The sequence below is a fragment of the Bacteroides togonis genome, from assembly GCF_900130135.1.
GTDB lineage: Bacteria > Bacteroidota > Bacteroidia > Bacteroidales > Bacteroidaceae > Bacteroides > Bacteroides pullorum.
On the sequence record NZ_LT670820.1, the window covers coordinates 3478327 to 3580309 of the forward strand.

The window sequence follows — 101983 nt, forward strand, 5'->3', positions numbered from 1 at the left end:
CGTAGGCGGGTCGGTTGTTCCCGTTGTCCCCTCTTCCGCTCCAGCCGCTGATGGCCAGACGGGCTCCTAGCGTGGGATTGAAATACTTGCCGACTGCAATCTGTCCCGCAGGCGCTAGCAGTTTGCCGAATCCGGCATCTCCCAGCGAATAGGATGCTCCCAACTGTCCCTGGATGAACCAGTTGTTCTCGGTCTCCTGTGCATGTGCACCCATGCCCATACAGAGCATCAGGGTAGCGATAATGGCATGTTTCGTTCTCATAATCCTTTAGTGTTTATTGGGTTGTCAATCGTTCTTTTGTTCCATGAAATTCTCCCCTGCCTGTTCCTTGATTCTGGCAAGTCCCTCGGGTGTTAGCCGGGTGCTGTAGCTGCGGCAGATATAAGGGCCTATGCAGTTGTCCTTGTTCTGCAGGATAAAGCCTTCCAGCAGTTCGCTGAAGCCTGCACGCAACTCTTCGGGCGTCTTCTCCTGCCTCATCTTCTGCATGTTGTCGCTATAGCGGTCCACAGCCAAAAGAAAGTCTTGAGTGACATCGTTCAAGGGGGTCCCAGAGGTGTATACAATCTCTCCAAGCGCCACCCTGATCCGGCCTTTCTCGGCCACAACGGGAAGTGTGATGGGAAAAAGATCATCGGGCGTGACCTTCAGTTTCAGCAGGTAGACATCCTGGGCAAGCCCGTCCAAATTGAATCTGAACGAGGAATGGCTGACCAAGGTGCTATCTACCACAGTTTGGCCGTAGGTCTCACACAGGTAGACCGTCTTTCCGTCATAGGCCTTGTCGCGTACAGTGCCGTCGACGCGACAGCCTGGAGTGGATGAGCACGAAGTCAGGCAGACTGCCAGAGACGCCACCAGACATAGGATAGACAGTGGGAAATAAGTGTTTCTTTTATTCATGTCCTTTCAGTTGAAAAAAGGCCGTCCGGCTAAAAACGCTTTAGCGGAACGGCCTTTTCAGTTAGTTTATTTAGCGCAAAACGGATCTGCGTCAGAATCTTATACCCAGCTTCAGCACAGCCATATCAAAGAGTTTGATATTGTGGTGTGATGCGTTGTACTTGTCGAAACCTTTGGGACAGATCTGGATGACATCGTAGCGGTAGGCCACGGGTTGCATCTGGAAGCCCAGCACCAGACCCGGAGCAAGGCTGTATTCGATGCCTGCCACTGCAGCTGCCTTGATGCCGAACATCTGGCCGGCGCGGCTGCCGGAAAGGTAGACTTGGGTAGGAAGGCCTGAGCCCACTTCGTCGTCGCCTTCGTCCTCTCCGTCGGCGTAGGTTTCACCTGTATAAGGTTCACTTGTCTCAATACGTGCCATCTGGAAACCCAGAGCGGCACCCAAATAGGGGTGGATGCGAGGATTGCTCACCTTGAAGTAGCGGTTCGAACCGACTCCCACATACCAGTTGTTGGTGGCCTGCGCATTGATATACTTCTGCGCGGGGATAATCATGTCGGGAACAGTAGCTTCGCCTTCTATATAGTCCTTCTTCGGTGTCAGGTTGATATCCATGCTGAACTGCAGGTTGATGTCCCAGCAGTCGGACAGGAAATACTTACCCTCGAAACCGATGATGTTGGTCAGGTTGTTGCCGTTCAAACCGTCGATCTGCAGGTAGGTGCTCAGATCTCCCGATTCCAATGAACCTCCGTTGGGAAGTCCCACTTCACCGGACGTGTTGGTGAACCGGGGAAGCAGATAGGTGGTGTTCTCGTTGTAGAACTTGTTGCCACCTCCCAGGAACATGGACACCTGCCACTGACCTTTTTGGGGAGCAAAAATCACACCTTCACCATTGCTGCTGGCTGTCTGCGCCAACAGGGGCGCAGACAGAGTAGCAAGCAAAAGTAATGTGCAAAGTTTTTTGATCATTGTCAATCTCGTTTTATCTTTAATTATGCAGCGGGTTGTTCAGAAGCTGCTGTAAATTTTGCAATCAGAGCGTTCAGGTCTTCCAGAGCAATCTTGTAAATGGCCTGTGCTTCGTCAAATCTTGCCTGTGCACGTTCTAACTCAGCTTGTGCTTTTTCGATAGCATATTGAAGAGTATATTCACCAGCTTTAAAGAGTTCAAGCTCCTTCTGTGCAGCTGCAAGATCTTGTTCTGCTTCTACAACATCTTCCTTGGCGCCATTCAAAGCTTCAGCCAAAGCCTGCTTAATGCCTTCAACTGTTTTATCTGTAATTGTTACATTGTCATAATCAACAATATCAGCTATTTCCTTCTCAATAGCAGCCTTGATATTTACATAAGAAGTTCTGGTTGCTGTAACTTTAGCTTCTTCTGCATTGATGTCAGCATATAATGCATCGTGTGCATTCATAGCTGCAACTTCTGCTTCTTTTGCTTTTTCTACAGCCTCTGCAAATGGAACAAGTGATGCTGTATTTGCAGCAATCTGCTTGTTTACTGCATCTTGCTGTGCTGTCAATGCTGCTTTCAAATTCTGAATAGCCTCGGCTTGTTCGATTATCTGAGTATAATAGTTGACTTTATCTTCATAGAACCAAACTTTACCCATTGCGCCATATTTAGCACTATAGTCATCTACATCCATTACTTGGAAGTCAAGGTCTTTCTTTGCTTCAGCTATTTCACTAGCACTAGGTTCTGTCAAACGCGGCTTTCCATCAAACATATACATTTTTTCTCCAAATGCAGCCTTAGAAGCTGTCATTAATGCAGTTTCAGGATCAACCGGATTATAAGCAGCAGGCACATAACTGTCAACACTACCAGCATCAAGTGCAGCTTTCAAAGTCTTGTAATCTGTAATAGTTGCAGGTAAGGTTGCAGGTTGATTATTCTGTTTATTATCTGTCATAGTTTGACGGAAAGTAATATATTCATTGTATGCAGCTTTTTGAGCAGCAACTTTGACATCGTCACTACCTTCATAGTCACCATCTTTAATATCCTGAAGAATACCCTTCATTTGGCTTACAGCGATATTAAATTGGTCTTCGGTATAAGTCTTTCCATCTTTATAGTCTTTTACAGCTTTCTCCCATGCTTCAAATGCTTTATCATAGTCATTTTCTGCAGCAGTTAAATTCTTTTTCTCATTGTTCAAATCCAGATTAACCCATGCAAGATCTTCCGCAGCACGTCCTGGTACTGCATTAACTAAAGCAAGCATTTCTTTTAATGCAGACTCTGTTGCAGTGCCCTTATTGTTAATGTAGTCATTTTGCGTATATGATTCATCTCCATAAGCAAACACTCCGTTTTTGTAATAGTCTGTTTTTACATCGCCTGTATTAGTTGCATCCAGCACTTCTGTCAAAGCAAGGTTGGAAGCAACATTATAAGAGAACTTATCAAGTTTGAAAGTATAGCTTACGTTATTCACTTTTTTACCAGCATATGCATCGGTTTGTTCCTGTTCTGCTTTATAGCGAGCATTTGCTGCGTCTTGCCAAGCTTTGTACGCATCTTTAGCTTCTTGAGATTCTTGAATTTTTGTTCTTTCAATACGAATTTGAGCCAAAAGAGTATCTTGGGCAGCTATTTTAGCCTCTAAGTCTTTTACTTCAGCTTCCCAGCCTTCGAACGTATCAATATTCTTTGCAATCAGTTCCTCAATTTTGCTTACTTCCAAATTCTTGCTATCCAAAGCAATCTGCTTTTCTTCGATTTTGTTTAAGAGTTCGGCTTCTGTAACCAAATTGGGATTGCTGCTATCTGCAGTTAACAGCTTATTCAATGCCTCAGCTGTATCATTTAAATTTTTATGCGCTGTTTCAAGTTTACCAGCTAAAGCTTCCACTCTACCTTGAGCAGCTTCCAAAATAGTCAATTCCTCCTTAGATAAAACTAATTTTGAAGCCTCAATAGCAGCCATTGCATTGTCGTAAGCTTGTTGTACATAAGCCAAGTTCTGCTTGCTTTGTAATAATAAAGCTTCCCACTTAACCTTATTGATTTCCAATTCAGCTTTTGTCTGCTCCAATTGAGATTGCCAATAAGCAATTTCAGCTTCAGTCTTTGCTTCTTGAACTTTAAGCTCCAGCTCTAATTTCTGGTTACCCAATTCAATACCCTTGTTCAACAATTCTTGTTCCTGAACTTTTGCCTGCATCCAAGCTGTTTCAGCTTGTCTGTAAGCTGCATTCGCTTGCTCTACGGCAGCTTTGGCCTTCAGCAATTCAGCTTTCGCGCCGCGGAGCTCTTCGATACCTGCAGGTTCATCGTTGTCGATACATCCGGTGAACGTTCCTGCTGTGCCCAGCATTAAGGCGCCAAACAGGACTACACTTAAATACTTCTTGTTCATAATACAAAAATTTAAATTTATAAATTTAAAAAATTAAGTAAGTAATAGAGTTTCTCATTTTTAATTTGCTTTTTGCTTTTCTGTTTTTCTTTTCTTCTTTGCCCTTTCTGGTTTGATTAATGGTTCTTTTTTATTTTGAGTCAATATGAGTTCCTATGTTGTTTTTCTACTGTTTTCGCCTGCCTTTATCAAATTATTATCATGCTTTTTTATTAGGTTTTACCTGTCTTTTTTTCCGTTATTTCGCAGATAACGGAATAAGGATATAAACTATTGTAAATCAGCAATGTATAGATGGTTTGAGTCTCTGTGAAAATGTAAATATTGTTCTTATGGTATAGGAAATGAAATTACTTGTTTTTGCAAGCAAATAGGCGGATAAAGGGCAGGAATAGGAGAAAATAATCGAAAAGAAGAATTTACTTCAAAGGAATGTATATGTATCCTTCTTGATCAAGCAATCGATAGCTGATGCCTAATTGAAGACACTCAGTTGTTATGATTTTTTTTGAGTAATTGGAAAGAGAACCATCCAAAATAACAGTTTGAATGTGGAACAAGGAGGCAAGTTCATTGATACCACCTCGATAGCCATGAGAAATGTAAAGGATATCGAGAGGAAGAGGATGCTCAGTAGTTTTCGTATTCCAACGATTATGATTAAGCAAACAAATACGTTTGCCTTTGTAAGTCAGAATGTTATTTTCTAGAAGGATGGGAGGGCTGTTGTATCGTTGGGTCAAAATTATAGGGGCGCTTAGTCCCATGCTATTCCAATGGGAGATCAATGATTGATAGAGCCAGTTTGTGCGAGGGATGCTGTCAGAGCACACGAGCCATGATTGTGGTCCATTGGACAGACAGTGTACTGAAGGACAGTCTGGAATGTTGTAGAAGGCTATGCCTGGAGATGGAGTATGACGGACGAGTATAGCTGTGTGATAGATGCTGAATATCAGTAGAGTACTTAGCAAGGCATATGCGTTAGTTGGTATGCGGAGCTTTAAAAAACGGTAGAATAGTAATAATATCAGATATATAAGAAAGACTTCGTAGGCATCCAAATAGAGATGGTCGAAAGAGGCGTATGGCCACAGCTCGATTTGTTGGAGTACACTGTTTTGTATTTGTATGAGCTTTTCGATATAAGGTGCTATGAGGGTTTGCAAAGGCTCGAAAGGTGTGAGTAATAATAGGATGATTGCAGCATAGAGAATGAAGGATACCATGGGAATAACCCATAGGTTAGTGAGTAAAAAATGTGTTGAGAAACGTGCAAAATAGAAGATAACCAGAGGGGCTGTCCCTATTTGCGCCGCAATGGACACACTCATCAGACTCCAAATTTTACGGATAAGCCAATATCTACTGCGATAAAGATGGTTCAATCTGGAATAAAACATTAGGATGGAAGTTACGGCTGCAAAAGAGAGTTGGAAGCCTACGTCGAATAGCCACATAGGGTGGATGATCAGCATGAAAAATGCAGTAGCAGCCAGTGTGTTGGCAGAAATGGATTTCTCTGGTTGGAGATGGGATAAGGTCAATATGGAAAACATGCAGACGGAGCGTACTACGGAAGGGGATAATCCTGTGAGAAAAGCAAATCCCCATAAAAGAATGATGATCAGGGCTAGTGACGGAAGTTTTAAGAATCGGAAACGCTTCCAAATGGGAGTTGTCAGAAACCATAACAGTGCATACAGAAAGCCGATATGCAAACCTGATAATGCTAATACATGACTAGCGCCTGTTATCGAATAGGTCTCTATAATATCTTCGCTTAGGTCATCTTTGTCGCCTACGGTCAGGGCAGAAAGTATGGCCAGTTCGTCTCCTTGGAAGCCCAATTTGCGATAGAGATTGACAATCTTTTCCTGATGATCGGCTGCCTTTTGTCTAAAAGTCCGTAAGGAATCATGTCCGGCTTTTTGCCAATGTCCTGAAGGTATGAAAGACGTTCCGCTGATGCCACGGTGCTGTAAAAAGCGTGCATAGTCAAATTCGTGAGGAATATCTTTGTTGGATGGAGGAGCGATGCGGGCATGTATCCATAGACGATCACCTCGTTTCAGAGTAGCGGCTATAGAATCTTGCTGAAAGTAGAGTAGAACCTGCGGATGACTATAGACATCAGTTAAAGTCGAGTCTTTTGAGGAAGTTAATGTGACGATGGCTGGGCAAAGAATGCTGCGTGCCTTTTTTTCTGGCGTTTGGTTGATTGTTACTTGATAAATGGTGGGACGGTTAGAGATCGGAAATGTCGTGTCTGATAATTGGTGGGCTGCTAGAGCGTAACCTGTAGTAATGATTAATAGGAACAGAAAACCTCCGAACCAATATTTCCAATTCATAAGGAAACAGATAGGGAGGAAGAAGGTCAGAAGAACAATGATTCCTATAGATATAATCATAAGAACTGCATGCGGAAAAGCGTCTCCACATACAATTCCTATGACTAACGGTAACAACAGTCGCAGAAAAGGGTGCTGTTGTAGGGCAGCAATGAACAAGAACTGTTACCTTTACAAATTTTTCAATGCGTGAATCATTCCTTCTGGGCTAGGCGCAGAGAAAACAGCATTTCCTGCTACAAGAGCGTCGGCTCCAGCTTTCATAAGGCGGGCACCGGTTTCTAGATTGACACCCCCATCCACTTCTATCAATGCTTTTGAACCGGTTTGGGTGATAAGTTCGCGCAGTTCGCGTACTTTTTCCACTGTGTTCTCGATGAATGTCTGTCCGCCAAAACCAGGGTTGACTCCCATGACAAGCACCATGTCGACTTCACGAACAATATCTTTTAGCAGCATAACAGGGGTGGCTGGATTAATGGTAACGGCAGGTTTCATACCTGCTTCTCGTATTTGTTGTACCACACGGTGCAGGTGTGGGCATGTTTCATAGTGTACGTTCATGATTTCTGTTCCCAACGCCTTAACTTCAGCAATGAACTTCTCTGGTTGTACAATCATCAGATGTACATCGAGAGGTTTTTTGGCCAACTTGGCTACATGCTTTAAGACTGGGAAACCAAACGATATGTTGGGCACAAAGACACCGTCCATGATGTCGATATGCAACCAGTCGGCTTCACTTCGGTTCAGCATGTCGATGTCGCGTGCCAGGTTCCCAAAGTCGGCCGACAGAATAGAGGGGGAAATGATAGGTTTCATAGGCTTTTAGTATCTCACTGTTTTCTATACAGGAAAAGGCTGTTTTCCTTGTCTTATTCCATTGTTATTTCATTTTAAACGAATTGTCCAGGTGGAAACCGTGGAGCAATTCGTCGGTCTTCAAACGTTTCTTGCCAGGCAGTTGCAGGGAACGGATGCTCACGAAACCGTCTTGTGCGGCTACATGAATATAGGTTTTGCCATCGGTGAGAAGGCTTCCTGTTTCCAAATTGTGGGGTTTAATAATTTTTTCTGTCTCGAAGACTTTCAAAACAACTGTTGTACCATCGGGGTGTATCAGCTCAGTCCATGCTGAGGGATAGGGGGATAACCCACGTACAAAGTCGTAGATTCGTTTTACGGGCTGCTTCCAATCGATGCGGCATGTTTCCTTGAAGATTTTAGGAGCCGGTTTCAGTTCGCCTGTCACGCCCATCTCCTCCTGCGGGATGCTGTGGATGGTACCGTCCAGAATGGCGTCCACGGTTTCGGTTACCAGCTTGCCGCCCAGCATCATCAGCTTGTCGTGAACGATGCCCACGTCGTCCGTGTCGGCAATGGGGACGCGTACCTGCTGGATGACCTCGCCTGTATCAATCTCATGCTTCAGGAAGAAGGTGGTGATACCTGTCTCTGTTTCACCGTTGATGACGGCCCAGTTGATGGGGGCAGCTCCACGATATTGGGGCAGGAGGGAGGCGTGCAGGTTGAAGGTGCCCAGACGGGGCATGTTCCACACCACTTCGGGCAGCATGCGGAAAGCCACCACAATCTGCAGGTCGGCCTGCCAGGCGCGCAAGGCGTCCAGAAACTCCTCGTTTTTCAGCTTCTCAGGCTGGAGCAAGGGTAGGTTGTGGTCTAGTGCATACTGCTTGACGGGCGAATATTGCAGCTTGTGTCCGCGTCCGGCAGGCTTGTCGGGCATGGTGATGACGCCCACTACGTTGTAGCCGCCTTCCACCAGGCAGCGCAAAGCTTCCACGGCAAAGTCGGGCGTACCCATATATACAATTCTTAAGTCTTCTTTCTTCATGTTGTTCATTAATAGGTTAGAATATGTTCAAAGATTATTCATCCGAGAAGCGCACCAGCACCTCGCGATACGAATTGAATATCTTCGATTTCGATACGAATCCTAAGTATTTGCCTTCCTGGTCGACAACAGGCAGGTTCCACGCCTTGGTGTCGTCGAAAGTTCGCATTACCTGTTCCATGCTGTCCGTGTCGTAGAGTCGGCCAGGGGCCGAAGTCATGAACTTGTTGACGGTGAAGCGATGGTACAGTTCTTGGCGGAACATGATATTACGGATGTCATCCAATAAGACAATGCCCAGCAACTTTCCTTCCTGGTCGGTAACGGGGAAAATGTTGCGCTTCGATTTCGAGATGGCTCGTACCATTTCGCCCAAGTCCATTTCGGGGTGTACAACCACAAAGTCCTTTTCTACTACATTCTCTACTTTCATTAGTGTCAGCACCGCCTTGTCCTTGTGGTGGGTCAGTAGCTCACCTTTCTTGGCCAGACGCATGGAGTAGATACTGTGGGGCTCGAAAACGATGATGGTAAGATAGGAGCTGACGGATACAATCATCAGCGGCAGGAACAGGTCGTAGCCGCCCGTCAGCTCGGCAATGAGGAACACACCTGTCAGTGGGGCGTGCATTACGCCGCTCATTACGCCTGCCATCCCCATCAGGGCAAAGTTCTTTTCAGGCAGGTAGGCCGTCACATCGAATTCGTTGCTAAAGTGCGAGAAGACGAAGCCGGCAATACAACCTAGGTAAAGCGAGGGGGCAAAGATACCGCCGCAACCACCTCCTCCGTTAGTGGCGCTAGAAGCGAATACCTTGAAGAGGATGATGAGCATCAGGTAGACGAGTAGCAGATCGCCGTGGCCGTAGAAGAAGGAGTTGTTCATCACCGTGTCCCACTCGGCATTGGTCGTACCGTTCAACAGCAGTTCTATGGTTTCATATCCTTCGCCATAGAGGGGCGGGAAGAGGAAGATGAGAATACTCAGCATTGCGCCGCCCACGGCCAGTTTCTTGTAGGGAGTGCGCAAGCGTCCGAACAGACCTTCTACTGAATTCATGGCACGGGTGAAGTAGAGCGACACCAGTCCGCAGAAGATACCTAGCATGATGACGTAGGGGATGCGGTTCAGTTCAAAGGGTTGGTCCAAGTGGAATTGGAACATGGCCTCCTGCCCCGTTACGATGTAGGATACCGTGGCCGCCGTTACTGCCGATATCAGCAGGGGCAACAGGGACGACATGGTAAGGTCTATCATTAGCACTTCCAGCGTAAAGACTAGTCCGGCGATGGGCGCTTTGAAGATGCCTGCTACCGCACCTGCCGCACCACATCCCACAAGCAGCATCAGCGTGCGGTGTTCCATCTTGAAGATACTGCCCAGGTTGGAGCCGATGGCCGAACCTGTCAGCACGATAGGTGCTTCTGCCCCGACCGAACCACCGAACCCGATGGTGATGGAGCTGGCGATGATGGACGACCACGTATTGTGTCGCTTGATGCGTCCCTGTCGTCGCGAGATGGCATAGAGAATGCGTGTCACGCCATGGCTGATATCATCCTTTACCACATAGCGCACGAACAGTCCAGCCAGAAAGATGCCGACCACGGGGTATACCAGATAGAGGTAGTTGGCCGCCGTCGTGTCGAAGTTCTCCGTTAGGAAATTCTTTATCCAGTGGATAAGCACTTTCAGTATCAAGGCTGCCAAGGCCGTGAAGATACCTACCAGAAAGCTGAGTATCAGGATGAATCTCTTTTCCTTGATGTTTTTCTCGCGCCAGACGAGGAAACGTTGCAACAGATTTTTTCGTTCTGCCTTCATGTCCCTTTTTTATTGTCTGATGATTTTGATGACGCCACCCTTGTCCAGTTTAATGATGCTCGACGGCTTGGCTTGGGTGGTTTCCTCGCGGCGATAGTCCACGATGTAATCTACGGCCGCCTTGATTTCCTCGCTGATTTCGCTGAAGTTCTGTGGCGAAGGCTGTCCGCTCACATTGGCTGAGGTCGACACGATGGCCTTGCGGAACTGCTGGCACAGGCGTTTGGAAAACTCCTCGCCCGTGACGCGGATGCCCACACTGCCGTCTTCGGCCAGGAGGTTGGGAGCCAGGTTGCGGGCACCCGAATAGATAATGGTCAGCGGTTTGTCGGCCACTTCGATGAGGTCCCACGCCACTTCGGGTACGTCTTGCACGTAGAAGTCTACCTTGACAGCCGAGTCGACCAGCACCAGCATGGCCTTGCTGTCGGCCCTACGTTTGATTTCGTACACGCGGCGCACGGCTTCCTCATTGGTGGCGTCGCATCCGATACCCCAGATGGTGTCCGTGGGGTAGAGTATTACTCCACCTTCGCGCATCACCTGGCAGGCTTTCTTTATCTCTTCGTTCATCTTGTAAAGTCCGTTTAAAAGTGATTATTACGCAAAAGTAGGCATTTTATTCCATTAAAGGAAGACTGTCTGTGCTTTTTTGGATGGACTTTACCTGATGTCTGCTCCCCACATCATTTTATTACGTAATGTATTGAAGAAAATATGATCGAATCGTTTGATGACTTTAATTGTATAGTCGGCACGTGAGATTGTCAGTCGGGTCGTTTCTTTACATGATTCACTGCGACCATCAATGGCTACGAGAAAATTGTGACTGCGGCTTTCTACGTCTAAGGTGATGGTCCAGTCGTCGCAAATGACGATGGGGCGCATGTTGAGGCTGTGGGGCGCTACAGGGGTAATAGCAATGGTTTTGCTATGAGGAACGATGATGGGGCCTCCCACGCTGAGTGAATAGGCCGTGGAGCCTGTAGGGGTTGCGATAATCAGTCCGTCGGCCTGGTAAGTAGTGAGTGGAGCACCGTTGATGGCTGTATGGATGCTGATCATAGACGAACTGTCTCGTTTGAGGACGGCAATTTCGTTGAGGGCATAAGGACAGTGCATCAGGCTCTTGTCGTTGCAGTCCAGCTGGAGTACGCTACGCTCTTCTATCTTATAATGGTGGTTGTAGATATCTTCAAGGGTGCTTTCCATCTCTTCGGGTGAAATGTCGGCCAAAAAACCCAGACGGCCAGTATTGATTCCTAAGATAGGAATGTTTTTTTTACCTACCCGGCTGGCTGCTTTCAGAAAGGTACCGTCGCCTCCAAGACTGATAACGATATCTGCTTCAAAATCATCGTCATTGAATAGCTCAACTGGTGGAAGAACTAAATGGAGAGTTTCTGTCAGAAAATTGTAGAACTCCTGACAGATGCAAATTTGTGCGTTATGTTGAGTCAGGAGCTTGAACAATTGTTCTGCGTACGAAGACTTTTTGGCTTGATAAATGTTTCCGAATATGGCAAATTTCATATGACAGGTTTGTTATTAGCTTTGCAAAGATGCTATTTTTTTATAATATTCCTCTATACTTATGACTATTATTTGTACTTTTGCCCGAAACTAGCGTTGGAATTATGACTAAATTAAGTGTAAACATAAACAAGGTGGCAACTCTGCGTAACGCGCGTGGGGGAAATGTGCCGGACGTCGTTAAGGTGGCGCTCGACTGCGAAAAATTTGGTGCAGACGGTATTACGGTTCATCCACGTCCAGACGAACGTCATATTCGTAAAAAAGATGTATATGATTTGCGGCCATTATTGCGTACGGAGTTTAATATAGAAGGATATCCTGCGCCGGAGTTCATAGATCTGGTGCTGAAAGTAAAACCCCATCAGGTGACATTGGTGCCGGATAGTCCTACTCAGTTGACTTCGAATGCAGGCTGGGATACCAAAACTAATTTTGCCTTCCTAAGTGAAGTTCTTGAACGTTTCAATAAAGCCGGTATACGTACATCTATCTTTGTGTCCACAGATGTCGAAATGATAGAGTATGCTGCTAAAGCCGGTGCCGACAGAGTAGAATTGTATACTGAGCCTTATGCTTCGGGGTATGCCAAAAATAGAGAAGAAGCTGTAGCTCCTTTTGTAGAAGCTGGTAAGTTTGCTCGCAATTTAGGGCTTGGACTGAATGCTGGACATGATCTTAGTTTAGAGAATTTGAATTATTTTTATCAAAACATCCCTTGGTTGGACGAAGTTTCGATAGGACATGCATTGATTAGTGATGCATTGTACTTAGGTTTGCAACGTACCATTGAGGAATATAAAAAATGTCTTCGTTAATGAATGCAATGTTATTATTGGCCCAAGTGGCTCCGGCAATGGCTGACTCGATAGCGGGTGCCAATCCGGTTTTGACTCCGGTTGCAGGTCCGGAAGAGATGAGTTTATGGAGTATGGCTGTGAAAGGCGGCTGGATAATGGTGGTTTTGGGACTGCTTTCATTGCTGTGTTTCTATATATTGTTTGAACGGAATTATGTTATCCGTAAAGCAGGAAAAGAAGATCCTATGTTTATGGATAAAATTAAGGATTATATCTTGGCTGGGGAGATAAAGGCGGCATTGTCCTATTGTCGCAGTGTGAATACACCTTCAGCGCGTATGATTGAAAAAGGCATCAGCCGTTTGGGACGTCCTGTAAGTGATGTTCAGGCTGCTATTGAGAATGTAGGAAATATTGAAGTTGCCAAGTTGGAGAAAGGCTTGACTATTATGGCTACTATAGCAGGTGGAGCTCCTATGGTTGGATTCTTAGGAACAGTGACGGGTATGGTCCGCGCTTTCTTTGAGATGGCTAATGCAGGAAATAATATTGATATCACCCTATTGTCTGGTGGTATATATGAAGCTATGATTACCACAGTAGGAGGTCTGATTGTAGGTATTATTGCGATGTTTGCCTACAATTATTTAGTGACACTCGTTGATGGAGTGGTAAACAAGATGGAAGCCAAGACAATGGCCTTTATGGATTTATTGAATGAGCCATGCTAAAACGAAGAGCTAAAATATCGCCTAATTTCAGTATGGCGTCCATGACGGACGTGATATTTCTGCTGCTGATTTTCTTTATGATTACATCGACAGTGGTTTCGCCCAATGCAATAAAGGTTTTGTTGCCTCAAGGTAAGCAACAGACATCGGCAAAACCTTTGACTCGTGTGATTATCGATAAAGACTTGAATTTTTATGCAGCTTTTGGAAATGAAAAGGAACAGACTATAACATTGGAAGAACTGACTCCTTTTTTACAGCAATGTGCGGAAAGAGAGCCGGAAATGTATGTTGCCTTATATGCTGACGAAACAGTGCCCTATCGAGAGATTGTGAAGGTGCTGAATATTGCGAATGAGAATCACTTTAAGATGGTACTGGCTACACGGCCGCCTGATGGGAAGTGATAAAGAACAAACGGATTGGCTTTAACTGTCATATAATATAATCTGATTGTGACTCAAAAGGAGAAAGGTAAATATATAGGTTTAGGCGGGGCAATATTGGTGCATGTCGCTTTGATTGCTTTCTTGATATGGGCAGGCTTTATTGTGCCTGCGCCAGCCGAGGAAGGGGGAATGCCTGTGATGCTTGGTGAAGTGTCTGAGGCATGGGGGACTGCAGACCCTTCTTTAGTGGATGTAGACGTGATGCCAGAAGAAGCAGAACCATTACCCGAAGAAGCTGTTGAGCAGGAAATAATGACTCAGGAGTTGGAAGAAACTGTTGCGTTGAAGCCTGAAACTAAGTCTACAAAAAAGGACAAAGTGAAGAAACCTGAAAAGACTGAGGCTGAGAAGGCGGAAGAGGCACGACGGTTGGCTGAGGCTAAAGCTGAGCGTGAACGTAAGGAAGCTGAAGAAGCTGCCCGTCGTAAGGTTGCAGGTGCTTTTGGAAAAGGGGCACAAATGGGAAGTAAGGGTAATTCAGAAGGAACTGGTATTCAAGGAAGCCCTACAGGAAATGCTCCGGAAGGAGCTACAAGTGGTGTGGGCGGATATGGTACATTTAGCTTGAACGGACGTTCTATCGGTGCCGGTGGACTTCCCAAGCCTGTTTATAATGTGCAAGATGAAGGAAAGGTTGTTGTGAACATTACTGTAAATCCTGCCGGTCAAGTGATTGCTACTAGTATTAATCGGCAGACCAATACTGTCAATTCGTCTTTGCGCAAGGCGGCTGAAGACGCGGCGAAGAAGGCCCGTTTTAATGCCGTCAGCGGATTAAATAATCAATCGGGAACTATTACATATTATTTTAACTTGAAATAAAGGAGGACTTGACTATGGGAACTGTTTATGTCTTTTTTGCAGACGGTTTTGAAGAAATGGAAGCTTTTGCAGCTGTTGATGTATTAAAACGTGCAGGTGTAAATGTGGCAATGGTATCTGTTACGCCAGATGAAATCGTCAAAGGAGCACATGGCATTTCTGTATTATGCGATAAGAATATTGTGAATTGCGATTTTTATGATGCAGAGATGCTGGTGTTGCCAGGTGGCCTGCCTGGAGCAACGACACTGAATGAGTGTGAAGACTTACGGAAGGAATTATTGAAGCATGCTTCTGCAAATAAGGCTATTGCTGCTATTTGTGCGGCACCTATGGTATTAGGTAATCTTGGTTTATTAAAAGGTAAAAAGGCTACTTGCTATCCAGGCTTTGATAAATATTTGGAAGGAGCCGAATATACGGGTGCAATGGTTGAAAAAGATGGTAACTTTATCACCGGTAAAGGGCCTGGTGCCGCGATAGATTTTGCGTTAGCTTTAGTGGAACATCTTTGCGGCAGAGAAAAGGTGAAAGAGTTAAAGAATGCCATGTGTCTTACAAAATGAGACTCTTATGACGCAATATGTTCTGATTGTAGCTGGGGGTAAAGGGATACGCATGGGTGGGGATATCCCTAAACAGTTTTTACCCATTGGTGGAGTACCAGTCTTGATGCGTACCATGGATGCCTTTTATGCTTACAATCAGGATATACAAATAATTTTGGTGCTTCCTCATGATCAGCAGGCTTTTTGGCAGGATTTGTGTAGGAAGCATCATTTTGAACGTCCTTATCGGATTGCAGATGGTGGCGAAACTCGTTTTCATTCTGTTAAAAACGGTTTGGCGTTGGTAGAAACACCTGCTTTGGTTGGCGTGCATGATGGTGTACGGCCTTTTGTTTCTTCAGATGTGATTCGACGCTGTTATGCGGAAGCTTCACAAAAACATGCTGTAGTACCTTGTGTTAATGTTGTTGAAACGTTGAGGCATGTACAAGAAGAGAGAAGTGTCACCGTACCGCGTGATGAATATCGGTTAGTGCAGACTCCACAAGTTTTTGATGCGACTTTGTTGAAAAAGGCTTATGAGCAGCCTTATAGTCCACAATTTACAGATGATGCGTCTGTTGTCGAATCGATGGGGATGGTTGTCTCATTAATAGAAGGTAATCGAGAAAATATTAAAATTACGACCCCTTTTGATTTGAAAATAGCTTCGGCTTTATTGGAAGAATGTTCGATTTAACGACTCAAGACATAAAATATTTGCCTGGAGTGGGGCCGCAACGTGCAGTTACGTTGAACAAGGAATTGGGCATTTATACTTTACATGATCTTCTGTATTATTTCCCTTATAAATATGTGGATCGTAGTCGGATTTACTCTATTCGTGAGATTGACGGAACGATGCCTTATATTCAACTGAAAGGGGAAATACGCAGTTTTGAGTTGGCAGGTGAGGGACGACAGCGAAGATTGATTGCACATTTCACAGATGGTACAGGTTTTGTCGATTTAGTTTGGTTTCAAGGCATTAAATTTCTGACAGGGAAATATAAGGTGCATCAGGAATATATTGTTTTCGGGCGGCCAACCGTATTTAATGGACGTATCAACATTGCGCACCCTGATGTGGATTTGGTTACGGAGGTAAGAATGGATGCAATGGGATTGCGTCCTTATTACAATACTACAGAAAAGATGAAACGGTCTTTTCTGAATTCGAATGCGATTGAAAAGCTGATGGGGACGCTTGTCCAGCAACTTCACGAACCTTTACCTGAAACTCTTTCTTCCGAGATTCTGACAGAACATCATCTGATGCCTTTAACTGAAGCGCTTGTGAATATTCATTTTCCAGGTAATGCCGATTTATTGCGGAAGGCTCAGTATCGACTGAAGTTCGAAGAATTGTTCTATGTGCAACTTAATATATTGCGTTATGCCAGCGATCGCCTGCGGAAGTATAGAGGGTATATATTTCGTCGGATAGGGGATGTCTTTAATACTTTTTACACTCGTAATCTCCCTTTTGAATTGACTGGTGCCCAAAAACGAGTGTTAAAAGAGATACGACATGATTTAGGAAGTGGACGGCAGATGAACCGTTTGTTGCAGGGAGATGTTGGAAGTGGGAAAACATTGGTTGCCCTGATGAGCATGCTTATAGCTTTGGATAATGGTTATCAGGCGTGTATGATGGCACCGACAGAAATTTTAGCCAACCAACATTATGAAACAATCCGGGCATTGCTTTGTGGTATGGATGTGCAAGTAGAATTGTTGACTGGCTCAATTCGTGGAAAGCGAAGAGAAGTTATTCTGCAAGGTTTGGCTTCGGGTGAAGTGAAAATTCTGATAGGAACTCATGCGGTTATAGAAGATACGGTTGGTTTTGCTTCTTTAGGGTTAGTAGTTATTGATGAGCAGCATCGTTTCGGAGTAGCTCAACGGGCTCGTTTATGGACTAAAAATGAACAGCCTCCCCATGTATTGGTAATGACAGCGACTCCTATCCCTCGTACACTGGCTATGACTTTGTATGGCGATTTGGATGTATCTGTTATAGACGAATTGCCACCAGGGCGTAAGCCAATTGCAACTATTCATCAGTTTGACAATCGTCGGGAGAGTTTATACCGTTTTGTCCGAGCTCAAATTGCGGAAGGAAGACAAGTCTACATCGTTTATCCGTTGATTAAAGAGAGTGAAAAAATAGATCTGAAGAATCTTGAGGAGGGATATTTGCATGTATGTGAGGAGTTCCCGGATTGTAGGATATGTAAGGTGCATGGTAAAATGAAACCTGCGGAAAAAGATGAGCAAATGCAATTATTTGCTTCTGGGGAGGCTCAGATCATGGTTGCTACGACTGTAATTGAAGTAGGGGTAAATGTACCGAATGCTTCAGTCATGATTATTGAGAATGCGGAGCGTTTTGGATTATCTCAGCTACATCAATTACGTGGACGAGTTGGGCGTGGGGCTGATCAATCATATTGCATCTTAATGACCGGTTATAAGTTGGCTGATGATACGCGTAAAAGGCTGGAAATTATGGTACGTACGAATGATGGTTTTGAGATTGCAGAGGCTGATCTGAAGTTACGTGGACCTGGTGTTTTGGAAGGAACGCAGCAAAGTGGAGTTGCTTTTGATTTGAAGATTGCAGATTTGGCTCGTGATGGTCAGCTATTACAGTATGTACGTGAAGTGGCACAAAAAGTTGTGGATGAGGATCCGGAAAGAAAGTTGTCTAAAAACGAAATCTTATGGAGGCAATTGAAGGTTCTGCGCAAAAACAATGTCAATTGGGCTGCCATTAGTTGATGGGTGTTAATATTTGGCTGATTATGTTGGATATGTTGTAAAACATAAAACAAGATAACTTACTGTTGTTTAATTGTTTACTGTTGTGTTTGAAGCCTGCGTTGCTTGCCTGAAATGAAAAAATGCTTAATTCAGAGTACGTCGTTTCGAAGATTAATGCTAACTTTGGAACAATTTTTGAAAGAGCAGATATCCGCATGTGTTGGATGACATGAAAATAGTAATGTCGTTAGCGGATATGAAAAGACAAATTGACGAAGCGGAATGAATTATACAGGATTTAAATTGTTTCTTTGTGCAGTTGCGGCAATGGTGAGCTTGAACTCCTTTTCACAAGATCTCATAGCCCGTCAGGCACCTATCGATAGAAAGCTGAAGAGTGTGGATTCGTTGGTATTGCAAAAGCAAATTCGTGTAGAGCAATCCATGTATCCTGCTTTCGATATATATCCTTCTTGGAATACAACCTCTGTTCATGTTTATGGCGATGCCATTATACCTGATAAATATACGATTGATTTAACAGGTTTCTGTATGCCGACCGAACATACACGTATCAATGATATATTTGGATATAGACCTCGTCGTCGTAGAGCACATTATGGATTGGATATCAAGGTTTATATTGGTGATACCATTCGTGCTGCTTTTGATGGAAAGATACGTGTTGTTGCCAATCAAGGTAGACGAGGATATGGAAAATATGTTGTGATCCGTCATGACAATGGTTTGGAAACTATTTATGGACATCTTTCGAAACAATTGGTTGGTGTAGATCAGCTGGTGAAGGCTGGTGAACCGATAGGATTGGGTGGAAATACAGGACGTTCCACGGGTTCGCATTTGCATTTCGAAACCCGTTTCTTGGGAATTGCTATAGATCCAGCTTTGATGTTTGACTTTGAAAAACAGGATATTGTAGCTGATACTTATACTTTCGAGAAGAAGGTGAAGAATACGAACGGATCAGCATCGCGTAGTGACTTATTCTATAAGGTGAAACGAGGAGATACACTGTCGAAGATTGCGGCCCGTCAAGGAACGACAGTCAGCAAGCTTTGTCGATTGAACCGTATTACTACCAAAACGGTTTTGCGGCCGGGACAGGTATTGCGTTGCTCATGATAAACGTAAAACAATCTTGATATGAGAGGGTGCTTTAATATAATTTAGAGCACCCTCTTTTCTTTATTTCTTAATTATTCCTAACTTTGCAGCCTATTTATATGGAAATGAAAGATACCAAACAGCAATTTGAGCATGTTATTACCATTTGTCGTGATTTGTTTACCAAGAAACTTCATGACTATGGGGCGGCTTGGCGCATTTTGCGTCCGTCTTCGGTGACCGATCAGATTTTTATTAAGGCCAACCGTATTCGTAGTATTGAAATTAAAGGCGTCTCTTTGGTAGACGAAGGTATTCGCTCTGAGTTCATTGCAATTGTGAATTATGGTATCATCGGACTTATTCAGTTAGAAAAAGGCTATGCCGAATCGGCGGATATGACTAACGAAGAGGCGCTAGCCTTGTATGACAAGTATGCCAAAGCTTCGCTGGAACTGATGTTGGCAAAGAATCACGATTATGATGAGGCATGGCGCAGTATGCGCATAAGTTCGTATACAGACTTGATATTGATGAAGTTGTATCGCACAAAGCAAATAGAATCCCTCGCGGGGCAGACATTGGTGTCTGAAGGAGTGGATGCCAATTATATGGATATGATAAATTATTCAGTGTTCGGTTTGATTAAGATTGAATTTGGAGATTGATAAGAAACATATTATCAGGAAGGTGTGGGTGAACGCCTGTCGCTTTTTGTTGGGAGGGGTTTTTGTCTTTTCCGGCTTTGTCAAGGCTATCGACCCGTTTGGCACTTTTTATAAACTACAGGACTACCTGAGTGCTTTTGGCTTGAGTGGATGGTTTCCTCCTTCTTTAGTGTTTCTGGGAGCTATTTTGCTGGCTGCATTGGAGTTTTGCGTGGGTGTATATTTGTTTTTGGGCATCCGAAAGACATGGAGTGTTTGGATGGCCTTACTCCTGATGGCAGTAATGACTCCCTTGACATTGTATCTTGCCATTGCCGATCCTGTATCAGATTGCGGTTGCTTTGGTGACGCTTGGATTTTAACTAATTGGGAGACTTTTGGAAAGAATGTCGTTTTGTTGATCGCTTCTCTGTCTGTATTTTATTGGCGGAAAGATATCATCCGTTTTATTACTCGTAAGATAGAATGGGTCTTTTCGATGTATACCATTCTGTTTGTATTCGCTTTGTCTGTTTATTGCCAGCATAATCTTCCCATTATAGATTTTCGTCCTTATAAGGTTGGAGTTAATATAAAGCAGGCAATGGAAATACCTGAGGGGGCTAAACCTTCAGTTTATGATACGCGTTTCATTCTTGAAAAGGATGGGGTGAAAAAGGAGTTTTCTTTGGAAGATTATCCTGATAGCACCTGGACTTTTGTAGAAGCGCGTACAGTTTTGAAGGAAAAGGGATATGAGCCGCCTATACACGATTTCTCCATGTTAAGTGTGGAAACAGGGGAAGATATTACGGAAAAGGTGCTGACGGATGAAGGTTATACTTTCCTGTTGGTTGCACATCGGATTGAGCAGGCAGACGATAGTAATATTGATCTGATCAATGAAATTTATGATTATAGTGTTGAACATGGCTATGGATTTTATGCCTTGACTTCGTCGACAGAGGAAGATATCTTGCAATGGAGAGATCGGACAGGAGCTGAATATCCTTTTTGTCAGACTGATGATATTGCGCTGAAGACTATGATCCGCTCTAATCCGGGTATGTTCCTTTTGAAGAATGGTACGATTCTTCACAAATGGAGCGATGGAAATTTGCCTGACGAGTATGCGTTATACGATTCCTTGGATAAAATACCTGTGGGGCAGGAAGAGTTTGTCAGTCTTTGGCATACGATGGGAAAGGTCTTACTTTGGTTCATCGTACCTCTATGCTTGGTGCTGGCTGTAGATATATTGGTCATCAAACGTCGTGAAAAGAGGATTGGGCATGTGAAAACCGATGGTGAACTTGTGGAAAGAAAAAAATAAAAACATTTATATTAACCCTTTAAAAATAAAGACAAAATGAGAAAGAACATTGTTGCAGGAAACTGGAAGATGAACAAAACCCTTCAGGAGGGTATTGCTCTTGCAAAAGAATTGAATGAAGTATTGGCTAATGAAAAGCCTAATTGTGATGTAATCATCTGTACACCGTTTATTCATTTGGCTTCTGTTACTCCGTTGGTAGATCCCGCTAAGATCGGTGTAGGTGCAGAAAACTGCGCTGACAAGGAGTCTGGTGCTTATACAGGTGAAGTTTCAGCAGCTATGGTAGCTTCTACGGGTGCCAAGTATGTTATTTTAGGCCACTCAGAGCGTCGTGCTTACTATCATGAGACTGTAGAAATTCTGGAAGAGAAAGTGAAGCTGGCTTTGGCTAATGGTCTGACACCTATCTTCTGTATTGGTGAAGTTCTGGAAGAGCGTGAAGCTAACAAGCAGAACGAAGTTGTCGCTGCTCAGCTGGCTTCTGTATTCTCTCTGTCTGCAGAAGATTTCTCTAAGATCATTCTGGCTTATGAGCCGGTTTGGGCTATTGGTACAGGCAAGACTGCTACTCCTGAGCAGGCACAGGAAATCCATGCATTCATCCGTCAGACGGTAGCTGAAAAGTATGGTAAGGAAGTTGCTGATAACTGCTCTATCCTTTATGGCGGTAGCTGCAAGCCTTCAAACGCTAAGGAATTGTTTGCTAATCCTGACGTAGATGGCGGTCTGATTGGTGGTGCTGCTTTGAAGGTCGCTGACTTCAAGGGCATTATCGATGCTTTCAACTAATCGAAAGATATATTGATTAAGAAAATGCTGCGCTGAGAAGCGCCATGCTTCGAACGCAGCATTCTTTTTTATTCTATTACACCTAAACAACAGATACCGAGTAACATGAAACGTTTGTTTTTAACCCTTGCATGCCTTTCAGCCTTCTTGTTTGCGACGGCACAAGAGAATATTATAGAGAGTTTGGAGCAGAAAGTTCCAGGTCAGGGAAAGGTTACTGTTCATCAGGATGCGCGCATTGAAGCGCTGATCGGTAAGGCTCGACCAGCTTCTGTCGCTGAAGGACAACAGGTCCTTAAGGCGGCTGGATATCGCGTCCAGGTATATGCTGGAAGCAATACCCGTCAGGCTAAGAACGAAGCACATGCGGTGGCGGCGTCTGTCAAAGAACTCTTTCCCGATTTGCTGGTCTATACTTTTTTTACTCCTCCCCGTTGGCTGTGTCGAGTAGGAGACTATCGGAGCATTGAGGAAGCTGATGCCATGATGAGGCGTTTGCGTAGCTCAGGTCAGTTTAAAGAAGTTTCTATAGTCAGAGACCAGATAAATATTCCTCTATAACAGAACGGAGACATCCGTTTGATAATCTATAATTAAAAGAAATCATGCTGGAAAAAGAAATCATCACTTCCCCTGCGTTGGACGAACTGAAAGAACATTATGCACGTATCTTGACCCTGCTGGGTGAAGACGTGGAGCGCGAAGGCTTGCTTAAGACTCCTGAGCGTGTGGCAAAAGCTATGCTGACTTTGACCAAAGGGTATACGATGGATCCTCATGAAGTGCTTCGTTCGGCTAAGTTCAAGGAAGAATATAGTCAGATGGTGATTGTGAAGGACATCGATTTCTTCTCATTGTGCGAACATCACATGCTGCCCTTCTATGGGAAAGCTCATGTGGCTTATATCCCCAATGGTTATATTACAGGTTTGAGTAAGATTGCCCGCGTGGTCGACATATTCTCCCACCGTCTGCAAGTGCAGGAGCGTATGACTCTTCAGATTAAAGAGTGCATTCAGGAAACGCTCAATCCGTTGGGCGTTATGGTGGTGGTGGAAGCCAAACACATGTGTATGCAGATGCGTGGCGTGGAGAAACAAAATGCCATTACCACGACTTCGGATTTTACAGGTGCTTTTAATCAAGCCAAGACTCGCGAAGAATTCATGAATCTGATCAAACATCATTCTACGGCTTTGTAAAAAGCGTAGCTTTGTTATTCGTTTTTGCCAAGTGGCACTTGGCGTTGCTAAAGTCCCTCATTAGGAGCGTAATGTTCATCTTTACGATGCTAATGAGGGACTTTATTTTTTCCCCTTTCAAATGTCGGAATCGTAATGACTGTTTCCATCTTATAGATTGTTGTTCGATAATAAATCTCTTTCGTCGTTGGAGAATAAAACTATGTTTTACTGATGGCAAAACTATGTTTTAGCGTCGATAAAGCATCGTTTTATAGTTTGGGCGTGTATGTTTGTTTGAGGATGGTTGAGTGAGGGATTGGGGACGGCTGATGATGGAGCTTTGCTTTTCGTTTGTAGATTTTGATAATTTTTGCAGTTACAAGGAGTTTTTATGCTGGTTTTGTGGCTTGTAACTCAGAAAAAAGACGTAATTTTGTCGCCCGATAATTATCAACTGAATACGACGTATGGAACTGGATTTACTAACCGCCATCTCTCCGATTGACGGTCGCTATAGGGGCAAGACAGATGCCTTGGCCGCCTATTTCTCTGAATTTGCACTGATTAAGTATAGAGTGCGGGTCGAGATTGAGTATTTTATCGCTTTGTGTGAATTGCCTTTGCCTCAGTTGGCTGGGGTAGACAAGGGCGTGTTTGAAACTCTGAGAAATATTTATCGTAATTTCTCGGAAGCCGATGCCCAACGCATTAAGGAAATTGAAAGCGTGACCAATCACGACGTGAAAGCCGTGGAATATTTCTTGAAAGAACAGTTTGACAAGCTGGGTGGTATGGACGATTACAAGGAGTTTATCCACTTCGGACTGACTTCGCAGGATATCAACAATACCTCTGTGCCCCTTTCCGTAAAAGAAGCGCTGGAGCAGGTATATTATCCTCAGATTGAGGAACTGATTGCTCAGCTTCGCACGTATGCCGAAGAATGGGCCAATATTCCGATGCTGGCCAAAACGCATGGACAGCCTGCTTCGCCGACGCGTTTGGGTAAGGAAATCCGTGTGTTTGTTTACCGTTTGGAGCGTCAGCTGGCTACACTGAAGGCTTGTCCGTTGACTGCTAAGTTTGGTGGCGCTACGGGCAATTACAATGCCCATCACGTGGCTTATCCTGCGTATGACTGGAAGGCTTTCGGTAACAGATTTGTCGCTGAAAAGCTGGGACTGGAGCGTGAGGAATACACCACTCAGATTTCCAACTACGACAATCTGTCTGCCATCTTCGATGCCATGAAGCGTGTCAATACGATCATGATAGACATGAACCGCGATTTCTGGCAATACATTTCGATGGAGTATTTCAAACAGAAGATTAAAGCGGGTGAAGTTGGCTCTAGTGCGATGCCCCACAAGGTGAACCCTATCGATTTCGAAAATGCGGAGGGTAATCTGGGAGTGGCAAATGCCATACTGGAACATTTGGCTGTGAAGTTGCCGGTATCGCGCCTGCAGCGTGACTTGACCGATTCGACCGTGTTGCGCAACATTGGTGTGCCTTTTGGTCACATTATTATTGCCATCCAGAGTTCTTTGAAAGGATTGCGCAAGTTGTTGCTGAACGAGACGGCTATTTATCGCGATTTGGACAACTGCTGGAGTGTGGTGGCTGAGGCCATCCAGACAATCCTGCGCCGTGAGGCATATCCGCATCCGTATGAGGCACTGAAAGCGCTGACTCGTACTAATCAGGCTATTACGGAAGCATCTATCAAGAATTTTATCGAGGAGTTGAATGTCAGTGAAGATATCAAGAAGGAACTTCGCGCCATTACTCCGCACAATTATACGGGAATGTAAATAATGGAAAATTGATAATGGGAAATTGAAATGAACCATTACTGAAATTTTCAATTCTCAATTTTCCATTTTCAATTAAATAAGGCCGTGAGGCCGATAAGTTTAATTTTTATTCGAATAAAAAAGAACAATGAGTACAGAAAATGAAAGCTGGCGCGATGCGTCAGGTGTAGAAAGAAATGAAGGTGCTGACCGTGATGGTAATCAGTACAGGGGTGCTGGCTTCGGCCATTCTTCTTATAACCGTGAAAACAGAGAGCGGCCTTATCGTCCGCGTTTTAATACCGAGAATGGGGGACGCTCGCAGAAGGCTTACAGTAGCGATCGGTCTTATCGTCCGCGCTTTAATGCGGAGAATGGTGATCGTCCGCAGCGCTCTTATGGCAATGCTTATCGCCCGCGTTTTAATGACAATGCTGAAGAGGGTGAACGTTCACAGCGTACGTATGGTGGGGAGCGTTCTTATCGTCCCCGTTTCAATGCCGAAGGTGGTGATCGTCCGCAACGTCCTCGCTTCAATCCGAATGCGGAACGTGGTCAGCGTGCTTATGGCGATCGTCCGCAGCGTCCGCGTTTCAATCCTAACGCGTCTGGCGAGCAGGGCGGTTTCGCACAACGTTCTTATGGCAATGAGGGAGATCGTCCGCAACGTCCTCGTTTCAATTCGAATGCTGGTCGTGGCAATAATCGTGGAGGAAACAATGCATACGGCCGTCCACAACGCCCACGCACGGCTGATTACAATCCGAATGCCAAGTATAGCAAGAAGAAACAGATTGAATACAAGGAACAGTTTGTCGATCCCAATGAACCTATTCGTCTGAATAAGTTCTTAGCCAATGCAGGTGTTTGCTCGCGTCGTGAGGCTGATGAGTTTATTACGGCTGGTGTGGTTTCTGTGAACGGACAGGTCGTAACAGAACTGGGTACAAAAATCAAACGTGGTGATGAAGTGAAATTCCATGATCAGGTGGTGAACATCGAACGTAAGATTTATGTGTTGCTGAATAAGCCGAAAGATACAGTGACAACGTCGGATGACCCGCAGGCTCGTCGTACCGTAATGGATTTGGTGAAGGGCGCTTGTGAAGAGCGTATCTATCCTGTAGGACGACTGGACCGCAATACGACAGGAGTTCTGTTGCTGACGAATGACGGTGATTTGGCTTCGAAGTTGACTCATCCGAAGTATCTGAAGAAGAAAATTTATCATGTACACTTGGACAAGAACCTGACCAAGGCGGATATGGAGCAGATTGCTGCAGGTATCCAGCTGGATGATGGTGAAATCCATGCAGACGCTATCAGCTATACGGATGAAAACAAGAAAAACGATGTGGGCATTGAGATCCACTCGGGCAAGAACCGTATCGTACGTCGTATTTTCGAATCCTTGGGATATAAGGTAGTAAAGTTGGATCGTGTATATTTTGCAGGTCTGACCAAAAAAGGATTGCGTCGTGGTGACTGGCGCTATCTGACAGAACAGGAAGTGAACTTCCTGCGTATGGGCTCGTTTGAATAAATTATAGATATAGATAGAAATTATGGAAAAAATTAGTAGAACAAAGATTGTGGACCTGCTGAAGCGTGAAGATTTCGGCGCTATGGTCAACGTGAAAGGCTGGGTTCGTACCCGCAGAGGTAGCAAACAGGTAAACTTCATCGCGCTGAACGACGGTTCTACAATAAATAATGTACAGATCGTTGTCGATCTGGAAAACTTTGACGAGGCCCTATTGAAGGATATCACGACGGGAGCTTGTTTGAGCGTGAACGGTGTGTTGACTGAATCTGTCGGTGCTGGTCAGAAAGCAGAAATTCAGGCTCGTGAAATAGAAGTACTGGGTACATGTGACAATACTTATCCGTTGCAGAAGAAAGGACACTCTATGGAGTTCTTGCGTGAGATTGCTCATTTGCGTCCTCGTACCAATACCTTTGGCGCCGTATTTCGTATTCGCCACAATATGGCTATCGCTATTCATACTTTCTTCCATCAGAAAGGCTTCTTCTACTTCCACACGCCTATTATTACGGCGTCAGATTGCGAGGGTGCCGGTCAGATGTTCCAGGTGACAACCAAGAACCTTTATGACCTGAAGAAAGATGAAAATGGTTCCATTATTTACGACGATGACTTCTTCGGCAAGCAGGCCAGTCTGACTGTTTCTGGTCAGCTGGAGGGTGAACTTGCTGCAACGGCATTGGGAGCGATTTATACATTCGGTCCTACCTTCCGTGCAGAAAACTCTAATACTCCGCGCCATTTGGCTGAGTTCTGGATGGTAGAGCCAGAAGTTGCCTTTGCTGATCTGTCTGAGCTGATGGATTTGGAAGAAGAATTCATTAAGTTCTGTGTGAAATGGGCGCTTGACAATTGTGCCGATGACTTGGAGTTCCTGAACAAGATGGTGGACAAAGGCTTGATAGAACGTTTGCAGAAGGTTGTAAACACGGAATTTGTTCGTCTGCCTTATACGGAAGGTATTAAGATCCTGGAAGAGGCCGTTGCTAAAGGACACAAGTTTGAATTCCCTGTTTACTGGGGTTGTGACTTGGCCAGCGAGCATGAACGTTATCTGGTTGAAGAGCATTTCCAGAAGCCGGTCATCATGATAGACTATCCGAAGGAAATCAAGGCTTTCTATATGAAGCAGAATGAGGATGGCAAAACTGTACAGGGTACAGATGTATTGTTCCCTCAGATTGGCGAAATTATTGGTGGAAGTGTACGTGAAGAGAATTATGATAAACTGATGGCTCGTATCACTGAACTTCACATTCCGATGAAGGATATGTGGTGGTATCTGGATACTCGTAAGTATGGTACATGTCCGCATGCAGGTTTTGGCCTGGGCTTTGAACGCCTATTGCTGTTCGTGACGGGTATGGCAAATATTCGCGATGTTATCCCCTTCCCACGTACGCCGCGTAATGCAGAGTTCTGATGTGGATAAGGACATCTGAGTAAAGCTTAATTTAATATCGATTTTTCCCTGATTGGAGAAATATTTTTCTTCAGTTGGGGAAAAATATTTTGGTAAGTACGTTGCTTTTTCAATCTGACTCTCAGACAAAAAAAAGACTAAATCGTTTGTCAGTTAGCAGAAAAACCGTACCTTTGCAAGCCGATTATTATCTAATAAGGATAAGCAATTAATTCATAGCGAGTTAATCGACCTTTGTCCGGGGCGGTTAGCTAGTGGTGAAGAAAAAACAATTAGTAGTAACATTTTAAAAAAACATTTAAGAGTGGATACTTTAAGTTACAAGACCATTTCTGCAAACAAAGCTACGGTGACGAAAGAATGGGTCATCGTTGACGCTACAGACCAGGTTTTGGGTCGTCTGGGCGCTAAAGTTGCGAAACTGTTGAGAGGAAAGTATAAACCCAACTTTACCCCTCACGTAGATTGTGGCGATAATGTAATCATTATCAATGCCGACAAAGTGAAAATGACTGGCAATAAGTGGACTGACAAGATTTATCTGTCCTATACCGGTTATCCCGGTGGCCAGAGAGAGATGACTCCTGCCCGTCTGCAGGCTAAACCGAATGGTGAGGACAAACTGCTGAGAAAGGTAGTGAAGGGCATGCTCCCCAAGAATAAACTGGGCGCAAAATTGCTGGGTAATATGTATGTATACGCCGGCAGCGAACACAAACATGCTGCTCAGAACCCGAAAATGATTGATATTAACGCACTTAAATAAGAGATGATGGAAGTAGTAAATGCATTAGGCAGACGTAAAAGTGCAATTGCACGTATTTTCGTAAGCGAAGGTACTGGAAAGATTACCATTAACAAGAGAGACCTTGCTGTGTATTTCCCTTCAAGCATTCTCCAGTACGTGGTTAAACAGCCGCTGAACAAGCTTGGTGTAGCTGAAAAGTATGACATTAAAGTTAACCTTTGCGGTGGTGGTTTCACAGGTCAGTCTCAGGCTTTGCGTCTGGCTATCGCCCGTGCACTGGTAAAAATCAATCCTGAAGATAAGGCTGCTCTGCGTGCCGAAGGCTTCATGACTCGTGACCCGCGTGCTGTTGAACGTAAGAAACCGGGTCGTCCCAAAGCACGTCGTAGATTCCAGTTCAGTAAACGTTAAGAGTTGCAGATTGGTTGGGGCGGACAAGTTGCATGAATTTCAACTTTCAACTCTCAACTCTCAACTGAAAAAGCGTTTAGCATCTAAACTACCGGGACTCTCGTTCTTGTGGACAAGGCTACCCGGCGGTTGGTTTAGAAAAACAAAAAAGAAAGTAAACGATTTAAGATTAAAAAGACAATGTCAAGAACAAATTTTGATACATTATTGGAGGCCGGTTGCCACTTCGGTCACCTGAAAAGAAAGTGGAACCCTGCAATGGCTCCTTATATCTTCATGGAGCGCAATGGTATTCATATCATTGACCTCAACAAGACGGTTGCTAAAATTGACGAAGCTGCAGAAGCTTTGAAGCAAATCGCTAAATCAGGAAAGAAAGTCCTGTTTGTTGCTACTAAGAAACAAGCTAAGCAGGTGGTTGCTGACAAGGCAGCCTCTGTAAACATGCCTTATGTAATCGAGCGCTGGCCGGGTGGTATGTTGACCAACTTCCCGACTATTCGTAAGGCCGTTAAGAAGATGGCTACTATTGATAAGCTGACTAATGACGGTACTTATGCAAATCTCTCTAAGAGAGAAATCCTTCAGATTTCTCGTCAGCGTGCTAAGTTGGACAAAACTTTGGGCTCTATCGCTGACCTGACTCGTCTGCCGTCTGCATTGTTTGTTGTAGACGTTATGAAGGAAAATATTGCAGTTCGCGAGGCTAACCGTTTGGGTATTCCTGTATTCGGTATTGTTGATACGAACTCTGATCCTACTAATGTAGATTTCGTAATCCCGGCTAATGATGACGCTACCAAGTCTGTAGAAGTGATTTTGGATGCTTGCTGTGCTGCTATGCAGGAAGGTCTGGAAGAACGTAAGGCTGAAAAGATCGACATGGAAGCTGCCGGTGAAGCTCCTGCCAATAAGGGTAAGAAGAAAGCTACCAAGGCTCGTCTGGACAAGTCGGACGAAGAAGCTATCAATGCTTCTAAGGCTGCCGCCTTCATGAAAGAAGACGAAGAAGCTTAAAATATATTCTTGAGAGTTGAGAATTGAAAGTTGAGAGTTACTTTAAACGGCAATTCTCAATTCTCTGTTCTCAGCTCTCAAATGCTTTATATAGAAGAGTAGTATTATTAACTTAATTAAAAGATAAAGAGATTATGGCTGTAACAATGGCTGATATAACCAAGCTCCGTAAAATGACCGGTGCTGGTATGATGGACTGTAAGAACGCCTTGACTGATGCAGAGGGCGATTTCGATAAGGCAATGAAGATTCTCCGTGAGAAGGGGCAGGCTGTAGCTGCTAAGCGTTCTGACCGCGAGGCTTCTGAAGGTTGCGTGTTGGCTAAGACAACGGGTGATTTTGCTGTTATCATCGCACTGAAATGTGAAACAGACTTTGTTGCTCAGAATGCTGACTTCGTAAAATTGACTCAAGATATCCTGGATCTGGCTGTTGCTAACAAGTGCAAGACACTGGATGAAGTGAAAGCTCTGCCGATGGGTGATGCAACTGTTGCTCAGGCTGTAACAGACCGTAGCGGTATCACTGGTGAAAAGATGGAATTGGATGGCTACATGACTGTAGAAGGTGCAGATACGGTGGTTTATAACCATATGAACAGAAACGGTTTGTGTACTATTGTTGCTTTCAATAAAAAAGTTGATGAACAATTGGGTAAGCAGATCGCTATGCAAATTGCTGCAATGAATCCTATTGCTATTGATGAGGACGGGGTGTCAGAAGAAATCAAACAGAAGGAAATCGAAGTTGCTGTTGAGAAAACAAAGGCTGAACAGGTACAGAAGGCTGTTGAGGCTGCTCTGAAGAAAGCAGGTATTAACCCTGCTCACGTAGATAGCGAAGATCACATGGAAAGCAACATGGCTAAGGGTTGGATTACTGCCGAAGATGTTGCCAAAGCAAAGGAAATCATCGCTACTGTTTCTGCAGAGAAAGCTGCTAACTTGCCTGAGCAGATGATCCAGAACATTGCTAAGGGTCGTTTGGGTAAGTTCCTGAAAGAAGTCTGCCTGTTGAATCAGGAGGATGTAATGGATGCAAAGAAAACTGTAAGAGAAGTGTTGAAAGAAGCAGATCCCGAACTGAAGGTCACAGATTTCAAGCGTTTCACTTTGCGTGCTGAGTAAATCTATATTGGGATTTTGATATAAACTGAGGATGTGCCATAATTGGTACATCCTTTTTTGTTGTTCTGTTGCTGGTGATTGATGAGATTTTTATGTAACCGGCTCTGTTTGTCGCTTTTTTATATTATCTTTGTTGTAAGGATTAACAACTTGGTAAGAAGAATATGAATGCGAATATGTCCAAACCTCAAGTCATCGTGTCCATGACTTCCTTTCCTGCTGCGATATCATATGCAGAACGGGCTATTCTGTCTCTTTTGGAAGGTTCTGTCCTTCCTGATAAAGTGGTGCTTTATCTTACCGTTTCACAATTCGGTGAAAATGGAGTTCCACAAAGCTTACTTGAACTGGCAGATAGAAATCCAATATTTGAAGTACGGAACTATGATCGGGATATCCGTTCATATCGGAAATTAATTCCGGCTTTGCACGATTTTCCAGATGCAATAATTGTTACGGTGGACGATGATGTCGCGTATCATAAACACATGCTGCGTGATTTACTGCGTTTACACGAGCAGTTGCCCAAGGCGGTATTAGCACATCGGGCCAAACGTATGAAGCCAGGACTTCCTTATCGTAAATGGACTAAATACAGATGGTATAGTTTTGTGCTGAGGAAGATACATATTGGCTTTAAGAATATACAGACTGGCGTAGGGGGAGTGTTGTATCCACCTCATTCTCTGAAATCGGAGATGCTGGATGTGGATCTGTTCACCCAAATTGCTCCAACAACAGACGATATTTGGTTTTGGGCGGCAGCTGTGGCTAATGGAACTCCGATCGTTCCTGTTCCCTTTGGATATAACAAACCTAAAGGGTTGGAAAAACCACGCGAATTGTCGTTGAAAACCACCAATTTTAAGTCGGGTATGGACCGAAATGCGGCGGCGTTGAAAGCGATTGTGGAGAAGTATCCTGAAGTTGGTAGAAGAATAGGATATGATATTAAAACAAATCAATCAGAAAATGAATGATAAACCGAAGGTGATTGTTTCATTGACTTCGTTTCCTGCGGCAATCTCTTATGCTGTGCAGGCGATACGCTCTGTTCTCGAAGGTTCCCTATTGCCCGATAAGCTGGTGCTTTATCTTACCTTTTCGCAATTCGGTGAGAGTGGAGTTCCGCAGAGTTTGCTTGAACTTGCTGACAGTAACTCTATTTTTGAAATTCGGAACTACGATTGGGATATTCGTTCATATCGGAAGTTGATTCCGGCATTAAATGACTTTCCTGATGATATTATCGTGACAATGGACGATGATGTTCTGTATCATCCAGATTGGTTACGTGATTTGGTTGTCATGCACAAACGAGTGCCCGATGCCATTGTTGCTCATCGTGTAAGGAAGGCCAGGTTGAATGTTCCTTATCGTAAATGGAGAAAATACCATTGGTATGATTTTGTTTTCAAGAAAATCCATCGAACTCACTTAGCAATGCAGACAGGTGTGGGTGAGGTGTTATATCCACCTCATTCATTGGACGAAAAAATGCTTGCTCCCTCTCTTTTTATGGAGTTAGCCCCTACTGTTGATGATGTGTGGTTTTGGCTGGCAGCTGTGTCGCGTGGTACTTACGTGGTTCCTTTGCCCAATGGGAAACGAAAGCCCTTAGAAATAGGTAAACCTGGAGAAATTTCTTTGAAAACGGTAAATACCAATCCGGCTGACGATCGTAATCGTAAAGCGCTTGACAGAATTCTTGAACATTATCCAGAGATTAAACAAAAACTATAGAAAACAGTCATTTTAATATTGTTGAATGATCTACTATTTATCTAGAGACTATAAGTCCAATCGCATCAATGATGCTGGTAGCAAAGCTCGTTTGGACGTTGAGCAGGTTATGGATCAATTGGGATTTTCCCCAGCAGGGAAACGCCATAGCATCACTAAAAATCGGTTGTTCCATTTTGTACGTACGATCGCCATAGTTGTTCGTATGTTGTTGTACGTCAATAAAGGCGACGTACTGATTTTACAATATCCTACGAAATATTATTCTATTATTTGCCGCTTGGCTCATATGCGTGGAGCAAATGTGATAACATTGCTACACGATTTGATTTGTTTTCGTAACAAACATAGTTCTCCTCAAGAGGAAATATGCCAGTTGAATAAGTCGGATGCAATTATCGGTCACAATCCAGCCTTTTGTAAATGGTTGTGTGATAACGGATTTGTAGGATATAACGGAAAAAAAATTATAGAGCCTCTTCGCATATTTGATTTCTTGTCTAGCTCCCAATCTCCGGACCGGAAAAAAACGTGGCCTTTGCATAAAGTCGTGTATGCCGGGCAATTGGCGCGTCGGAAAAACAATTTCCTATATGAACTGGGAACTTATGTTGAAGGTTATACCTTGAATGTGTATGGCAAGGGATTTGATAAGTCGAGTGCAGAATGTCCGGAAAAGTTTGAGATAAAAGGTTTTATGTTGCCCGATAAGTTGATTGAAAGTGCTGAGGGAGATTTTGGACTTGTGTGGGATGGAGACTCGGTTGACAGCTGCAGTGGGGATTGGGGAGAATATCTGAAGGTCAATACACCTCATAAGATTTCTCTGTATATTCGTTGTGGTTTGCCTGTTATTGTATGGCGCGAGGCTGCAATGGCAGGATTTATAGAGGAAAACGGTGTTGGAATATGCATTGATTCCTTACGTGACATAAAGAAAATCTATGAGTGTTTAACACGGGATGAGTATGAACAGATGTGTGATAATGTGCGTCGTGTAAGTGGTTTGATGTCTGAAGGAGGGTATTTTAGCAGGGCTATATCTAAAGTCGTTTCTCGTGTTACTGATTTAAAATAGAAATGATTTATTAATATTCTTAGGCACGAACGGGGTAGAATTCTATGAATAAATGCAATTGCTATTTATGTTATTCTGAGTTGTTCGTGCCTAAGAGTTTTAAGGAGGTAATTTTATCCTAAGTTGGAACGTGTTAGTAAATTTTCCACGATCTGGTGCATGTCATAATATTTATATTCAGCTAGTCTTCCACCGAAAATAACTTTTTCTTCTTTGTCTGCCAGTTCCTTGTATTGTTGGTATAGACTGTTGTTCCGTTCATCATTTACTGGATAGTAAGGTTCCATTCCATCTTTCCATTCTGTAGAATATTCTTTGGAGATGATAGTTTTAGGGCAGCTATATACGTCTTGGCCGAACATTTCAAAATGTTTGTGTTCGATGATGCGCGTGTAGGGGATTTCCCTATCCGTATAGTTGACGACTGCATTCCCTTGATAGTTAGGCATATCCTGTATTTCTTCTTCAAACCGTACGGTACGATATTCCAATTTGCCAAAACGATAATTATAATATTCATCGATTTTTCCGGTGAAAACAATCTTATTTGCTAATCCTTCCCAGTAAGACCGGTTTGCAAAAAAATCCACTTCTATCTTTGTTTCGATGCCGTCCAATAAACCTTCAATCAGTTTGTTGTATCCACCTATAGGAATGCCTTGGTATTTGTCATTAAAATAATTGTTGTCGAAAACGAGTCTGACAGGCAGACGTTTGATAATGAAGGCTGGAAGTTCCGTACATTTGCGTCCCCATTGTTTCTCTGTATAACCTTTTATCAGCCGTTCATAGATATCTTTCCCTATTAACATCTGTGCCTGCTCTTCCAAATTACGTGGAATCGTCACCCCATCATTTCTCATTCTGGCTGTTACTTCAGCCTTTTGCTCTTCAATTTTTGCTATTGCTTCAGCAGGGGTTGTAACTCCCCACATCTGATAAAAGGTATTCATATTGAAGGGCAGGTTGTATAGTTTGCCTTTATAGTTGGCTATAGGAGAATTGGTATATCGGTTGAATTCAACAATGGAATTGACAAAATCCCATACCTGTTTGTTGCTGGTATGGAAGATGTGTGCGCCATATTTATGTACGTTTATTCCTTCTACGTTTTCACAGTACAGATTACCGCCCAAATGAGAACGCTTGTCTATCACTAGGCAATGTTTACCTTGCTTGGTAGCAAGATGGGCAAAAGTTGCTCCATACAAGCCGGAACCGACAATCAAATAGTCATACTTCTTATCCATCTTTCTTTATTTTATAATAAATGTTTCGGTTTTGTGAATTTGATCATGTACTGTTTTTACTAGCGGTTGCATGCTTTTCTTTATGCATTTTGTTATAGAATCCTTTATCGTACGAGATGACTTGAGGGCAATTGGTTTACGATATGGAGACGGTTGCGACATCAAATGTTTTTCATCTGTGGCTATGTCAGACAGAATATTTTGTATTTCCATATAGTATGGATAGAATAGTTCTTTCTTTCTGGAAGCGATGAAGGCACCATATCGTTCTAGGATTCCTGCTTTGTCGAGAAAATCTCGTTGGGTGAAGAAAGCAAAGTGGGCCATGATGACATCACCATTCCAACAATTACACATGCCATGAGAGGTTGGATACATACACGATAGGAATTCTTCATCATCTCCAGGTACAACTCCTTGTATTTTTTTCATTTCTGCTCCAAACCATAGTATGGCATTAATGGAGAAACGGGTCATACCCATTTCTTGCTTGCCTACATAAAGAAACGGATATTTATCTGTTGATAAATATTTCTCAATGAACCATTCGTGTAATGCTGTTGCAAATTGTCCACTTTTCCATAAAAGAGAATGGGCGGGGGAAGATTTGCAATACTTTTTCAATGTTATTTTATCTCTGATTTGCAGCAGGTAGGTTGATAAAGAGTTGTTGATGACCAAAGGAGTTACTAGAAAGTACTGTGGATTATCTATACGGAAGTCAACCATTTTCTGGATGGCATTAGGTTCCATCCATACAATGTCATCGTCCAGTTTGAAATAAATAGCATTCTCTTGGGTACAATCCCGATAAAAAGCATTAATGGATTTGTTTCCATCTACTATTCCGTCGGGTTGCCAACAGAGATTTATCTTGGAATACTTCTTTGCAAGTATCTTGAAAAATTCGATATCCGCTCCGTTATGGGTGTTGATCCATATATCATATCTGTCAACAATGTCTGATGCTAACACAAATGGTACAAGATACTGCATATATCTTCGACGGCCTGCTGCCGTATTGACAATAATCTTATAATTTCTATACATACACGCTCTGTGGTAATTTTTTTGATGAGGTATTGATTAAGATATTCCCATTTTCAAATGGTAATGCTAGCAAATGGAATTTCGTGTATTTTAGCTGCATATACAGGAAATTCACTTGGATACATATACGAAGTTCCTATTCGATAAATCTTTTGCGCTTCGCTTAATAAATAAAAGTCCAGAAAAGATTTCAAATAAGCTTCATTCGTGTTATCCGAGATGTACTTCTTTTGACCGTCCATGTGGATTAATGTTCCCGGTATGATGTACACACCTTTTATCTGTGAAGCCCTTTGCAGGAATTTCACGCTGTCCGAGGTGACCAATAATGGTTGGTTTGCATATGAGGTTTGTAGTTCTTTAATAGCGTTGAGGCATTTTTCAATAAGATCTTCTGCTTTGTCTTGCTCCTTTATGGGTTGATAGTTGTATTCCTTGAAGTCTCCGAGTAAGTTCTGGAAACGGAATACGGCTGCATAATAATTATTACCCAAATCTTTTTTAATGGTTCGAATTCGCTCTTCTAAAACAGGGCCAGGTTTGAACAATTCGCAAAATAATTCCCCCCAGTTATAATGATTGGCTGGGTTTGTTGCATATGCTTCATTGATGTATGCCAGGCTATCTCTATTGCCATAATAGTGAACTTGCTTTTTTGTCTTCAAATTCAGAAGCCTTTTGGCAAGATATTCTTTCCTCATGTATAGGATCCTGCAATATCGAGGATTATCTGTGTATTCATTTTTTTTGAGTGTCCAGTCGTAAGCAGCCGGAGATAGATAGTCTTCTAGCCGAAAAGGATGCGTGTATTTTATTCTGAACGGTAATCCGCGATATTTGCAGTATGCGTACAGGGTGATGATGCCTTTGAAACGGTCGCACATCCCTCCATGTATGGCTGTTCCGTCTACCATAGCAATGTAGGCGGGATTTTTCGTCGTCAATTTACAAACCGTTTTTGATTTTAATGCTATTTTGTAGGTAAGTACGATTTCTTTGAACAAGTGCTTTAGTTCTAATAATCTGTATTTTCTTCCGTAATATGTAGCCATTTTGAATGCTGTTTGGGGGGGAATGTAATATATGTGTGTGAGAAGAAAGCCTATTCCTCGATGTCGTTCAAGTCATATTGTTCGAAATAACTGAAGTCTCGTAGTGTGTTGATCCGTGCCCGTCCGCGTGCCCGTTTGGCAAGGAATTCTTCGTATGACTTTACTGCATAATGATTGATGCGTATGACATCCTGTTGCGGTTTACGGTCACCAAAGTGTTTTTTGATGGGGATACCATGGGAATCAGCTGGACGTCCCGAAATACGTGCTGCTTCATGACATCCTATCATGGTACAGACACGGCGTGGGTCAGCAATGCTTTTGACGTGGGTATTTAGTCGATGTTCGGGGAGAGAATGCTTGCGAAAACGTTCCATGATGCCTCCAGGTTCACGGGTCTTTGCACCTCCACTGCCATAGACTAACCAATTGATTTCTACGACTGCGAATTCCTCCATGCGATGCAGGAATTCTGGAATTGTTCGATCCTTTATCGGTACGATATATTCGTCAAGGTCAATGACTGCAATCCAGCGTGCTTCCGTCCGATGTCTTTCAAAGCAGTCGTCGTAGGCAGCTAGTTGTTGTTTTCTACCGGGCCAATAACGGTATTCCACTAGTCCGGACTTAATATAAGGTTCAAGTACTTCTTTGGTACAATCTGTACTTTCGTTATCGTAGATATAAAACTTTTCAACACCTTGTTTGTGGTGCCATTCTATCCATTCCTTGAAATAAGGCCCTTCGTTTTTGGCTATAGCACAAACCGTCAGATAATATTGTGGAACAGTGTGGTCATGCTTCATCCGATATTTCAGTCTGATCGCATTGAAAAGTCCATAGCGCAAAAGACCGCGCCATCTGTTTCTAGTCATTTTGTGGGGAATGACCCCCGCTATAATTTCTGCAAGAACTTTATTCATGGCTAATTTATAAAGGATTAGGTCATATTAATGTTCAAAGCTTGACTTTTCCGGTAAAATGTGCTCAAAGGCGTTTCGTATATTCTCCATGACTTGTGCATAGTTTCGAATATGTACATTATCGTTTAGACAGACCAATGAGTATGATTGTTCATAAATAGCTTTTACAGCCTGTTTGGGCCGTATCATGAGGGGGAACATTTTGGTGTCTCTGTAGGTATTGTACGGTTCAAAATTTCCCCGACAGATTTGCCAGGTACGGAAGAGCTCTGGTGTATAGTCAGTCAGAGCACGGAATCGGTTGGCTGATGTCTCGGTCAGTTCTTTGCCGGCGACAGCCCATACTTCTTCAAAAGTGGTTTTCAGATAGGGTTGTGCATTGTGTGGCGTACGGAGGGTGATAAATTTGCTATAGGGTTTCAGAATATAGTTCCAGCGGGCTCTTGAACCATAGCTTTTGTGGAACCATTTATCGTGGAAGCGGTTCATCACCTCTTTCTTGTCAAAATGGCGGTTGATGATTTTCAGATTGTTCTTAATCCTTTTATACCATTGCGACCATGAAGGGTTGTATAGGAAAGTAGCAATGTCGCAGGGCAACCCATTTTTGAAGAAACGTTCCGTTCCAATGGTACTCGTAATGTAAAAGTCATCGTTGAAATAGACAAAGTGTTCTGCCAAGTCGGGTATTTTGTGCAGATACCGTTCGATCACCACAGAATTGTAAGTGGGCAGGAACTCCTCTGGAATATAATCCCTATGGTTCACCAAATGGATTTTGGGGTTGTTCTCATCCAGCCATTCTGGTTTCTGTCCACTAGTCACAAAATGTATCTTGCGCACCCAGGGGGCGAACTTTTCCACTCCACGGAACCAATACTTCAGGAAACCGTAATCGCGAAAACGGGCTTCAGAGACTCCGTTCTTGGTATTGTCCTTATTACCGGAGTATTTCATAAAATCCGCTTGCCATTTTGGATCATTCATGTCAACCCATGTGATGATAAAATCTATATCCATAATTATGAGAACTTTCTGTGAAAACTTTTTAGTCTTGAGGCTCTAATTAATTGTTCGTCTCCAGCTTTTCTGCGTGCTTGAAGCGATTGTGGGTCCACAAGTATAACTCCGGTTGACGCAGAATGGTTTGTTCTAGTCGCTGAAAATAGAGTGTTGTCAGTTCAAAGTCTGGCAGTGATTGGAGATTTTCGTGAAGCTGAGTGAATTCGGCTTCGTAATAACCTCTTTTCTTCCTTTTTACGTCAAGGTAGAAGGCCTCAAATCCGTAATGCTTTGTAATTTTTTCTGTTCCTGTCAACACGGGAGTACTGTGATGTAGGAAAGGCAAGAAGAAACGTGATTCTTGTTTTCTAGGTGATTGATCGGCTATAAATCCAATAATGCAGACTTCGTGGCGATTGGCCAATTCTGTGATGCAACGGGCTGTTTTGTGCATCTCTACACAAGTTCCCCCCATACGTTCTCGAATGTGCATCATCAGTTGTTCCATACTTTTGTTGCGTAACTTATGGTAGATTTGGATACCTGTTGCGCTCTTCTCCAACCACAAGGGCATGGAGGATACCCATTCCCAATTTCCATAGTGGCCAATATAGATAGAAACGGATTTACCTTGTCTCAGCATTGAATTTACAGCTTCTGTATTTGTGAACTGCATTCTTTGTTTTATCTTTTGGGGGGATATGGAAGCTAACTTGCAGCTCTCTAGGGTCATGTCGATAAAAAAGTGATAGAATTTTTTTTCTATCTGCTTGATTTCAGACAAACTTTTTTCAGGAAAAGATTCCGTTAGGTTTTTTCGTACAACCTTACGACGGTAGCGAACAATGTAGTATAACGGATAGAACAAACCGTCTGACAAGATGTAAAGCATACGGAAAGGAATGTATGACAGTAGCTTTAGAAAAAAATGAAGCAAACGGTATATCATAATATATTCATTATTGCTTTAGGGAATTTCCTGAAAATACGTTGCAAATATACAAATAATATACGGAACGGGAAAAACATAGGTGATGGAATGTGCCATTATGGCTATCCTATAGTGTTAGTCCGTTTATCCCACGGGTTTTGTTTGTGTGTACCCTTCTTTTTTCAGTAATTCGATAACCTTTTGTTTGAAGTCGCCTTGTACAATGATTTCACCGTCTTTGGCACTACCACCCACACCGCATTTGCTCTTTAGCATTCGTCCTAGTTCTTTTAGATCATCGTCGGTGCCTACAAAGCCGGTAACGAGGGTCACTACTTTACCCCCACGGTTCTTACGATCGAGTTGTACTCGCAATTTTTGCTGATTGGGAGAGAGGGTTTCAGCCTCTTCTGTATTTCCTGTTTCGTATTGGAAGTTTGGGTTAGTAGAGTAGACCACATTCAAACGGTCCTTCCAATCATTATTTTTGGTGTCTTTTGCCATTATGGGAGTTGATTATAAATTTTGCATCAAAAGTACGCTTTTGAGATGAAACTTCCAATCCGACGTAGAATTTATGTTAAGCTTTTCTGCGCATTTTCTCGGACATTGGAAAAAAAACAGTACTTTTGTCCATTACAATCTGATAAATTTATAGAAAACGATGAGCAGTTTGTTGCAGAATAGAGAGTCCTTGCGGGTGCCGGAGCCGACGTTGCGACGCCTTCCGTGGTATCTTTCTAATGTCAAGTTGCTGAAACAGAAGGGAGAACGTTTTGTCTCCTCAACTCAAATATCTAAAGAAATCAATATCGATGCTTCGCAGATAGCTAAAGATCTTTCGTATGTCAATATTTCGGGACGTACGCGGGTGGGTTATGAGGTAGATACGTTGATTGCCGTGCTGGAAGATTTTCTGGGCTTCACTAATTTGCATAAGGCTTTTCTCTTTGGCGTGGGAAGTCTGGGTGGTGCTTTGCTTCATGATTCAGGTCTGCGTCACTTTGGGCTGGAGATTGTGGCGGCCTTCGATATTAATCCTTCGTTGGTGGGTACGAAACTGAATGGCATTCCCATTTTCCATACCGACGATTTCCGTCAGAAAATGCAGGAGTACGATGTGAATATTGGGGTACTGACTGTGCCCATTGAGATTGCTCAGCAAATAACGGACTACATGGTGGAGGGCGGCATTAAGGCCGTGTGGAACTTTACGCCTTTCCGTATCCGTGTGCCAGAGTCTATTGTCGTGCAGAATACTTCGCTTTATGCTCATTTGGCGGTAATGTTCAACCGCCTTAACTTTAACGAAATCAAGTAATGAAGATTATAGCAGTAGGAATGAACTATGCCCTGCACAATCGTGAACTAGGGCATGAACAGGAAAACAAGGAGCCTGTGATTTTTCTGAAGCCCGACTCGGCTATCCTGAAGGATGGCAAACCTTTTTTCCTTCCTGATTTTTCGAACGAAGTGCATTATGAAACCGAAGTGGTAGTTCGCATCTGTCGCTTGGGCAAGTGTATCGCGCCGCGTTTCGCTCATCGTTATTATGATGCTGTGACGGTGGGCATCGATTTTACAGCTCGCGACATGCAGCGCCGTTTCCGCGAGGTGGGTAATCCATGGGAACTTTGCAAGGGGTTCGATGGTTCGGCTGCTATTGGTAATTTTGTACCGTTGGCTGAGGTTGGAGGCGATGTGCAACGGTTGAACTTTCATCTCGATATAGATGGAAAAACTGTGCAACAAGGATGTACTGCCGATATGTTGTTCTGTGTGGACGACATTATTGCTTACGTCAGTCGTTTTATGACCTTGAAGATTGGCGACCTGCTCTATACTGGCACGCCCGTAGGAGTGGGCCCCGTGAGCATAGGGCAACATTTGGAGGGCTACCTGGGCAACGATAAACTGCTTGACTTCCATATCCGATAGACTACCCTGCAGGGGTACTGATGAATTTTCAATTATCAATTCTTCATTCTTAATTATGAAAATACGTGTAGGTTTTGGCTTTGATGTTCACCAGTTGGTGGAGGGCCGTGAATTGTGGTTGGGCGGTATTCGCTTGGAACACGAGAAAGGACTTTTGGGGCATAGCGATGCTGACGTGCTGATACATGCCATTTGTGATGCCCTGTTGGGAGCCGCTAATATGCGCGACATTGGCTATCATTTCCCTGATACGGCAGGTGAGTTCAAGAATATTGATAGTAAAGTTCTGCTGAAGAAAACCGTGGAGCTGATTGCTACAAAGGGTTATAAGGTAGGCAGCATTGACGCCACCGTTTGTGCAGAGCGGCCTAAGCTAAAAGCACGTATTCCTGAGATGCAGCAGACTTTGGCTTGCGTGATGGGGGTGGATGCGGACGATGTTTCTATCAAAGCTACTACGACCGAGAAGCTGGGTTTTACTGGTCGTGAGGAAGGTATATCGGCTTATGCGACAGTACTGGTAGAAAAACTCTAAGTGCTGGGATTCTATTATTCATAATCTTATATTTTAAATCTCTATGAAACGTGTTTTGTTTTTTCTGTTTCTGATGGGCGTAGGACTTGTTTCCTTGTATGCCCAAAAATCAGCCTTGAAGTTCAATGAGGCGGGTGAGTTCAAGATTGTTCAGTTTACCGACGTTCACTTCAAGTATGGCAATCCAGCTTCGGACATTGCGTTGGAACGTATTGATGAAGTGCTGAAGGCCGAGCGTCCCGACCTGGTTGTATTGACAGGTGATGTGATTTATGCCAAGCCGGCCGACAAGGGAATGCGTACGGTGCTCGAACGGGTAGCGGCCCACAACGTGCCGTTTGTCGTAACGTTCGGAAACCATGACGACGAGCAGGGCATGACCCGCACACAGCTGTATGACATTATCCGCTCCGTACCCGGCTGTCTGATGCCCGACCGTGGAGAGCAGGCTTCACCTGATTATACCTTGACGGTGCAGTCGTCCGACGGCAAGGGAAGCCATGCGGCCGCACTCTATTTCTTCGACTCCCATTCCTATTCCAAATTGAAGGATGTGAAGGGATACGACTGGCTGACGTTCGACCAGGTGGAGAACTACCGCCGCCAGAGCGCTGCGTTTACGGAGGCCAACGGGGGCCAACCGCTGCCTGCCCTGTCTTTCTTCCACATTCCGCTGCCCGAATACAACCAGGCTGCCTCCAGCGAAGGAGCTATCCTGATAGGTACACGCATGGAAAAAGCCTGTGCACCTGCCCTGAATACGGGTATGTTCACTGCCATGAAAGAAGCGGGCGATGTGATGGGTGTCTTCGTGGGCCACGACCATGACAACGACTATGCTGTGATGTGGCACGGCATCCTGCTGGCCTACGGACGCTATACGGGCGGAAATACCGTCTACAACCACCTGCCCAACGGTGCCCGTGTCATCGTGCTGAAGGAAGGCCAGCGTACGTTTGATACATGGATTGACCTGGCCGGCGGCCAGCAGGTGAACCGTTCGACCTATCCTGACAGCTTCCTGAAGAAATAATCGTTCATTGAAGCCTGACGTAATGCAGCCTCGTGCAAGGTGTAGCTCCCACCATATAGGTGCGGGCCACCCGTGCCGAGGCTATTCTGATGGTCTCGCCGACCTGATAGGCGTGCTCGGTGGCAGGTAGCGTGCAAGAGTAGCGGCTGGCCGTGCGGGTGTTGACGGTCAGCGCGACGCTGTTGCCCGACGCGTCCTTCAGCCGGAGCTGCTGGCGTACGTAGAAGAAGGCCGTGCCGTTGCGCACCCGTGTCTTGTAGGGATTGTCTTCCACGCGCACGGCGGTGACCCTCAGCGTCAGGTTTTCCAGTCTGTCGCCTTCCTTGCCCAAGAAAGTGCCGGTGGGCTTTTGGTGCATCTTGCGGCGCTGGATGTCCAGGTAGGCGGAGTGGTAGATGCGGGCGATGAGCACGAAGCGGGCCTGCTTGGGGATGCGCGGTTCGAACTTGTAAGCTATCCAGCCCAGGTAGGCAGGGTCGATGTTCAGTATCTCGTGCAGGAAGTGGCCACGGTATTTGCCGAAGGGGATAAGGTCGTCGCCCCTGCTCTGCATGCGCTTGGCGTTGTATTCCGTCAGATACAGGCTGCGGGTGGAGTAGAAACAGAGGGTGCTGGCCATGCGCAGGGCTTCGTGGACGTCAGTCGAGAGGTCGCAGAGGTAGAAGATGGACTGACGGCTGGGTAGGGGAGAGTAGACCCATAGGGTGTACTGCGGTTTTCCCTCGCGCGGAAGCACGACCAGATAGGCTCCGGCCTCCTTATAGGAGACTCTGCCCCGATTGTACAGGTTTAGTTTCTGGTACAGCAGGGCCTGTTCGCTGTCCGATAGATTCGGTAGTTTAGGTTGGGCCATAAGCTGTTTTTCTTTCGTCCAAGATACGGTTTTTTTCTGAAAAAAGCAAGCCGTCGGGCGGAAAATTGAGGGAAGGCTAGGGAAAAAGTGACGTTTCGGTAAAGTACAAAGTGTCGCAGATTATATCTGAATATCGACAAAAAGAAGTCCGATGGCCTTTTTTGCTGACAGGTGCCTTTTGTAAAAAGGTTGAATGGAGAGAAAAACAGGACTGAATACGTCTTCTCAGTGGGGCGGAAGCTTGTCTACGGGCATCCGATTGTCTGTTTTGGGGCGGCGGAAAGTATGTTTTCGGATGGAAAAAGCAATGTTTTCTGTAGGAAAAGTGTATGTTTTCTGCTCCTAAAGTGCCACTTTACGCTGCTGAAGTTCATAGTTACGCCGCCAAAGTGCCACTTTTCTGTTGTTTTCGTCTCTGGCGGCGGTCGTTTTCTTCTATTTCAAATGTAAAGACTTTGCTATCCTTCTGATGGATAGCTTGATACGGAAAAACACTTCGTTCTTTGGCGACGGCCTTGCCTTTGGGCGGAAATACGCGATTCTCAGGCGGTCGGGAAATCAATGTGTCATTTCGTCAGAAGCGGACCATCAGCTCCAGTACCACCTTGTCCTGCTCCGATTCCTTGGCGATGCTGCCTTCGGGGTAGAAGTATTTCTCGTAGTTCAGGCGGATGTCCGTGCGGAAGGCCTTGCTGAGGCTGAAAGTGATTCCGCCCGTCAGTCGGTGGCGCTTGTAGTCGGTAATGGTCAGGGCACCCGTGGCTTCGTCGCGGGTCTTGGCGTCGTTTTGGTCGGTCATCATGTCGTAGCGGGCCAGGAAAGACATCTTCTGGAAGACTTTCTTCAGAGGCTGGTCGTAGTTGATGAAGGCGTCGACGGAGTGTACGTCCTTGAAAGCGTTGTCCGAATACTGCTTGTAGAGGTATTCGCCTTCGATGTGGAAGCGGCCTGCCTCATAGTAGGTGCCGATGTCGTAGGAGCGCATCCATACGTCTTCGGGCTTGATGCCCTGCACACTCAGGGTGAGGTTCAGTCCTTCGGTGGGCAGGACGACGGCCTTGGCAGAGTAGTTCACCTCCTTGTGCCACACCTTCTGGTTGGTCAGTCCTGTGCCGTTGTAGAGTCCTCCTTCCAGTTTGACGGGCAGGGTGGTAGGCAGTTCGTAGCCCAGGGTAAGGCCCACGTCGCGCACGTTACCCACCTGCTTGGCGATGAACGAGCGGTTGGCAAAGTATTGCTGGTGGGGTGAGCGGTGGGCGTCGATGGTGAAGGGGACGCGCATCTGTCCGGCCGTCACCGTCAGTCCCTTGGCGGGGAAGATGCGGGCATAGGCATCGAGCATTTTGATCTGTCCTTCGTCCGAGAGGTCAATTTCCGCCTTGTAGGCCACGATGGGCAGGATGTTGCCCGTCAGGCTGACGCGTGCGTTGCGCACCTCGAAGCGGCCGGCTCCCATGCCCGTCTGGTATTCGTACTTGGCACGGATGGTTCCGTTCACTTTGGGCAGGTAGTCTTTGGTTTCCAGCTTTTCCTTGTCGATTTTCTTCCCGTCTTCATCGTTTCCCGCGCTTTGGGCGGAGAGGGTGGACGCGGCCATCAGGACGGCCGCCAGCAGGAGGATTGTTTTTTTCATTTTGATCGTTTGATTGTTTTTTCATTGATTTTCGGGGGCAAAGCTCGGAAATATGTGTTATGAAGATGTGTCATACATGTTTCGTTTGTGTTACAGCGATGAAAGTGCGGATATTTTTCTTATTTTTGTCCAAAATAAGAAAGAGGAGGAAATGCTGATGAAGGACTTTGCGGCCATCGATTTCGAGACGGCCAACGGCGAGCGCAGCAGCGTATGTAGCGTGGGCATCGTCATTGTGAAGGACGGAGTGGTCAGGGAGAAAATCTAGCGACTGATACGTCCCTTTCCCAACTATTACAGCTACTGGAATACGCAGGTGCACGGGCTGACGCGGCAGGACACCGACCGTGCGCCTGAGTTCCCCACTGTCTGGCAAGAGGTGGCTCCGCGGCTGGAGGGACTTCCGCTGGTGGCCCACAACAGCCCCTTCGACGAGGGGTGCCTGCGGGCGGCCTTTAAGGCTTTCGGTATGGGCTATCCTGACTATGCCTTCTATTGCACGTGTCGTGCCTCTCGACGTACCTTCGGCAAGCAGCTGCCCAACCACCAGCTTCAGACGGTGGCCGCCCGATGCGGCTACGACCTGACGCGCCACCACCATGCCCTGGCCGACGCCGAGGCTTGCGCCTGCATCGCTTTGGCCATTTTGTAGGCGGGGAGTGCGGAAGAATGGGCAAAAAACAGTACCTTTGTCTTTCCATAATAGAACCAACAATTTATGAACGGACCTGAAAAGAGAGTTTTGGTGGGCATGAGCGGCGGCATAGACAGCACCGCCACGTGCCTGATGCTGCGCGAGCAGGGCTACGAGATTGTGGGGCTCACCATGTGGGTGTGGGGCGACGAGCCGGTGGAGGCACGCCGCCTGGCCGAGAGCATGGGCATCGAGCACCACGTGCCCGACGAGCGCGAGGGCTTCCGCCGCACCATCGTACAATATTTCATCGACGAATACCGCGCGGGACGCACGCCCAACCCCTGTGTGATGTGCAACCCGCTGTTCAAGTTCCGCATCCTGACGGAGTGGGCCGACCGCCTGGGTTGTGCCTACATCGCCACGGGCCACTATACGCGGCTGGAGGACAGGAACGGCAAACGCTACATCGTGGCAGGCGACGACGACAAGAAGGATCAGTCGTACTTCCTGTGGCGGCTGGGGCAGGACGTGCTGCGCCGCTGCCTCTTCCCCCTGGGCGAATACACCAAGCTGAAGGTGCGCGACTACCTGCGCGACAAGGGCTACACGCTGAAGGCCGACGAGGGCGAGAGCATGGAGGTGTGCTTCATCAAGGGCGACTACCGCGACTTCCTGCGCGAGCACAGCCCCGAGATAGATACGGAGGTGGGCAAGGGATGGTTTGTGAACGCCGAGGGCGTGAAGCTGGGCGAGCACAAGGGCTTCCCGTACTACACCATCGGGCAACGCAAGGGGCTGGAGATAGCCTTGGGCAAGCCGGCCTACGTACTGAAAATCAATCCGCAGAAGAACACCGTGATGCTGGGTGACGCCGAGCAGCTGAAGACACGCTACATGCTGGCCGAGCAGGACTGCCTGACGGACGAGGCGGAGGTGTTCGGAAGCGACTGCCTGACGGTGCGCATACGCTACCGCAGCCGTCCCATTCCCTGCACGGTGAGCCGCCTGGAGGACGGACGCCTGTTGGTGCACTTCCTTGAAGAGGCATCGGCCATCGCACCCGGCCAGTCGGCGGTGTTCTACATCGGCCGTCGCGTGGTGGGCGGAGCGTTCATCGCTTCGCAACGGGGAATTGGAATGTTTGTTGAGAATTGAAAATGGATAATGGAAAATTGGAAATGATATGAAACGAATGATTGGGTTATTGGTTGGCATCCTGACCGTCCTGTCGGCGGGTGCACAACAGGACACGCTGAAGTATCGCATCTGCCTGAAGGACAAGGCGGCTACGGAGTACTCCTTGCAGCGTCCTGAGGAATTTCTGTCCGCGAAGGCTTTGGAGCGCCGCCACCGCCAGGGATTGGAGGTGGACTCTACCGACCTGCCTGTGTGTCGAAGCTATGTGGACGAGATACGGCGGCAGGGAGTGAACATCGTGGTGACGGGCAAATGGGAGAACTTCGTGACGGTGTCGTGCAACGACTCGTCGGCCATCGGCCGCATTGCTGCCCTGCCTTTCGTGCGCTCTGCCGAACGGGTGTGGATGCGTCCTGCCAAGGAGGTGGTGACGCCCCAACGCGACTCGCTGGTGAACCGCCCCGAGAAACATCCTGAGAGCTACTACGGTGCAGGCGCCGCACAGATACAGCTGAGCCGCGGCGACAAGCTGCACGAGGCGGGCTTCCGCGGGCAGGGGATGACCATTGCCGTCATCGATGCGGGTTATCACAACGCCGACCGCATCACGGCCTTCGACATGAACCGCGTGCTGGGCGTGAAGGACTTCGTCAATCCCCGTGCCGATATCTTTGCCGAGCAGAGCCACGGCATGGCCGTGTGGTCGTGCATGGGGCTGAACCGTCCGAAGGTGATGGTGGGCACCGCTCCCGAGGCTTCCTACTGGTTGCTGCGCAGCGAGGACGACTACTCCGAGAACCTGGTGGAGCAGGACTACTGGTCGGCCGCCGTCGAGTTTGCCGACAGCGTGGGCGTGGACGTCATCAACACCTCGCTGGGCTACTATGAATTCGACGACAAGCAGAAAAACTATGAATACCGCCAGCTGGACGGCTGTTACGCACTGATGTCGCGCCAGGCTTCGCATGTGGCCGACAAGGGTATGGTGCTGGTATGCAGCGCGGGCAATGCGGGAGCCGGTCCGTGGAAGAAAATCACTCCTCCGGGCGATGCCGACAACGTGCTGACCGTGGGAGCGGTGGGCAAGAATGGCGTGCTGGCTTCTTTCTCGTCCATCGGTAATACGGCGGACGGCCGCATCAAGCCCGACGTGGTGGCCGTGGGCTACAAGGCCGACGTGATGGGTACCGACGGTAATCTGCGCCAGGCCAACGGTACTTCGTTCGCCTCGCCCATTATGTGTGGCATGGTGGCTTGTCTGTGGCAGGCCTGCCCCAAGCTGACGGCCAAAGAGGTGATTGAACTGGTACGCCGTTCGGGCGACCGCGCCGCTTATCCTGACAATATTTATGGTTATGGCGTGCCCGACCTTTGGAAGGCTTATCAGGAATATCTGTCCCAATCCCGCTGACCATGGACGCTTTATCCCTATACGACCTTAACGCCCTGGTGCGTCGCTGCCTGGAGCAGTGTCTGCCCGATGAGTATTGGGTACAGGCCGAGCTGAGCGAGGTGCGCATGCATCCTGCTACGGGTCATTGCTACGTGGAGTTCGTGCAGAAGGATCCGCGGGGCAACAACCTCGTGGCCAAGGCGCGTGGCGTTATCTGGAGCAACGTCTTCCGCCTGCTCCGTCCTTACTTCGAGGAGAGCACGGGGCAGGCTTTCGAGGCGGGCATCAAGGTGCTGGTGCAGGTCAGCGTCTCTTTCCACGAACTCTACGGCTTCAACCTGACCGTGCATGACATCGATCCCACCTATACGCTGGGCGACATGGCGCGCCGCCGCCGCGAGATACTGAAGCAGCTCGAGGACGAGGGCGTGCTGACGCTGAACAAGGAGCTGTTCATGCCCGTGCTGCCCCGGCGGGTGGCTGTCATCTCTTCGCCCACGGCGGCGGGTTATGGCGACTTTCGTCATCAGCTGGAGCACAATCCGCGTGGCTATGCCTTTCAGGTGACCCTCTTTGCCGCCGCCATGCAGGGCGACCGTGTGGAGGCATCCATCCTCGAGGCGCTGGATGCCATCAACAGCCGGGTGGAGCAGTTCGATGTGGTGGTCATCATCCGTGGCGGAGGCGCCACGTCCGACCTTTCGTGCTTCGACACCTACCTGCTGGCCGCCGCCTGTGCCCAGTTTCCCCTGCCCATCATCACCGGCATCGGGCACGAACGCGACGACACCGTGCTCGACTCCGTGGCCCACGTTCGTGTGAAGACCCCGACCGCCGCCGCCGAATACCTCATCGTCCGTATGGATGAGGCTGCCGACCGCCTGAACGACTTGGTTGTCCGTCTGCACGAAGGTGTGACCGCCCGCCTGGAGCAGGAGCGCCGGCGTCTGTACCAATGCCGCAACCGCATCCCCGCGTCGGCCGTCCGCCGCGTGTCGTCCGCCCAGCTGGAGCTGCTCACTGCCCACAAAAACCTGCACCGCTCCGTGGAGACTCTGCTGGCACGCCACCGCCATCGGCTGGAGCTGCTCCGCCAACGCCTGGCCGACGCTTCGCCCGAGAAACTCCTGGCCCGTGGCTACAGCCTGACGCTGAAGGACGGGCGTGCCGTGAAGGACGCCTCCCGGCTGCACGAGGGCGACGTGCTGGTGACGCAGGTTCATAAGGGAACACTTACTTCCATTGTAAAAAACATCAAATAGCAATCAAGATATGCCCGTACCCAAGAAAAAAGAAACCTATTCGCAGGCTATGGCCCGCTTGGAAAAGATTGTCAACCAGATTGACAACAACGAACTGGAGATAGACCAGCTGGCCGAAAAAATCAAGGAAGCCAACGAAATCATCGCCTTCTGCGAGAGCAAACTGACGAAAGCCGACCGGGAAATCGAAAAAATACTGGCCGAAAAGCAAGAAAGTGAAGAATAAAGAGTATTTTTGTTGCAAGTTGTACTATAGGAATACTCAAAATACAAAAGATATGAAAGAAATTGATTGGTCAAATCTGTCCTTCGGATACATGAAGACAGACTACAACGTGAGAATTTACCATCGTAACGGTCAGTGGGGCGAGCTGGAAGTATGCAGCGAGGAAACCATCCCCATGCACATGGCAGCTACCTGTCTGCACTACGGACAAGAAGCCTTCGAGGGCCTGAAGGCCTTCAAGGGCAAGGACGGCAAGGTGCGCATCTTCCGCCTGGAGGAGAACGCCGCCCGCCTGCAATCCACCTGCCGCGGCATCCTGATGCCCGAACTCTCGACCGAACGTTTCCGTGAGGCTGTGCTCAAGGTCGTGAAGCTGAACGAACGCTTCATCCCGCCCTACGAGAGCGGCGCGTCGCTCTATATCCGTCCGCTGCTGGTGGGTACCGGCGCACAGGTAGGCGTGAAACCCGCCAATGAGTACCTGTTCCTGATCTTCGTCACGCCCGTAGGCCCGTACTTCAAGGGCGGATTTGCCACCACTCCCTACGTCATCACGCGCAAGTACGACCGTGCGGCTCCACTCGGTACCGGTACGTTCAAGGTGGGCGGTAACTATGCAGCCAGCCTCCGTGCCAGCAAGGAAGCCCACGAGGGCGGCTACTCTGCCGAGTTCTACCTCGATGCCAAGGAGAAGAAATACATGGACGAATGTGGTGCCGCCAACTTCTTCGGCATCAAGAACAACACCTACATCACGCCGCTGTCCACCTCCATCCTGCCCAGCATCACCAACAAGAGCCTGATGCAGCTGGCTGAGGACATGGGCCTGAAGGTAGAACGCCGTCCCATCCCCGAAGAAGAGCTGGCTACGTTTGAGGAAGCCGGTGCCTGCGGTACGGCTGCTGTCATCAGTCCCATCCAGCGCATCGATGACCCCGAGAACAACCGTTCCTATGTTATCTCGAAGGACGGCAAGCCGGGTGAAATCAGCTCCAAGCTCTATCACAAGCTGCGCGCCATTCAGTATGGCGACGAGCCCGACGTACACGGCTGGGTAACCATCGTAGAATGACAGGCGTGAACGGAGACATCCAGATAACGACCCTCGTCGAGAACGTTGTTTACGGCAAGGGATTGCAGGGAGAGCACGGGCTTTCCCTGCTTGTTGAGGTAAGGGACCGCAAGGTACTGTTCGATACGGGAGCATCCGACCTTTTCATCCGCAACGCGCGGCTGATGGGCATCGACCTGCGCGAGGTGGATTACCTGGTCCTTTCGCACGGACATCGTGACCATACGGGCGGCCTGCACCATTTCTTGCAGCTGAACGAACGCGCCGCGGTGGTGTGCAAGCGCGAAGCCTTGCGTCCAAAGTTCAAGGACGAGCGCGAGAACGGCCTGATGCACCCCGATACCCTCGACATCGCCCGCTTCCGCTTTGTGGACGATACGGAGGAACTCCTGCCGGGTGTTTTCGTCTTTCCTCGTCTGCCTATAGCTGACGAGGAAGATACCCACTTCGACCGTTTCTACACGCTGATCGACGGAGAACGGCACCCCGACAGTTTCGACGACGAACTGGCGCTGGTGTTGAAGCGCGGACGCGACGTGACCGTGCTGAGTGCCTGCTCGCACCGCGGCATCACCAACATCCTTCGTACGGTGCTGGATACCTTCCCCAACGCCAATCTGAGGCTGGTATTGGGCGGCTTCCACATCCGCACGTGTGGGGCCGGGAAGAACGAAGTGATAGCCCGCTACCTGGCCGATCACCTGCCGCAACGGCTGGGCGTATGCCATTGTACGGGCATCGACCAATATGCATTGTTTCATCAAATCTTCGCCGGCCGGCTGTTCTATAACTACACCGGTTGGGTGGAGACTTTCTAAATTATGGGAAAAGGAAAATTAGCCAAGTTTGCAGATATGCGGGATTACCCGCACGTGTTTGAATACCCCTATTCGGTTGTGGACGATGTACCCTTCGACATGAAGGGCCACTGGGGCGAGAGGTTCTTCAAGAACGACCGTCCTATCGTGCTCGAACTGGGTTGTGGCCGCGGCGAATACACCGTAGGTCTGGGCCGCCTCTTCCCCGAGAAGAACTTCATCGGGGTGGACATCAAGGGCGCGCGCATGTGGACGGGGGCCACCGAATCGCTCCAGGCAGGCATGACCAACGTTGCCTTCCTGCGTACCCAGATTGAGATCATCGACCGCTTCTTCGCACCGGGCGAGGTGAGCGAGATATGGCTCACCTTCTCCGACCCGCAGATGAAGAAGGCCACCAAGCGCCTGACGTCTACCTACTTCATGGAACGCTACCGCCGATTTCTCGTGGATGGCGGACTGGTGCACCTCAAGACGGACAGCAACTTCATGTTCACCTACACCCGGTATATGGTGGAGCACAACCACCTGCCCGTTGAAGTGATGACCGAAGACCTTTACCACTCTGGCCTGGCCGACGAGATACTCGGCATCCGCACTTATTACGAACAGCAATGGCTGGACCGCGGGCTCAACATCAAATACCTCCGCTTCCGCCTGCCGCATGAAGGCACTCTTACGGAGCCCGACGTGGAAATCGAACTGGACGATTACCGGAGCTACAACCGCAGCAAGCGGAGCGGACTTCAGACAAGCAAATAAAAACAGATATATTATGACTCTCTATCCGAAACTCATTCTCGACGCACTGGCCACCGTGCGCTATCCGGGCAACGGCAAGAACCTTGTCGAAGCCGAAATGGTGGCCGACAACCTGCGCATCGACGGTATGAAGGTCAGCTTCTCGCTCATCTTCGAGAAGCCCACCGATCCCTTCATGAAGTCCATGCTGAAATCGGCCGAAACGGCCATTCATACCTATGTGTCGCCCGATGTGGAAGTGACGATCAGTACCGAAAGCCGTCAGGCCGCCCGTCCCGAACCGGGCAAGATGTTGCCGCGCGTGAAGAACGTCATTGCCGTATCCAGCGGCAAGGGTGGTGTGGGCAAGAGTACCGTAGCCGCCAACCTGGCCGTGGCCCTCGTGAAGCTGGGCTACAAGGTCGGCCTGCTCGATGCCGACATCTTCGGTCCCTCCGTCCCCAAGATGTTCCAGGTGGAAGACGTCCGTCCCTATGCCGAGCGCATCGACGGCCGCGACCTCATCATTCCCATCGAGAAGTACGGCCTGAAACTCCTTTCCATCGGCTTCTTTGTCAACCCCGAACAGGCTACCTTGTGGCGTGGCGGCATGGCCAGCAACGCTCTGAAACAGCTCGTGGGCGACGCCGCCTGGGGCGACCTGGACTACTTCATCCTCGACACTCCTCCGGGCACCAGTGACATTCACCTGACGCTGCTCCAGACGCTTGCCATCACGGGCGCCGTCATCGTCAGCACGCCGCAGCAGGTAGCCTTGGCCGACGCACGCAAGGGCGTGGACATGTACACCAACGACAAGGTGAACGTACCTATTCTGGGACTGGTGGAGAACATGGCATGGTTTACTCCCGTCGAACTGCCGGAGAACAAGTATTACATTTTCGGTAAGGATGGTTGCAAGCAACTGGCCGAGGAATTGAAGGTGCCTTTGCTGGGCCAGATCCCCATTGTGCAGAGCATTTGTGAGAGCGGTGACAAGGGTACGCCCGTGGCTCTCGATTCGGACACCGTCACCGGCCGCGCCTTCCTGCAGCTGGCTGCTGCCGTGGTGCGTCAGGTAGACAAGCGCAACATCGAGATGGAACCTACACGGATTGTGCAGGTGAAGAAATAAGCATTCACCACAGAGGACAAGGGCGTCCTCTGTGGTGAACCAATTATGTAAAGAGAGAATTTCCTATTGCAGGCGGAACACGACCGGGAAAGTGTACTTCACGTTCACGGGTTTGCCGTCCTTGGTGCCGGGTATCCAGTCGGGCATGGTGCCGGTGACGCGCAGGGCTTCCGCATCCAGGCTGGGGGCGACGCTCTGGACGATTTGGGCGTTGGTCACCTTGCCTTCGGTGTTGATGATGACCGATACTACCACTCGTCCCTGTATGTTATTGGTGTGGGCTTCGGCCGGATAGCGGATATTCTTGCTGAGGTGTTGCATCAGTCCCGTCATACCGCCGGGAAATTCGGGCATCTTGTCCGCAACTTCATAGACTTCGCCCGTTACGGGGGCGTCGGGGTTTCGGTAGCCTACTACTATCATCTCGTCTATCTTCTCCACCGGTTCGGGCGTCAGGCGGAACATGACGGGGACGGTGTATTTCACGTTGACCGGCTCGCCTTTCTGCGTGCCCGGTTTCCACTTGGGCATGCCGCTGATGACACGGATGGCTTCGGCGTCCAGGGCGGGATCAACGCCTCTCAGGATGCTCACGTTGCCGATGCTGCCGTCCTTGCCGACCACGAACTGCACGGTGACACGTCCCTGTGTCCCGTCCTTATGAGCCGCTTCGGGATAGCGGATGTTGGCGGACAGGTACTTCATCAGTCCCGGCATGCCTCCATCGGGGAATTCCGGCATCTTTTCTACGACTTCATAGACTTCCTCACCGCCATCGGTTGGGGCGTTTATGGCCTGTTGCGGTTTCAGGACGATAACCATGTTATTGGAGTCCATCTTGGACAGGGTTTTGGGATTTCCTGCCCAGCCCAGTATCTGTGCGTCCTTGCCTTTGTACAGGAATGCAATGCTGGCTTCGGGTGACGTTTCTATGCGGAATTCTCCTTTATCGTTGACCGTGCTTGTGGTCATTGACTGGAACTTCCGGTCGGTGATAATCTGTACGTCGCTCAGCGGATTGCCCGCTTCGTCTACAATCTTTCCTTTGTAGGTCACCTTGTCGGACTTCTCCTGCTGGGGCAGGGGAGCGATGTTTTCAGGCTGAGACTGCACGTCGGGCGTTTCGGCAGGGGCGACGGCCTCGATGACTTCGGTTGTAATCTTCTGTGTGGCGCGTGCTACGGCCTCGATGTTGCTGACGATCATCAGCAGGGCGGCCAGCGGGAGGAACATCAGGTATTTGGTTCTCCCTATTGCTCGGGTTCTTCGTTTGTTCATCATAATGATACGCTTTTTTAAGGGTAATACATTGAAACTGTTATAGATGGTTGCTGCAGCCTTATGATGTGACAAACCCAACAGGTGGTATTGGTAGGTGCGGGAGTCGTGGCCGGTCTCCAGGACTTTTTCATCGGCCATGTACTCCAGGTTGGTGCGTATTTCCCGCTTCATGAGCCAGGCAAAGGGGTTGAACCAGCAGATGATGCATGCCAGTTCGCCCGTCAGCACGTCGATGGAGTGCCATTGGCGGGCATGGGTGCGCTCGTGGGTCAGAATCTCGTGCAGCTCGTCGCCGGTGTGGGCGTCGGGGCAGACGAATATCCAGCGGAAGAACGAGAAGGGGCCTTCTGCGCGGGGCAGGAGGTGTACGGTGGTGCCGTCTATCTTCTGCGTGGGGCAGCGGCGTGCCAGGCGGACGATGCCGGCCAGCTGGACGAGGAAGCGCAGGGCCAGCAGGGCGGCCACGAGCCAGTAGGCGACGACGATGCCGTCGGCCACCAGTTGTCGCCAGTCCGTTTCGGGCTGCGGCGTCAGGGTCAGTTCGGGCAGTACCACGGCGGCGTAGAGGTCGGCCATGGCTGCCATCGGCTCCTGCTGTACAATCCAATGCTGGATGTTGAGCAGCGGTACGGCGGTCGATACGGCGAAGAAGCAGAGCAGGGCCGTCCGCCGCCAGGCGAAGAACGTGTCCTTGTAGAAGAACAGCCGGTAGAAGGCGTAGAACAGGGCTATCGCCACGTTGATTTTCAGAAAATAGACCATATCTTTCAATTAAAAATGAAGAATTAGGAATGAAGAATTAAGAATGTGGCGGATGAAGAACTTTTCTTGTGCGATGGAGAAATTCTTCATTTGTCCGCAAGGCGGACATTCTTCATTCTTCATTGAAAAGGAATTTTTCACTTTTCCTTTCCTTTCTCAATCATCTCAATTATGTCTTTCAAGTCGTTGGCCGAAATCTTCTGCTCCTTGGCGAAGAACGAGACCATCTCCTTGTACGAATTGGCAAAGTAGTTGCGGACGAAGCCGCTCATGAATGTCCGCTTGTATTCGCTTTCGCGGATGAGCGGGGTGTAGCGGTAGGTGTTTCCCACGCGGCTGGGCTTCACGTATTGTTTCCGCTCCAGGTTTTTCACAATCGAGGCCACGGTGGTGTAGGGCGGCTTCGGTTCGGGAAATTCGGCGAGGATGTCCTTCACGTAGCAGGACTCCAGCTTCCAGATGTACAACATCACTTCTTCTTCTTGTCTTGTCAATTTTTCCATGGAATACAGTTTTAGTTTGAATTCTATGCAAAGCTACGAATATTTCGTAATATCGCAATAGGCAGAAGGTTAATAAGTTTAAAAGGATAGGAATTATTTGTCTTCGGGCGGGCAGCCAAAAACTTTTGGGAGGGTTTCCGCGGGCTCGGACGGGCAGCCAAAAACTTTTGGGAAGGTTTCCGAGTGCTCGGACGGGTCGCCAAAAACTTTAGGGAGGGTTTCCGAAGGCTCGGACAGGTCGCCAAAAATTTTAGGGAGGGTTTCCGAGGTCTCGGACGGGTCGCCAAAAACTTTTGAGAGGGTTTCAGAGTGTTCGGAGGGCAGCCAAAAACTTTTGGGAAGGCTTCCGAGGTCTCGGAGGGGCTGCCGAAAACTTTTGGGAAGGCGTTTCCGCCGTCACTCACCGCGCAGGGCTTTGTAGCGCCTGTAGGCTTCGATGACGTGACGGCGGCTTTGCAGGATCTGCCAGCGGTAGACGAGGCAGGTGGTCAGGAAGTAAATGCCGGTTTGCAGCCAGAGGGCCTGGTATTCCCACTGCACTTCGTTCAGCGTGGCCCCCATGCTGTTGATGCGCACGTAGCCGTTGATGCCGAAGGTCGACGGGAACAGGTACGAGAAGTAGCGCCAGAAGGGCGGGATGGCCGAGGCGGGCCACGAGATGCCCGAAAGGAACAGCAGCGGCACGGAGGTGAAGACGAACAGCAGCATGCACGTCTCGCGGTTGCGGATGGCGATGGAGGCAGTCATGGCGAAGAAGATGCAGGCGCTCAGGTAGGGCAGGGTGAACAGGATGAGTTCGCCCGGCAGGGCTATCTGGTTGAGGCTGAAGAGCCAGGGTACGACGCAGAGCACGTAGGCTGACACCAGCGCATACACCAGGAAGTAGCTCAGTCCCTTGCCCATGACGATGCGCAGCGTGCCGTTGTAGTGGCGGTTGATGGGCACGAGGTCGCGGAACTGGTTCTTCTCGCGGGCCGTTCCGGCCGAGAGGCCGATGCCCAGTAGCAGCGTCTGCTGGATGATGAGCATCAGCACGGCGGGTATCAGGAAGGCGGCAAAGCCGTTGGTGGGGTTGTACAGCGCCACGTCCTTGTATTCGATGGGGTAGGCCGTCACCTCGTCCTGGCGGTCGGTGGTGTTTCCGGCGCGGGCTATCTTGATTTCCGTGTTCATCTCGAGCGACACTTCGGTGTTGGCGCTCAGCATGGCCTTGTAGTACATCAGTCCGCTCATATCGCAAAAGATGCTCACCTGCGTCTGCCGTCCGGCGGCAATGTCGTCGCTGAAGGTTTCGGGCAGGTAGACGATGCCGTAGGCGTCGCGGTTGCGCAGGGCGAGCTTGGCTTCCTCCATGTCGGCGCAGTGGGCCACAACGCGGATGTCGGGGCTGGCGTCGAGCATGCGCACGTACTGTCGGCTCAGCGTGCTGCGCGAGTCGTCCACCACCACGGCGGGCACGTCGCGCAGCGTCTCGTTGGTGTAGATGAACGAGTAGATCAGCGGGTAGACCAGCGGTACCAGGATGAAGAAAATCAGTACCCCCTGGTCGCGGAAGGTCGTGCGGAATTCCTGCCGCCAGATGTAGAACAGGTCGTAGACGCCCTGTCTGATATGTTGTTTGAACGTAGGTTTCTTTTTCATCACGGTACGTATTTATAGTAAATGAGGGCTGCTTTCAGTCGGTGGGCGATGAAGAACGGCAGCATCATGAACAGCAGCAGGGCCACGTAGTTGGTCCATGAATAGATCATCGGATACCCGTTCAGCGCCTGGTCCACGTAGATCAGGAAGTAGTGGCGCAGCGGGAAGAGGTTGGCCAGCGCCTGCAGTGTGGGGTGCATGCCCATGGCCGGGAACGACAGGCCGCACATCGAGAACGACAGTACGCCCCATAGCGAAGCGAAGCTCAGCCCCAGGCGCAGCGTAGGCAGCACGCCTATCATCAGTACGCCCATGCCCTGCGAGGCCAGCACGAGGCACAGGGTGGCGAAGAGCATCGGCAGGATACCGCTGTTGCAGGGGAAGTGCAGGAAGCCGTAGAGGTAGACGTTGTAGAGGATGCCCATCAGGAAGAAGACGACGGTGTGGGGCAGGAGCTTGCCGGCGAGGGAAATCCAGATGGAGTTGTTGCCCGTGCGCAGCCACTGGCGGGCGGTGCGGTCCTTGATTTCCACGCCGATGGAGAATACCGTTACCATGAAGATGAGCAGCATCAGCACGCCCGGCGCGAACGTGTTGTTCAGGTAGACCGAATAGTTGATCCACGGATTGTTCAGCGGGTGTGTGTCGATGACGATGGGCTGCAGGAATCCCATGGCCTGGTCTTCCGTCGCTCCCTTGGCGTAGAGCACCGAGCGGGCGGCGGCTCCCGAGGCCAGTTCGCTCATCATCTTCATGTCCTTGTAGAGCAGCGAGCCGGCAATGAGCAGCGTGTTGTTGGTGTAGAACGACACCTTGGGCTGCCGCTGGGCCTGCGCTTTGGAGGTAGTTCCTTCTGGAATGTAGTAGAAGCCGTAGATGTCGCCCCGCTGCATGGCCTGGCGTGCCTCGGTCACGTTGGGGTAGTGGGCCACGACGGCCGTCTGTTCGAAGGCGTCGAGGTTGCGCACCAGTTGCCGCGAGGTGGTCGTCATGTCTTCGTCCACCATGCCCACCGGCATGTTCTGAGGCAGCCCCGAGTCCATCAGCGTGGTGAAGAACACGTAGCAGAACAGCGGTGCCACTACCATGCAGAACAGGTAGAGCGGACGGGAGACGAGGCGCTTTCCTTCACGCTTCATCACGTTCCACAAGGCTTTGTATTTCGTTGCGTTCATTTCGATAATTGATAATTGAGAATTGAAGATTGAAAATGGGAGTAATCTTCATTCCTCATTCTTCATTCTTTATTTTTCCAGCACCACGCTCATACCCGGCCGCAGTCCGTCGACTTTCTCCACTGGGCTGGCCTTCACTTCGAACGTCTTCAGGTCGAACTGGCCGGTGGTCTTCGTGGCTTTCCAGGCAGCGTAGGTGCCCAGGTCTTTCATATAGTACACTTTCAGTCGGATGTCACGGTCCAGTGCCGGTACGTAGGCTTCAAACTCTGTACCCACGGTCAGTCCCTTCAGCAGGTCCTCGCGTACGTTGAAGCTCACCCACATGTCCTCCATCACGGCGATGTTCATGATGGGCGCTCCTGTGCCTACCAGTTCGCCCACCTTGGGGAAGATCTCCGAAACCTCTCCCGCCGTCTGGGCAATGAGGTATGTCTCGGCGATGTACGATTGTACTTCGGCTACAGCTCCGCGTGCACGTTGAACCAAAGCTGCTGCAGCTGCCTTATCTTCGCGCTCGGCACCGTTCTTGGCCATGTCATACTGCGACTTGGCTGCCTTTTCCGTAGCGATGGCCGCGTCACGCTGTGCCGTCACCTCGTCCAGCTTCTGTGCCGACATTACTCCCTGGTCATACAGGTTCTTTATGCGTTTGTACGATTTTTCGGCAATGGTCACGCCGGCACGTGCTTTCTGCCACATTTCATAGGCGCCCTGGATCTGCTCCTGGCGTGCTCCTTTGATGGCTTTTTCGTTCTGTGCTTGTGCAGCGGCTTCGGCTGCCTGTGCCTGTTCCAGCTTGGCCTGTACGTCTGGCGCTTCCAGCAGGGCGAGCGTATCGCCTGCCTTCACTTGTTGTCCTTCTTTTACGCGGAACTCCAAGATGCGTCCCGGCACTTTGCTCGATACGCGGTATTCGTTGACGTCTGCTTGTCCTTGGACGATTTCCGGCCCTTTGTGAAGCATGAAGAAACCTACTAGGGCCACTACTGCGATGACGCCTACCAGTGTCAGGAAGGCCAGCAGCATGTTACTGTTTTGCGATTTTGTATCCATTTCGATAATTGATAATTTTATAATTGATAATTGAGAATTGATAATACTTCATTCTCCATTTTCAATTCTCCATTGATGTGAGTTCTCCCGTAGCTTTCTTCAGATAGAGATCTGTCAGTTTCACGTCTATCTGGGCGTCTATCTTCTCGGATTGGGCGGAAAGCCAAGCTGTGTGAGCTTCTAATACATTGCTGGCAGGGATTACTCCTTCCTCGAAGCCCAAGGTGGCGTAGCGCAGATTTTCATCTGCTTTTTCAAGGTTCTTTTCAGCCATTACCAGTTTTTTGGCTGCTTCGTTCACCTTGAAGGCGGACTGGCTTACCTGTAACTGAATCTTTTCTTTCGCCTCTTCCAGCTGATAGCGTGCGATGTTGGCTTCTGCCTTGGCTGCTTTCACCTTATTGATACCTTCGCCCCAGTGCCATAAAGGAACTGATACCATGACACCTACATTCCACATGCCTTTGAACTTCTTTTCGAAGCTATTCAATACGGACGGATTGGTAGCCATGTAGCTTCCCATCAGGGCGATGGAAGGTAGCATTTCCGAACGGGTTACGTTCACCTTTTGATCATAGATTTTGGATGCCAGTTCCAAGCTACGGACTTCAGGGCGTATGGCATAAACACTTTCCATATTGATTTGGTTGCTAGCTATTCCGGCTTCTTTCAGGTTTTCTTCCCGTTCGTCCTCCAATACAATATCCGTCGTCAGGTCCAGTCCGCACAGTTGGCATAACAACATGCGCGACAGACTTAGCCCATCGTCCACTTTGGTCAGCGTCATTTCCGCTTCGTTAACTTTCACCTTCACTGACAGGCCATCGGCTTTTGTCGCTACTCCTTCGTTGATCATTTTGTCTACATCGCTTTCCAATTTCTTCAGCAATTCCAGATATCCTTCAGCCAGCTTCTTTTTGTGTACCAATGATACAACCTGCCAGTAGGCCTGGTCAGTGTTCAGTATCACTTCCTGCATGCCTGTGCTGTGCTGTTGGCGTGCCAGTTCTTCGGCATATTTGGTTATTTTATTGTAGGCTCGTATTTTTCCACCCATGTATAGGGGCTGTGTCAGGGTAATGGCGCCGACATACATGTTTCGTGTATCAGTGCGGAAAGCATCTACTAAAGAACTTCCTACCTGATTTAACGGACCTGCCAGGTCTACACTTCCAAAAGCTTGTAACAGCTGCATGAATTGTGGGTTTTGTAGCAGGCCTGGGTTTTGTGCAATCATGTTTTGTACTCCGTTCTGCAAAGCACCGCTCAGGTTGGTACCGATATTGGATAAAGCATCTTTCTGTGCATCACTCAGCAGTGATATTTCCTTCTGATTACGGATGTAGGCACCTGTTGCATCGAACTTAGGTAAATAATTTGCAAAAGCAGCCTTTTTTTGATAGTGTGCGGCATTAATCTTCTCCTGGCTTATCAATAGCTCCTTGTTGTTGGCCATTGCTAATGCACGACAACTATCCAGGCTCAAGACCTGTTGTGCGCCTACTGCATAGACCGATAAGCTTAATAAGGTGGAACATAAGAACTTTTTCATTGTATTCATACGCTATATCGCTTTTATTTTGATTGCCGAAACAGTCGGCAATGATTGCATAAACAACAATGCAAAGATAAAAAAGTTCTGTATACAGGTTTAAAAAAAACTGTTAACTTACGTTTTTGTGATAAAGCAAAGGGATAAAGCAGGACTTCTTTCTCGAAAGTCTTGCTTTATCCCTTTATGGTTGGTTGAGGATTCTTTAGGTTTTTATTTGAGTGAAAAACTTTGCGAGCCAATTAAGATTCCATCCGCAAAGATGTCGACACGGTAATTGCCTGCATATAGATATTCTTCTACATTCCAATATACTGTGACCGCTTGTTCTTCGCCTGTGTATTCAATGTATTTCTTGATGGAATAAGTCAGGTTTCGATTTTCGTATTTGAATGTATTTGCCTCGCTTTTGGTCAGTACTCCATTATCAGGTTTGGTGATGCGCAGATATAATGTCTTTTCACCCGTTTCAGCTGTGATATTTTTCACGATGCTGAAATCTATTTTGAATTTTACTACATTCTTCACCTTGTCTGTTTCGCGTCCACGCTTGTTTTGTGCCTCAATGCGAATATTGGTTACGTCAAGCTGTGCGGCTAATGCGACTTTTTCATTCAATGTCTTTTTCTCTTTAGACAGGCTGGTTATCTGTCGGGAGGCATCGTTATATTTGCGTGTTACGTCTTTGATTACTTCTTGCTGGCGGGCAGTCAGCTGGTTGAGTGAGTCGATCTGATTGATATAACTGATCATGACTTTTCTCAAGCTGGCCAATTCTTTTTTCAGTCGGCGTATTTCTGATGCATTGCTGCTTTTTACTGTCCTTAATTCTTCCAAGAGACGTTGAGTTTTCAATTGTTCTTGTTCCAACAGAACGGAAAGCGAATCATTTGAAATTGTCAGTTTCAATTCGTCATATTGTTGTGCGAAGCGAGTGTATTCGTTTTCCAAATCTTCTTTTTCCAATTCGAATTCTTGTACCAATTCTTTGTTGGTTGTTTTTTCCATAACCAGTAATGTGGTTACTCCTATCAGTAGTAGGACGAGGGCGCTTCCTATGATAATCAGTGATTTGTTTTTATTCATTGTTTTGATTTGCTTATTGTTATCATTGTTTTTTGGCTTTTCCAGCTATTCATTTATACATTTTCAGCTTATTGTTTATTACAGGGGGCAAAAATAGGAATTAATTGTCAATTTGTTAACATTACTTGGAAGGTAAATGTTCATTTAACTAAAATTATTATGGAAAAATTTCTTTAATTGATAGTCTCGTCGTACTTTTGCACTGTCTTAAACAACTTTAAATAAAAGATTTAATTATGTCAAAAGTAACCGTAGTAGGTGCCGGTAATGTAGGCGCTACATGTGCTAATGTGTTGGCTTTTAATGAAGTGGCCGACGAGGTGGTAATGCTGGACGTAAAAGAAGGCGTTTCAGAAGGTAAGGCAATGGATATGATGCAGACAGCTCAGTTGCTGGGCTTTGATACGGTAATTACCGGCTGCACCAATGATTATGAGAAGACTGCCAATTCTGATGTTGTTGTTATCACTTCAGGTATTCCTCGCAAGCCAGGAATGACTCGTGAAGAACTGATCGGCGTTAATGCTGGTATTGTTAAGTCTGTAGCAGAAAATATCTTGAAATATTCTCCTAATGCTATTTTGGTCGTTATTTCCAATCCGATGGATACGATGACTTATTTGGCTCTGAAGTCTCTTGGCTTGCCTAAGAACCGTATTATTGGTATGGGTGGCGCATTGGATAGCTCACGTTTCAAATATTTCCTGTCTCAGGCTTTGGGTTGCAATGCTAATGAGGTAGAAGGAATGGTGATCGGCGGACACGGCGATACGACTATGATTCCTTTGGCACGCCTGGCTACTTATAAAGGACAGCCTGTAAGTACCCTTTTGAGTGAAGAAAAATTGAATGAGGTCGTTGCCGCTACAATGGTAGGTGGTGCTACTCTGACTAAATTGCTGGGTACGTCGGCTTGGTATGCACCAGGTGCTGCAGGAGCGTATGTCGTAGAGTCTATTTTGCATAACCAGAAGAAGATGATTCCTTGCTCTGTATATCTGGAAGGCGAATATGGCGAAAGCGATATCTGCATCGGTGTTCCTGTTATTTTGGGTAAAAACGGCATTGAGAAGATTGTTGAGCTGGAACTTACTGAGGATGAAAAGGCGAAGTTCGCTGCCAGCGCTGCTGCTGTCCACAAGACAAATGCTGCTCTGAAAGAAGTGGGTGCGCTTTAATTTAGTTTTTTATAAATATACATGGCCTTGTAACTTCTGAAAGGAAGTTATGAGGCTTTTTTCGTTTTTTTTACTTGTTTGATTGTTCGTTTAAAAAAATGGACTATTTTTGTGGAAAGAAGCAGGTTGAAAGGTAGATATTTATGAAGAGAGTTTTAATAAAAGGGCAGGTCGTATGGATATTAAGCTTCGTGATTGCCTTGTTGGCGTGTTGTGCCGAAGGGGAGAAAAGAGAGGAAGTATCTGAACAGGATGCTTTTCAGGCTTTTTTTGCCAGTCATAGTGACTCTATCTCTGTCGCTCCCCGTTGGATGAGAGCGGAGGCACTGAGGCGAATGAATGAAGCAGAAGATAGTCTTGTGAAGTATAATTACCTGTCTTTGACGCTGAAAACTTATCTGATGACTTCACAAATTGATTCAGCGTGGTTGGTGTTGCATCATATTCAGCATTTTGCTGCACGCCAACCTTTCTCTCCACAAGTAGCAGACTTACAGTCCGAGTGTTTGAATATGGCTGGCAATCTGTTTGCCCGTACAGGTGTGATGGATTCTGCCAAAAAGGCCTTTCAATCTGCTTATGAATATCGGCTGAAGGGGACGCGCATTGCTGATGTGCCCGATATCCTGATGAATCTTGCAGATGCCTGCAACCGTTTGGGAGAGTTGGATTTGGGGGCTTCCTGGTATCGAAAAGCTTTGTTGCTGTGCGACTCCTTGGAGTTGCCGTCTACCAAGCGTACTCCGATTTACTATGGGTTGGCGCAGGTTTACGTTGCTCTACGTGATTTTGATCAGTGTGATTATTACTACAATCTGGCTGGTCAGGAATATGAGCGGATGCTCCCTTATGAGAAATACATCTATTTGAATAATCGGGGAACGTCCTATTATTATCGGGGGGATTGCCAGACGGCTATGTCTTATTTTCGAAAGCTTGTTGAATTGACAGGAGGATATCCTGACATGATGTTCGAACAGAACTTGGGAAAATTGAACCTGAGCGATTGCTTTTTACAATTGCAACAACCCGATTCCGCGGCTCGTTATATGGATGAATGCCGGCCTTTTTTCCAAAAGATAGGGATGACGACTGCTTTGTATTATCTGGATACACAAGCTATTGCACAGGCATTGCTTCAAAAAGAGTTTGGTGAGGCCCGTCGTGTGCTGTCTCATAGTGTGACGCCTCCCGATATTGATCCCGACATGGTACATATCCGCAATAAATATCTGCAACAGTTTTATGAGGAAACGGGAAACTACAAGCAAGCTTATTATTATCAAAAAAACAACTTGAGGTTGGATGACTCCATCCGCAACGAACGTGTTCGGATGCATACGGCCGATTTGGCTTTGCGCTATCAGCAGGACTCTACCCTGCTGGCCCATCGTGTCATGATACGTGAAACTGAGAATGAGGTGCTTAGGCTCAGGCAGGCTCATCTGATTGTAGCTTGCATGGCGGTTCTCGCTTTTTTGGTAGCTGTTTTCCTCTATTTGTATAATAAGAAGAAGCGTGCGTTGATGTTGGTGGAGAATCGTCGTATGGTTTCCTCCCTGCGTTTGGAAAACATTCGCAACCGTCTGTCTCCTCATTTTATTTTTAATGTACTCAACCAGGAGATGCTGAGCCGCAAGCAAGAGACCGAGCAAAAAGAACTGGCTTCTTTGGTGAAACTGATGCGAAGAAATTTGGAATTGGCCGAACAGTTGTGTGTTACGCTGGAAGAAGAATTGGATTTTGTCAAGACTTACATAGATTTGGAACGGCGTTCGTTGGGAGACAATTTTTTCCCTGTTATCCAGATTGCGCCCGATGTGCATCCAAGTTTGGTATTCCTGCCTTCTATGTTGATCCAAATACCTGTAGAAAATGCTGTGAAACATGCGTTGCGTGGAAAGGAAGGAGAGAGACGGCTTTGGATTGATATCTGTCGTTGTGATTCAGGTGAAGTCAGCATTCAGATTACAGATAATGGGGGAGGATATCGTCCCAACAGCCTTCATCGGGGAACGGGTACCGGTATGAAAGTCGTCATGCAAACCATTCAGATTCTGAATGCAAAGAACAAACAGGCGCTGGATGTGGAAGTTCACAATGTGGTTCTCCCCAGTGGTGAGGCGGGATGTCAGGTTTCATTTCTTTTGCCTGTAAAGTACGATTACAGACTTTAAACGAGAAAAAAGAATTGTCGAATAATCCTTTATTTTTGTAGAATAGTTCCACTATTTAAACAAATAGTGCAAGACTTTCATTTCATTCTTTGCATTGGATTAATTTAATGCCTATATTCGCTACAGAAACAACGACAAATTAGTATGTGTGCATATAAGGTCATAGTAGTGGATGATGATGAAATGGCGGCGGAAGCTTTAGCGTTTGAGCTGGAGAAGAAGCCTGAGTTTTCATTGGACGGCATTGCTCGGAATGCGCGTCAGGGTAAGAAGTTGATTGCTGCAGTACGGCCAGATTTACTATTTCTGGATGTTGAGATGCCTGAGATGACAGGTATGGAATTGTTGCGCGATATTCGTGACAGCATTATCTGGAATATGAAAGTTGTTTTCTATACGGCCTATGACAAGTATATGATAGAGGCTATACGGGAATCGGCTTTCGATTATTTGCTGAAGCCTTTTCAGCCTCAAGAGTTGGATCAGATCCTGCATCGTTTTCTGCAACAGATGCAAGGAGGACAGCGGACGGGACTCGCCTCGATGCCATCGTCGATAAGCGATACGTTTATGGTATATACGCCGACTAATGATATGCGTGTGTTGCGGACCTCAGAAATTGGTTTTTTCCGTTATTCTTCCGAACGTAAGTTGTGGGAGGTCATTCTGAGCAATGATCCTCCGTTGACATTGCGCAGGGGTATGACGGCCGATTTGATTATTCGCAACTTGCCTAGATGCGTGCAGATCCACCAGTCCTACATTATCAATATGGATTATCTGATGTTGATAAAGGACAATCGTTGCCTGTTGTATCCTCCTTTTGACAGGGTGACAGAGCTGCTTGTCTCAAAAAAATTCAAGAAAGAATTGCAGGATCGTTTTTGCTTGTGAAAGTAAGACGACCGTTATATATATTGGTTAGGGAGTCAGCATGATTTTCGTGTTGACAAAAAAAAGAAAGCGTTAGGAGTAGATCCTAGCGCTTTCTTCGTATATAACAACAACCTGTTTGAAACAGTTGGTTGCGGATTATCTTTATTTGATCTCGAAACCTTTGTTGCGCAAAGTCACATTCAGCACCTTGGTGTAGTTGGCATATTGCTTTTCGTCCAAGGTATTTTTCATCAGCTTCAGGTTACCGTAGACTGCGTTGCGCAACATCTGTTCGCGATTCTTTTTCGCCTTGGTTGCACGTGACATCTCTCGGTTGAAGAAATCGATGATGTTTGCTACTTCCTCATGCTGCTTGCTATCCAAATCCAAGTATTTGCTCAATCGGGCTACGTTAATAGAACCGTCCCATTTTGCAGTTTCAGTTACAGGTTGGTTACCTGCAGCAAAAGTTGTAACTGTCAGGCAGAATGCTGCCACGAATGTTAATCCTAAACGTTTCATAATACTTCTCATTTTTGTTAATCCTAAAAACTAATCCTATAAATCCAATAGCTAATACCTATTGAAACTAGGGCTGGACGCCCAGCCTTTCTTTTTACCGATGCAAATATATGGATGTGTTTTATTACATAAAAATGATTGGTAAAGAAAATGCTTTCCAAATCCTCATTTCTTGATATAAATCAAAATTTCAATCAATATAGAATGTATTTCTTATAATTTGTAACATATTTGTAACAAAATGTAGATTATTGTTTCATATTGTTTTTTTTGAGGATTTGGGCGAGGAGAAATGACCTGGGCATAAAAAACAGGCAATGCATGGGTTGGAAGCCTTCTGCATTGCCTGTAATGGAGTATAAGTGTTTAGCGCGTTTTAGTCTTGAAGCTGGTGGTGCATGGCTTCTGCTGCGCGTCGTCCGTCGCCCATGGCGAGAATGACGGTCGCTCCACCGCGCACGATGTCACCGCCTGCATAAATGGTGGGGATGCTGCTCTGCATCTGTTCGTTGACGGCGATGGTATTCTTGCGGCCCAGCTCCAGTCCTTTGACGGACTTGGGCACAATGGGGTTCGGCGATACACCTACGGCTACTACAGCCATGTCGATATCGAGTGTGACAGTAGCACCAGGGATGGGCACAGGACTGCGTCGTCCGCTGGAGTCGGGTTCGCCAAGCTCCATTTGTTGGAGGATGACTTGCTTCACGGCTCCCTTCTCGTCAGCGATGTATTCGAGCGGATTGTGCAGGGTCAGGAATTCGATGCCTTCTTCCTTGGCGTGTTTTACTTCCTCCAGGCGGGCAGGCATTTCGGCCTCGCTACGGCGATAGACGATATATACTTTCTCGGCGCCCAGGCGTTTGGCGGTGCGGCAGGAGTCCATGGCTGTATTTCCGCCGCCCACCACCATGACGCGCTTGGCGGGGTTGATGGGGGTGTCGGTTTCGGGGTTGGAGGCGTCCATCAGGTTGACACGCGTCAGGTACTCGTTGCTCGACATGATGTTCACGCTGTTTTCGCCAGGGATGTTCATAAAGTTGGGCAGGCCGGCACCCGAGGCGATGAATACGCCCTTGTAGCCTTCCTTCTGTAGTTCTTCCACACTTTCTGTCTTGCCGATGATGCAGTCCTTGACGAACTTCACGCCCATCTTCTCGAGGTTGTTGATTTCCACGTCCACAATCTTGTTGGGCAGGCGGAATTCAGGGATACCATATTTCAATACGCCGCCAATCTCGTGCAGGGCTTCGAAGACGGTGACGTCGTAGCCATACTTCACCATGTCGCCTGCAAAGCTCAAGCCGGCAGGGCCCGAACCTACGACGGCCACCTTGATGCCGTTCTTGGGAGCCAGTTCGGGCAGGATGATGTTACCGCTCTCGCGCTCATAATCGGCCACGAAGCGCTCCAGGTTACCGATAGCTACAGCGGGTTCGTTCATCTTCAGGTGGATACACTGGCTTTCGCACTGCTTCTCCTGCGGGCAGACGCGTCCGCAGACGGCAGGCAGCGATGAAGTGTGCTTCAGCACGCGGGCGGCTTCGAGGAACTCGCCGCGCTCCACGTTCTTGATGAACGAAGGAATGTTGATGCTGACGGGGCAGCCTTGCATACACGTCGGGTTGGCGCAATCCAGGCAACGCTTGGCTTCGGTCATGGCCTGTTCTTTGGTATAGCCTGTGTTCACTTCTTCCGTACGGGTTGTGGCGCGATAGACGGGGTCGAGTTCGTTCATCGGGCAGCGGGCAATGGCAGTACGTTCCTTTGGCTTCATGCTTTTGCGCAAGGCCTCACGCCAGGGAGCTTTGCGGTCGAGGAGTTCTTCCATCGGGGTGTTGGCCGTCATGGCTCTTCCTGTGGCGGTCGTTTCGGCCGATGCTTCCTCTTGTGGCGTGGCGTGGCAGACAGAGGCTTCCAGATGGCTCATCTCTTCGCGCTCCACGTCCTTGAACGATCCCATGCGCTTGAACATTTCGTCCCATTCCACCTGGTGGCCGTCGAACTCAGGGCCGTCCACGCAGACGAACTTCGTCTTTCCGCCCACGGTGATGCGGCAGGCACCACACATGCCCGTGCCGTCCACCATGATGGTGTTCAGCGATACGTCGGTCGGAATGTTGTATTTTTGGGTGAGCAGGCAGCAGAATTTCATCATGATGGCAGGGCCAATGGCGAAACATTTGTCCACCTTCTCGCGCTTGATGACGCTCTCGATGCCTTCGGTCACGAGGCCTTTATTGCCATACGAGCCGTCGTCGGTCATGATGATGACTTCGTCCGACGACTTCCGCACTTCATTTTCGAGGATAATCAGGTCCTTGGTGCGGCCGGCCAGGACAGAAATCACACGGTTGCCTGCCTCTTTCAGGGCTTGGATGATGGGCAGCATCGGGGCTACACCCACGCCACCACCGGCACATACCACCGTACCGAAGTTCTCGATGTGTGTGGCTTGTCCCAGCGGACCCACTACGTCGAGGATATAGTCGCCTGCGTTCAGCTGGCACAACTTGGTGGACGAGAGGCCTACTTCCTGCACCACCAGCGTAATGGTGCCCTTCTGTACGTCGGCTCCTGCGATGGTCAGCGGCATGCGTTCGCCCTTGGCGTCCACGCGGACGATGACGAAGTGGCCTGCCTTGCGCGAGCGGGCGATAAGCGGGGCCTCTACTTCGAACTTGAACACTTTCTCCGAAAATTGTTCTTTGCTAATGATTTTGTTCATTATCTATAAATTTTGTTTGTATAATTACGTAATTGCTTTCAGATTGATAGATTTACAAAGATACGGCTTATTTGTTAAAATCAAAGAAAGATGGGCAGAAAGTTTGAGAGTCGAGGAGTTGGGGAGAGGTTTAGAAGCCAAAAAGTTAAGGAGCCAAGCCAATGCCTTGGTGTTCGAAACCTGGCATTGAACTTAACTCCTTAACTTTTGTATGCTGAATTCTAAAATCTCAGCTCTGAAATCTGAGTCTTACTTCGTACGGATCTTATATCCTGACACTCCATAATAGAGGATGAACAGGAAGCACGGCAGGCAGAGCCAGTAGGCTTGCTGGGGGCTGGTTACGTCCTTCAGCCATCCGTAGAGGGTGGGGATGACGGCACCGCCGAACATGGCCATGATGAGCAGCGACGAACCGGCCTTGGTGAACTTGCCCAGGTCGGCCATGGCCAGCGGCCACAAGGCAGGCCACATCAGCGAGCAACCCAGTGCCATGAACGAGATGAAGTAGATGGAAATCTCCTGCGGAGTCAGCACGACGAGCAGCGAGCCGATGACAGCCAAGATGGAGCACACCTTCAGCGCGGCGGCCTGGCTGATGTATTTCGGAATGAAGATGATGCCGCAGATGTAGCCGATGACGATGCCGATGGGGGCAATCCAGGCGTAGTTGGCGGCACCCGGCAGGCCCAGCGAGTTGGCATAATCGACGAGTGTTCCGAGTGAAACGGTTTCAACGCCCACGTAGAGGAACAGGGCGAGGCAACCCAGCAGCAGGTGGGGGAACTGGAAGACGGACGTCTTGCCGGCGGCATAGCTAGATGCGCTGGAAGTGGTGTCGTCCTCGTCTTCACCCTCAGCCTTCACCTCGGGCAGGGGAGCGAAGAAAGCCATGATGCCCAGGGCCACGAAGGCGCAGATGATGATGACGAACGGCTTGTTCAGGTCTTCAATGCCGATGAGGTTCACGTCCTTGCCCAGCAGCCACACGATGAAGATGGACGGGATGGGCCAGGCCAGCTTGTTGCAGATGCCCATGATGCTGATGCGCTTGGCGGCACTCTCCAGCGGGCCCAGGATGGTGATGTAGGGGTTGACGGACGCCTGCAGGTAGGCGTTGGCTGCACCGCTGATGAACGAAGCCAGCAGGAAGAGGCTGAAGCTCTTGTAGTCGGCCGAGAGGATGAACAGGTAGAAGGCCACGGCAAAGATGATGAACGACAGCGACATCGTGCGCTTGTAGCCGATGGCCTTGATGGTCAGTCCGGCAGGATAGCCGAATACGAGGAAGGGGATGAACGTCGCGGCGATAATCAGGTAGGAAGCGGCGTTCGAGATGCCCAGCGAGCCTTGCAGAACGGGTACAAGCAGTGAGTTGATGCCCAGCGCGAAGCCGATGGCGAAGAACATGATGCCGATGAACGTCAGCGGCAATGCGAAACTTTTGTTTTTTGCATTCATGATAAAATAGATTATTGGGTTAGAATTTTATTTAATTGATCATTGAGAATTGAAAATGGAGAATGAGCGCCATCCCTCCATTTTCAATTTTTCAATTCTTCATTTTTCAATCAATGATGTCGAAGCCGCAGTAGGGCACCAGTGCCTTGGGGATGCGGATGCCTTCGGGCGTCTGGTTGTTCTCCAGCAGGGCGGCCACGATGCGCGGCAGGGCCAGTGCGGAGCCGTTCAGCGTGTGGCAAAGCTCGGTCTTCTTCTCCGCCGTGCGGTAGCGGCACTTCAGGCGGTTGGCCTGATAGGTGTCGAAGTTGGACACGGAGCTAACCTCCAGCCAGCGTTTCTGTGCTTCGCTATACACTTCGAAGTCGTAGCAGATGGCAGCCGTGAAGCTCATGTCGCCGCCACAGAGGCGCAGGATGCGGTAGGGCAACTCCAGCTTTTGGAGCAGGCCTTCCACGTGGTCGAGCATCTCCTGATGGCTCTGCTTGGAGTGTTCGGGCTTGTCGATGCGCACCAGCTCTACTTTCGAGAACTCGTGCAGGCGGTTCAGGCCGCGTACGTCCTTGCCGTAGGAGCCTGCCTCGCGGCGGAAGCACTCGGTGTAGGCGCAGTTCTTGATGGGAAGCTGCTTCTCGTCGAGGATGACGTCGCGGTAGATGTTCGTCACGGGCACTTCGGCCGTGGGGATGAGGTAGAGGTCGTCCACCTCGCAGTGGTACATCTGTCCTTCCTTGTCGGGCAGCTGGCCTGTGCCGTAGCCCGAAGCGGCGTTCACCACCGTAGGCGGCATGATTTCAGTGTAGCCCGAAGCGCGAGCCTCGTCGAGGAAGAAGTTGATGAGGGCGCGTTGCAGGCGGGCACCTTTGCCTTTATAGACGGGGAAGCCTGCGCCGGTGATTTTCACGCCCAGGTCGAAGTCGATGATGTCATACTTCTTCGCCAGTTCCCAGTGGGGCAGGGCGTCCTTGGGAAGCTCGGTTTCCATACCGCCCATCTTCACCACGAGGTTGTCCTCGGCCGTAGCGCCTTCGGGCACTTCGTCGTAGGGCACGTTGGGGATGGTGTAGAGCAGCTGTTGCAGGTCCTGTGCGGCCTGGTCCATGTCTGCCTGCAGAGTCTTGTTGGCTTCCTTCAGCTGGCCTACACGAGCTTTGGCCGTTTCGGCCTCGTCCTTCTTGCCTTCCTTCATCAGCTGGCCGATGGACTTGGACAGGGTGTTCACCTCAGCGAGGTTGTTATCGAGTAAAGTCTGTGTACTTCTACGCTTGTTGTTCAGGGCCAATACCTGTTCGATGGCCTCTTTGGCATTCTTGAAATGCTTCTTCTCCAGTCCGCGTACTACCGCGTCTGTGTTTTCAGTGATTTGTTTGATGGTAAGCATATCTTGTTCGGTTAAGAATTATTTCTTTGTTTTCGTGCGGCAAAGGTAACTTATTCTTTCTTAAAAAGAAAGGGATGCAACCGTTTTTTCGATTGCACCCCTTGTCTTTATGTTGTCGGGAAACTATTATGCTTCTGCGCTTTCAGCCGGGATAACAGATACATAGCGTCTGTCTTCGCGACCTACTTTGAACTGTACAGTTCCGTCTACCAAGGCGTAGAGAGTGTGGTCACTGCCCATGCCGATGTTGTTGCCCGGATGGAATTCTGTACCTCTCTGACGAACGATGATGTTGCCTGCCTTGCAAGCTTCGCCACCGAATATCTTAACGCCTAATCTCTTACTTGCTGATTCACGGCCGTTCTTAGAACTACCAACACCTTTTTTATGTGCCATTTCTTCTTACTGTTTTAATTTGATTAAGCTACTACTTCTTTGATTGTCAGTTCCGTAAACTGCTGACGATGACCGTTCAGCTTACGGTAACCTTTTCTTCTCTTCTTGTGGAAAACGAGCACCTTGTCGCCCTTTACCAGCGGAGATACCACTTCGCAAACTACCTTTGCGCCTTCTACCGTCGGCAGGCCTACGGTTACGTTTCCGTCTTTGTCTACCAAAAGAACTTTCTCAAATTCTACTGTCGCACCAGCTTCTGCGTTCTGGATGTGGTGAACGAACAGCTTCTTGCCAGCTTCTGCTTTGAACTGCTGGCCGTTGATTTCTACAATTGCGTACATGCTTATAAATGAACTATATAAGTTAGCTCCGTCGGGTGGTCTCCAATCACTTGGAAAGCTCTTCGTCGAACCCGTTTCGGAATAATCGGGCACAAAATTACTGCTTTCGCGCGAAACGTGCAAATGTTTCTGCAATTATTTCTACTTTCAAAATGACCAGGCTCGTTAAAAGCAATCAGACAATACTATTTATTAACACAGATATTAGCAGTTTCCCATTTATATGTATCAGAACATTTAATATTCAAGACTTGATTTCCTACCTGCATACGGAAATCACCTTTCTCAAGTATCCATTTTCCGTCAGCACCTACAAAAGCAAGATCACTTCCTTTGATAGTCAATGTTACAGTTTTGGTCTCACCTGGCTGTAATTCCACTTTCTTGAATGCGCGCAGCCTGCGATTCTCTGGTGTGAGCGATGCTACCAAATCGCTGCTGAACAACATTACAACTTCTTTACCTGCAATCTTTCCAGTATTTGTAACGTCTATTGTAAATTCCAGTTTTTCGTTTTCAGTAAAAGTATCTTTGTTCACACGCAGATTCCTGTAATCAAAAGTAGTATAACTCAAACCGTAACCGAAAGGCCATTGAACAGAAATTACAGCATCATAATCGTATGCACCTTCCATCTTATCCATTTCCTCGCTTACACGATAATCGTATGTAGTAAGTTCAGCTTGGTTTCTTGGATATGTATATGGCATCTTAGCACTTGGATTTGCATCACCGGCAAGGATATTTGCCAATGCATCTCCACCATAATTACCAGGCAACAAGATATTGATTACACCGTCTGCCAAAGGTTCAATGTCACTTATAATACGTGGACGACCGCCATTTATTACAAGAACAATAGGCTTGCCTGTCGTAGCAAGAGCTTTAACAAGGTTACGCTGGTTTTCAGAGATTGCAAGGTCTGCCAGATTTCCAGGAGTCTCGCAATATGAATTTTCGCCTATACATGCGATGATTACATCTACATTCTTTGCTGCAGCCACAGCTTTTTCTATTTCAGGAGTGCTTTCTTCGTAATACGCTCCTTCGGCAACGTATGTAACTCCTTGTTCTAGGGTTACCAAATCAGCGCCAAACTTGTTGCTTACAGCTTCGTAGATGGTATTATACTCACCTGCAAAACGGTCGGCAAGATGTCCTTGCCATGTATAACTCCATCCGCCGTTAAGGCATCTCATTGAATTTGCATTAGGACCTGTCACGAGGATTTTCTTACCTTTTGCCAATGGTAATATGTTATTATTGTTTTTCAGCAATACTTCCGATTCTTCGGCTGCTCTAAGTGCGATTGCGGCATGTTCCTTACTGCCGAATTTAGGATAATCCTTATAGTCAGTATTAGGTTTTTCAAAAAGTCCCAAACGGTATTTCAGACGGAGAATACGACGTACGGCATCATCAATACGACTCATCGGCACTCTTCCCTCTTCTACCAATTCCTTCAACAGTGTACAGAAATCAAGATTGTAAGGTTCCATAGCCATATCGATACCCGCATTGATGGCAATTTCAATAGCTTCCTTTTTGTTGGCTGCTATTCTTTCACGAGTATATAGGTTATTAATATCCGCCCAGTCGGTAATCAACATTCCGTCCCATTCCAGATCTTCTTTAAGCCATTCTGTGAGTAACTGCCTGTTGGCATGCACAGGCACACCATTAATGGAAGCACTGTTTACCATTATTGTCAGCGCACCAGTTTCTACGCAAGCCTTAAACGGAGCAAAACACTTCTCTCTCAAATCAGATTCTGATATATATGCAGGAGTACGGTCTTTACCAGTACGGGACATGCTGTAACCAAGGTAATGCTTGACAGAAGCAGCTACACGGTCTTCTGAAACATGATTAGGGTCATCTCCCTGAAAACCACGAACAGCCTCACTGCCCATTATGGCATTAACCAGACAGTCCTCCCCATAATTTTCCCAAACACGCGACCAGCGAGGATCTCTTGCCATATCCACCGTTGGTGAATAAGTCCAAGGACAGTTGCTTGCTCGTGTCTCGTATGCAGTTATAACGGCCGACTCGTATGTCAGTTCAGGATTAAAGGATGCACCAAGATTGATATTCTGCGGGAAAAGCGTTCCACCAAGGGTATAAGTAGTACCATGATTCTGATCCAAGCCGTAAATACAAGGAATACCTATTTCCTTCATAGATACTTCCTGAATATAACCGATGATTTCTTTCCATTTCTCACGGCTTTGAGCAACCGGTCCGGGAGCATTCAGTACAGATCCGACCTTGTACTTTCCAATTGCATTTTTTACTTTTTCCTTATCCAGTTTGAACTCTCCGCCCACCACATTGCCAAGAACATCTATTGACAGTTCTGTCATCTGTCCGACCTTTTCTTCCAAGGTCATTCCCGCTAATGTAGCTTCAACCTTCTTCTCTATTTCTGTATCTTTCGTCAAACTGACAGGAGTTGCCGCCTGTACGAAGCAGGCAGCATTTCCTATTATTGACGATACAAATAATATTTTTCTTAAATTCATATTTATCAATCTTTTTCTTGGTAAATAAATTATTCTTCGTAAGTAATTCTATCAACGTAATATCCGAAACCTACACAAAGGAATCCATCTTGCGAATTCAACAAGTCAAGTATCTCATGTGACATAATTATGTCACTAACACCGTCCGCATAAACATCAAACTCAGGGTACCCGGGAAGTTCTGTCCACCATCCGGAAGAGAATCTGATTTTATGATAGCTATCATCAGATTTAATTGAGTAATATACCTTTAATTTTGTTCCTACAGGCAAATTCTTCACATCATTCTGCACCGCATCAAACAACCTGTTTGGATCACCTTCAGGTAAATCCCATGATACATAATGATGTCCATTCCATAATTCAACTTCCAATGGAGAGTCTTTTACCGTAACTGCAAGTTCTGTCTTTATCTCACCATCAATAAAGAAACTAACATTTTCTCCGGATTTGGATATACCTGTCAATACATAATCTCCGTCTGCAATTGCAGGTGAAATGAATGTAAGACGAGTTGAATACTGTTCAACGAATGTAGTGATTGTATTTCCACCCAATGACAACGAAACGACCTTGTCAAGATTCAAACCGGTAATAGTCCACTCAGCATCAGGACGCTTGTTTTCAGGTCCTGCAGTAATCAACGGCTTGGAAGTAACATCCATTGTATTAGCACCGTATCTACTGCCTTCCACATCTATAAATTCCACACGATACTCACCGTCAGACAATTCTGAAGGAATTTTAAATTCAATATAACCATCTGATTCCACGTATGTTATATCAGAGATTTCCACTTCCTGATTAGTTTTAGACTCGGCAATGTTTATCTGCTTTAATGCTACTTTTGCAACCTTTTCAAGATTTGTTCCACTAAGACGTGCCCATCCTCCAGTTGCGACAATACGTTCTGATATTACTTCTTCACTCTGAGGATCTTCAGCCAAAGCTTTTATTTTTACAAGTCCTTCACGGAAAGTTGTCTTTCCTACAGGAGTGGAGACATCAACCCTAAGATGATAAACACCAGCATTAAGATTCATCTCGAGCGTCTTTTCTGTTCCGACTTCTTCACCGTCAAGAGTCCAAACCACAGAAGTGAAATCAGCAGGCGTAGTTGTTACTGTTATTGAAAACAATACATCCCTGTCTATTTCAGAAATAGTTCCCAGTCCACCATTAGCGTCACGCTCCGGAAACGTAGGAGCTATGATACGAGGCTCGTCATCTGCTGTTGCAGTAGAAAATGGCTCTTCTTCACTACAAGATGTAAAAGAGAAACCTGCACCGAGCAATATAAATAATATCCAATATATATTTTTCATTTTAATACGAAATTTAAATTGTTTAGTGTACTAGATTTTTATTCTTTATCCCACCATACAGGAATATTCCAACTGTTAGTTCCACCCATACGGTCCAAAGCTTCCTGATAACCTTCCTTGTTGTAAGAAGACTCAAGTATAGGATAGCACAAACGTACAGGAATGTCGTATCCACCAGTAAGCTTGTCTGCCGCATAACCATATTCTGCAGGAGATTTCAGCTTTGGATATCCTGAACGACGTATGTTAGCCCAACATTCTGACAGATTATGGAAGTGAAGAATCCAAGCCTGAGTATTTATTGCTTCTTTCTTGCCTTCGTCACTAAGAGCAGAAATAGGGTGATTTGCTATATAATCGTTTATATCCTGATCGTCAATTTCGCAATCATAGTTATCAACTAGAAATGCCATCGAAGCCTTAACTCCATTTTCGTAATGCTGCTCAACAGATGTAGCACCTACGTTCCATCCTTTAAGCTTAGCCTCGGCCAATAGGAACTCAACCTCAGCGTATGTCATCACAACACCTGGGTTGTCAGATTTAAGGAAATTCTGGGCCAATTTAGGACGGGTAGCATCCTGTAACCATGGATTTGAGTAATTCGTATTGTCAGGATACCTTTCTTTAAGGTCCGCTATAATTTCACTCCAATATCCATTATCCGGCCATGGTTCATACCAGAATTCACCTGGCTTAGAAGGGTTGAACTGTGCACCCAGTTCCAGCATTTCGTCTGTCAGATCAATACGGTTATTAGGATTTGACTGAGTCAGACCCTTGTCGAAATAACAACGGGTAAGTGCAAAAGTACGAGGGTCGTCATTGTCCTTCAAAGTATTGAAGAAAGTAGAACAGATATAAGTCTGATTATTTGCAGGGTCATTACCAAAATACAACTGTGACAAAGCGTTACGTCTGTAATCTGTATATGCTTCCTGACCAAAATTGAATGTAAGCTCCATATATTCAATCAATGCGTTATCATCAGCACTTGTCATATAGCCGGCAGGATCTGTAAATGCCTTTTCAAACTCTTCCTGCGCCTTCTGTGGAGAAACATCAGATATACGCATAGCATAACGCATACGAAGAGAATTTGCTAGCTTTTTCCATTTTCTTATATCTCCATTAAATATCACATCACCTGTGATTTCATCTTTCTTATCGTCTAAAGCGGCAGCGGCTTCAGTCAGTTCTGTAAAGAAACTGTTGTAGATTTCCTCTTGTGTATCATAACGTGGACTTGTTATACCACTGATAAAACCTCTGGCTGCCTCTGAGTATGGGGCATCACCGTATGTATCTGTTATGATAGACATAAGATATACTTTGTAAATCACAGCAGCGGCATGTATGTTCACTTTGTTCTCGTCACCTTCTGTCTTTACCTCAGCATCTACAAGATTCTTGATTCCTGTAGTATAAAGATTTGTCCAAAAACGATTCATTTCGTTATTGTCAATTTTGTGCTGACCTCCGTAGTTTGTTGTATTCCAACATCCCATAAGCTGCTGCGTAAAGGCACCTATATAGCTTCGGTATATTTCTATCATTCCAAGGTCGCCGTATGTCTGTAGTTCGGCAAAAGTCAACTGTGAATTTGGGTCAATATTTTCAGCTTTCGACGGGTCTGTATTCATGTCATTCATGTATTCATCACTGCAAGCTGTAAAAGCAAGTGCTAATGCCATGCACATTGCTGTTTTTATATATGATTTGTAACGTTTCATTGTGTATTTCTTTTTGAAATGATTTAGGATTAATTAGAACTTAACGTTGACATTGAAACCATAGCTTTTACGTGAAGGCAATGAGCCATATTCCATACCCATACCTGTAGTATTGTTATAGTTCGAATCAGGATCGATATTAGGAATATTTTTCCAAACGATAAACGGATTACGTGCAACGAAAGACACTGTCAATCCTTGAACCTTATTCTTCAACCATGTCTTTGGTAACGAATAGCTCAATGTGATTTCACGACATTTGATATACGAGTTATCATAAACGAACATTGACGGTGCATAACGGCTGATATTCATCCAATAATCCTCAGGATTTACGTAAATATCGTTAGGACGATATGTTCCGTCACCATTGTCTATTACACCTGGGGCAATGAAACCGCCTGTAGGTGTCCAGTTTGCTTCGCTGATACCAAGAGCCTTACGCTGTTCTTCTGATTTATACCATTCTTCGCGTCCTTCCAATGTTTCCAATGCTTTACCGGATTCGTATGCGGCACGGGCAGACATTGAATACAAATCGGCGCCAACCTTAATATCGAATACAGCAGCAAGAGAAACATTCTTGTATGTGAAGTTCGTTACTACACCACCTGTCCAATCCCATGAAGCGTTACCCAAAATATGATTGCTATTGTCGTATTGTGGCAAACCGGTGCTTGGATTAATCAAGATATCACCATTTTCATTGCGTTTGAAATCAGGACCAATGATAGAACCATAATTTTCTCCTACTACAGCTGCTACCTGAACATCCTGCCATGTAGCCTTTTCCAGCTCGAACAAATCAATACCGTCAACCAACTCCTTAACCTTGTTATTGTTCTTAGAGAAGTTGATGTTCAAGTCCCATGAAAAGTCCTTTGTCTGGATAGGACGAGTGTTCAAAGCTATTTCAATACCGTTATTCTGGATTTCTCCAGCGTTAATCATACGATATGTATAACCGGAAGCCCATGAACTCGCCATCGCCATAATCTGGTTTTTACTAGTCTGATTATAATAAGTAAAATCCAAACCAATACGGTTATTCAGGAATTTCAATTCCAATCCCATTTCGTATGAATTGGTTCTTGTAGGCTTTAAATCACGATTAGGGATAGTACTGTTACTGATAGAACCTAAAGTATATCCTGGATAAGTAAATTTAGATTTCGTATATACCAGTCCCAACTGATAAGGATCTGTATCGCTACCAACCTGCGCCCAAGAAACACGTAGTTTACCGTAAGGCAGAAGATTGTGATTCTTGATAAGTTCAGAGAATACAAAGCTACCTGAGAATGAAGGATAGATATATGTATTGTTATTCAAAGGCAATGTGGAAGAACGGTCTCCGCGCAATGTAGCATCAAGATATATCAGGTGTCTCCATCCTACATTTACTGCACCATAAATAGAATTTATCTGCTTTCTGTAATAATTCTGTTCCACACTTGTTTCATTAAAGCTCATGAGCGCCACAGTTTCACGTATCTTCATATCCTGAGCTGTAGTGATTGTAGTCTCATTATTCACTTTATACAAGTTGGCACCCAATGTCGCATTGAAATCGAAATCCCCCCAGGAGTTGTTATATAGAGCCAACATTTCGAAGTTGTACATACGGTTTCTGAAATTGCTTATCTGCAATCTGCCTGCTTCATAGCCAGGAGTAGTAGGAGCCTTGAAATCCTCAAACTTAAACCAGTTGAATTCAGCTCCAATAGTACCTTGAAGCTTAAAATGGTCAGCAACGTTCCATATTGCCTTACCATTGAAACGGAACTGGTCTTTATCAGATTGGTTCGAGTTTTTGTAAACATCCCAGTAAGGGTTTACATTATATGGATCCAAACCATTCCAATTAGAGTATTCACCATTTGCATCCTGATATGTTTTCAGCCATTCCTGATCGTATGTAGTGGCAAGAGTCATAAGGTTTTTACCGACATTACCTTTGCTGTCGCCAAGAGCCGGACGGTTCTTTACCGATTCGCGTGTATAGTTTGTACTGAAATCCAGATCTACTTTTCCCATACTCGTATTGGCACGCAAATTGAATATGTTACGGCTCATATTGGTATTAGGAACTATATCTTTATTACGCATATCGGTGTAAGTGAAACGTACTCCCGACTTTCCATGACTTGAGTTTAAAGTCAATGTATTTGTTGCAGTCAAACCTGTACGGAAGAAACCTGATACATTATCAGGAATTATCAAATACGGACGCGAAACACCATCAAAATAATCCAGCATATTTGAACCGTCGGCTTTTGGTCCCCAACTCTTATTTGTGTTTGCAACAGCATTTATACTGTAAGTGCCATCACTACCCATACCATATATTTGCTGAACTTCGTTCCATTTAGCAAGTTGAGTTTCAAATGTCATTGTACCATTATACTCAACACTCATACGTTCACCATCCTTACCGCTAGCCTTCTTTGTTGTGATAAGAATTACACCGTGACTGGCACGGCTCCCATACAACGCTGAAGCAGCAGGACCTTTAAGAACAGACATATTCTCTATATCATCAGGGTTAATGCTTGAAATACCGTCACCCAAGTCATAACCTCCTTCCGTACCGGCACTGCCATAGTTTGTATTATCCAAAGGTACTCCATCAATGACATACAGAGGTTGGTTGTTTCCTGTCATTTCTGTATTACCACGCAAAAGCACACGTGTAGAGCCTGAAGGACCACCTGCAGTCTGACTGACAACCAGACCTGGAACACGACCAGCCATAGAGTTAATCACATTAGTCTCCTTAGCTTTTGTCAAAGCCTCTCCCTTAACTTCATCAACACCATAACCAAGTGCCTTACGTTCACGTTTGATACCCAATGCGGTAACAACGACCTCACTCAAAACCTTGCTGTCTTCCTCTAGGGTGATATCCAGTGGTGCAGTACCAACTTTTACTTCTTTTGTTTTGTAGCCTACAAAACTTATAACCAGTGTAGCACCCTGTTGCACATTCAAGACAAAATTACCATCCATATCGGTAATGGTTCCGTTGGTAGTACCTTTTTCAACAATAGAAGCACCGATTATAGCTCCCATAGCATCTTTGACATTACCTGACACTTGTCGGCTTTGTTGCATTACTGAAAGATTATTTTCCGTAACCCCAGCATTCAACTGCGGCATTCCTCCAAAAAGGGATAGAAACAATGTACCGCAATACAATGTGTACTTGTAGTTTAATCTTCTCATAAGTTTTTAATAAGTAATAGTATTAAAATTAATTATATATTTTCACCCAATCGATGAACATCTGGGCTTTTTCTCCATCTTTCAATGCTGTAATTTGTGCCGGATCTGTTATACCGGGAAAGTCACCACCTACAGCCAAATTGAACAAGAAATAAAATTTATCGTTAAAGTATTCAAAACGACCACTGTCCGGTCCGATATTAAAAGTTTTGATCAGTATATCATCAACCTTTACAATAAGTTCATTTTCATTCCACTCCAGAGAATATACATGATAGTTGCCATCCTGAAGACTTTTTTCCATAGTCTTAGTCTGGAAAATCTGCTCATGTCCTTCAACATCAGGACCATAATGAATTGCCGAATTTATGTATGCTTCTGTTGTATTATTGGCTATACCGGCTTTTTCTCCCATCTCCATAATATCGATTTCACCACAAGCAGGCCATTCCTTGTCGTTGTCTCCCATCATCCAGAATGCCGGCCATAATCCATTAGCCGTTTTGGGAAGTTTTATACTTGATTCCACTTTCCCATACTGAAAACTTTTCTTGCCTTTGCTGTTTACACGACCAGAATAAAATTTATCTCCTTCTCTCTTGGCAGTCAAAACAAGCACTGTCTTGTCACCGTCTTTCCCGACACTTACACACTCTTCAATATATTCCTGAAGTTCATTGTTCACCCACCCAGGCTCATGAGTCTCTTTTGTCCAAACAGAATTATCAAATGTGTTGAAATCTTCTGTAAACACAAGTTTCCACTGTTTCGAGGGTTCATCTTCTTCTCCTGGTTGCTCATCAGGCAGCTCAGGTTCCTCCTCCTGTCCTTCATTATCATCTTTGATTTCCTCTTCCGGATTATCAGGCTTTACCGGTTCATTATTTGTCGAACACGATTGCAGATTTACTCCAAAAAAGAATAATAGAAATAAAATTACTGTTTTCATTAGCGATAGTTTTTTGGTTAAACATTATGTATTTTCACTTTCTCTTTTACTGTTAACTAAAGATTACATTCAGCTTCCAAGCTGTTGGCAAAATTGGGTATAATCCTGTTTTTCAGGGTTTGAATGCTGACAGAAAAGGGTTGAAATCTATCATTTTTGCTTTTTAACCAAGAAAACATATAAAAATCGGGCTGACAAATCAATAAATGTTCATAAATAAGACATTATTGATTTGTCAGCCCGTAATATAAATATAGAACTATCTATTAGTTTTGCTCCAGAAACTTGCTTGGTGATATACCAAATTGTTTCTTGAACAATATACTGAAATATTTAGAATTCACAAATCCGGTTTCAGCGGCTACATCTGCCACAGGCTTTCCTTGTTTCAACAGTTCTGCCGCCCTCTGAAGGCGAATCAGACGTATGAAGTCCTGCGGTGCCTTTCCTGTAAGTGATTTCAAACGGTTGTAGAACAAGGTACGGCTCATAGCCATTTCCTGGCACAATTGGTTAACCTCAAATCCGCAACCTATAGGGTTTAGTGGGATTTTGCTTGCAAAGCGACAAAATTCATTTTATTGTACATATTTCTTGCACAACAGAAATGTCGCAGACACAAAATCCCCTTACCCCATAAAGCGACTTGAGGTAATACGCTGGTTTAACCAGAAAAGCATGGTCTTTAACCAAAGTCTGTCTTGAACAGGTTGGCATAAGCATTGTTGTCTGAGTAAATATTCAATACATGCCTACGTGATGTCTTAATCCATTTCGCAGGAACAGAGATGAACTTGAAAACAAAGGTCTTGATTCTGCTGGTGGCACGCAATCCAAATTCATGGGTTTTCAATCTCTGCATAATAGCTTTGTAGAAGTTTCTGATGAGAGCTGTCATAAGCAGGAATACAGTATTCTGTGCCATGAACGATTTTGGCAATCGATTCCAGCCAAAGCCATTGTTCATGTCATCGAAGATGCGTTCCTTGCCACCACGAAGATTGTAGAATTCCACGATGTCTCTTGCACTCGACTTGTAATCGTTAGTCAGTATACATCTGTAGGTATATTCGCCTTCCCAAATGTCAAGGTCTCCATCTATTCGCCTTTGTCTCTGTATGACAAGACGATACGGTTTTCCTTTCCATTTCTCAACAAGGATGGAATTCAGCTCAAATTCAATACCGTTGATTTCAACAGTTTTCCATCCAGTCAAGGCAAACATGGAATCGTAGAAGGAAGAGCATCTGTTGGCACGAATATAAAAATGCCTGCAATGAGCCTCTACCATATCTACGATTTCCTCCGAGCATGAGCCGCAATCCATGCGGGCACGGGATATATATACTTCTGATGCCTCCAGTCGCTTGAAGATTCTTTCCAAAGTCTCTCTTTGGTTGAAGCGCACGTTTGTGTTGCCGTCTCTATTTTCAATACCGACAATCATGTCGTTAATGACTGCCACACCTGGACTATAGCCCAGGAACTTCTTGTAGGTTGGTTTTGCATCATGCTTCTCTGTTTCAATGAACTGATGGTCAAAGTCAAAATCATACTCTTGACCGGATTTCAATTGACCAGTAGCAAGCAGGGCTTTGATCAATAAGCAGTTCATCTTGTCTGCAGTATTGAAATCATAGGAGTTGCCAGAAGCAGATTTATAGGTGATGTTCTTACAAGTCAGTTCTTCGATAGCACGCAATATGGTGTCTGCGCTGCAAGTGCGAAGAGTTGGATGAAGAGACAAATGTTTCATCAAGTGAGTTGTAACATCCTCAATACATGAGCCGCCACAAAGATATACGCACATCAGAGAGCGTAGAATTTCGCTATATTGATAACCAAACATAGTGCATCTCAATCCCAAGGTGGAATCTATGGTTTGAGCTAAAAGAGCATCAAATTGCTCCATAATAGAAAAAATTCCTCCAAAAGGAGTGAGTTTCTCAGATTTTATTTGTATCTTTGCCATGTCATATTAGAGTTTTGCTTGTCTTCTTTTCGCAACACTAAGGTAAGTGAAAATTCTGACATGGCAAAATCCTGGGCAACTTTTTGTTGCTCAGGCACTTATAAATAATGTTAAACTATAGTGTTGCGGAATTAAGGGTTAATATTAAATTCTTCATCATCCATATTATCCATGACGAGTTGTGTTGCATGCTTAATAAAATTCAAATCATCCTCTGATACCGGTACTGTATCATTCTGAACATTGCCCTCGTCTGTTTGCCGTATTTCATCATCATTGTTCAAAGTATCAGTGCCAACAGTTTCATTTTTCTCTATTTGCGCCACCACATTTTTCAGAACATATTCACGAAGATGATTTCTGGTTTCGAGAATACTATGAACCTTCAATCTTAAAATTTCTGCACTGAAAGGTTTAGGAATATAGTCGTCCGCTCCACTTTTCAGACCGGTAACCATGGCATCATGGGTTACCTTGGCAGTAAGCAATATAAACGGTATGCCGGATGTTTGTGGATTTTCCTTTACTATACGACAAAGCTCGTCACCCTGGATACCAGGCATCATAACATCCGACAGAATAAGATCCGGATATTCTTCTGCCAAACATTCCAAAGCCTTACTTCCATCAGATACATCTATAACCCGATAATCACGTTCAAAAATCTTCTTTAAATAACAGCGTAGTTCATCATTATCCTCGACTATAAGCAATGTATCCAAAGATTCTTTAATATTTTCAGAATCATCACCAATATACTCAGTTCTATTTTCTATAACCGGAGATATCTGTTTATGTATAACATTATTATCAAAAGAAGAATCAATATCAGCATTGCGTAACGTAACATAGAACGTACTGCCCTTGTTTACTTCAGATTTGTATGAAATTTTGCCATGCATCATATTCACCAAACGCTGTACCTGCAACAGCCCGAATCCTGTGCCGGGTTCGTTTGTCTGTCTTGCATTAACAGCACGATAAACATTCTTGAACAGCTGTCTGCCGGCATCAGCCGGAATGCCAATACCTGTGTCTTGAACCTCTATAACTACATTCTTTTTATCAGATAAAAGTGACAGGCTGATTGTCCCATTTGCCAAGGTATATTTGCAAGCATTCGAAATAAGATTGTCAAGCAACATTTCCATCATCTGCTCATCTGCCATTGCAAACACATCATGTTCAGGCAAAGATATCTTTATATGCAATTGTTTCTTATCACAATATGACTGGAAGCTTACACATTCCTTCACTAACAAATCGTTGATATTTACAGGTTTAAGAGTTACATTTTTCTTATTTGTATCTATTTTCTCAAACTCAAGCAATTGACCTACAAGCGCATGTAGTTTACGTGTATTATTACGCGCAGTTTCCAACAAGTAACTTACATCATCCGAAAGGTCTTTTTTCTTACTAAGGTCTTCCAAAGGAGCCATGATAAGTGTTACAGGAGTCCGTATATCGTGTGCTGTCTCTACAAAGAACTTTATTTTGTCCTCATTATGTCTTTTTTGAAGCTGATTACTCTTATATCTAAGTATGAAATAAAATATACCGAAAACTAATGACAAATATATTATCCATGCATACCATGAATTCCACCACGGCTGATCAATGTTTATTGAAAGCGAAGCTTCTGAAATGATTTCTCCATTACTTTTTCTCAAACTTCTGACTTTTAATGTGTACATTCCCGGCGATACATTAGTATATCTGACAGTTCCATTCGAATACACCGCACTCCATGATTTTTCATATCCTTCAAGAATATACTGATAAGCTATATCATGCTGAAAACGATAATTTATTGACTCAAAAGTAACAGAAAATGAATTATAACTGTAATCAAGATCAACTTTCTTATCCATGAGCATAGCATAAATGGACGGACGCATCTGTATTTCCTTCTCAGGAGAGATATACTCCAATTTTAAATCTGTTATCCTGACAGGCGCGTCGTATTCCTCAACAGCCATCGCGCCAGGAGTTATAAAAATAGCCCCATAAGTACTTCCATAAGCAAACCTACCATCAGAAAGTTTGATACATGCCGATTTATTATATGTCTTATCTGTATCATGAATATAATTCAGATTTGAAACCTTCAGGCCATTTACAACGGCAAGACCTTTACCTGTGCTTGCCCAAATACGACCTTTATTATCACGTTGCAAGCTATATATGTCATCGGACAGCAAGCCTTCTTTAGTGGTAATGATCTTTACATCACCTGAATTCATATCATACAGATTCAGACCACCTCCTTCAGTGCCAAGCCATACAGTACCGTCACCATTAAACAACATTGAAATGATATAAGCACTGACATTCTTATCATTGAACTCAGAGGTTGTGGCATAACGTCTGAACTGAGATGTATATTTTTCTACAATACAAAAACCATTTACTGTAGCAACGGCCATTCTCAAAGAATCAACTTCTTCTATGGAATGAACCCAGTTTATATCAAACTCATTTTTACGTTTTCCTTGTTTGTCGGCTATAATTAAATTTCCGTCAAGTCCCCCAATCCAAAGATCTCCGTCCTTGTCCTCCTTCACCGAGAAAATATAATTTGTAGTAAGTCCTTCCGGCTTCTGGGTAAGATGTCTTATCACACGCCCGTCTTTATCTATCAGATACAAACCGTCTCCATAAGTTCCAGCCCAGATATTTCCATCGCCTGAACTACATAAATCTACTATTACAATAGATTTTAATATATGTTTCCAACGATGATCTGACTTATTCCTAATACTTATACCATCATCCGTGGCAAACCACAAATCATAATTTATATTCTCCTCTATATCATTCACATTATTATTTACCAACGACTGCGGATTTCCCCGTTCATGTGTCATTATATTGATAGGATACTTCAAAGAAATAGCCACAGACACTCCACCAGTGTAACTGCCTATCCATATATTATCCTGAAAGTCTTTGGTTACGGCATAGATTCCATTGCCACGTAAAAAGAACTCCCCACTATCCTCTGTATTTACAAACAACTTTGTTTCTGAGGTATGTTTGTCCACAAAATATACTCCACCACCGTCTATTCCAACAAGTATTCTGTTATTGTCATAAGGAGTAATGGCGCGAATAGGATTAAAAAAAGACAGATGTTGACCTTTTATACGATGTAATGAATAATTTCCGAGATCCAGAGTCCACAATCCGCTGTTGAAAGTACCAATCCACAACTTATTTTCAGACTTATCGAAATAAAGACTTTGTACATTTTTATCTTCAACAAGTTGATTTGAAACAGAATCTTCCCTACATGATAAACGAAAAACTCCATTCGATGTACCAACAAATAAAGAATCACACAAACATGCTATATCATTTATATAATTGTCTTCTAAAACGCAACATAAAGCACCGTCTGACTTTTTTGAATATAATCCTCTACTCAATCCAAACCAAAGCGTTCCATTTTCATCTGAAAATATTTTATTAAGAATAATTTCCCCCTCAATATACTCGCCCAAAAACAAATACAACTCAAAGCTGTCCGTATTCGGTTGATATTTATATATTCTCCCGGTATGATCGTATGCCAAAAGTCCCAGTTTATTATCAAAATAAAGCCTGATTATTCTCCCTGCCAAATCACCATAATAGTAATTGGCAGACAATGAATAATTCTTTACTGTACGACCATTATATCTGTCCACTCCAGTTCTGGTTGAAATCCACATCACATTGTCATTATCCTCAACTATCGAGAATACTCTTTCGCTACTCAATCCATCAGTGCGCCCGATGTGACGAACACTAAACATACCGTCAAACGATTCGGCATATAAAGCAGAAATAGACAACACAAAAGATATGACTAATAAGATATATTTTAAATTTATCTTCATATATTAAATCAACGGACACTTACATCCTTAAATTTCACAAAGGCTAATGTGATACAAATATAGTGAAAATATATCAAATACTATATTTAGTTAACCTATTTCTAGCATTTCTACTTCTTTTTCAGCCTTGTAGCTCCGGACGGCTTGTTTCTTCGTTTTTCGCTTGTCCCTCCTGATGACGACTTCCGGCCTCTCGCCGGTACTGTTCCCCCTGTTTGTTATAATATCCCTTTTTCCTGCCTGCTGATGCAAATATAGGGGCTTTCTGTGGGGCGGCCAAAAACGTAGCATCTGTAATCTTTAAAAATCTGTTAACGAGACGGGTGTTTCGTGTTAATAAAACTAACGCGCTGTTTTGCGGGGCGTAAAGCGGTGCTTTCGTGCGCGTAAAGTGGTGTTTTGCCGGGCGAAAATCTTACACCTGACAAATGACAATTAATGATTTGTCAGAATGACGGTATTATGAAGAAAAAGTGGAAAGTGAAAATTATTATATATAAAATATATTTACATATATTTGGCTTCTCCTTTGTCCGCAGAGTGGGGAATGAGAAACGGAAATTTGCTAATTGTCATTTGTCAGGTGTAAGATTTTGTTGGAGGCTGATGAAAAAACTGGGCGGAAGCTCTTGCACAAATCAAACAGAATACATATCTTTGCGATATCAAAATGATATCACTTTAAAACAATGCGTATGGAAACAAAGGAAATGAATTTCAAAGGTTTTAAGATGAACGGATTCCTGGCCCTGTTCCTCTTCCTGTTTGTGTGGGCGGGTGCCACGGTGTGGTGCTTCGTGGCGGGCGGCGTGCTGCTCTATGTGCTGGGAGCGGTGATGTCCGTGCTGTGGATTGTCCTGAACTGCGGCTACATGATGCTGGAGCCCAACGAGGCGCGGGCCATGGTGTTCTTCGGTCGGTATAAGGGGACGTTCCGCGAGACGGGCTTCTTCTGGGTGAACCCCTTCATGGAGGCCAAGAAGCTGTCGCTGCGTGCACGCAACCTCGACGTGGAGCCCATCAAGGTGAACGACAAGATTGGCAACCCCGTGCTGATAGGCCTCGTGCTGGTGTGGCGGCTGAAGGACACGTACAAGGCGATGTTCGAAATCGACTCGCAGACCATGGCCAGTGCGGGCACCACGTCGAGTGACGGCAAGGCGGTGAACATGGGCAACGCCGTGGCCAATCGCATGAACGCCTTCGAGAACTTCGTGAAGATTCAGAGCGACGCCGCCCTGCGCCAGGTGGCCGGGCAGTATGCCTACGACGACAACGAGGGCGCCGACGGCGAACTGACCCTCCGCTCGGGCGGCGAGGAAATCAACGACCAGCTGGAGCAGAAGCTCAACGAGCGCCTGGCCATGGCGGGCATCGAGGTGCTGGAAGCCCGCATCAACTACCTGGCCTATGCGCCCGAGATTGCGGCCGTGATGCTGCGCCGCCAGCAGGCGTCGGCCATCATCAGTGCCCGCGAGAAGATTGTCGAAGGGGCCGTGTCGATGGTCCACATGGCGCTGGACAAGCTCTCGAAGGACGAAATCGTGGAGCTGGACGAAGAGAAGAAGGCGGCCATGGTGAGCAACCTGCTCGTGGTGCTCTGTGCCGACGAGGCTGCCCAGCCGGTGGTGAATACGGGGACGCTGAACCATTAATCTCTTAAAACACGGAAGCGTTATGTTCGGATTCAATCAAGGCAGTGAAGTGGTCTATCAGTGCAGCACCCGCCTGACGGCCGGCTCCGGCATCGGAGTGGGGGTGTTCATCGCGCTGGTGTTTGCCTGGATACTCGGCCGCAACTGGCTGCTGATGGACAAGGGCAACCTTTGGATGATTGCCGTCTTCATGCTGGTGGGCGTGCTCATCGCCCTGCGGGGCGTCTACCTCTATTGCCGTCCGCGTGTGGAGACGAGACACATCGTGGTGGGCAACCTGACGCACCGCCTCTACCTGCGCAACAAGCCCCTCTTCGTGCTCTTTACCGGCGGCGTGTATGCGCTGGTGGTGGTAGGGGTGACGCTCGTCTTCGACCTGATAGAGTGGGCGGTGGAAGGCTTCGACGCTGCCGTATGGGCCGACCGCTTCCGTCTGCGCAACCTGATGATTGTGGCGCTGGCCTTTGTGGGCGGCGCGCTGAAGTATTACCTGGATTATTACTATTACAGCCGTTGGCTGAAGAACAATGGATAATTGATAATGGACAATGGATAATTGGAAGATTACGATATGGGCTTTGTTCTTCCTGCTGGGCGGAAGTGCCTTGAAGGGATGGGCGCAGGACGACCGTCGGGCACGTGCGGAGCGCATCTATGAACACCTCATCGAAGGCCGTGGCGACAGCATCTATGCCGCCCTCAACGACGAGGCGCAGCGACAGCTCTCGCCCGCCGTGTTTGCCGACACCTGGCGCCAGCTGACGGGCCAGTTCGGCGCATTGCAGTCGGCCGGAGCCTGGACGCAGGAAGCCGTGCAGGGCGTGGAGCTGTGCCGCCGCGACCTGACCTTCGAACGCTACCGCCTGCGCTAGGACTCCCCCCCCCCCCAAGATCTCCCCTCTTCCCCTACCCGACGTTTTCCCGTTCTTGCCCTTTCTTTTATCCCCATCTAGTTGTTTAAAAGAAAAAGGAACACCATCCGCGTGGTGCCCGCCCCCGAACCTGCCGGAGCGCCTGCCGTGGCCTTCGACCGCACGCTGATGGAAGAGCGCGACACCGTGGTGGTGACCGACGGCTACCGCCTGCCCGCCACGCTGACCCTGCCCCGCCTGAAGGAGGAGGGCCGACGGGTGCCCTGCGTGGTGCTGGTACACGGCTCGGGCCCCAACGACCGCGACGAGACCATAGGCCCCAACAAACCCTTCCGCGACCTGGCCTGGCTGCTGGCCTACCGCGGCATCGCCACCCTGCGCTACGACAAGCGCACGAAGGTCTACGGGGCCGATTGCGTGCCGCAGGGCCGCCGGCTGGACATGGATGTGGAGACGGTGGACGATGCCCTCTCGGCCGTCCGTCTGGCAGCCGGCCTGCCTCAGGTGGCGGCCGACAGTGTCTTTGTCCTCGGCCACAGTCAGGGCGGTATGATGGCTCCGCGCATCGCCAGGCGTTCGCCGCAGGTGGCAGGCATCATCATCGTGGCCGGACCTGCCCGTCCCTTCGAGGACCTGCTGGTGGAGCAGTCGGAATACCTCGCCTCGCTGACCACGCCCAGCGAACAGACGCGCGCCCAGCTGGACGAGCTGAAGCGGCAGGTGGCCAACGTGAAGAGCCTGGGCACGCCCGCCTTCAGCGACACCATCGCCCTGCCGCTGGGCCTGCCTAAGGGGTATTGGGAATTTCTGCGCGCCTATCGCCCCGTGGAAGTGGCCGCAAGCTTGGATTGCCCCTTGCTGGTGCTTCAGGGCGAGCGCGACTATCAGGTCACCATGCAGGACTACGGCCTGTGGCTCATGGGCCTGCTCACCCGTCCCAAGGCGCAGCTCAAGTCCTATCCCGCGCTGAACCACCTGTTGCAGGAAGGCAAGGGCAAGTCCACCCCGCTGGAGTATAACGAGGCGCGCCCCGTACCCTCCTACGTGGCCGACGACGTGGCCGGCTTCATCCGCGGCAGGGATGTGCGTTGATTGTTGTTTGTCTGGTAAAAATACGTATAGAGAAAAGTGGCAACAAAGAAAGAAAATACAACCAAGAGTTTTGTCCTGCGCGTGGACGCCGCCACGATGGATGCCATCGAGAAGTGGGCGGCCGACGAGTTCCGCAGCACCAACGGCCAGCTCCAGTGGATCATCAACGAGGCCCTGCGCAAGAGCGGGCGGCTGAAGGAGGCGAAGAAGCGTCCGGCCGATGAGGACCCCGTAGACGGAGCGGAAGACAAGACTCCCGATAAAGAATAAGACGATGGGAATGATGAAAAGACAGATGATATTATGGATGGCAATGCTCTGCCTGGTGCTGGGTGTGGAAGCCCAGCCGGTGGCCCGCACAGACTGGTCACGAGACTTGGACTCGCTGGCCCGATGGCTGCCCCAGCGGCACTACGACTTCTTTACCGTCCGTAGTCGAGCCGATTTCGACCGAGGTATTGAGGCCTGGAAACGCCGGAGCCGCAACGGGTTGTCCGACCTGCAGATGGCCTTGGGGCTGCAGCAGTGGATTGCCACCTTCGGCGACCTGCACACCAACCTGAACTTCACCCCTCTGCTCGACCGCAACCGCCTGTTGCCCCTGGGCCTGAGGTGGATGGCCGATGGCTTGTACGTCGTTACCGCTCCCGTGGGGCAGGAAGCCATGTTGGGTTGTCGGTTGGTGGAGCTGAACGGCACTGCTGCCGAAGTGGTGGCCGACAGCCTGGGCACCCTCTTCTCGGCCGACAACGAGGCGGTGCGCAAGACGATGGTGCCCAATTACCTGTGCTTCGTCCAACTGCTGGAACACTTCGGATTCGTGTCGGACGGTCGCGTCACGCTCAAGCTGGCTTCAGCCGATGGCAGCCTGCAGGAACACGAGCTGACGCCCGGCTCCATAGACCCCAAGCGGTTGGCCATCTTCCGCCCGAGCAGTTTCCCTCTCTGCTATCGGAATGCCCGCACCCTTTTTACCCTGCACTACGAGGCGGCGGACAGCCTCCTCTACATCCAGTACAACAAGTGTTGGAGCAGGGAGCTGGAAGAAGCCAATGGCAACAAGTCGGTAGCCTCCCGCCTGCCTTCGTTTGCCGCGCTGGAGGACAGTGTGTTCGCCACGCTCCGCCATCGGCCTGTCAGCAGGCTGGTGTGGGATGTCCGCTTCAATGGGGGCGGCAATTCGCAGCCGGGCACCCGTCTGGCTGAAAAGTTGGCCGACTTCATGCATCGGATGGACAACCCGCCCCGCGTTTATGTGGTGTTGGGGGCGGCCACCTTCTCGTCCGCCATTCTGAATGCGCTGGACTTCAAGCGCCTGTTGGGTGCCTGCTGGGTGGGAGAGGAAACCTCCGGCAAGCCCAACCATCTGGGCGAAGTGCGCAGCTTCACCCTGCCCGCTTCGGGCCTGCAGGTGCAATACTCCACCAAGTATTTCAAGAACGTGGACGAAGAGGTCGATACGCTGGTGCCCGACGTGCACATCCCGATGACTTTCGACGATTATCGGCAGGGAGTGGACCCTGTCTATGAGTGGATTAAAAAACAATGACGATTATGATACGAATCAAGTCTTTCAATCTGTTTGGTGTGAACTTGGGTCCTTTCTCGGCCCACGATTGTCCCGATGTACATTTCCGCCCCGCCGTTGTCGATTGGGTGATGGAAGGCGTGGCCCTGCTTCTGGTTGTGCTGGGCTGGGTGGGCGTGCTTTGGCAGTATACCACGCAGGGCGGACAGGCGGATGGCAATATGTGGGTATCGGCCCTCCTGTCGACGCTCGTGTTCGCGCTGATGGTGACGGGTGCCCGCCTGCCCGTGCGCTTCATCCGCTTCCCTGTGCGCGTGAATGCTCGCAACGTAGGGCAGCAATACGTGTGCGTAGTGCGTCTCCTGCGGGCGTTCAACGTCTGCATCAGCCTGCTCTTTGCCGTCGGCCCCTGGACCGACCATCATCTGTGGGCACGCATCGCCTGCCTGGCCGCGCTGGTGCTGATGGCCCTCTCTCTGGCCGTCTATTACGTTGTGACCCTGCGGCTGAAGTGATGTAAATATGTTTTATCGCTCCGAATCGGAGGCCCGCACTCCCGCCTTCGCCCGCCGACCGGATGGAGCAGTTTCTTCCAGTGTTGATTATCAGGCATTTGCAAACTTTCTGGCGTCTCTCTCGAAGACTCTAGGGAGTCGTGGCTCGACACTCTAGGGAGTTATGGCCGATGACTCTAAGGAGTCTTGACCCATGACTCTAGGGAGTCTTGACGGGTGATTTCGGGGTCTGAATGTTGTGTAAAGATGATTTACCGTTCGGCTCGGTCTCGGTGTGTGTGGAGAAGGGGGGGCACGCACAGCTGCGCTTGACAAATTGGGAATAATCTTCCTCAATACCTCAAACCTCATGCCTAATACCTAAAACTGACTATTCCCCTCCTCATAATACCTTTTTTTAGGTATTGCCCCCTTTGAACTGTCCCCGTACCTTTGCGCCAACAAAAATTATAAAAAATAAGTGAAATGAAACAAAAGGTATGGGGCCTGTCATTGGGCCTGATGCTCTGTACAGGAGCACTTTACGCCGACGAGGGGACAACCTCTCAACGGACGGAGCCCGACGGACGGGCCAAGCTGGCAAGTATCGAAGCTGTACAGCAAACCGACGCCGAAGCCGCTCCCCGCAAGCGGCGCTTCACTATCGGCGGCTATGGGGAAGCCGTTTACAGCTACAATTTTTATAGTGACAACTACCTGCGCTACGACAGCCCGCAGAACTACAAGGACGACACGCACGGACGCTTCGACCTGCCCCACGTAGTCATCATGCTGGGTTACGACTTCGGCAAGGGCTGGACCATGGGTACCGAAATCGAGTTCGAACATGGCGGCACGGAGAGTGCCGTCGAGATTGAGGAACACGAAGGCGGCGAATACGAAAGCGAAGTGGAGCGTGGTGGCGAAGTGGCCCTCGAGCAGTTTTGGATTCAGAAGTCTTTCTGTCCCCAGTTCAACATCAAGTTGGGCCACATGGTGGTGCCCGTCGGCATGACCAATGCCCACCACCTGCCCACCGAGTTCTTCGGCGTCTATCGACCCGAGGGCGAGAACACCATCTTGCCCTGCACGTGGCACGAGACGGGTATCAGCCTTTGGGGCCGTGCCGGGCAGTGGCGCTACGAAGCCATGCTTCTGGCAGGCCTCGACTCCGACCGCTTCGGCAGCAAGGAATGGGTGAAAGGTGGAGCGGGCAGCCCCTACGAATTCAAGATAGCCAATGCCATGGCTGGCGCCTTCCGCGTGGACAACTATTCGGTGAAAGGCCTGCGCCTCTCGCTCAGCGGCTATGCGGGCAACTCCTTCAGCAATACTCTGAAGAAGGCCACCAACGCCGTTTACGACGATGTGAAGGGAACGGTACTCATCGGCGCGTTCGACTTCTGCTACGACGCCCACAACTGGGTGGCGCGCGGCTCGTTCGACTATGGTCACCTGTCCGACGCCGACCTCATCACCCGCTACAACCAGAGCTTCTCCAAGGACTCTCCCTCGCCCAAGCAGCCCGTGGCCTCGAGTGCCATTGCCACAGGTGTGGAGGTGGGTTACGACTTCCTTTCCCTCAACCCCAGACGTACCGACAAGGAGCAGCGCCTCTACCTCTTCGGCCGCTACGAGTACTACGACTCCATGTACAAGACTGCCAAGGCCGTGACCCACTACGAGGAGTATGGCCGCCAGCGTCTGGCCGTGGGCGTCAATTACTATCCGCTGAAGGAAGTCGTACTAAAGGGCGAATATTCCATCGGCCTCCTCAAAAGCAAGTTCAACAACGAGCCTGCCGTGTCGGTAGGTGTGGCCTATGCGGGCTTCTTCAACTTGTAATAGCTCACCACAGATTGCTCAGATTGACACAGACCTTTCTTGATTTTCAGATTGGCAGGTCGATGAATCTGTGATAATCCGTGTAATCTGTGGTGAAGGTCTGATTTTACTTGAATACATTCCATAATAACCAAAAAACATAAGACACAATGAAAACGTTTCTGAAATTTCCGCTCTGTCTGGCTCTGGGAGCCATGATGGGCATGAGCATGACATCTTGTAGTGACAACGACGACCCTATCGACGGAACCGAGCTTTCGGCTCAGGAGAAGGCCTTGAAGGAAGTGGTGGCCGACTTTGCCGACAAGACCGTGATTCCTTCGTATCAGGGCATGGCCGACGCCGCCATGAGCCTTCACAGCTTGTGTATCGACATCCGCACGAAGAAGCAGGCTGGCACGCTGACCACCGCCGACGTAGAGGCCGCCTGCGAGGCCTGGAAGCTGGCGCGCGACTATTGGGAGAAGAGTGAGGCCTGGCTGTTCGGCCCTGCAGGTGACTACAACGTAGACCCCCACATCGACTCCTGGCCGCTGGACAAGACGGGTATGGACGCGCTGCTGAACAACCCCGCCCAGATGGCGCAGATGGACGACGAAGGCAACTATGTGGGCAATTACCTGGGTTATGCCCTGCAAGGCTTCCATGCCATCGAGTACCTGCTCTTCGAGCTGACCAATACCAATGCCAGTGGCAACGCTACGGCCAGTTCGACCAGCGTGGCCCACAACCTGAACTACACCACCGAAGAACTGAACTACCTCGTGGGGCTGGCAGGCGACCTGCGCAACCAGTGCATCCTGCTGGAGGCCTGCTGGGCAGGAACTGAGAACGTATCGGCCGAGAAGCAGCAGATTCTGACCGACACCGAACTGGACAAGGGCAAGAACTTCGGCGATAACATCAAGAATGCAGGCGCGGCAGGCAGTGAGTACAAGAACTACCTCGACGTGGTGTACGACATGATAACGGCCGGCATACAGAACATTGCCAACGAGGTGGGTAACATCAAGATTGGTAACCCCACGGGCAAGGGACTTCCCTCGGGCGGCATGGAGTACGACCCCAGCTACATCGAGTCGCCCTACAGCCTGAACTCCATCCGCGACTTCCTGGGCAATGTCATCAGCATCCGCAATGCCTATCAGGGCTCGCCCTCGGTGGACGGTACCATTCAGGTGGCAACACACACACTGAGCACCTACGTCGCCACGCTCAATGCCGATTTGGATAGCCGCGTGAAGGCCGCTATTCAGGACGCCTACGACAAGATAAGCCTGATGGGCGAACCCTTTGCCTACACCTGTGGCGCGGCCGAGTACGATAAAGTCAATCAGGATGCCATCGATGCCTGCAATGTGATGAACGATATCTTCGACGAGGTGAAGACGTTGTTGCAGGCCAACCATTAAAGATAGAACAGAAAAAAAAAGAAAAGTCAATGATGAAAAAGACCTGTTTTTATGTAATCCTTGGAGCCGCTCTGAGCCTGACGGCCTGTAGCGACGACGACGTGAAGGGCGACAATCCTTCGCCCGATACGCCCGCTGAGCTGCCCGACTGGTACTACACGGGCGGCGAACTGGGCACTACCTCCAACTCTACCTCGACGGCCTTCGAAGACCCTACGGCCGTGGTCGAGGCCGACGCTACCATGAATGCCGCCTTCAACCGTGGCGAGCAGTTCTTCGAGAAACCTTTCACGGCCAACTTCGACGGCATGCGCCATGGCCTGGGACCGCTCTACATCCGCTCTTCGTGCATCCATTGTCATCCTGGCTACGGGCATGGCAAGAGCCAGAACAGCGGCACGTTCAACACCAACGAGATAGGAAACGGCTATCTGCTGGTGGTTTACAACCCCGAGACCGAGGCCTATGTGCCCTGGCTGGCAGGCATGCCGCAAACTCATGCCGTGGCCCCCTTCAAGGCGCCGCTCGACGAGTCGCAGATCACCATCACCTGGCATGAATATACCGACGCCTTCGGCAACAAGTTTCCCGACGGCGAGACCTACCAGCTGCGCTACCCCGAGGTGGACATCCCCAGGAGTGCCATCTACGTGGCCAACCGCGGCTACGACGTGGGCGACTACGAGGTGCGTCTGGAGTCCACCATCGGCATCTATGGCACGGGCCTGCTCGATGCCATCAGCGACGAGGACCTGAAGGCCGAATACGCCAAGCAGGAGCAGGACGGCTACCTGCCCAATGGCCTGAACCCAAACATCTTCGCCAACGGCGACTGGACGGGGCAGTATGCCAACACCGCTCAGGGTGGCGACGGTACGAAGTATCCCTACCGCTATACCTACGCCCTGAGCCGTGGCCCCTTGCAGGACGCGGCGGGTGCCAATGCCTTCTGGAACATCACCAACGCCACGCGCAGCGACCGCCGCTTCCATTACCTCGACGCGGCAGGCTCCTATGCCCAATATGCCTCGCAGGACCCTGACATTCAGGCGGGCTTTCCCAGTTACATCGCCAAGGTGTCCACACCCGAGGAACATCCTGAATGGTTCACGGACAACGTGGCGGACAACATCTACAACTACCTGACCTCGAAGACGCTGCCTGTCGAGGTGAGCGACCAGGACTACATCGACCTCATGGTGTGGCATCGGGGCCTGGCCGTGCCTGCCGCCCGCAATGTGGACGACGAGGACGTGCTCCGCGGCAAGGAACTCTTCTCGGAGATAGGTTGCGCCTACTGCCACAAGCCCACATGGACGACGGGCGATGACGAGATACGCGACCCTGCCCGCTTCTTCACAGGCGACAAGGCCAAGCAACTGCCCCGCTATCCGCATCAGAAGATTTGGCCCTACACCGACATGGTGCAGCACAAACTTCACATGGTGAACGACATCCGCACAGGCTGGTGCCGCACCACGCCGCTCTGGGGACGCGGCCTGCACCAGCGCTGCACAGGGGCCGAGTATGCCGACCGTCTGCACGACTGCCGCGCGCGCACCACGATGGAGGCCATCATGTGGCACGGCACCAGCGAGCAGAGCGATGCCTACTACACCGTCCAGAAGTTCCGCGAGCTCTCGAAAGAGGACCGCGACGCGGTGGTGAAGTTCATCGACTCCATCTGATGACTTGCCGGAAGGGGCTCGGCTCTGTGCAGAGCTTCTCAACACGCTTGCTCGTGTGTAAATATGTTTTATTGCACTGAGTCGGAGGTCCGCACTCCCGCCTTTGCCCGTCGGCCGGATGGAACCGTCTCTGCTGATGCTGATAATCAAGCGTTTACAAACTCCCTGGAGTCTCTCTCGAAGACTCTAGGGAGTTGTGGCTTGACACTCTAGGGAGTCATGGCCGATGACTCTAAGGAGTCTTGCCCCATGACTCTAGGGAGTCTGGACGGGCGATTTCGGGGTCTGAATTCCGTGTAAATATGCTTTACTATCCGGAGCGGCCTCGGTGGCGTTTAATCGTCGCATTTCTCAAACATCTGCTTTCCTATAAATCCTTATCAGGTATGAAAATCTTGCGAAATCTTTCCTTCGGCCTGCTGGGCCTGCTTGTCTGTGTATTGATGGCCGCCACGTGTGTGGAGAAGGTGTGGGGCACTCCCTTTGTCGTGCGCCACGTCTATGGCTCGCCCTGGTTCGTGGCCTGCTGGGCGCTGATGGCCGTTACGGGTATGGGTTATCTGTGGCGCCGTCGGGTGCAGAAGCGTCGGGCGACTTTTTTGTTTCATCTATCCTTGGTGCTCATCCTGCTGGGGGCGATGGTCACCCACGTGTGGGGCCTGCAGGGGCGCGTGCATCTGCGGCAGGGCGAGGCGGTGGAGGCCTTTACCCTGTCCGACGGGCAGAAGGCGGCTTTCCCCTTCCGCCTCTCGCTGGAGGAGTTCAGGGTGGAGCATTATGCGGGCACATCGGCGCCGAAAGATTTCGTGAGCCGCTTCACGCTGACCGCAGACGACAAAGCCTATCAGGGCGAGGTGTCCATGAACCGCATCTTCCGCCATGAGGGCTACCGCTTCTATCAGTCGGGCTACGACTCCGACGGGCAGGGCGTCACCTTGTCCGTGGCCTGCGACCCTTGGGGTATCGGCCTCAGCTATGCGGGCTATGCCCTCCTGCTGCTTTCGGCCCTGACCTTTTTCCTTGAACCTCAGAGCGGGTTCCGTCGCCTGCTTCGCCATCCGTCGCTTCGGGCGGCGGGGGTGGCAGGCCTGCTGCTGGCCGCGCCC

General features: G+C 47.6%; 90 protein-coding genes and 1 pseudogene (1 of these 91 cut by a window edge). 51 read left to right on the plus strand and 40 right to left on the minus strand.

All coding sequences use genetic code 11. The features are described from left to right. From BQ8005_RS14555 to BQ8005_RS14600, 10 genes are all read right to left on the minus strand, one after another. Window positions 1-262: the 5' end (the start) of an OmpA family protein gene (locus tag BQ8005_RS14555; protein ID WP_075318550.1), read on the minus strand. It extends 809 nt beyond the left edge of the window; the window shows 262 of its 1071 coding nt (coding positions 1-262); its start codon is at window positions 260-262; the stop codon falls past the left edge of the window. 24 nt (window positions 263-286) lie between these two features. Next, on the minus strand, window positions 287-904 hold the full coding sequence (locus BQ8005_RS14560) for a DUF4369 domain-containing protein (RefSeq protein ID WP_075318551.1): 618 nt from the start codon (window positions 902-904) through the stop codon (window positions 287-289). A 91-nt stretch (window positions 905-995) separates the two neighbouring features. Continuing rightward, window positions 996-1883 carry a BT1926 family outer membrane beta-barrel protein gene (locus BQ8005_RS14565; protein WP_075318552.1) on the minus strand — a complete coding sequence of 296 codons (888 nt, stop codon included), beginning with the start codon at window positions 1881-1883 and terminating at the stop codon, window positions 996-998. Between the two features lie 23 nt (window positions 1884-1906). Continuing rightward, window positions 1907-4288, minus strand: a complete 2382-nt coding sequence (locus BQ8005_RS14570) for a coiled-coil domain-containing protein (RefSeq protein ID WP_075318553.1) — start codon at window positions 4286-4288, stop codon at window positions 1907-1909. Between the two features lie 419 nt (window positions 4289-4707). Further along, window positions 4708-6801 (minus strand): ComEC/Rec2 family competence protein, encoded by a 2094-nt coding sequence (locus tag BQ8005_RS14575; RefSeq protein ID WP_075318554.1) that lies wholly within the window; start codon window positions 6799-6801, stop codon window positions 4708-4710. A 12-nt stretch (window positions 6802-6813) separates the two neighbouring features. Continuing rightward, window positions 6814-7464: a ribulose-phosphate 3-epimerase gene (gene rpe / locus BQ8005_RS14580; protein WP_075318555.1), complete on the minus strand. Its 651-nt coding sequence runs from the start codon at window positions 7462-7464 to the stop codon at window positions 6814-6816. A 64-nt stretch (window positions 7465-7528) separates the two neighbouring features. Then, window positions 7529-8497, minus strand: a complete 969-nt coding sequence (gene fmt / locus BQ8005_RS14585) for a methionyl-tRNA formyltransferase (RefSeq protein ID WP_075319282.1) — start codon at window positions 8495-8497, stop codon at window positions 7529-7531. A gap of 34 nt (window positions 8498-8531) precedes the next feature. Further along, on the minus strand, window positions 8532-10322 hold the full coding sequence (locus tag BQ8005_RS14590) for a chloride channel protein (protein WP_075318556.1): 1791 nt from the start codon (window positions 10320-10322) through the stop codon (window positions 8532-8534). 9 nt (window positions 10323-10331) lie between these two features. Further along, window positions 10332-10895: an L-threonylcarbamoyladenylate synthase gene (locus BQ8005_RS14595; protein WP_075318557.1), complete on the minus strand. Its 564-nt coding sequence runs from the start codon at window positions 10893-10895 to the stop codon at window positions 10332-10334. Window positions 10896-10985: 90 nt separating this feature from the next. Continuing rightward, complete coding sequence (locus tag BQ8005_RS14600; RefSeq protein ID WP_075318558.1) at window positions 10986-11855, minus strand: NAD kinase; 870 nt, start codon at window positions 11853-11855, stop codon at window positions 10986-10988. Window positions 11856-11959: 104 nt separating this feature from the next. Between BQ8005_RS14600 and BQ8005_RS14605 the strand changes: the two genes are divergently transcribed. The 23 genes from BQ8005_RS14605 to BQ8005_RS14715 all read left to right on the plus strand — a co-directional run bounded on the left by BQ8005_RS14605 (window position 11960) and on the right by BQ8005_RS14715 (window position 33941). Next, on the plus strand, window positions 11960-12673 hold the full coding sequence (locus BQ8005_RS14605; RefSeq protein ID WP_021846884.1) for a pyridoxine 5'-phosphate synthase: 714 nt from the start codon (window positions 11960-11962) through the stop codon (window positions 12671-12673). Next, window positions 12673-13386, plus strand: a complete 714-nt coding sequence (locus BQ8005_RS14610) for a MotA/TolQ/ExbB proton channel family protein (protein ID WP_075318559.1) — start codon at window positions 12673-12675, stop codon at window positions 13384-13386. Before BQ8005_RS14605 ends, BQ8005_RS14610 begins: the two co-directional genes overlap by 1 nt. Further along, window positions 13380-13793 (plus strand): ExbD/TolR family protein, encoded by a 414-nt coding sequence (locus BQ8005_RS14615; RefSeq protein WP_075318560.1) that lies wholly within the window; start codon window positions 13380-13382, stop codon window positions 13791-13793. The genes BQ8005_RS14610 and BQ8005_RS14615 overlap by 7 nt, the downstream gene beginning before the upstream one ends. A gap of 48 nt (window positions 13794-13841) precedes the next feature. Beyond that, complete coding sequence (locus tag BQ8005_RS14620; RefSeq protein ID WP_075318561.1) at window positions 13842-14657, plus strand: TonB family protein; 816 nt, start codon at window positions 13842-13844, stop codon at window positions 14655-14657. A 14-nt stretch (window positions 14658-14671) separates the two neighbouring features. Continuing rightward, window positions 14672-15223 carry a DJ-1 family glyoxalase III gene (locus BQ8005_RS14625; RefSeq protein WP_021846888.1) on the plus strand — a complete coding sequence of 184 codons (552 nt, stop codon included), beginning with the start codon at window positions 14672-14674 and terminating at the stop codon, window positions 15221-15223. A gap of 7 nt (window positions 15224-15230) precedes the next feature. Continuing rightward, entirely contained in the window at window positions 15231-15905 is a 675-nt protein-coding gene (locus BQ8005_RS14630; RefSeq protein WP_075319283.1) for a 2-C-methyl-D-erythritol 4-phosphate cytidylyltransferase, read from the plus strand. Beyond that, window positions 15893-17989 carry an ATP-dependent DNA helicase RecG gene (gene recG / locus BQ8005_RS14635; RefSeq protein ID WP_075318562.1) on the plus strand — a complete coding sequence of 699 codons (2097 nt, stop codon included), beginning with the start codon at window positions 15893-15895 and terminating at the stop codon, window positions 17987-17989. The genes BQ8005_RS14630 and recG overlap by 13 nt, the downstream gene beginning before the upstream one ends. Window positions 17990-18253: 264 nt before the next feature. Beyond that, complete coding sequence (locus BQ8005_RS14640) at window positions 18254-19114, plus strand: peptidoglycan DD-metalloendopeptidase family protein (protein ID WP_021846891.1); 861 nt, start codon at window positions 18254-18256, stop codon at window positions 19112-19114. A 107-nt stretch (window positions 19115-19221) separates the two neighbouring features. Then, window positions 19222-19764, plus strand: a complete 543-nt coding sequence (locus BQ8005_RS14645) for a DUF1599 domain-containing protein (RefSeq protein ID WP_075319284.1) — start codon at window positions 19222-19224, stop codon at window positions 19762-19764. Continuing rightward, window positions 19754-21076 carry a BT_3928 family protein gene (locus tag BQ8005_RS14650; protein WP_021846893.1) on the plus strand — a complete coding sequence of 441 codons (1323 nt, stop codon included), beginning with the start codon at window positions 19754-19756 and terminating at the stop codon, window positions 21074-21076. The genes BQ8005_RS14645 and BQ8005_RS14650 overlap by 11 nt, the downstream gene beginning before the upstream one ends. Window positions 21077-21112: 36 nt before the next feature. After that, on the plus strand, window positions 21113-21868 hold the full coding sequence (gene tpiA / locus BQ8005_RS14655; protein WP_021846894.1) for a triose-phosphate isomerase: 756 nt from the start codon (window positions 21113-21115) through the stop codon (window positions 21866-21868). 105 nt (window positions 21869-21973) lie between these two features. Continuing rightward, the gene (locus BQ8005_RS14660) at window positions 21974-22429 is read left to right on the plus strand and encodes an SPOR domain-containing protein (protein ID WP_021846895.1); all 456 of its coding nucleotides are present in this window, start codon (window positions 21974-21976) and stop codon (window positions 22427-22429) included. Between the two features lie 44 nt (window positions 22430-22473). Further along, complete coding sequence (gene folE / locus BQ8005_RS14665) at window positions 22474-23070, plus strand: GTP cyclohydrolase I FolE (protein ID WP_021846896.1); 597 nt, start codon at window positions 22474-22476, stop codon at window positions 23068-23070. Window positions 23071-23519: 449 nt separating this feature from the next. After that, window positions 23520-24866: an adenylosuccinate lyase gene (gene purB, locus BQ8005_RS14670; protein ID WP_075318563.1), complete on the plus strand. Its 1347-nt coding sequence runs from the start codon at window positions 23520-23522 to the stop codon at window positions 24864-24866. 130 nt (window positions 24867-24996) lie between these two features. Next, window positions 24997-26391 (plus strand): pseudouridine synthase, encoded by a 1395-nt coding sequence (locus BQ8005_RS14675; RefSeq protein WP_075318564.1) that lies wholly within the window; start codon window positions 24997-24999, stop codon window positions 26389-26391. 22 nt (window positions 26392-26413) lie between these two features. Continuing rightward, window positions 26414-27817, plus strand: a complete 1404-nt coding sequence (asnS, locus tag BQ8005_RS14680) for an asparagine--tRNA ligase (RefSeq protein WP_075318565.1) — start codon at window positions 26414-26416, stop codon at window positions 27815-27817. A gap of 304 nt (window positions 27818-28121) precedes the next feature. Beyond that, window positions 28122-28583, plus strand: a complete 462-nt coding sequence (gene rplM, locus BQ8005_RS14685; protein WP_021846900.1) for a 50S ribosomal protein L13 — start codon at window positions 28122-28124, stop codon at window positions 28581-28583. A gap of 6 nt (window positions 28584-28589) precedes the next feature. Then, entirely contained in the window at window positions 28590-28976 is a 387-nt protein-coding gene (gene rpsI / locus BQ8005_RS14690) for a 30S ribosomal protein S9 (RefSeq protein WP_021846901.1), read from the plus strand. A 180-nt stretch (window positions 28977-29156) separates the two neighbouring features. Further along, complete coding sequence (rpsB, locus tag BQ8005_RS14695; RefSeq protein ID WP_075318566.1) at window positions 29157-29993, plus strand: 30S ribosomal protein S2; 837 nt, start codon at window positions 29157-29159, stop codon at window positions 29991-29993. Between the two features lie 134 nt (window positions 29994-30127). Next, entirely contained in the window at window positions 30128-31120 is a 993-nt protein-coding gene (tsf, locus tag BQ8005_RS14700) for a translation elongation factor Ts (protein WP_075318567.1), read from the plus strand. Between the two features lie 164 nt (window positions 31121-31284). Then, window positions 31285-32100, plus strand: coding sequence for a glycosyltransferase (locus BQ8005_RS14705; protein ID WP_075318568.1), 816 nt, complete (start codon window positions 31285-31287; stop codon window positions 32098-32100). Next, window positions 32066-32863 carry a glycosyltransferase gene (locus tag BQ8005_RS14710; RefSeq protein ID WP_234984061.1) on the plus strand — a complete coding sequence of 266 codons (798 nt, stop codon included), beginning with the start codon at window positions 32066-32068 and terminating at the stop codon, window positions 32861-32863. The genes BQ8005_RS14705 and BQ8005_RS14710 overlap by 35 nt, the downstream gene beginning before the upstream one ends. A gap of 25 nt (window positions 32864-32888) precedes the next feature. Continuing rightward, the gene (locus BQ8005_RS14715; RefSeq protein WP_075318570.1) at window positions 32889-33941 is read left to right on the plus strand and encodes a glycosyltransferase; all 1053 of its coding nucleotides are present in this window, start codon (window positions 32889-32891) and stop codon (window positions 33939-33941) included. A 113-nt stretch (window positions 33942-34054) separates the two neighbouring features. Here BQ8005_RS14715 and glf read toward each other — a convergent pair whose 3' ends face one another. The 7 genes from glf to BQ8005_RS14750 form a co-directional block, all read right to left on the minus strand. Then, a complete protein-coding gene (glf, locus tag BQ8005_RS14720) occupies window positions 34055-35191 on the minus strand; it encodes a UDP-galactopyranose mutase (RefSeq protein ID WP_021846906.1) in 1137 nt (378 codons plus the stop codon). 6 nt (window positions 35192-35197) lie between these two features. Continuing rightward, window positions 35198-36241: a hypothetical protein gene (locus BQ8005_RS14725; RefSeq protein ID WP_159436267.1), complete on the minus strand. Its 1044-nt coding sequence runs from the start codon at window positions 36239-36241 to the stop codon at window positions 35198-35200. Between the two features lie 53 nt (window positions 36242-36294). Next, complete coding sequence (locus tag BQ8005_RS14730) at window positions 36295-37293, minus strand: hypothetical protein (protein WP_075318572.1); 999 nt, start codon at window positions 37291-37293, stop codon at window positions 36295-36297. 50 nt (window positions 37294-37343) lie between these two features. Continuing rightward, window positions 37344-38168 (minus strand): glycosyltransferase family 92 protein, encoded by an 825-nt coding sequence (locus BQ8005_RS14735; protein WP_234984062.1) that lies wholly within the window; start codon window positions 38166-38168, stop codon window positions 37344-37346. Window positions 38169-38243: 75 nt separating this feature from the next. Then, window positions 38244-39236, minus strand: a complete 993-nt coding sequence (locus BQ8005_RS14740; RefSeq protein ID WP_021846910.1) for a Stealth CR1 domain-containing protein — start codon at window positions 39234-39236, stop codon at window positions 38244-38246. A gap of 46 nt (window positions 39237-39282) precedes the next feature. Further along, window positions 39283-40167, minus strand: coding sequence for a lysophospholipid acyltransferase family protein (locus tag BQ8005_RS14745; protein ID WP_021846911.1), 885 nt, complete (start codon window positions 40165-40167; stop codon window positions 39283-39285). Window positions 40168-40293: 126 nt separating this feature from the next. Then, window positions 40294-40653, minus strand: a complete 360-nt coding sequence (locus tag BQ8005_RS14750) for a translation initiation factor (protein WP_075318573.1) — start codon at window positions 40651-40653, stop codon at window positions 40294-40296. A gap of 160 nt (window positions 40654-40813) precedes the next feature. Here BQ8005_RS14750 and BQ8005_RS14755 point away from each other — a divergent pair, with 160 nt between their 5' ends. From BQ8005_RS14755 to BQ8005_RS14770, 4 genes are read left to right on the plus strand one after another with little or no spacing between them, the layout of a single operon-like run. Beyond that, the gene (locus tag BQ8005_RS14755) at window positions 40814-41470 is read left to right on the plus strand and encodes a redox-sensing transcriptional repressor Rex (protein ID WP_021846913.1); all 657 of its coding nucleotides are present in this window, start codon (window positions 40814-40816) and stop codon (window positions 41468-41470) included. Further along, window positions 41470-42087, plus strand: a complete 618-nt coding sequence (locus BQ8005_RS14760) for a fumarylacetoacetate hydrolase family protein (protein ID WP_075318574.1) — start codon at window positions 41470-41472, stop codon at window positions 42085-42087. Before BQ8005_RS14755 ends, BQ8005_RS14760 begins: the two co-directional genes overlap by 1 nt. A gap of 55 nt (window positions 42088-42142) precedes the next feature. After that, window positions 42143-42622 carry a 2-C-methyl-D-erythritol 2,4-cyclodiphosphate synthase gene (ispF, locus tag BQ8005_RS14765; protein WP_075318575.1) on the plus strand — a complete coding sequence of 160 codons (480 nt, stop codon included), beginning with the start codon at window positions 42143-42145 and terminating at the stop codon, window positions 42620-42622. A gap of 43 nt (window positions 42623-42665) precedes the next feature. Beyond that, entirely contained in the window at window positions 42666-43655 is a 990-nt protein-coding gene (locus BQ8005_RS14770; RefSeq protein ID WP_075318576.1) for a metallophosphoesterase family protein, read from the plus strand. Window positions 43656-43659: 4 nt separating this feature from the next. Here BQ8005_RS14770 and BQ8005_RS14775 read toward each other — a convergent pair whose 3' ends face one another. Further along, window positions 43660-44508, minus strand: coding sequence for an exodeoxyribonuclease X C-terminal domain-containing protein (locus tag BQ8005_RS14775; RefSeq protein ID WP_075318577.1), 849 nt, complete (start codon window positions 44506-44508; stop codon window positions 43660-43662). Window positions 44509-45082: 574 nt separating this feature from the next. Then, window positions 45083-46141 (minus strand): porin, encoded by a 1059-nt coding sequence (locus BQ8005_RS14785; RefSeq protein ID WP_075318579.1) that lies wholly within the window; start codon window positions 46139-46141, stop codon window positions 45083-45085. A gap of 52 nt (window positions 46142-46193) precedes the next feature. Between BQ8005_RS14785 and BQ8005_RS17735 the strand changes: the two genes are divergently transcribed. The 10 genes from BQ8005_RS17735 (at window position 46194) to BQ8005_RS14830 (ending at window position 54562) form a co-directional block, all read left to right on the plus strand. Continuing rightward, window positions 46194-46409 (plus strand): hypothetical protein, encoded by a 216-nt coding sequence (locus BQ8005_RS17735; RefSeq protein ID WP_234984063.1) that lies wholly within the window; start codon window positions 46194-46196, stop codon window positions 46407-46409. A 3-nt stretch (window positions 46410-46412) separates the two neighbouring features. Then, window positions 46413-46793: an exonuclease domain-containing protein gene (locus BQ8005_RS14790; RefSeq protein ID WP_234984098.1), complete on the plus strand. Its 381-nt coding sequence runs from the start codon at window positions 46413-46415 to the stop codon at window positions 46791-46793. A gap of 66 nt (window positions 46794-46859) precedes the next feature. Continuing rightward, on the plus strand, window positions 46860-47933 hold the full coding sequence (mnmA, locus tag BQ8005_RS14795) for a tRNA 2-thiouridine(34) synthase MnmA (protein ID WP_075318580.1): 1074 nt from the start codon (window positions 46860-46862) through the stop codon (window positions 47931-47933). Between the two features lie 28 nt (window positions 47934-47961). Next, a complete protein-coding gene (locus BQ8005_RS14800) occupies window positions 47962-49326 on the plus strand; it encodes a S8 family peptidase (protein WP_075318581.1) in 1365 nt (454 codons plus the stop codon). Between the two features lie 2 nt (window positions 49327-49328). Continuing rightward, on the plus strand, window positions 49329-50570 hold the full coding sequence (gene xseA, locus BQ8005_RS14805; RefSeq protein WP_075318582.1) for an exodeoxyribonuclease VII large subunit: 1242 nt from the start codon (window positions 49329-49331) through the stop codon (window positions 50568-50570). A 10-nt stretch (window positions 50571-50580) separates the two neighbouring features. Further along, the gene (xseB, locus tag BQ8005_RS14810; RefSeq protein WP_021846923.1) at window positions 50581-50796 is read left to right on the plus strand and encodes an exodeoxyribonuclease VII small subunit; all 216 of its coding nucleotides are present in this window, start codon (window positions 50581-50583) and stop codon (window positions 50794-50796) included. Window positions 50797-50815: 19 nt separating this feature from the next. Beyond that, a complete protein-coding gene (locus BQ8005_RS14815) occupies window positions 50816-51868 on the plus strand; it encodes a branched-chain amino acid aminotransferase (protein WP_262484408.1) in 1053 nt (350 codons plus the stop codon). Next, window positions 51865-52686, plus strand: a complete 822-nt coding sequence (locus BQ8005_RS14820; RefSeq protein ID WP_075318583.1) for an MBL fold metallo-hydrolase — start codon at window positions 51865-51867, stop codon at window positions 52684-52686. The genes BQ8005_RS14815 and BQ8005_RS14820 overlap by 4 nt, the downstream gene beginning before the upstream one ends. Window positions 52687-52689: 3 nt before the next feature. After that, window positions 52690-53448, plus strand: coding sequence for a tRNA (guanosine(46)-N7)-methyltransferase TrmB (gene trmB / locus BQ8005_RS14825; RefSeq protein WP_021846926.1), 759 nt, complete (start codon window positions 52690-52692; stop codon window positions 53446-53448). 13 nt (window positions 53449-53461) lie between these two features. After that, window positions 53462-54562 carry an Mrp/NBP35 family ATP-binding protein gene (locus BQ8005_RS14830; protein ID WP_075318584.1) on the plus strand — a complete coding sequence of 367 codons (1101 nt, stop codon included), beginning with the start codon at window positions 53462-53464 and terminating at the stop codon, window positions 54560-54562. A gap of 63 nt (window positions 54563-54625) precedes the next feature. On the opposite strand, the gene BQ8005_RS14835 is transcribed toward BQ8005_RS14830, so the two are convergent. The 7 genes from BQ8005_RS14835 to BQ8005_RS14865 form a co-directional block, all read right to left on the minus strand. Further along, a complete protein-coding gene (locus BQ8005_RS14835; protein ID WP_075318585.1) occupies window positions 54626-56605 on the minus strand; it encodes a M56 family metallopeptidase in 1980 nt (659 codons plus the stop codon). Between the two features lie 137 nt (window positions 56606-56742). Continuing rightward, window positions 56743-57108, minus strand: coding sequence for a BlaI/MecI/CopY family transcriptional regulator (locus BQ8005_RS14840; protein WP_021846930.1), 366 nt, complete (start codon window positions 57106-57108; stop codon window positions 56743-56745). Between the two features lie 396 nt (window positions 57109-57504). Beyond that, window positions 57505-58749: an ABC transporter permease gene (locus BQ8005_RS14845; protein ID WP_021846931.1), complete on the minus strand. Its 1245-nt coding sequence runs from the start codon at window positions 58747-58749 to the stop codon at window positions 57505-57507. Next, a complete protein-coding gene (locus BQ8005_RS14850) occupies window positions 58749-59924 on the minus strand; it encodes an ABC transporter permease (protein WP_075318586.1) in 1176 nt (391 codons plus the stop codon). The genes BQ8005_RS14845 and BQ8005_RS14850 overlap by 1 nt, the downstream gene beginning before the upstream one ends. 69 nt (window positions 59925-59993) lie before the next feature. Then, window positions 59994-60980 (minus strand): HlyD family secretion protein, encoded by a 987-nt coding sequence (locus BQ8005_RS14855; RefSeq protein WP_075318587.1) that lies wholly within the window; start codon window positions 60978-60980, stop codon window positions 59994-59996. Window positions 60981-61041: 61 nt separating this feature from the next. Beyond that, complete coding sequence (locus BQ8005_RS14860; protein ID WP_075319285.1) at window positions 61042-62532, minus strand: TolC family protein; 1491 nt, start codon at window positions 62530-62532, stop codon at window positions 61042-61044. A 213-nt stretch (window positions 62533-62745) separates the two neighbouring features. Next, the gene (locus tag BQ8005_RS14865; protein WP_021846936.1) at window positions 62746-63618 is read right to left on the minus strand and encodes a coiled-coil domain-containing protein; all 873 of its coding nucleotides are present in this window, start codon (window positions 63616-63618) and stop codon (window positions 62746-62748) included. A 236-nt stretch (window positions 63619-63854) separates the two neighbouring features. Between BQ8005_RS14865 and mdh the strand changes: the two genes are divergently transcribed. The 3 genes from mdh (at window position 63855) to BQ8005_RS14880 (ending at window position 67867) form a co-directional block, all read left to right on the plus strand. Further along, window positions 63855-64796 carry a malate dehydrogenase gene (mdh, locus tag BQ8005_RS14870; protein WP_021846937.1) on the plus strand — a complete coding sequence of 314 codons (942 nt, stop codon included), beginning with the start codon at window positions 63855-63857 and terminating at the stop codon, window positions 64794-64796. Between the two features lie 143 nt (window positions 64797-64939). After that, window positions 64940-66973 (plus strand): tetratricopeptide repeat-containing sensor histidine kinase, encoded by a 2034-nt coding sequence (locus BQ8005_RS14875; RefSeq protein ID WP_075318588.1) that lies wholly within the window; start codon window positions 64940-64942, stop codon window positions 66971-66973. A gap of 144 nt (window positions 66974-67117) precedes the next feature. Next, window positions 67118-67867, plus strand: coding sequence for a LytR/AlgR family response regulator transcription factor (locus BQ8005_RS14880; RefSeq protein WP_021847161.1), 750 nt, complete (start codon window positions 67118-67120; stop codon window positions 67865-67867). Between the two features lie 144 nt (window positions 67868-68011). Here the strand turns inward: BQ8005_RS14880 and BQ8005_RS14885 are convergent, their stop codons facing one another. The 14 genes and pseudogenes from BQ8005_RS14885 to BQ8005_RS14950 all read right to left on the minus strand — a co-directional run bounded on the left by BQ8005_RS14885 (window position 68012) and on the right by BQ8005_RS14950 (window position 90291). Next, window positions 68012-68371 (minus strand): hypothetical protein, encoded by a 360-nt coding sequence (locus BQ8005_RS14885; RefSeq protein WP_021847160.1) that lies wholly within the window; start codon window positions 68369-68371, stop codon window positions 68012-68014. 376 nt (window positions 68372-68747) lie between these two features. Then, window positions 68748-71099 (minus strand): bifunctional dihydroorotate dehydrogenase B NAD binding subunit/NADPH-dependent glutamate synthase, encoded by a 2352-nt coding sequence (locus tag BQ8005_RS14890; protein WP_075318589.1) that lies wholly within the window; start codon window positions 71097-71099, stop codon window positions 68748-68750. 249 nt (window positions 71100-71348) lie between these two features. Further along, complete coding sequence (gene gluP, locus BQ8005_RS14895) at window positions 71349-72560, minus strand: glucose/galactose MFS transporter (RefSeq protein WP_021847158.1); 1212 nt, start codon at window positions 72558-72560, stop codon at window positions 71349-71351. 106 nt (window positions 72561-72666) lie between these two features. Next, the gene (serS, locus tag BQ8005_RS14900; RefSeq protein WP_021847157.1) at window positions 72667-73941 is read right to left on the minus strand and encodes a serine--tRNA ligase; all 1275 of its coding nucleotides are present in this window, start codon (window positions 73939-73941) and stop codon (window positions 72667-72669) included. Between the two features lie 126 nt (window positions 73942-74067). Next, window positions 74068-74337 carry a 50S ribosomal protein L27 gene (gene rpmA / locus BQ8005_RS14905; RefSeq protein WP_021847156.1) on the minus strand — a complete coding sequence of 90 codons (270 nt, stop codon included), beginning with the start codon at window positions 74335-74337 and terminating at the stop codon, window positions 74068-74070. A 23-nt stretch (window positions 74338-74360) separates the two neighbouring features. Beyond that, entirely contained in the window at window positions 74361-74678 is a 318-nt protein-coding gene (gene rplU, locus BQ8005_RS14910; protein WP_075318590.1) for a 50S ribosomal protein L21, read from the minus strand. Window positions 74679-74863: 185 nt separating this feature from the next. Continuing rightward, complete coding sequence (locus BQ8005_RS14915) at window positions 74864-77203, minus strand: glycoside hydrolase family 3 N-terminal domain-containing protein (RefSeq protein WP_075318591.1); 2340 nt, start codon at window positions 77201-77203, stop codon at window positions 74864-74866. Window positions 77204-77232: 29 nt separating this feature from the next. Further along, window positions 77233-78528: a hypothetical protein gene (locus BQ8005_RS14920; protein WP_021847153.1), complete on the minus strand. Its 1296-nt coding sequence runs from the start codon at window positions 78526-78528 to the stop codon at window positions 77233-77235. A 38-nt stretch (window positions 78529-78566) separates the two neighbouring features. Next, a complete protein-coding gene (locus BQ8005_RS14925; RefSeq protein ID WP_075318592.1) occupies window positions 78567-80261 on the minus strand; it encodes a SusD/RagB family nutrient-binding outer membrane lipoprotein in 1695 nt (564 codons plus the stop codon). 33 nt (window positions 80262-80294) lie between these two features. After that, complete coding sequence (locus tag BQ8005_RS14930) at window positions 80295-83486, minus strand: SusC/RagA family TonB-linked outer membrane protein (protein ID WP_075318593.1); 3192 nt, start codon at window positions 83484-83486, stop codon at window positions 80295-80297. A gap of 28 nt (window positions 83487-83514) precedes the next feature. After that, window positions 83515-84435, minus strand: a complete 921-nt coding sequence (locus BQ8005_RS14935) for a glycoside hydrolase family 16 protein (RefSeq protein ID WP_021847150.1) — start codon at window positions 84433-84435, stop codon at window positions 83515-83517. A 266-nt stretch (window positions 84436-84701) separates the two neighbouring features. Beyond that, a pseudogene (locus tag BQ8005_RS14940) lies at window positions 84702-84959 on the minus strand (helix-turn-helix transcriptional regulator); the annotation flags it as partial. Between the two features lie 161 nt (window positions 84960-85120). Continuing rightward, window positions 85121-86407 carry an IS1380-like element IS942 family transposase gene (locus BQ8005_RS14945; RefSeq protein WP_055235773.1) on the minus strand — a complete coding sequence of 429 codons (1287 nt, stop codon included), beginning with the start codon at window positions 86405-86407 and terminating at the stop codon, window positions 85121-85123. Window positions 86408-86538: 131 nt separating this feature from the next. Next, window positions 86539-90291: a hybrid sensor histidine kinase/response regulator gene (locus BQ8005_RS14950; RefSeq protein ID WP_075318595.1), complete on the minus strand. Its 3753-nt coding sequence runs from the start codon at window positions 90289-90291 to the stop codon at window positions 86539-86541. 695 nt (window positions 90292-90986) lie between these two features. Between BQ8005_RS14950 and BQ8005_RS14960 the strand changes: the two genes are divergently transcribed. The 11 genes from BQ8005_RS14960 to BQ8005_RS15005 form a co-directional block, all read left to right on the plus strand. Then, window positions 90987-91946 (plus strand): SPFH domain-containing protein, encoded by a 960-nt coding sequence (locus BQ8005_RS14960; protein ID WP_075319287.1) that lies wholly within the window; start codon window positions 90987-90989, stop codon window positions 91944-91946. Between the two features lie 22 nt (window positions 91947-91968). After that, the gene (locus tag BQ8005_RS14965) at window positions 91969-92481 is read left to right on the plus strand and encodes a hypothetical protein (protein WP_075318597.1); all 513 of its coding nucleotides are present in this window, start codon (window positions 91969-91971) and stop codon (window positions 92479-92481) included. Window positions 92482-92494: 13 nt separating this feature from the next. Next, a complete protein-coding gene (locus BQ8005_RS17740; protein ID WP_234984064.1) occupies window positions 92495-92818 on the plus strand; it encodes a DUF3887 domain-containing protein in 324 nt (107 codons plus the stop codon). Between the two features lie 81 nt (window positions 92819-92899). After that, window positions 92900-93910, plus strand: coding sequence for an alpha/beta hydrolase family protein (locus BQ8005_RS14970; RefSeq protein ID WP_234984065.1), 1011 nt, complete (start codon window positions 92900-92902; stop codon window positions 93908-93910). A 36-nt stretch (window positions 93911-93946) separates the two neighbouring features. Beyond that, window positions 93947-94180, plus strand: coding sequence for a type II toxin-antitoxin system antitoxin (locus tag BQ8005_RS14975; RefSeq protein WP_075318598.1), 234 nt, complete (start codon window positions 93947-93949; stop codon window positions 94178-94180). Window positions 94181-94184: 4 nt separating this feature from the next. After that, entirely contained in the window at window positions 94185-95459 is a 1275-nt protein-coding gene (locus BQ8005_RS14980; protein WP_159436269.1) for a S41 family peptidase, read from the plus strand. A gap of 5 nt (window positions 95460-95464) precedes the next feature. Continuing rightward, window positions 95465-95953, plus strand: coding sequence for a hypothetical protein (locus BQ8005_RS14985; protein WP_159436270.1), 489 nt, complete (start codon window positions 95465-95467; stop codon window positions 95951-95953). Between the two features lie 465 nt (window positions 95954-96418). Continuing rightward, on the plus strand, window positions 96419-97777 hold the full coding sequence (locus tag BQ8005_RS14990; protein WP_075318601.1) for a hypothetical protein: 1359 nt from the start codon (window positions 96419-96421) through the stop codon (window positions 97775-97777). A gap of 149 nt (window positions 97778-97926) precedes the next feature. Then, window positions 97927-99189, plus strand: a complete 1263-nt coding sequence (locus tag BQ8005_RS14995; RefSeq protein WP_021847141.1) for an imelysin family protein — start codon at window positions 97927-97929, stop codon at window positions 99187-99189. 32 nt (window positions 99190-99221) lie between these two features. Then, window positions 99222-100877: a di-heme oxidoredictase family protein gene (locus tag BQ8005_RS15000; RefSeq protein WP_111936121.1), complete on the plus strand. Its 1656-nt coding sequence runs from the start codon at window positions 99222-99224 to the stop codon at window positions 100875-100877. A 386-nt stretch (window positions 100878-101263) separates the two neighbouring features. Beyond that, a partial coding sequence (locus BQ8005_RS15005; protein WP_200806333.1) for a cytochrome c biogenesis ResB family protein occupies window positions 101264-101983 on the plus strand: 720 nt, incomplete at its 3' end.

What these genes read in the sequence shown, in the direction of transcription:
- BQ8005_RS14775 (WP_075318577.1), bottom strand. Translation starts at nt 44,508, where the DNA reads ATGGCCCAACCTAAACTACCGAATCTATCGGACAGCGAACAGGCCCTG.
- BQ8005_RS14590 (WP_075318556.1), bottom strand. Translation starts at nt 10,322, where the DNA reads ATGAAGGCAGAACGAAAAAATCTGTTGCAACGTTTCCTCGTCTGGCGC.
- BQ8005_RS14740 (WP_021846910.1), bottom strand. Translation starts at nt 39,236, where the DNA reads ATGGATATAGATTTTATCATCACATGGGTTGACATGAATGATCCAAAA.
- BQ8005_RS14560 (WP_075318551.1), bottom strand. Translation starts at nt 904, where the DNA reads ATGAATAAAAGAAACACTTATTTCCCACTGTCTATCCTATGTCTGGTG.
- asnS (WP_075318565.1), top strand. Translation starts at nt 26,414, where the DNA reads ATGGAAAAAATTAGTAGAACAAAGATTGTGGACCTGCTGAAGCGTGAA.
- BQ8005_RS14645 (WP_075319284.1), top strand. Translation starts at nt 19,222, where the DNA reads ATGAAAGATACCAAACAGCAATTTGAGCATGTTATTACCATTTGTCGT.
- BQ8005_RS14640 (WP_021846891.1), top strand. Translation starts at nt 18,254, where the DNA reads ATGAATTATACAGGATTTAAATTGTTTCTTTGTGCAGTTGCGGCAATG.
- BQ8005_RS14860 (WP_075319285.1), bottom strand. Translation starts at nt 62,532, where the DNA reads ATGAAAAAGTTCTTATGTTCCACCTTATTAAGCTTATCGGTCTATGCA.
- gluP (WP_021847158.1), bottom strand. Translation starts at nt 72,560, where the DNA reads ATGAATGCAAAAAACAAAAGTTTCGCATTGCCGCTGACGTTCATCGGC.
- rpsB (WP_075318566.1), top strand. Translation starts at nt 29,157, where the DNA reads ATGTCAAGAACAAATTTTGATACATTATTGGAGGCCGGTTGCCACTTC.
- mdh (WP_021846937.1), top strand. Translation starts at nt 63,855, where the DNA reads ATGTCAAAAGTAACCGTAGTAGGTGCCGGTAATGTAGGCGCTACATGT.
- BQ8005_RS14725 (WP_159436267.1), bottom strand. Translation starts at nt 36,241, where the DNA reads ATGTATAGAAATTATAAGATTATTGTCAATACGGCAGCAGGCCGTCGA.
- BQ8005_RS14840 (WP_021846930.1), bottom strand. Translation starts at nt 57,108, where the DNA reads ATGGAAAAATTGACAAGACAAGAAGAAGAAGTGATGTTGTACATCTGG.
- BQ8005_RS14800 (WP_075318581.1), top strand. Translation starts at nt 47,962, where the DNA reads ATGAAACGAATGATTGGGTTATTGGTTGGCATCCTGACCGTCCTGTCG.
- BQ8005_RS14875 (WP_075318588.1), top strand. Translation starts at nt 64,940, where the DNA reads ATGAAGAGAGTTTTAATAAAAGGGCAGGTCGTATGGATATTAAGCTTC.
- BQ8005_RS17740 (WP_234984064.1), top strand. Translation starts at nt 92,495, where the DNA reads ATGGATAATTGGAAGATTACGATATGGGCTTTGTTCTTCCTGCTGGGC.
- BQ8005_RS14730 (WP_075318572.1), bottom strand. Translation starts at nt 37,293, where the DNA reads ATGGCTACATATTACGGAAGAAAATACAGATTATTAGAACTAAAGCAC.
- BQ8005_RS14850 (WP_075318586.1), bottom strand. Translation starts at nt 59,924, where the DNA reads ATGAACGCAACGAAATACAAAGCCTTGTGGAACGTGATGAAGCGTGAA.
- tpiA (WP_021846894.1), top strand. Translation starts at nt 21,113, where the DNA reads ATGAGAAAGAACATTGTTGCAGGAAACTGGAAGATGAACAAAACCCTT.
- BQ8005_RS14600 (WP_075318558.1), bottom strand. Translation starts at nt 11,855, where the DNA reads ATGAAATTTGCCATATTCGGAAACATTTATCAAGCCAAAAAGTCTTCG.
- BQ8005_RS14950 (WP_075318595.1), bottom strand. Translation starts at nt 90,291, where the DNA reads ATGAAGATAAATTTAAAATATATCTTATTAGTCATATCTTTTGTGTTG.
- BQ8005_RS14985 (WP_159436270.1), top strand. Translation starts at nt 95,465, where the DNA reads ATGATACGAATCAAGTCTTTCAATCTGTTTGGTGTGAACTTGGGTCCT.
- BQ8005_RS14755 (WP_021846913.1), top strand. Translation starts at nt 40,814, where the DNA reads ATGAGCAGTTTGTTGCAGAATAGAGAGTCCTTGCGGGTGCCGGAGCCG.
- BQ8005_RS14885 (WP_021847160.1), bottom strand. Translation starts at nt 68,371, where the DNA reads ATGAAACGTTTAGGATTAACATTCGTGGCAGCATTCTGCCTGACAGTT.
- BQ8005_RS14920 (WP_021847153.1), bottom strand. Translation starts at nt 78,528, where the DNA reads ATGAAAAATATATATTGGATATTATTTATATTGCTCGGTGCAGGTTTC.
- xseA (WP_075318582.1), top strand. Translation starts at nt 49,329, where the DNA reads ATGGACGCTTTATCCCTATACGACCTTAACGCCCTGGTGCGTCGCTGC.
- xseB (WP_021846923.1), top strand. Translation starts at nt 50,581, where the DNA reads ATGCCCGTACCCAAGAAAAAAGAAACCTATTCGCAGGCTATGGCCCGC.
- BQ8005_RS14605 (WP_021846884.1), top strand. Translation starts at nt 11,960, where the DNA reads ATGACTAAATTAAGTGTAAACATAAACAAGGTGGCAACTCTGCGTAAC.
- BQ8005_RS14980 (WP_159436269.1), top strand. Translation starts at nt 94,185, where the DNA reads ATGGGAATGATGAAAAGACAGATGATATTATGGATGGCAATGCTCTGC.
- BQ8005_RS14570 (WP_075318553.1), bottom strand. Translation starts at nt 4,288, where the DNA reads ATGAACAAGAAGTATTTAAGTGTAGTCCTGTTTGGCGCCTTAATGCTG.
- BQ8005_RS14625 (WP_021846888.1), top strand. Translation starts at nt 14,672, where the DNA reads ATGGGAACTGTTTATGTCTTTTTTGCAGACGGTTTTGAAGAAATGGAA.
- BQ8005_RS14710 (WP_234984061.1), top strand. Translation starts at nt 32,066, where the DNA reads ATGATATTAAAACAAATCAATCAGAAAATGAATGATAAACCGAAGGTG.
- tsf (WP_075318567.1), top strand. Translation starts at nt 30,128, where the DNA reads ATGGCTGTAACAATGGCTGATATAACCAAGCTCCGTAAAATGACCGGT.
- BQ8005_RS14830 (WP_075318584.1), top strand. Translation starts at nt 53,462, where the DNA reads ATGACTCTCTATCCGAAACTCATTCTCGACGCACTGGCCACCGTGCGC.
- BQ8005_RS15000 (WP_111936121.1), top strand. Translation starts at nt 99,222, where the DNA reads ATGAAAAAGACCTGTTTTTATGTAATCCTTGGAGCCGCTCTGAGCCTG.
- folE (WP_021846896.1), top strand. Translation starts at nt 22,474, where the DNA reads ATGCTGGAAAAAGAAATCATCACTTCCCCTGCGTTGGACGAACTGAAA.
- BQ8005_RS14845 (WP_021846931.1), bottom strand. Translation starts at nt 58,749, where the DNA reads ATGAAAAAGAAACCTACGTTCAAACAACATATCAGACAGGGCGTCTAC.
- BQ8005_RS14565 (WP_075318552.1), bottom strand. Translation starts at nt 1,883, where the DNA reads ATGATCAAAAAACTTTGCACATTACTTTTGCTTGCTACTCTGTCTGCG.
- BQ8005_RS14760 (WP_075318574.1), top strand. Translation starts at nt 41,470, where the DNA reads ATGAAGATTATAGCAGTAGGAATGAACTATGCCCTGCACAATCGTGAA.
- BQ8005_RS14745 (WP_021846911.1), bottom strand. Translation starts at nt 40,167, where the DNA reads ATGATATACCGTTTGCTTCATTTTTTTCTAAAGCTACTGTCATACATT.
- BQ8005_RS14735 (WP_234984062.1), bottom strand. Translation starts at nt 38,168, where the DNA reads ATGACTAGAAACAGATGGCGCGGTCTTTTGCGCTATGGACTTTTCAAT.
- mnmA (WP_075318580.1), top strand. Translation starts at nt 46,860, where the DNA reads ATGAACGGACCTGAAAAGAGAGTTTTGGTGGGCATGAGCGGCGGCATA.
- BQ8005_RS14855 (WP_075318587.1), bottom strand. Translation starts at nt 60,980, where the DNA reads ATGGATACAAAATCGCAAAACAGTAACATGCTGCTGGCCTTCCTGACA.
- BQ8005_RS14750 (WP_075318573.1), bottom strand. Translation starts at nt 40,653, where the DNA reads ATGGCAAAAGACACCAAAAATAATGATTGGAAGGACCGTTTGAATGTG.
- glf (WP_021846906.1), bottom strand. Translation starts at nt 35,191, where the DNA reads ATGGATAAGAAGTATGACTATTTGATTGTCGGTTCCGGCTTGTATGGA.
- BQ8005_RS14595 (WP_075318557.1), bottom strand. Translation starts at nt 10,895, where the DNA reads ATGAACGAAGAGATAAAGAAAGCCTGCCAGGTGATGCGCGAAGGTGGA.
- BQ8005_RS17735 (WP_234984063.1), top strand. Translation starts at nt 46,194, where the DNA reads ATGTGTTATGAAGATGTGTCATACATGTTTCGTTTGTGTTACAGCGAT.
- BQ8005_RS14785 (WP_075318579.1), bottom strand. Translation starts at nt 46,141, where the DNA reads ATGAAAAAAACAATCCTCCTGCTGGCGGCCGTCCTGATGGCCGCGTCC.
- trmB (WP_021846926.1), top strand. Translation starts at nt 52,690, where the DNA reads ATGGGAAAAGGAAAATTAGCCAAGTTTGCAGATATGCGGGATTACCCG.
- rpe (WP_075318555.1), bottom strand. Translation starts at nt 7,464, where the DNA reads ATGAAACCTATCATTTCCCCCTCTATTCTGTCGGCCGACTTTGGGAAC.
- BQ8005_RS14705 (WP_075318568.1), top strand. Translation starts at nt 31,285, where the DNA reads ATGAATGCGAATATGTCCAAACCTCAAGTCATCGTGTCCATGACTTCC.
- BQ8005_RS14835 (WP_075318585.1), bottom strand. Translation starts at nt 56,605, where the DNA reads ATGGTCTATTTTCTGAAAATCAACGTGGCGATAGCCCTGTTCTACGCC.
- BQ8005_RS14960 (WP_075319287.1), top strand. Translation starts at nt 90,987, where the DNA reads ATGGAAACAAAGGAAATGAATTTCAAAGGTTTTAAGATGAACGGATTC.
- BQ8005_RS14610 (WP_075318559.1), top strand. Translation starts at nt 12,673, where the DNA reads ATGAATGCAATGTTATTATTGGCCCAAGTGGCTCCGGCAATGGCTGAC.
- BQ8005_RS14865 (WP_021846936.1), bottom strand. Translation starts at nt 63,618, where the DNA reads ATGAATAAAAACAAATCACTGATTATCATAGGAAGCGCCCTCGTCCTA.
- purB (WP_075318563.1), top strand. Translation starts at nt 23,520, where the DNA reads ATGGAACTGGATTTACTAACCGCCATCTCTCCGATTGACGGTCGCTAT.
- BQ8005_RS14925 (WP_075318592.1), bottom strand. Translation starts at nt 80,261, where the DNA reads ATGAAACGTTACAAATCATATATAAAAACAGCAATGTGCATGGCATTA.
- serS (WP_021847157.1), bottom strand. Translation starts at nt 73,941, where the DNA reads ATGCTTACCATCAAACAAATCACTGAAAACACAGACGCGGTAGTACGC.
- BQ8005_RS14675 (WP_075318564.1), top strand. Translation starts at nt 24,997, where the DNA reads ATGAGTACAGAAAATGAAAGCTGGCGCGATGCGTCAGGTGTAGAAAGA.
- BQ8005_RS14990 (WP_075318601.1), top strand. Translation starts at nt 96,419, where the DNA reads ATGAAACAAAAGGTATGGGGCCTGTCATTGGGCCTGATGCTCTGTACA.
- fmt (WP_075319282.1), bottom strand. Translation starts at nt 8,497, where the DNA reads ATGAAGAAAGAAGACTTAAGAATTGTATATATGGGTACGCCCGACTTT.
- BQ8005_RS14915 (WP_075318591.1), bottom strand. Translation starts at nt 77,203, where the DNA reads ATGAATTTAAGAAAAATATTATTTGTATCGTCAATAATAGGAAATGCT.
- BQ8005_RS14615 (WP_075318560.1), top strand. Translation starts at nt 13,380, where the DNA reads ATGCTAAAACGAAGAGCTAAAATATCGCCTAATTTCAGTATGGCGTCC.
- BQ8005_RS14630 (WP_075319283.1), top strand. Translation starts at nt 15,231, where the DNA reads ATGACGCAATATGTTCTGATTGTAGCTGGGGGTAAAGGGATACGCATG.
- BQ8005_RS14890 (WP_075318589.1), bottom strand. Translation starts at nt 71,099, where the DNA reads ATGAACAAAATCATTAGCAAAGAACAATTTTCGGAGAAAGTGTTCAAG.
- rpsI (WP_021846901.1), top strand. Translation starts at nt 28,590, where the DNA reads ATGGAAGTAGTAAATGCATTAGGCAGACGTAAAAGTGCAATTGCACGT.
- BQ8005_RS14965 (WP_075318597.1), top strand. Translation starts at nt 91,969, where the DNA reads ATGTTCGGATTCAATCAAGGCAGTGAAGTGGTCTATCAGTGCAGCACC.
- BQ8005_RS14880 (WP_021847161.1), top strand. Translation starts at nt 67,118, where the DNA reads ATGTGTGCATATAAGGTCATAGTAGTGGATGATGATGAAATGGCGGCG.
- BQ8005_RS14930 (WP_075318593.1), bottom strand. Translation starts at nt 83,486, where the DNA reads ATGAGAAGATTAAACTACAAGTACACATTGTATTGCGGTACATTGTTT.
- BQ8005_RS14770 (WP_075318576.1), top strand. Translation starts at nt 42,666, where the DNA reads ATGAAACGTGTTTTGTTTTTTCTGTTTCTGATGGGCGTAGGACTTGTT.
- BQ8005_RS14995 (WP_021847141.1), top strand. Translation starts at nt 97,927, where the DNA reads ATGAAAACGTTTCTGAAATTTCCGCTCTGTCTGGCTCTGGGAGCCATG.
- ispF (WP_075318575.1), top strand. Translation starts at nt 42,143, where the DNA reads ATGAAAATACGTGTAGGTTTTGGCTTTGATGTTCACCAGTTGGTGGAG.
- rpmA (WP_021847156.1), bottom strand. Translation starts at nt 74,337, where the DNA reads ATGGCACATAAAAAAGGTGTTGGTAGTTCTAAGAACGGCCGTGAATCA.
- BQ8005_RS14935 (WP_021847150.1), bottom strand. Translation starts at nt 84,435, where the DNA reads ATGAAAACAGTAATTTTATTTCTATTATTCTTTTTTGGAGTAAATCTG.
- rplU (WP_075318590.1), bottom strand. Translation starts at nt 74,678, where the DNA reads ATGTACGCAATTGTAGAAATCAACGGCCAGCAGTTCAAAGCAGAAGCT.
- BQ8005_RS14945 (WP_055235773.1), bottom strand. Translation starts at nt 86,407, where the DNA reads ATGGCAAAGATACAAATAAAATCTGAGAAACTCACTCCTTTTGGAGGA.
- BQ8005_RS14660 (WP_021846895.1), top strand. Translation starts at nt 21,974, where the DNA reads ATGAAACGTTTGTTTTTAACCCTTGCATGCCTTTCAGCCTTCTTGTTT.
- BQ8005_RS14715 (WP_075318570.1), top strand. Translation starts at nt 32,889, where the DNA reads ATGATCTACTATTTATCTAGAGACTATAAGTCCAATCGCATCAATGAT.
- recG (WP_075318562.1), top strand. Translation starts at nt 15,893, where the DNA reads ATGTTCGATTTAACGACTCAAGACATAAAATATTTGCCTGGAGTGGGG.
- BQ8005_RS14820 (WP_075318583.1), top strand. Translation starts at nt 51,865, where the DNA reads ATGACAGGCGTGAACGGAGACATCCAGATAACGACCCTCGTCGAGAAC.